Origin of the sequence: Mycobacterium parmense (assembly GCF_010730575.1) — a bacterium.
In the GTDB taxonomy this organism is placed as follows: domain Bacteria; phylum Actinomycetota; class Actinomycetes; order Mycobacteriales; family Mycobacteriaceae; genus Mycobacterium; species Mycobacterium parmense.
Window position 1 is genome coordinate 111,764 of sequence record NZ_AP022614.1, and the last position, 115,343, is coordinate 227,106.

Sequence of the window (115,343 nt, forward strand, 5' to 3'; positions counted from 1 at the left end):
CCGAATGGGGCCGGCACGGAATCAGGGTCAACGCCGTGGGCCCGGGCGTGACGCGCACGCCGATGCTGGCCAAACCGGAGGCGCTCCCGGGCTGGGTCGAGGGACTGACCGAACGCACCGCGCTCGGGCGGCTGGGGGAGGCCGACGACATCGCCGAGGCCATCGTGGGGCTGCTCGGCATGCGCTGGGTGACGGGTCAAACGCTGTTCGCGGACGGCGGGCTCGCGCTGTACAGCCCGATCAACGCCTACGGACAGATTCAGCGGCTCACCAACCCGCCGGCATAGACGGCGTCGCGCCGCGACCGTATACCGTCACTGCCCATGCCGACACAGATCGTCGTCGCGGGCGCCGTTATCTGCGGCTCCACGGTGTTGGTGGCACAGCGGCTGCGCCCGCCGGAGTTGGCCGGCCGCTGGGAACTGCCCGGCGGCAAGGTAGCGCCGGGCGAGAGCGAACGCGACGCGCTGGCCCGCGAGTTGGCCGAGGAGCTGGGCCTGCAGGCCCGCGACGTCGTGGTCGGTGATCGCCTCGGGCCGGACATCGCGGTGAACGACACGCTGACGCTGCGGGCTTATCGGGTGCGGCTCATCCGGGGCGAGCCGGACGCGCGCGACCACGGCGCCCTGCGCTGGGTGAGCGCCGGGGAGCTGCGCGACGTCGACTGGGTGCCCGCCGACCGAGGCTGGCTCGACGACCTGACACGCGCCCTCTCATAACCAGTCCACAGTCGATCGGCAGGCTTTGGACAGGCCCGCTGAAGGTCACGAACGTCAACTTGAGATATAACAACCCGACTTGTAACAAACGATGTTCGGATCAGCCGGGAGGTCCGGCGCTTGGGGGCCGACCGCGCGCCGACCGCTTCGGTCGCGGGCGTGCGGCTTGACGGACCGGGTATCCGAGACCACCGCGGCGAGGGTCGAGCGAACGGCCCGGCGAGACCGAGCGACGCGACGGATGAGGAGGGCGCCGTTGACTGCCACACCGCACATTGGTGGACCTCTCGAGGAGCTCCTCGAGCGCAGCGGACGATTCTTCACCCCGGGCGAGTTCTCGGCGGATCTGCGCACGGTCACGCGTCGCGGCGGCCGCGAAGCCGACGTGTTCTACCGCGACAGGTGGAGCCACGACAAGGTGGTCCGGTCCACTCACGGCGTCAACTGCACCGGATCGTGCTCGTGGCAGATCTACGTCAAGGACGGGATCATCACCTGGGAGACCCAGCAGACCGACTACCCGTCGGTGGGCCCGGACCGGCCCGAATACGAGCCGCGCGGGTGTCCCCGCGGCGCGTCGTTCTCCTGGTACAGCTATTCGCCCACCCGGGTGCGCTACCCCTACGCCCGCGGCGAGCTGATGCAGATGTACCGGGAGGCCAAGGCGCGCCTGGGCGATCCGGTTCTGGCGTGGGCGGACATTCAGGCCGATCCCGAACGCCGCCGCCGCTACCAACGCGCCCGCGGTAAGGGCGGGCTGGTGCGGGTCACCTGGGCCGAGGCCACCGAACTGATCGCCGCCGCCCACGTGCACACCATCAAGACCTACGGTCCGGACCGGGTCGCCGGCTTCTCCCCGATCCCGGCGATGTCGATGGTGTCCTACGCCGCCGGCTCGCGGTTCTTCGAACTCATCGGCGGCGCCATGACGTCGTTCTACGACTGGTACGCCGACCTTCCGGTGGCTTCCCCGCAGGTGTTCGGCGACCAGACCGACGTGCCCGAATCGGGGGACTGGTGGGATGCGGCCTACCTGATGATGTGGGGCTCCAATGTCCCGATCACCAGGACCCCCGATGCGCACTGGATGGCCGAGGCGCGCTACCGCGGAACCAAGGTCGTGAGCGTCAGCCCCGACTACGCCGACAACACCAAGTTCGCCGACGAGTGGATGCCCTGCGCCGCCGGCACCGACGGCGCGCTGGCCATGGCGATGGGGCACGTCATCCTCTCGGAATGCTATGTCAACAAACAGGTTCCGTTCTTCGTTGACTTCTCGCGCCGATACACCGACCTGCCGTTTCTGATCAAGCTGGAAGAGCGCGGCGGCATGCTGGTGCCGGGCAAGAACCTCACGGCGGCCGACCTGGGCGAGGCGGTCGAGAACGCGGCGCTCAAGCCGGCGGTACTGGACGAAGTCACCGGTTCGGCGGTGGTGCCGCACGGCTCGCTGGGTTTCCGCTACGGCGAGGACGGCGTGGGCAAGTGGAACCTCGATCTCGGCGACCTGGCGCCCGCGCTGAGCGTGCGCGACGCGCACGGCACGAACGGGGGCTCCAGCGCCGCGGTGGTGCACTTGCCCAGCTTCGACACCGTCAACGGCGAGGGCACGACGATCGCACGCGGCGTTCCGGTGCGCCGGATCGGAAAGCACACGGTGTGCACGGTTTTCGACCTGATGCTCGCCCACTACGGGGTCGCGCGCCCGGGCCTGCCCGGCGACTGGCCCACCGGCTACGACGACGCGACCCAGCAGAACACCCCGGCGTGGCAGGAGGCCATCACCGGAGTGTCGGCGGCGCAGGCCATCCGGGTGGCCCGCGAATTCGCCTGCAGCTCAGAGGAATCCGGCGGCCGATCGATGATCATCATGGGCAGCGGCATCAATCAGTGGTTCCACGGCGACGCCACCTACCGCGCGGTGCTGGCCCTGCTGATGCTGACCGGGTCGATGGGCCGCAACGGCGGCGGCTGGGCCCACTACGTCGGGCAGGAGAAAGTGCGGCCGCTCACCGGATTTCAGACCATGGCGATGGCGACCGACTGGGTGCGGCCGCCGCGCCAGGTGCCCGGCGCCTCGTATTGGTACGTCCACACCGACCAGTGGCGTTACGACGGCTATGCGGCCGACAAGTTGTCCAGCCCGCTGGGCCGGGGCCGGTTCGCGGGCAAGCACACCATGGACCTGCTGGCCTCGGCGTCGGCCATGGGCTGGAGCCCGTTCTATCCCCAGTTCGACCGATCGAGTCTGGACGTGGCCGACGAGGCACGCGCCGCGGGTCGCGACGTCGCCGAGTATGTCGCCGAGCAACTCGGGCGGCGGGAACTCAAGCTGGCCGTCACCGATCCCGACAATCCCGCGAACTGGCCGCGGGTGCTTACGGTGTGGCGGGCCAACCTGATCGGCTCGTCGGGCAAGGGCGGCGAGTACTTCCTGCGTCATCTCTTGGGTACCGATTCCAACGTCCAGGCCGAGCCCCCGGCCGACGGGATACGGCCGGTCGACGTGACCTGCGACGGGGACATCCCGGACGGCAAGCTCGACTTGATGATGTCGATCGACTTCCGGATGACATCGACGACTTTGGTGTCGGACGTGGTGCTTCCTGCGGCGACCTGGTACGAGAAGGCCGATATTTCCAGCACCGACATGCATCCGTACGTGCACGCGTTCAGCGCCGCGACCGACCCGCCCTGGGAAACCCGTTCGGATTTCGACGCTTTCGGCGCCATCGCACGTGCGTTCAGCGCGATGGCCAAACGTCATCTGGGCACCCGCAGCGATGTGGTGCTCACCGCGCTGCAGCACGACACTCCGGACGCGATGGTCTACCCCGACGGCACCGAAAACGACTGGTTGCATACCGGCGTGACGCCGACGCCGGGGCGGACGATGCCGAAGCTCACCGTGGTGGAGCGCGACTACGGCGCCGTCTACGACAAATGGCTGACGCTGGGGCCGCTCGTGGAGACATTCGGTCTGACCACCAAAGGCGTGACCGTACAGCCGTTCCGGGAGGTCGAGGAGCTGGCGGCCAAGTTCGGCGTGATGGATTCCGGTGTGGCCGCCGGCCGTCCGGCCATCACCACCGCCGCCCGGATGGCCGACGTGCTGCTGGCGCTGTCCGGAACGACCAACGGTCGCCTCGCGGTAGAGGGTTTCCGCGAGCTGGAGAAGCGCACCGGCCAGCGGCTCGCGCACCTGGCCGAGGGCAGCGAAGACCGCCGCGTCACCTACGCCGATACCCAGGCCCGTCCCGTCCAGGTGAACACCAGCCCGGAGTGGTCGGGCAGTGAGACGGGCGGCCGCCGCTACGCGCCGTTCACCGTCAACATCGAAAATCTCAAGCCGTTCCACACCCTGACCGGGCGGATGCACTTCTACCTGGCCCACGACTGGGTGGAGGAGCTCGGCGAGCATCTGCCCGTCTTCCGTCCGCCGCTGGACATGGCGCGGTTGTTCGGTCAGCCCGAGCTCGGCCCCACCGACGACGGAATCGGGCTCACCGTGCGGTATCTGACGCCGCACTCGAAGTGGTCGTTCCACTCCACCTATCAGGACAACCTGTACATGCTCACGTTGTCGCGTGGTGGTCCCACCATGTGGATGAGTCCCGGCGATGCGGCGAAAATCGGTGTGCGCGACAATGATTGGGTCGAGGCGGTGAACACCAACGGCATCTACGTGTGCCGCGCGATCGTCTCGCATCGCATGCCCGACGGCGTGGTGTTCGTCTACCACGTGCAGGAACGCACGGTGGACACGCCGCGCACCGAGACCAACAACAAGCGCGGCGGCAACCACAACGCGCTGACGCGGATACGGATCAAGCCCAGCCACCTCGCCGGTGGCTACGGCCAGCATGCGTTCGCGTTCAACTACATGGGCCCCACCGGCAACCAGCGCGACGAGGTGACCGTGGTGCGCCGCCGCGGCCAGGAGGTGACCTACTGACCATGAAAGTCATGGCACAACTGGCGATGGTGATGAACCTCGACAAATGCATCGGCTGCCATACCTGCTCGGTGACATGCAAACAGGCATGGACCAACCGTTCCGGCACCGAGTATGTGTGGTTCAACAATGTCGAAACTCGCCCCGGGCAAGGCTATCCGCGCACCTACGAGGACCAGGGGCGCTGGCGTGGCGGCTGGATCCGCGACAAGCGCGGCAGGCTGCGGCTGCGCGACGGCGGCCGCATCAGCAAGCTGCTGCGGATCTTCGCCAATCCGAAGTTGCCCACCATCGACGAGTACTACGAGCCGTGGACCTACGACTACGAGAACCTGACCACGGCGCCCGCGGGCGACACCTTCCCGACGGCCGCGCCGAGGAGCCTGATCAGTGGCAAGCCCATGAAGATCACCTGGGGACCCAACTGGGACGACAACCTGTCCGGCTCTCCGGAGATTCTGGCCGACGACCCGATCCTTCGAAAGATCAACGACGTCAATGACAGCGTCCGGCTCTCCCTCGAAGAGACCTTCATGTTCTATCTGCCGCGGATCTGCGAGCACTGTCTGAACCCCTCCTGCGTGGCCTCGTGCCCCTCTGGCGCGATGTACAAGCGCAGCGAGGACGGCATCGTGCTGGTCGATCAGGACCGCTGCCGGGGCTGGCGGATGTGTGTCTCCGGATGTCCCTACAAGAAGGTGTATTTCAACCACAAGACCGGCAAGGCCGAGAAGTGCACGCTGTGCTACCCGCGGATGGAGGTCGGCCTGCCGACCATCTGCTCGGAGACCTGCGTGGGCCGGCTGCGCTACCTGGGCCTGGTGCTCTACGACGCCGACCGGGTCCTGGAGGCGGCATCGGTGGAAAACGACACCGACCTCTACGAGGCGCAGCGACGAATCCTCCTGGATCCCAACGACCCGGAAGTGATCGCCGGTGCGCGCGCCGAGGGGATCTCCGACGAGTGGATCGAGGCCGCGCAGCGCTCCCCGATCTACGCGCTGATCCACACCTACAAGGTGGCGCTGCCGCTGCACCCGGAATACCGCACCATGCCCATGGTCTGGTACATCCCGCCGCTGTCGCCCGTGGTCGACGCGGTCAGCCGCGACGGTCACGACGGCGAGGACGTCGGCAACCTGTTCGGCGCTCTGGAGGCGCTGCGCATCCCCATGCAATACCTCGCCGAACTGTTCAGCGCCGGCGACACGACCGTGGTCGAAGCCGTGTTGCGCCGGCTGGCGGCCATGCGCTCGTACATGCGTGACATCAACCTCGGGCGACAGACCCAGCCGCACATACCGCATTCCGTCGGGCTCACCGAAGAGCAGATCTACGAGATGTACCGCCTGCTGGCCATCGCGAAATACGAAGAGCGCTATGTTATTCCGACTGCCTTCAGTCCCCAGGCGCGCGAGCTGGAGCAGATGGGTTGCTCGCTTTCCGGTGAGGGCGGACCGGGAATGTACGAGACCGGCGATCCGGTGCCCGTCGCCGTCGAGAGCTTCCATGCGGTCAAGCGACGGGACGGCGGGCGCGCGACCCGGGTCAACCTCCTCAACTGGGATGGCGGCCGGGTGCCCGCCGAAATGTTCCCCGAAGAGCAGCAGCGATGAGGGTGCTGGCCAGGCTGCGCGAACGCGCGGGCGCGGCGACGATGCAGGATCGCGCCGTGTGGCAGGCGGCCTCGCTGCTGCTCGCGTATCCGGACGACGCGCTGGCCCGGCGGTTGGACACCGTCGATGAACTGCTGGGCCACATCGACGGTGGGGCCGCGGCGCTGCTTGCCCGGACGGCCGCGGCGCTGCGTCGCCGCGAGGCGATGGGCGCCGCAATGGATTACGTCGCGACTTTCGACATGCGCAGGCGCGCCACGATGTACCTGACGTACTGGACGGCGGGGGACACCCGCAACCGCGGCCGCGAGATGCTCGAATTCGCGACCGCCTACCGGCACGCGGGTGTGCAGCCGCCGCGCGCCGAGGCCCCCGACCACCTTCCCGTCGTGCTCGAGTTCGCGGCCACAGTCGATCCCGAAGCCGGGCGGCGGCTGCTCACCGAGCACCGGGTCCCGATCGACGTGCTGCGGGCCGCCCTGGACGACGCCGAATCGCCCTACGCGCACACGATCGCGGCCGTCTGCACGACCCTGCCGGTGACGACCGATCAGGACGTACGTCGTGCGGAACGCCTCGCCCGGGCCGGCCCGCCTGCGGAATCCGTTGGGCTGCAACCGTTCAACTTGACCGTCCCGCCGCGTCGCCGGAAGGGGGCACCCAATGGGTAGCAGCGTGCTGTTCTGGGACATCGCGCCGTATGTCACGCTGACCACGTTGCTGGTCGGCACCTGGTGGCGCTACCGCTACGACAAGTTCGGCTGGACGTCTCGTTCCTCGCAGATCTACGAGTCGCGGCTGCTGCGGGTCGCGAGCCCCGTTTTTCATTTCGGGATCCTGGCGGTGTTCGCCGGACACGTGATGGGGTTGTTCATCCCGCCGTCGGTGACGCACGCGCTGAAGGTGAGCGATTACGCCTACCACATGCAGGCGGTGATCGCCGGATCGATCGCGGGCCTGGCCACGCTGGCGGGTATCGGGTTGCTGATCTACCGGCGATTCACCCGACCGCCGGTGTCCATGGCCACAACCCGCAGCGACAAGGTGATGTACGTGGTTCTGGTGCTGGCCGTCGTGGTCGGCCTGTACTGCGACCTGATCGGCACCGGACCACATGGCGGCGAGTTTCACTATCGGTACACGGTCGGCATGTGGTTCCGGGGCATCTGGATTCTGCAGCCGCACGGCGAGGTGATGGTGCGAGCCCCGTTCGACTACCAGCTGCACGCGCTGATCGGCATGGTGCTGTTCACGCTGTGGCCGTTCACCCGTCTGGTGCACGCCTTCAGCGCGCCCGTCTTCTACCTGTTCCGGCCGTACATCGTCTACCGCAGCCGGGAGGCGGCGGACAAGGGCGCGCTGGTCGGCACGGCGCCGCGCCGCCGGGGCTGGTAGAGCTCACCCGGGTGCTCGAGCGTGCGACCTCGGCGCGGATGACGCCCGGCGTGTCGGCGCCCCCTTGACCTGCTCAGTTCGCGTATGCGTAGCCCGCGCTGCCACAATCACCGCGTGTCATTCCGCAACGTCGCCATCGTCGCCCACGTCGACCATGGGAAGACCACCCTGGTGGACGCGATGCTGCGGCAGTCCGGCGCCTTGACCCATCGGGGCGACGACACCCAGGAACGCATCATGGACAGCGGTGACCTCGAGAAGGAAAAGGGCATCACCATCCTGGCCAAGAACACCGCCGTGCACCGCCACAACGCCGACGGATCCGTCACGGTCATCAACGTGATCGACACCCCGGGCCACGCGGACTTCGGCGGCGAGGTCGAACGCGGGCTCTCCATGGTGGACGGCGTGCTGCTGCTGGTCGACGCGTCCGAGGGCCCGCTGCCGCAGACGCGGTTCGTGCTGCGCAAGGCGCTGGCCGCCCATCTGCCGGTGATTCTCGTCGTCAACAAGACCGACCGGCCCGACGCGCGCATCGCCGAGGTCGTCGAGGCCAGCCACGACCTCTTGCTCGACGTCGCGTCGGACCTCGACGACGAAGCCGCCAAGGCCGCCGAGCACGCGCTGGGATTGCCGACGCTCTACGCGTCGGGCCGCGCGGGCATCGCCAGCACCGAGGAGCCTGCCGACGGTGAGGTCCCCGCGGGTGACAACCTGGACCCGCTGTTCGACGTCCTGATGGAACACATCCCGCCGCCGTCGGGGGATCCCGAGGCACCATTGCAGGCGCTGGTCACCAACCTCGACGCGTCGACGTTTCTCGGCCGGTTGGCCCTGATTCGCATCTATAACGGCAAGCTGCGCAAGGGCCAGCAGGTCGCGTGGATGCGCGAGGTCGACGGGCTGCCCGTCATCACCAGCGCCAAGATCACCGAGCTGCTGGCGACCGAGGGCGTGGAGCGCAGCGCCACCGACGAGGCCATCGCCGGTGACATCGTGGCCGTGGCCGGGCTGCCGGAGATCATGATCGGCGACACGCTGGCCGATCCCGACCACGCCCACGCGCTGCCGCGGATCACCGTCGACGAGCCGGCCATCTCGGTGACCATCGGCACCAACACCTCGCCGCTGGCGGGCAAGGTGCCCGGCCACAAGCTGACCGCGCGCATGGTCCGCAGCCGTCTCGACCAGGAACTGGTCGGCAATGTCTCGATCCGGGTCGTGGACATCGGCCGGCCCGACGCGTGGGAGGTCCAGGGCCGCGGCGAGCTCGCCCTGGCGGTGCTGGTCGAACAGATGCGCCGCGAGGGCTTCGAGCTCACGGTGGGCAAGCCGCAGGTGGTGACCCGCACGATCGACGGAAGGCTGCACGAGCCGTTCGAGGCGATGACGATCGACTGCCCCGACGAGTTCGTCGGTGCCATCACCCAATTGATGGCCGCCCGCAAGGGGCGCATGGAGGAGATGACCAACCACGCGGCGGGCTGGGTCCGCATGGATTTCATCGTGCCCAGCCGCGGCCTGATCGGCTTCCGCACCGACTTCCTCACGCTCACCCGCGGCACCGGCATCGCCAACGCGGTCTTCGACGGCTACCGGCCGTGGGCGGGGGAGATCCGCGCCCGGCACACCGGGTCGCTGGTGTCCGACCGGTCGGGCACCATCACACCGTTCGCGATGATCCAGCTCGCCGACCGCGGCCAGTTCTTCGTCGAGCCCGGTCAGGACACCTACGAGGGCATGGTCGTCGGGATCAATCCGCGCGCCGAGGATCTCGACGTCAACGTCACCCGGGAGAAGAAGCTCACCAACATGCGGTCCTCGACGGCCGACGTGATCGAAACGCTGGCCCGCCCACTGGAACTCGACTTGGAGCAGGCCATGGAGTTCTGTGCGCCCGACGAATGTGTCGAGGTCACCCCGGAGATCGTGCGGGTCCGCAAGGTCGAGCTGGACGCCACCAGCCGCGCGCGCAGCCGGGCGCGGGCCAAGGCCCGGGGTTAGTCAGTTGGCGCGTCCCGGCCGGTTCACGCTCGCCGAACGTGTCGTTGCCCGCGCGCTGAGCCGGGCCCGCCGGCTGCTCGTCGCGGGCGGTGTCGTGGTGTCGCTGATCGGTCTGGGGCTGGCGGCCTGCACGGTCAAGCCGCCGCCGGCGCCGCAGAGCACGGACACCCCGCACAACTCGCCCCCGCCGCCGCCGCGGGTCACCCAGATCATCATGGGCATCGACTCGATCGGCGCGGGGTTCAACCCGCACCTGTTGTCGGACCTTTCCCCGGTCAACGCGGCGATCAGCGCGCTGGTGCTGCCCAGCGCCTTTCGGCCGGTGCCCGACCCCAACACGGCCACGGGTTCGCGGTGGGAGATGGACCCGACGCTGTTGGTGTCGGCTGAGGTGACCAGCCAGGCCCCGTTCACGGTGACCTACAAGATCCGGCCCGAGGCGCAGTGGACCGACAACGCCCCCATCGGGGCCGACGATTTCTGGTACCTCTGGCGGCAGATGGTCGGGCAGCCCGGTGTCGTCGACCCCGCCGGCTACGACCTCATCACCTCGGTGCAGTCGCTGGAGGGCGGCAAGCAGGCGGTCGTCACGTTCGCGCAGCCGTACCCGGCGTGGAAAGAACTGTTCAGCAACATCCTGCCCGCGCATATCGTCAAGGACGTGCCGGGCGGCTTCGCCGCCGGCCTGGCCAGGGCCATGCCGGTGACGGGCGGGCAGTTCCGGGTGGAGAGCATCGACCCGCAGCGCGACGAGATCCTCATCGCGCGCAACGACCGCTACTGGGGCCCGCCCGCCAAGCCGGCGCTCATCCTGTTCCGCCGGGCGGGCGCGCCCGCCGCGCTCGCCGACTCCGTCCGCAACGGCGACACGCAGGTGGCCCAGGTGCACGGCGGTTCGGCTGCGTTCGCGCAGCTCTCGGCGATCCCCGACGTGCGGACCGCCCGGATCGTGACGCCGCGGGTGATGCAGCTGACATTGCGCGCCAACGAGCCCAAGCTGTCCGACACGCAGGTCCGCAAGGCGATACTCGGGTTGCTCGACGTGGACCTGCTCGCGGCCGTGGGGGCCGGCAGCGACAACACCGTCACCCTGGACCAGGCCCAGATCCGCTCACCGAGCGACCCGGGGTACGTGCCGACCGCCCCCCCGGCGATGGCCACCCCCGCGGCGCTGGCACTGCTGGCGGGGGCCGGTTACACCGTCGAGCCCAACGCTTCGGCGTCGCCCGAGCCGACACCGGCGAGCACCGCCCCACCGGAAGTCATCCGCGGCCGGATCAGCAAGGACGGGCAACAACTTTCGCTGGTGATCGGCGTGGCGGCCAACGACCCCACCTCGGTGGCGGTGGCCAACACCGCGGCCGACCAGCTGCGCAACGTCGGCATCGCCGCGACCGTGCTGGCGCTGGACCCGGTGACGCTCTACCGCGAGGCGCTGAGCGACAACCGGGTCGACGCGATCGTCGGCTGGCACCAGGCGGGAGGGAACCTGGCAACTGTGCTGGCCTCCCGCTACGGCTGCCCCGCGCTGCAGACGACGCAGGTGCCGGCGCCGGGGGCGACGACCACCAGCTCCGGTTCGGCGGGAGTGACGCCGGCTCCCGGGCCGGGCACCACGCCGACGGCGACGCCGAGCCGGCCGCCGGATTCCGGCGCGCTGGTCCAGGCGCCGTCGAACCTCACCGGAATCTGCGATCGCAGCATCCAGCCGAATATTGACGCCGCGATCAACGGCACCAAGAACATCAACGACGTCATCACCGCGGTCGAACCCCGGTTGTGGAACATGTCGACGGTGCTGCCGATCCTGCAGGACACCACGATCGTCGCCGCCGGACCCAGCGTGCAGAACGTCAGTCTCTCGGGTTCGGTACCCGTCGGGATCGTCGGTGACGCCGGACAATGGGTCAAAACCGGTCCCTGACCTGCATCGATAGGCGTTCTACCGCGCTTATGCGCTTTAAGCGCTGGTCATCAAACCTTCGTCAAACGATACCGGTAGACGGATTTATACCTTCTGGCGTACTCTCAGGTAAGCATGAACGCAGTTCTGCGACCAGCCGTCGGGCAACTGGGCCCAAGTGCTGAAGTCGAGTACTAGGGAGCGAAAGTGTCTTTCCTGATCGCAGCGCCAGAGCTGATGGCGGACGCGGCAGCAAACCTGGCGAACCTCGGTTCGGCGATCGGGTCGGCCAACTTCGCGGCGGCGGCGGCGACCACGGGACTGTTGCCCGCGGCCGCCGACGAGGTTTCGACCCAGATCGCGTCGATGTTCTCGGCTCACGCGGCGGGCTATCAGCAGCTCAGTGCCCAGGCCGCGGCATTCCACGAACAGTTCGTCCAAGCCCTGACCGCCGGTGCCGGCACGTACGCCTCGGCCGAGGCCAACATCGTCCAGACCCTGGCGGGCGCCGCTCCGGCCCTCGGTGTCGACCTCGGCGGCGGGCTGGCCGGGCTCGAGGCCGGCGCGGGGATCAACGGACTCGGCGCTGCACTCAACACCGCACTGTCCGGCGGGCTGGGCGGTGGCCTCTCGGGTCTGGGCGGAGCCTTGACCGGCGGGCTTTCCGGAGCGGGATTCGCCCTGCCCGGCGGTATGACCGGCGCGCTCGCCACACTGGGCGGCTTCCTGCAGATCAGCCCGGGCCTGGGAGCCAGCATGAGCGCCGGCCTGTCCGGGCTGGGTGCCCAATTCAACGCCGCTCTGTCGGGCGGGCTGTCGGCCGGGCTGTCCGGTGTTCCCGCCGCGTGGGCCAACGCGGTGGCGCCTTTCGGGGCGCTGCTCACCGCCGGCTCGCCGGCTGCGTTCATGACGCAGCTGGAGGCCATGCAGACCGGTTTCAACAGCGCCCTGATCAACGGCGAGTTCGGCTTCAACTCGTCCCTGGTCGCCCAGGAGCTCGCGGTCGAGACCGCGCTGTTCGGCGGTGCCGGCGCGCTCAACGGCGTGCCCGACGACATCTTCAACTTCTGGAACAGCGTGCTGGGGACGGGCGAGATCGGTTTCAACACCATGCTGGGCGCGCAGTTCACCGGTCTCGTGGGCTTCGGCCCCGGCTTCAGCTGGGGCCAGCCCTGGTATCAGTTCGTCCACGGCCTCTACGTGCCCGGGAGCTATGCCATCGGCAACAACGGCTGGATCAACGGGCTCGCAGGTGCCCTCGACCAGAAGGTCCTGTTCGACTTCGACGTCATCGGCGCCGGCACGGGCATCGTCAGCGGCAACGGGGTGGTGCAAACCACCTTGTCGACGGCCCTGGGCGCGGCGGGGTGGCAGTCGCCGTTCGGCGGGCTGCTCGCCGGGGTAAACGGCGCGCTGCAGCATCAGATCGGCAATCTGGAGGGTTGGGCGGCCCCCCAGGTCTACTTCCTGGGAGGCATCGACGGCACCGCCGGTGGCGGCTTGAACGGCATGGAGACGACCTTCAACACCGGCCTGGTGAACAGCGAAATGGGCTGGGAGGCAAGCGTCTTTGGCGCCAATGCGTTCAACGGAGCGCTCGACCGCACCTTCAACATCGGCAACCTGTTCGTGGTCACCGGCCAGCAGACCCTCAACAGTGTCCTCGGCGCGGCGCCCTTCCCGCCGTTGAGCAGCGCTCTGGCCGGGGGGTCGTCGCTGGTCTTCAACGGCGGCAACATCGGCGGCATCGAGGGTCTGTTCGACCAGACCCTGGCCGCGGGCTTCGACCTCGCCGGGATGATGTGACCATGATCACTCGTGCGCTTCGGCCAGAGGTCGTGACGGCACCCCCCGGACCGCTGCCGGCCGGCGAATCGTCCGCAGGGGCTGCCCCGCGGCCGACGGTTTGCCGCGCATCCATCGGCGATTCACCTGCGGCGGATCCCCTTTGGCGCCGACCGGGAGTCCGAAGCGCGCTTTAAATGCAAACATGCGTTTTCACCACACCTTTTCGATAGGCTTCCGCCAACGCGACACCCTGATCGGGCTAACGGGGTAGCGGTGATGTCGTGATTATTCGGGGAGGTACAGGGTGTCGTTTCTGATCGCAGCGCCGCAAGTCATCGCGGATGCCGCCACGAATCTTACGAATCTGGGGTCGGCGATCGGGTCGGCCAACTTCGCCGCGGCCGCGGCGACCAGCGGTGTGCTACCCGCGGCCGCCGATGAGGTGTCGGCGGAGATCGCCTCGCTGTTCTCCGCTCACGCAGTCGGGTATCAGCAGCTCAGCGCGCAGGCGGCCGCCTTCCACGAGCAGTTCGTGCAGGCCCTCACCGCGGGCGCCGGCACGTACGCCGCTGCCGAGGCCAACGTCGTGCAGACACTGGCGAGCGCGACTCCGGCCCTGGGCATCGACCTGAGCGGCGGACTGACCGGCCTGGAGGCCAGCCTGAACGCCGACATCGCCGGGCTGAGCGGCTCGCTCAACGCCGCGCTGTCGGGCAGCTTCGGTGGCAGCCTTTCGGGCCTGGCTCCCCTCGGGGCGGCCTTGACGGCAAACCTCGGCGGCGGGCTGTCGACCCTGGCGCAGACCGGCGGGGCGCTGGCCACCAGCGTCAGCACCGGGCTGAGCGGTCTGGGCGCCAGCCTGGGCGCGGGCCTACCGGGACTCTCGGCCGGCCTGAGCGGCGGACTCAGCGGCCTGGGCGGATCCCTCAATGCCGCGCTGTCGGGCGGTCTGGGTGCCAGCCTCGCCGGCCTCGGTCCCCTGGGCGCGTCGCTGGCGGCCGACCTCAGCGGCGGGCTTTCGGGCCTCGCGCCTCTGGGCGCGGCGATCACGGCCGGCCTCAACGGTTTCGGGGCCACCCTGGGCGCCGCCCTGCCCGGCATTTCGGCGACGCTCAACGCCGGCCTCAACGGTTTGGGCGGTACGCTCAACGCCGCGTTGTCGGGCGGCCTCGGCGCCAGCCTGGGCGCGGCGTTCCCCGGCTTGTCGGCAAGCTTGACCGGCGGCCTCAACGGCCTCAGCGCCGCGCTCAACGGCGGGCTGTCGGGCGGCCTGGGCGCGGGCCTGTCGGGGCTGGGTGCGGGCCTCGCCGGCGCGCTGCAGACCGGCGCGAACCTGGCGGCCGGCCTGGGGGCGGCGCTGCCCGCTCTCGGCTTCGCCCTGCCGGGCAGCCTGAACGCGGCGCTGGCCGCGCTGGGCTCCGCCTTCGGGATCACCCCGAGCCTCGGTGTCAACATCATGGCAGGCCTGAACGGGCTGGGGATCTCGCTGAACGCCGCGCTCAACGGCGGCCTCGCGGCAGGCCTGTCCGGCCTGCCGACGCTGCTGGCCAACCTCGTCGCGCCTTTCCAGACGCTGTTCAGCGCGACCACACCGGGCGCGTTCCTGACCCAGCTGTACGCGATGGAGACCGCGTTCAACAACGCGTTGTACGACGCCGAGATCAACCTGAACCTTGGCCTGAGCGGCTTGGAGGCGTCGCTGGAAACCGCCCTGTTCGGCGGCATCGGCGCCTTCGCCGGCGTCCCCGACAGCATCTTCGACTTCTGGAACACGCTGCTGCTGGGCGTCCCGGAGTTCGGCATCGACAGCCTGTTGGGGCTGCAGTTGTCGAACGTGTTCGGCGCCGGGTTCTCCGCGCCCTGGATCACCACCAGCCTCCTGGTCGGGCAGGCGAATCCCGTGCTCGGGGGCCTGGGAATCCTCGGTGGGGCCCTGGCGGCCGTGGACGACAAGTTCCTGTTCGACCTCTCCGTCATCGATGCGCTGGTGAGCGGGCTGACGGGCAACGGCTCGCTGTCGGCCGCTTTGACCGCGGGGATCAACGGGTTGGGCCTGACGTTGTCCGGGGCGCTGAACACGTCGCTCGGGGCCGGCGCCACCGGAGCCGCGCTGATCGCCGCGCCGCTGGCGGGCTTGCAGGGCGTGGTACAGGGCCAAGCCGCATTCTTCGGCAACCTCGGGGCCGCCGAGGCGGGCTTGAACGCGAACCTGGTGGCCAACGAGCTGGCTTTGACGGCGGGCCTTTCGCCCGCCCTGTCCGGCGCGGTGAACGCCGCCTTCGACATCCCCAACCTGGTCCTGCAGACGGGCGAGCAATTCGTCAACCTGGCCGGGGCGGGCTTGCTGGCCCCGGGCCTCTCGTTGGCCACCGCGGGCGGCCTCGGCGGCGTGGGCGGTCTCGAGGGCATCCTCAACGCGGCGGTGACCACCGGCGCCGACCTGGGGGCCACGCTGTAAGCCGGTACTACCGCGGACGCGCCGCCGGCTTCGGCGGGAGCACGGTGTCGACGATGAGCGCCAGCTCGCGCCGGTTGGGCGGCTCGCCGGTGAGCAGGAAGTGCTCGTTGATCAGCGCCGGCCCGACCCGCGCCGTCAGCGGCGTGATCGTGGCCGGGTCGATGTCGCCGTCGGCGACCGCTGTGCGCAAAATCGATTCGAACAGCTCGAGCCGCGGGCCGACGACGGCGTCGGCGAAGATGGAGCGCATCTCGGGCTCGTGCAGGAGCTGGTAGATGATCGCCATGCCCGGGAACGCGGTCTTGCCGGCCAGGACGTCTCGGTGGGCGGTGAACATCGCCAGCAGCGATTCCCTGGCCGAGCGGCCGGCGCGCGGCTCGGGTACCGGTGGCAACGCGAAAACCAGTGCGGCGTGCACCAATTCGCACTTGCTCGCCCAGCGGCGGTACAACGCCGCCTTGCCGGTGTGGGCTCGCGCCGCGATCCCCTCCATGGTCAGTCCGCCGTAGCCCACCTCGGCCAGCTCCGCCAGGGTGGCCTCGTAGAGGGCGCGTTCGAGGACCTCGCCCCGCCGGCGGCTGCGGCTGCACTTCTGGTCGGACGGGCTGAGCTGCGGCATCCGTCGATAGTAGCCATCGGCGTTCCTAGGCGCTGCGAGGCGGCGAAACACGCGCGGTAGGGTGCCGTCCATGGCCGAGACCGCCCGGGAGACGCCCCGGCTGCTGTTCGTGCACGCCCACCCCGACGACGAGAGCCTCAGCACCGGCGCCACCATCGCGCACTATGCCGCCCGGGGGGCCGACGTACGGGTCGTGACTTGCACGCTCGGCGAGGAGGGCGAGGTGATCGGCGACCAGTGGGCCCAGCTCGCCGTCGATCGCGCGGATCAGCTCGGCGGTTACCGAATCGGCGAGCTGACCGCGGCGCTGCGAGCGCTCGGGGTGGGCGGACCCAGCTATCTCGGGGGCGCCGGCCGTTGGCGCGACTCGGGGATGACCGGCACCCCGCAACGCCCACGCCGGCGATTCATCGACGCCGACGAGCGGGAGACGGTCGGCGCGCTGGTCGCGATCATCCGCGAGCAACGACCCCACGTCGTCGTCACCTACGACCCCAACGGCGGCTATGGCCACCCGGATCACGTGCACACCCACCTCGTCACGTCCGCGGCCGTCGCTGCCGCGGGCGCCGGCGGCCACCCGGGCCGGCCGTGGACCGTCCCCAAGTTCTACTGGACCGTCCTGGCCGCGAGCGCCTTCGGGGCGGGGTGGAGCGACCTCGACGAGGGGGACCTCGAGTCGCACTGGGCGATCCCGCCGGCGGAGCAGTTCGACTTCGGGTACGCCGACGCCGACATCGACGCCGTCGTCGAGGCCGACCGGCAGGCCTGGGCCGCGAAGGTCGCGGCCCTGGCCGCGCACGCCACCCAGGTGGTCGTCGGCCCGACCGGGCGGGCGTGCGCGCTGTCCAACAACATGGCGTTGCCGATCCTGGCCGACGAGCATTACGTCCTCGCGGCGGGTACCGGGGGAGAACGCGACGAACGCGGCTGGGAAACCGATCTGCTTGCGGGACTGGATCTCGCCACCGCCGCGACACGGTAGGCTTCGAGTCAGGCCGCCACGGGAGGAATGCGCATGGACCCTGACATGGACCCCAACATGCAGCACTGGCAGGACCGGCTGGACAGCTTTCAGTGGGTGATCGGCTCGATCCTCTCGCAGATCGACAGCGTTCCGACCTGACCGAAACCACGTCGCGCGCCGCTTCGGTCGACGACGCCGGCGCCGCTGCGCCCGCGGTTCGTCTCGTGGTGCTGGCGCTGCTCGCCGTCGACGGTGTCCTGTCCGCGGTAGCCGGCGCCCTGTTGTTGCCGTCGTACATCGGTTCGGTGCCATTCCCCGTCAGCGGATTGATCAGCGGACTGCTCAACGCGGCACTCGTGTGGGCCGCCGGACTATGGGCCAGGTCGTCGCGGGTTGCCGCGCTGCCACTGTGGACGTGGCTGCTGACGATCGCGGTGATCAGCATGGGCGGGCCGGGCGACGACGTGATCCTGGGCGGCCGGGGCCTGATGGCCTACGCGGCTCTGCTGCTGATCGTGCTCGGCGTCGCGCCGCCGGCGTGGGTGTTGTGGCGGGTCAACCGCGCGCGCTGACTGCCGGGGATTTACAGAGCTATCGAGCCGATCGGCGGCAGCGGCGGGAAAAAGCCTCGAATCCAATAGATTTCGGCGGTGATGAACTGATTGATCGAAGCCGTGGTCGCCGCGGAGATGTTGCTCAGCCCCTGGGCGAAACTGACCGTCCCGTCGATGAAGTCGATCGCGTTGAACAGGACGCTTTGCACGATGGGCTCGAACAGGTTGTAGAAGAACATGATCTGGGCGGCCAGCGGGCCGATCACCCAACCCGCCGCCCACGTGAGGAGTTCGAAGCCGTACTGGACCCACGGCTCGATCGCGAGGTAGGCATTCTCGATCGCCTGGCCGAGCGGGGCGAGTGCGTTGGCGGCCGGCGCCGCCGCGGCGGCGGTCGCGGCAGCAGGCCCCAGCAGCGCGCCTGCGCGGCCTGCGATCGCCCCGAAGAGCCCCGGGCCGCCGGTGCCGAGCAGGCCGGCCGCTCCACCGCCGAGCACGGCGTTCTCGACCCGGCTCAGGGCGCCGGAGACGGCGCCGCCGAGCGTGCCGCCGGCCAGCGGATGGCCGAGCAATGCCTGGGCGGGTGTGCGCACCGTGTTGACCAGCGTCTGCACGGCGTTGGATTCGGTGGCCGCGTAGGTGTTCGCCCCGGCGCTCAGGACCTGCACGAACTGCTCGTGAAACGCCGCCACCTGCGTGCTGAGCTGCTGATACGCGCGCGCATGCGTGGAGAACAGGGCGGCGATCTGCGTCGACACCTCGTCACCGGCCGCCGCCGCCAACCCGGTCGTGGATGCCGCCGCCGCAGCGTGGGCCGTCGTCAGCGCCGACCCGATGCCGGACAAGTCTGCGGCCGCGGTTACCAGGGCCTCCGGCGCCGCGAGCACGAACGACATCGCGCACCCCTTTCGCTGCACGCCGGCGTGGACACCGCCCATCCGGATGGGCAGATTTGCAGGGATCGTAACGCGATCGCAGATCGTTGGCGGGGATGTCAATGAATCGGCCCGCCGCATCCCTTTGCCGGCGGGGATGTCGGCCGCTTGCCGATCTGGGCCGGGCACTACTGTTGCGCATATGGCACCGGTTAAGGTTGCCGATATTTTGTGGGAACGCGCGGATGAAATTCGATCGTGGGGAAGTTACACCAACGTGCCAGTGACACCGGGACCTCCGGGTGAGGAGCCCATCGCTCTGCCGATCCCTGTCGTTCCGCCTGCCGTCTCGTCGACGGTCAGCGCATCGGCGTTGCGCCGCGTACTGCGCCGGGCCCGCGACGGCGTAGCGCTCAACGTCGACGAGGCGGCCGTGGCGATGACCGCCCGCGGGGACGCCCTCGCGGATCTGTGCGCCAGCGCGGCGCGGGTGCGCGATGCGGGCCTCGAGTCGGCCGGACGGCGCGGCCCGGGCGGTCGGCTGCCGATCACCTACTCGCGCAAGGTCTTCATACCGGTCACCCGGCTGTGCCGCGACAGCTGTCATTACTGCACCTTCGTCACCGTGCCGGGCAAGCTGCGCGCCCAGGGTGCCGGCATGTACCTGGAACCCGACGAGATCGTCGGTATCGCGCGCGCCGGAGCCGAACTCGGTTGCAAGGAAGCGTTGTTCACGCTAGGCGACCGGCCCGAGGACCGCTGGCCCGAGGCCCGCGACTGGTTGAGCGAACGGGGGTACGACTCCTCGCTGTCCTACGTGCGGGCGATGGCGATCCGAGTGCTCGAGGAGACCGGGCTGCTGCCGCACATGAACCCCGGCGTGATGAGCTGGTCGGAGATGTCGCGGCTCAAGCCGGTGGCGCCGTCGATGGGCATGATGCTGGAGACGACGTCGCGACGGCTCTTCGAGACGAAAGGGCTTGCGCACTACGGAAGTCCGGACAAGGATCCGGCGGTGCGGTTGCGCGCCCTGACCGACGCGGGCCGGTTGTCCATCCCGTTCACCACCGGTCTGCTGGTGGGCATCGGCGAGACGCTGACCGAGCGTGCCGACACGTTGCACGCGATCCGTCAGTCGCACAAGGAATTCGGTCACGTGCAGGAAGTGATCGTGCAGAACTTCCGGGCCAAGGAACACACCGCGATGGCCGCCTTCCCCGATGCGGGGATCGAAGACTACCTGGCCACGGTCGCGGTGGCGCGGCTGGTGCTCGGCCCGGGCATGCGGATTCAGGCGCCGCCCAATCTGGTCTCCCGTGACGAGTGCCTGGCCCTGGTGGGCGCCGGCGTCGACGATTGGGGCGGCGTGTCACCGCTGACCCCCGACCACGTCAACCCGGAACGACCGTGGCCCGCGCTCGACGAGCTGGCCGCGGTCACCGCGGAGGCGGGCTACGAGCTGATGCAGCGGTTGACCGCCCAGCCCAGGTACGTGCAGGCCGGCGCGGCGTGGATCGACCCGCGGGTGCGCGCACACGTCGAGGCCCTCGCCGATCCGGCCACCGGCCTTGCCCGCGACGTCCAACCCGTCGGCATGCCCTGGCAGGAGCCCGACGACGTGGGCTCGACCGGCCGCGTCGACCTGCACGCCGCGATCGACACCGAGGGCCGCAATACCGTCGCCCGCAGTGACCTCGACAGCGCCTTCGGCGACTGGGAGTCGGTTCGCGCGCGGGTGCACGAGCTGGCCGCCCAGGGCGCCAAAGCGCCGGAGCGACTAGACACCGATGTGCTGGCCGCGCTGCGCTCGGCCGAACGCGATCCCGCCGGCTGCAGCGACGGCGAGTACCTGGCGCTGGCGACCGCCGATGGGCCCGCACTGGAAGCGCTTACGGCGCTGGCCGATTCGCTGCGCCGCGACACGGTGGGCGACGACGTGACGTTCGTGGTGAACCGCAACATCAACTTCACCAACATCTGTTACACGGGCTGCCGGTTCTGCGCATTCGCGCAGCGCAAGGGCGACGCTGACGCGTATTCGCTGTCCGCCGACGAGGTCGCCGAGCGCGCCTGGGAGGCGCACGTCGACGGCGCCACCGAGGTGTGTATGCAGGGCGGGATCGACCCGGAACTGCCGGTCAGCGGCTACGCCGATTTGGTCCGGGCCGTCAAGGCGCGCGTCCCGTCGATGCACGTGCACGCGTTCTCGCCGATGGAGATCGCCAACGGAGTGACGAAGAGCGGCTTGAGCATCCGCGAGTGGCTGATCAGCCTGCGCGAGGCCGGGCTGGACACCATCCCCGGCACCGCCGCCGAAATCCTCGACGACGAGGTGCGCTGGGTGCTGACGAAGGGCAAGTTGCCGGCGTCGCTGTGGATCGAGATCGTGAGCACCGCACACGAGGTGGGACTGCGCTCGTCGTCGACGATGATGTACGGGCACGTGGACGCCCCGCGGCACTGGGTCGCCCACTTCAACGTGCTGCGCGACATCCAGGACCGCACCGGCGGTTTCACCGAGTTCGTCCCCCTGCCCTTCGTGCACCAGAATTCGCCCCTGTATCTGTCCGGCGCGGCGCGCCCCGGCCCCACCCTGCGCGACAATCGCGCCGTCCACGCGTTGGCGCGAATCATGTTGCACGGCAGGATCCCTCATATTCAGACGAGTTGGGTCAAGCTCGGCGTCGAGCGCACACAGGTCATGCTCAACGGCGGCGCGAACGACTTGGGCGGCACCCTGATGGAGGAGACCATCTCGCGGATGGCGGGCTCGGAGTACGGCTCGGCGAAGACGGTGGCCGAATTGACCGCGATCGCCGACGGTATCGGCCGTCCGGCGCGCCAGCGCACCACCACCTACTCATCGCAGGCCGCGTAGCACCCGAGTCCGCGTCGTCGCGCGCAGGCATCTTCGGAGGCTCGCGCGGGTATGGCTTCTCCTATGAGCCGGCGCATCGACGACGAGCGATTTCCCGAGTGGCAGCCGTTTGTGGATGCCGTCCGGCACAGACGTCCCGACGACACCACCTGGTGCGACCCGTGGACCGTGCGTGACATCGTCGTTCATCAAACGGGCACCGCCGGGGAACTCGCGCGAGTGCTGGGCGCGCACCTGCAGGGCGAGTCCGTCGAGACCCGCGGCTTCGAGGAGCGGGAGGCCCCGCTGCGCGCCCTCGACGACTCGGACCTGTGGGATGCCCTGCACGACCGGATGGCCGATCTGACCGAGGTCGCGGCGGCCGCGGCCGACGAGGCCGACGCGGACACCGACGTCGCGTGGACCGGCCGCACGATGAAGGTGCCCTGGTTCGCCGAGCACATGCGCATGGAACTCGTCCTGCACGGCTGGGACATCACCGGCTGCGACGCGGCGTCGCAGAGGCGGCTCGGTCAGCCGTGGATGACGACCCACAGCGTCTTCGCGGTGGGTCGTCCACTGCTGGCCAAGGGGGCCGGGCAACTGCGGCCAGGTGAGCGCGTCGATGCGCGGTTGCGCGTTCCCGAGACCGACGACGTGGTGGTATGTGCCGATGCCGACCACACCGCCATCGGGCTGGCCGAACCCGACGGACCGGCGACCGTGGAAACCGACGCCGCCGCCCGCGTGCTGCTGCTGTGGGGACGTCGGCCCGCGGACCCGTCGCGGATCCACAGTCACGGTGGCGCGGAGACCTTGGGCCAGCTACGCCGACTGCTCAGCGGCTACTGAGCCGCGAGCGACTCAGTAGTTGTTGCAGCTACCCGCCACGGACAGGACGTCGTTGAAGTACGGCGCGGCCTGCGGCATGGCCTGGATCTGCTGAGCCATCTGCAGACGCTTCGGCGGCGGCGATGCCAGGAAGTTGCGCAGATACGACTGCGCGATCGGCGATCCGTTCAGCTGCGCGGCAGCGCCCGGGTCGGTCGCGTTCAGCGCCGCCATGACCTGCCCGTAGTTGCACGTCGTGTTGATCACCGGGTCCAAAGGATCCGCGGCCGCGATTCCGGCACTGGCGGTCAATGCGAACGCCGCACCGCCAACCGCAGCGGCCAATTTAGACAATGACAGCCTCACCATGAGTGGACACCTTCCCCAATTAGTTCACCGTTACCGGCGACGACATCTGCCCAGCGGTTGCCGTCTCCGGTCGAGATTACCAGGCCCGTTGAGCATTGTTCTATTTCAACGGTTATCGCACGCGATGCCGCGGGCGTAACTATGCGCAGGTCAGAGGCCTGATCAGGACTGTTCGCCGTGAGTGAAACGGTCCGGGGGCCAAGCCGCCCGTTAGTCAGGCTAGCTAGTTATGCGCTTTGCGTCCCGGCGCCGGGGCCGGCCGTTGCGGCCTCCGAGCGGGTTCGCTACCGGCGCCGGGCGGCCGCGCTACGCCGGCCGGCGCGATCGCCGCGCCCCGCTCGGGGCGGGCGCATGGCGGGTGATTTGCCAGGCGTGCCAAGTGGTTGACGTGTATGTGCGACGTCTAGTATCAGTAACCGAAAGCTTTGTCTATAGCGCCCCGAAAACCGGGGCCGGCCCAACGACAGCCCGCATTGAGCAATAGATGGAGGAGACGTCTGTGACGTACACGATCGCCGAACCCTGCGTCGACATCAAGGACAAGGCGTGTATCGAGGAATGCCCGGTCGACTGCATCTACGAGGGCGCTCGGATGATGTACATCCACCCCGACGAATGCGTCGACTGCGGCGCCTGCGAGCCGGTCTGCCCCGTCGAAGCGATCTACTACGAAGACGATGTGCCCGACCAGTGGAGCCAGTACACCCAGATCAACGCCGACTTCTTCGCCGAACTGGGGTCGCCGGGCGGCGCCGCCAAGGTCGGCCTCACCGAAAACGACCCGCAGGTGGTCAAAGACCTGCCGCCGCAGGGCGAAGGCGACTGAGCGGGCCGTTGCTCCGTAGGCGTCCCGCGGGGGCGGCCCGTGTCTCGGCGTCCCTGCCGGAGTTTCCGTGGGACACCTTGGCCGAGGCCAAGACGCTGGCCGCCGCCCACCGGGACGGGATCGTCGATCTGTCCGTCGGCACCCCGGTGGACCCGGTCGCGCCGCTGATCCAACAGGCCCTGGCGTCCGCCGGGTCCGAGTCGGGCTACCCCGCCACCGCCGGCACCCCGCGCCTGCGCGAATCGGCCGTGGCCTCGCTGCAGCGCCGCTTCGGCATCACGGGGCTCGGTCAGGCGGCCGTTCTGCCGGTGATCGGCAGCAAGGAGCTCATCGCCTGGCTGCCGACGCTGCTCGGCCTGGGGAGCGCCGACGTGGTCGTGGTGCCCGAACTGGCGTATCCGACCTACGACGTCGGCGCCCGGCTGGCCGGGGCGCGGGTGTTGCGCGCGGACTCGCTGACCCAGCTGGGCCCGCAAGCCCCGGCGCTGCTGTACCTGAACTCGCCGAGCAACCCGACCGGGCGGGTACTGGGCGTCGACCACCTGCGCAAAGTGGTGCGGTGGGCGCGCGACAGGGGCTGCGTGGTGGCGTCCGACGAGTGCTACCTGGGGCTGGGCTGGGAAGCGCAGCCGCTGTCGGTCCTGCATCCCTCGGTCTGCGACGGTGACCATACCGGGCTGCTCGCGATCCACTCGCTGTCGAAGAGTTCGTCGCTGGCCGGTTACCGGGCCGGTTTCGTCGCCGGGGACGCCGAGCTGGTCGCCGAGCTGCTGGCCGTGCGCAAACACGCCGGGATGATCGTGCCGACACCGGTGCAGGCGGCCATGGTCGCCGCCCTGGACGACGACGCCCACGAGAAGCTACAGCGGCAGCGCTACGAAGCCCGGCGGGCGGCCCTGCTGCCGGCCCTGCGCTCGGCGGGATTCACCGTCGAGCATTCGGAGGCCGGCCTGTACCTGTGGGCCACCCGCGGCGAATCGTGCCAGGACACCGTCGCCTGGCTGGCCACGCGGGGAGTGCTGGTGGCGCCGGGTCATTTCTACGGCCCGCGCGGCGCGCAGCACGTCCGGGTGGCGCTCACCGCGACCGACGAGCGCGTCGCCGCGGCGGTCCAGCGACTGAGTTAGTCCGTCCTCCCGCGGCCCGGGCGAAGCGACCGGCAGAATACGTCGGAGTCGTTGTCCCTGTTTTCCTGGTTTTCCGAGTTGATGCCGGGGTAAGGAATGTGTTCGTGACGAGTACGACGGGCAAAGCGCGCATCCCACTGTCGCTCGGCGACATCGCCAAGCGCGTGTTTCTGGGCAAGCCGCTGATCACCGAGGAACTGTCGTCCGAAAAGCTGTCCAACGGGGTTGCCCTGGGCGCGCTTTCACCGGACGCGATCTCCTCGACGGCTTACGGCACCGAACAGATCCTCATCGAGCTGCTGCCGCACGCCGGGCTGGCCGCGTTCGCGTTGTTGCTGCCCATCACCGGCGTCATCCTGTTGATCCTGGTCTTGGTGGCCGCGTCCTATCGGCAGGTCGTGATGGCCTACACCCGCGCCGGCGGCTCCTACATCGTCGCGCGCGACAACTTTGGGCCGAGGGTGGCGCAGGTCGCCGCCGCGGCGCTGTTGATCGACTACGTGGTTACCGTCGCCGTGCAGTCGGCGGCCGCGACGGTCGCGGTGGTGTCCGCCCTCCCCGTACTCGGTCCGCACAGCCTGCAGATCACGGTCGCCGCGGTTCTGCTCATCTGTTACGCCAACCTGCGCGGCCTCAAGGAAGCGGGGTGGCAGTTCGCGTTCGCCACCTACTTTTTCGTCATCATGGTCGGCGCGATGATCGTCGTCGGCGTCGCGCGGATGACGATGGGTGACCTCCCCGTCTACGACCCGTCGCACCTGCCCGGCACCGTCCCCGTTCATCAAGGCAACGGCCTGGTGATGGGGGCGACGATCCTGGTGCTGTTGCGCGCCTTCGCCAACGGGGGTTCGTCGCTGACCGGGGTCGAGGCGATCTCCAATACGGTCGACTACTTCCGGAAGCCGCAGGGGCAAAACGCGCGTCGGGTGTTGACCATCATGGCTTGCATCCTCGGGTTCTTGCTGGCCGGCGTGGCGTATCTGGCGCACGTCACTCATGCCACGCCGTATGTCAGCGAATACCCGTCGGTGCTGTCGCAGATAACGCGCGCGGTATTCGGCGGCGGGACGGTCGGCAACGTCATCTACTTCCTCGTGCAGGCGTCCACCGCCGCAATTCTGTTCACCGGCGCCAACACCAGCTTCAACGGGTTCCCGGCGCTGGCCAGTTTCGTCGCCGAAGACCGCTTCCTGCCCAGGCAGCTGACAAAGCGCGGGCACCGGCTGGTGTTCTCCAACGGCATCATGACCCTGGCCGCGCTGTCGGTGGTGCTGCTGCTGGTCACGGGGGGCTCGGTGAACGCCCTGGTCCCCTTCTACGCGATCGGCGTGTTCACCGGCTTTTCGATGGCCGGCTACGGGATGACGAAATACCATCTGAGACAACGGGAGTCGGGATGGCGCCGCCGACTGGTGATCAACCTGACGGCGGGAATCCTGTCCACGGTCGTCGTCGGCATCTTCGCGGTGGCCAAGTTCACCGAGGGCGCGTGGCTGGTGGTCGTCGTCTTCCCGCTGCTGGTGTGGGGGCTCATCCGGCTCAACAACGAATACCGGGCCGAGGCCAACATCCTCGAAATGTTCCGCACCGACAGACCGGAGCTGACCAAATACGCCCGGCACAAGGTCTACGTGTTCGTCAACTCCGTCGACCTGGCCTCGCTCGAAGCGTTGCGGTATGGCAAGGGACTACGCTCCGACGAGCTGGTCGCCGTGCACATCATGATCGACGCCGCCCATGCCGCGGCGCTGCGAAAGCGCTGGGACTACTTCGATCTCGACACTCCGCTTCGGGTGGTGGATTGTCCGGACCGGCGGATCAACCGCACCGCCCAGCTGGTCGTGGCAAAAGCGCGTGACGAACACCCGCGCACCAACGTCACCGTGCTGCTGCCGCGTCGGACCTACGCGCCGTTCCTCGGGAGGTTGCTGCACGACCGCACCGCGGACAAGATCGCCCGGGCCGTCAGCCTCATCCCGGACGCCGCCGCGACGATCGTGCCCTACGACGTGGAGTCGCGGATCAAAGAGGCCTACCCGGCCACCGTCGAGCAGCGCATCGCCCATCGGCTCGACAGGATCCGGGCATGGGTCTCCCGGGGCGAAGACGACAACGTCGACGCCTACGAACATCCCGAACGGCCATCGGTGATCACCGTGGCCGCCCTGATCCCCGGGCAGCGTGGCACCGTGGAAGGCCGCGTCAGCGAGGTGCAGGACGTGACCGAACGCGGGCGCACGGTGCGGCAGGTGATCGTCGGCGACAGCAGCGGGGAACTGACCGTGGTGTTCCGCCCGGGCGCCGGGGGTGCCGACATCCAGCCGGGTCAGCTGGTGCGGATTACGGGCAAGGCCCGCCAGAGCGGCAACCGGGGCGTGTCGATGACCGACCCCACATACCAGGTGATCGAGGACCCCGCCGGCGACGACTCGGCGAGCGACGACGACTCGGCCGGGCCGGAGGGCTCCGGCAAGGGCTGATCGTCGGTATCGGCCCGCATTGCCGCGCTATGTCGACAATCGTGAGGTCTGTCCCCACGACGGGGTGCGGCGCTCACCCGCCGTAGGGTGGGCGCGGCATCTGGAAGCGACGACGCCCGTTGCGTAACACGAAGCTGCCCGTCGGCTCGGCATTGCCTTTGGGTATTCCGCCCAACGTGTTGGGCCCCGCGTGCGCGCCGGCGGCCGCCGGCGCGGCATGAACGCCGCTGTCCGCCAACGGCGTTGACGAGCCGGCAGCGGCCACGGGATTGGCGGTCACCCAGCTCTGCGGCACCGACAATCTCCCCACCGGTGCGGCGTTGCCCACGCTGACCAGCACGGGCCCGCGAACCGCCCCCGGACCCACGGCGTCGGCCTGGGCCGCCGCGGCCTTCGCAGCAGCCTTGGCCGCTTGCGCGCCCGCCAGGTTCAGACCCGTTCCCATGCTGCCCGCAGACGTGGTCGTACGGCTGAATTGGGCTGGGAGGTTGGCCACCGACGCGTTGTTGCCGAGCACGGTGTTGAAGTCTTTGAAGGCGGTGAGCACCGGCGCGGGAATCAGTGACTCGAGTTGCTGCAACGGCGTCGACGAGCTCGACGAGCCGGTGCTGAGGGCCTGCAGTTGTTGCGGGAGGGCCGACATGAGCTCCGCGACGGCGGCCTGGGTCTGTCCGGCCGGAGTGGCCGTAGCCTCGGTGACGGCGGCGGCTTGGTCGGATTGTCCTGTGGCGTTAGCGATTGTGCTTGGCCGGCTGAACTGCGTGAGCACCGTCGCCACCGACGATGACGCGGCGTAGTCATACATCGCCACCGCGTCCTGGGCCCACATCTGTGCGTATTGGGCTTCGGTGGCCGCGATCGCCGGCGTGTTCTGCCCGAAGAAGTTGGTCGCGACCAACACGGCCAACTGTATGCGGTTGGCGGCAATCACCGGCGGCGGGACCGTTGCGGCGAAGGCGGTTTCGAAGGCGGCCGCCGCCGCGCGGGCCTGGCTCGCGGTCTGCTCGGCCTGGGTGGCCGTCGTCGTCACCCAGGCCACGTACGGTGCCACCGCGCCCGCCATGGCGAACGACGCACCGCCGGACCATAGGCCCTGCAACTCGATGAGCGTTGACGAGTAGCCCGCGGAGTACGACTCGAGTTGCGCCGCAAGAGCATCCCACGCAGATGCGGCCGCCATCAACGGTCCCGAACCGGGACCCATATACATCCTGGCCGAGTTGATCTCGGGCGGCAGCGCACCGAAATCAAACATCGACAATCCTTTCTCGACCGACCGTCATCGTCGCCGCGGACAGTGAGGGCGGCGGGGCGTGGGCTGTAGTGCGTGGCCGGCGGCTATCCGCCGAGGGAGGGGCGGGGCATGGTGAACTTGCGGGGACCCACGCGCAGCGCGTTGTTGACCGACGAGCCGGTCAGCAAGCCCGATTTTCCGCCCGCCCCGGCTGCCGGGATGCCGTTCCACACGTTGCTTACCGGGACCTCTTCCCACGACGGGCCCCCGCCGATGTCGGCGTCCGACAGCCACGGCGTGTCAGCCGAAATCGGGGAGACCGCAGCGGGATTCGCCGCCGCCCAGCTCGGTGGGACGGAAACCTTTCCGATGTTCGTGGCGCTTCCCAGGCTGGCGAGCACGGGAGCGTGCCCGGCGCCCGAACTTGCGGCGCCGGCCACCTTTGCGGCACCCCCCGCGGCCTTGGCCGCTCCGCTCGCCGACTGCAGGCCGGAGCGGAAAGCTCCGGTGATGAAGCTTCCCATCGACGTGCTCGTCCGGCTGAAGTTGGAGGCCAAGCTCGCGGGGCTGCTGAAGGTGTTGAAGTCACTGAACGCAGTGAGCAACGGCGCCGGGATCAGCGCCTCGAGCTGCGACAGCGGACTCGAAGCCGCTGATGTCGACGAAGCTGCCGACGTGGCCCCGGTGGTGGCGAGCGACTGAAGCTGTTGGGGCACAGCCGACATCAACTGCGAGAGGGCTGTCTGGGTGTTGCCGGCAGCGCTCGAGGCGGTCGTCTGGGCCACCGCGGCGGCCTGAGTGGGTTGGGCGGCGCCGTTCGTGGTCTGCGGCGGCGCCGTGAACTGCCTCAATGCGCTCGCCGCCGACGACGACGCCGCATAGCCGTACATGGCGCCGGCGTCCTGAGCCCACATCTGTTCGTATTGCGCCTCGAGGGCAGCGATAGTGCCGGTGTTCTGCCCGAACACGTTGGTCGCCGCGAGCGCGGCGGACTCGGTGCGGTTGGCCGTGACCAGCGCCGGGGGCACCGTCGCGGCGAAAGCCGTCTCGTAGGCGGCCGCCGCGGCCCGCGCCTGGCCGGCGGCCTGTTCGGCCTGCGCGCCGGCGTTCGCCATCCACGCGACGTAGGGTGTGGCCGCGGCGGCCATCGCGACGGAGGCGCCGCCGGACCAGCCCTCACCCAGCAACTGCGTGATCACCGAGGAGTAGCCGCGGGAGACGGACTCCAGCCCGCTGGCAAGCACGTCCCAGGCCGCGGCCGCCGCCATCATCGGTCCCGAGCCGGGGCCCGAATACATCCTGGCCGAGTTGATCTCCGGTGGCAGGGCCCCGTAGTCCAGCATCCACATTCCCCCTTCGTCGCCCGGCTGTTGCGAAGGCCGCGCGGCGAGCCCGTCGGGGTGGATCGCTTCGCCGCACCGCCGGCGCCTTTCGTACCGTTGGCTTGCCGTGCCCTACGGCGTGTCAACCGAACATCGGGATCGAAGGCTCCAACGAGACGAAACCGCCACCGGCATCCTCCGCGTTGTAATCGGCCGCGCAATTGCCAACGCAATTGCCAAGCCGAGTACCGAGCACTTTCCCCGGGGCCGTCGGCGGTCGACGATGACGCGCATTTGCGGCGGGCCCCGCCGCCATTGTGCGTTGCCGAATACGACGCGGGCCGCCTTCAACAACGCAGTTGTCTGATCGGTATTCAAACCGAATCGTACTGACCGAACAACGTAAAACGGTTCATGTACAGGATATTTCCAGCTAACCTCACCGGTATCTTCAGTTAGGTGTGCGTTTTGCGCCGATGCACCGGCGATGGCCAGCTCCCCGGGGTGAATCACACGGCAGCCTTTCAGGAAGCGGCACGTCGAGGACGTCGTATCTCCCCACCGCAGGGGCTGTTCCGCCGGCCGGCCCGCCGGATCCACGCGCGCGACTGACGAGCGCACAGCGGTGGCCGAGGGTGGACGATGTGGCGTGCAAACGGCGCCGGGTGCGGCAGCTGACCATTCTTCGGCTCGGATTTGCTACCGCATTATGTTCTTGCTGGATATTAATGCGGCTATTGCGGTTTCGCTGGTTGCGGCTCGCACGCCCGGCCCGCGTCCCGCTGATCACAGATGCCTGGACAGATCGGTGATATCAGCTGGAAATACGCTGTATGTCGCGCATGCCGCGTTGTCGAGCGAGCGTAGTTCGGTTTGACTGGAAGGTGGTTAGCCGAGTCGCGCCGCGCGGTGGGCGCAATGGCGGCGGGTGGTTGCGCGGGTCGGTACCCGGCGCACGCACCGGGACGCGTCCGACATCGCCGATGACCGGTTGCGGTCCGGGATTGGTCGTACTGCCGGTGCCGACGAGGCCACGGGGCCGAATGGCCACCAGGACAAGGCAACCGGTCGGATCTTGTGAAACTACGGAAGGTGATTGACGGATGGCGCGTACGCGACGCATCGCGGACTGGGATCCAGAAGACGCGACGGCGTGGGACGTCGGCAACAGTCTCATCGCCCGTCGCAACCTGATCTGGTCGATCGCCACCGCTCACGTCGCCTTCTCGATCTGGTACCTCTGGTCGGTGATGGTGCTGTTCATGCCCGCGTCGGTCTACGGCTTCTCCACCGGCGACAAATTGCTGATCGGCGCGACCGCGTCATTGGTCGGCGCGGTCGCGCGCATCCCCTATGCGATGGCGGGAGCCAGATTTGGCGGCCGCAACTGGGCGGTGTTCTCGTCGGCGGTGCTGCTGATCCCGACCGCTGCGACGATAGTGCTGCTGGCCCATCCTGGCCTTCCGCTGTGGCCCTATCTGCTGTGTGCGGCACTGACCGGGCTGGGTGGGGCGAACTATTCGGCTTCCCTGGCCACCGCCGAAGCCTTTTTCCCGCAGCGGCTCAAGGGTTTCGCGCTGGGGCTCACCGGCGGTATCGCCAATCTGGGGTCCGCGACGATCCAGGGGGTCGGGCTCTTCGTGCTGGCCACCGCCGGTCACCAGGCGCCGTACTTGGTCTGTGCGATCTACCTGCTCTTGCTGGCCGCCGTGGGTTTCGGTGCCGCGCTGTTCATGGACAACATGCACTACCGCATCGACATGAGCCACCTCAAAGAGGTTCTCAAGGTCGCGGACTCCTGGGGGATCGCGCTTCTCTACCTGTGCTGTTCGGGATCGTTTCTCGGCTTCGCGTTCGCCTTCGGTCAGGTGCTGCAGCACAACTTCTTCGTGAGTGGGCAAAGCCACGCGCAGGCGTCGCTGCATGCCGCCGAGATCGCCTTCACGGGGCCGCTGCTCGGGTCGGTGGCACGGGTGGTCGGGGGCAGGTTGAGCGACCGCTTCGGCGGCGGGCGTGTCAGCGTCGCCATGCTGGGTTGCATGGTCCTGGGCGGCGGGTATCTGGTGGTCGTCAGCACGCACGACGACCTCACCCGCGACGCGGGACAGCCGGTGACGGGCTTCACGATGGCCGGCTACATCGTCGGCTTCATCGCGCTGTTCATCTTCTCCGGCGCCGGCAAGGGTTCGGTGTACAAGCTGATCCCGTCGGTCTTCGAATCGCGCAGCCGCGACGTGGGCGCCTCGGACGCCGAACGTCGCCAGTGGGCGCGCGTGCGATCGGGAACGTTGATCGGGTTCGCGGGCGCGTTCGGCGCGCTCGGCGGCGTGGGGATCAACCTGATCCTTCGCCAGTCCTACGACAGCGCGGGCACCGAGACACCCGCGTTCTGGATCTTCCTGGTGTGCTACGTCGGCGCCGGACTGCTGGCGTGGGCGCGTTACGTCCGCCCGCAGCCCACGCTCGCGGCGCCGCCGCTCGAGCCGACCGACGAGGTGCCGGTCACCGGCTGAATGCGGCGCCGTCTGCCCGGCCAGTGGCAAGCGGCGGCGCTGTCGATGGTCCTGACCGGCGCCGTTTGATCCGCGAACAACCCGTCGGGCCACCTCAGCCTGTAAATCTCCTGTAAATTGACCATCTTAACTTGTAGACTGATCAAAATCCGGTTTGACTGACAGGCAATGTGAAGGTGCGTTGCCGGGACGGACGCGATGAGTGTCGACGCACGAATGGCGATGGAGATCCCATGGTCGCGCGCACTGTCTCGGGCACGCTCGACGGCCGGCGATCAGCAACCCGGAGGAAGGCGAGTGACGGTTGAGCCTCCGACGTCACGGGCCGCCCGCGCGGTCGAGTCTCGCCCGCTGCGCGGCGCCTTTCGGGGCGCCGACGAAACGCCCTCTGCTGCAAGCTTTTCGGGCGGAGGCCTGTCGGTCCTCCCAGCGACGTCGGTGAAAGGGAGGAATCGCGTGGGGCGTTCGCACACCATCACGGTCTGGGACCCGGAGGACGAGACGGCGTGGGACGCCGGCAACCGTGCCATCGCCCGTCGCAACCTCTTCTGGCAGGTCGTGAACGTGCACGTCGCCTTTTCGGTTTGGTATCTCTGGTCGGTGATGGTGCTGTTCATGCCGCAGTCCGTCTACGGTTTCTCGACCGGTGACAAGCTGCTGGTGGGTGCGGTCGCGTCGCTCGTCGGCGGCCTCGCGCGCATCCCGTACGCGTTCGCGGCGAACTGGTTCGGGGGCCGCAACTGGACGATGTTCTCGGCGGCCATCCTGCTGATTCCGACCACCGGGGCGATATTTCTGCTCTCCCACCCCGGCCTGCCGTTGTGGCCGTATCTGCTCTGCGCCGCGCTGACCGGCCTGGGCGGTGGGAACTACTCGGCGTCGCTGGCCAAAGTCGACGGATTGTTCCCCCAGCGGCTCAAGGGCCTGACCCTCGGTCTCATCGGAGGGATGGCAAATCTGGGTTCGGCCGGCATCCAGATAGTCGGGCTCGTCGTGCTGGCCACCGCCGGCCACGAGGCGCCGTACTGGGTGTGCGCCGTCTACCTGGTGCTGCTGGCCGTCGGCGGTGTTGGCGCCGCGCTGTTCATGGACAACGTCGCCGCGCACCGCACCGGTCTCACGGTGGCCAATCTGAGGTCGATCCTGTCGGTGCCCGACACCTGGGCGATCTCGTTTTTCTACATGTGCGCGTCGGGTTCGTTCCTCGGCTTCGCGTTCGCCTTCGGTCAGGTGTTGCAGCACAACTTCGTGGCCGCCGGACAAGGCCACGGGCAGGCGTCGTTGCACGCCGCCGAAGTCGCCTTCATCGGGCCGCTGCTCGGATCGCTGGCGCGGATCATCGGCGGCAAGGTCAGCGACCGCTACGGCGGCGGACACGTCACCCTGGCCGTCTTCGCCGCCGCCATCCTGGCCGGCGGGTTCCTGGTCGCGGTCAGCACGCATGACGACCTCGTCCGGGCCGGTGGCGGGACGGTGACGTCGCTGACGATGGCCGGTTACATCGTCGGCTTCATCGCGCTGTTCGTCTTCTGCGGGGCGGCCAAGGGGGCTGTCTACAAGCTCATTCCGTCGGTGTTCGAGGAGCGCGGCCGAGCGCTCGGACTCGGCAACGGCGAACGTCACCACTGGGCCCGGGTCAGGTCGGGGGCGTTGATCGGGTTCGCCGGGGCGTGCGGCGCACTCGGTGGGGTGGGTATCGACCTGGCGCTGCGGGAGTCCTACGACAGTGTCGGCACCGAAACGCCGGCCTTCTGGGTGTTTCTGGCGTGCTATGTGGCCGCCGCATTCCTCGTCTGGGTTCGCTATGTGCGACCCGGGAACAAAGATGTAACGATGCCGGAGTCGCGGCAACCAACGACGGAGGAGACAGTCAGGACGTGACTGCAGCGGGACGCCACCGGGTCTCGCTGATCGATGAATTCTATTGCGGGTAAGTGAAGTTCATATAGGAGCAACGAATGTCCAACAACATCACCTGGCACGAGCACAACATCAGTCGTGACGATCGCGAGAAGCTCAATGGCCACCGGGGTTGTGTCATCTGGTTTACCGGGCTCAGCGGCAGTGGCAAGAGCACGGTGTCCAACCTCGTCGAACGAAAGCTGTACGAGCGGGGCATCCGGAGCTTCCTGCTCGACGGGGACAACGTCCGCTTCGGGCTCAACGCCGGCCCGGGGATCCTCGAGGAGCGGCACGGGGCCGACTTCGCCAAGCGGTTCGGTCTGGGTTTCTCCGCCGAGGACCGTGAGGAGAACATCCGGCGGATCGGCGCGGTCTCGAAGCTGTTCTGCGAGGCCGGCATCATCGCGTTGACGGCCTTCATCAGCCCGTACCGTCGTGACCGCGACGCGGTTCGCGCCACGCTCAACGACGGCGATTTTCTGGAGATATTCATCGACACTCCGATAGAGGTGTGCGAACAGCGCGACCCCAAAGGGCTTTACAAGAAAGCCCGCGCCGGTGAGATCAAGGGATTCACTGGAATCGACGATCCGTATGAAGCGCCGATGCAGCCGGAGTTGCGGCTCGAAGGCGGTCAGAAGGATGCCGACACATTGGCCGCCGAAGTGGTCGCTCACCTCGAGCGGGTGGGCGTGATCCCCGCCCTCGACCGAAGCCACGATGCGCGGGAAGGAATGGTCGAAGTCTAGAAAGCTGGTCCGGCCCTGGTGCGCCGGGCACTTCAGAACATGGAGCCGAGAAAAAGAGGACATGACATGAATTACAAAGGACACAACGGAAAACCGATCGTCGAACGCGTGTCGACCGACAATGCCGCCGCTCTGATTAAGGGCATGGCGCGGGTCCCGATCAGTAAGGCGACCGCACACGAGGTGATCAGCCTCTCCTACGGTTTCTTCACCCCGCTGACCGGGTTCATGGGGCGCCAGGAGGTCGACAGCACCCTGGACAAGATGCAACTGCCGGACGGGACGCTGTGGAGCATCCCGATCGTCTTCGACCTGTCCGCGGACGACATCGAGAAGTTCGGGATCGAAGAGGGCGGCAGCGTGGTCCTCGAATATCTCGGTGCCCCCATGGCGATCTTCGAGGTCGGCGAGGTCTACGAGTACGACCTCGAGCGGATGGCGGAAAAGACCTACGGCACAACCGATCCACGGCATCCGGGCGTCAAGAAGACGTTTGCTTACCAGAACCGGTTCATCGGCGGCGACATCACGCTCATCAACGAGCCGGTCTTCAACGAGCCGTTCAAGGACTTCTGGCTCACCCCTAAGCAGCACATGGACGCGCTGGCGGAGCGGGACTGGAAACATACCGTCGCCCACCAGACGAGGAACGTGCCGCACACCGGCCACGAGGCGTTGATGAAGCAGGCGTGGCTGGCCGCCAACGAGGACATGCCGGTCAACAACCTGAACACGGGCGTGCTGGTCAACGCCATCATCGGCCAGAAGCGGGTCGGTGACTACATCGACGAGGCAATTCTGCTGACGCAGAACGAGTTGCGCACCAGCGGGTACTTCCGCGAGAACGTCCACATGGTGTCGTTCACGCTGTGGGACATGCGGTACGCGGGACCGCGCGAGGCGATCTTCCACGCCATCCTTCGGACCAACCTCGGCTGCACCCATCACATGTTCGGGCGCGACCACGCCGGCGTGGGTGACTTCTACGACCCCTACGACGCCCAGAATCTGCTCACTGAGCACCGAAGCGAGTTGGGCATCAAGCCGGTGTTCCTGCGGGAGAACTGGTACTGCCCGAAATGCCAGGAAGTCACCAACTCGGCTCTGTGCGGTCACGACTCCCAGTCGCAAAGCTTCAGCGGCAGCCTGATCAGGAGCATCCTGACCGACGAGGTGAAGCCGACGCAGAAGGTGATGCGGCACGAGGTCTTCGAAGTCGTCATGGACTGTGCCGCAAAGCACGGCGAGGGGTCACCCTTCGTGACCGAGGAATATCTGAAAAACCGGCTGCCGGTATTCACGCTGAACCAGATGGAGGGAGCGGACTCGTGAGCGAAAACGAGAAGAAGATCAAGGTCAACGTCTGGATCAACGAGGAAAGGCTCGACGCCCTGCAGCAGGCCGGGATGGCCGAGTCGGCGAAGGAAGCCTTCGCCGGGATGCGGCTGCTCGAGATCTACACCACCGAAGAGCAGAAAGACGTTGTCTTGCAGCGGTTCCCGGGGGCCAAATACGACTCGGCGACCACCAAGTCGATCGAACTGCTGCCCAAGAAGGCCAAGGACAGGCTGTTGGAGCTGTCGATCGACATGCACTCGACGGGACCCGAGGTCATGGGCCGCTTCCTCGAGGAGGCGCAACCCTGACGGCGCATCGGTAGGGGAGCCGCACAGTAGGAGACTCCACCCGGCGCCGACCGGCGATTGGCAACCACCAGTCCCCGGTCGGCGCCTTCGTCGTGTCGGTCCGGTCGATTCGCGGACGGCGCACGCCCCGGGCGTCTGAGGAGCCCTCGGTAGCGCACTCGGGCGCTGCCGCTTCGGAATTAAGGCTGCCGGGGTCCGGGGGCGTGCCGTCGGCAGCCCGCGGGGCAGCTGAAAAGCGCTGTAGAGCGGCGGTTTCGGTGGCGACGTGCCGCGGGCCGGATTCGGCGTTGGTCGCAGACGACGCGCGGCGGCTGTTCGCGGGCCGAGACGTGTCCGGAGCGCCTGTGCGCCGTCACGCGCGATGAGCTTCGTGGCGAGGTCCGCGGGGGCATCCGGCGCGCGTTTGCTGGCAAAAGGACAGGAAGAATCCAACCGCAGTACAGGAAGTTGCCAGCTAGCCATCCCATACTTTTGATCATCACGAGTTTAAATAGGGCCGGACGGTCTGCGCGATTGCTGCGCAGCCGTGTGTGACTAAAGAACTCGAGGTCAGGGGGCCCGCCGGCCGTTGCGGTGGACCACCCGTGACCCGTTCGGCGTACTGAATAGCGACTTGGCCTGCCCGGCCCTGCCGGATGGCGGGCTGGCGTTCGGAGCCCTTCTCGGCTGCGAACCGATCCATCAGGTCTTGTTGCTGACCAGAACGTGTGAGTCACGTTCCTACGACACATCTTTATGGAAGGCATCTGCACTGTGGAAAACCAACTTCTCGCTCCGACCCGAGTCCTGCGGGATTACCTGTCGAACTCGCTGGTTTGGGAGGACTTTCTGGCCCAGGGCGGCTTCGTCGACGGCGACATCGTCGTCGCCGACCCGTTCAAGGCCGGCACCACCTGGACCCAGCGAATCGTTCAGCAGATTCTGCACAACGGCGAGGAGCCCGAGGGCGGACTCTCCGACACGTCGCCATGGCTGGACTCCAGCTGGGGCGACCACGCCGGCATGCTCAAAGTGCTCAACGAGCAGCGCGAGGCCGGCAAGCGGCGCGTTATGAAGTCCCACCTCCCCGCCGACGCCCTTCCGATCGCACCCGAGGCGCGGTACGTGTTCGTCGGCCGCAACGGCAAGGATCTGGGGAGCAGCTTCCACAACTACCTCTACAACTTCTCCGCGCCAACCATGGAGACGATCAACAAGATCCACGCCGAGTGGTCCGGCGACCCAACCCCTCTGGTGATCCCCGAGGACATGCAGGAGTTCTTCGACAAGTGGCTCGACACCGACGGATTCCAGTGCTGCGACCTGCTCGACATCATGAGGTCCTGGTGGCGGCTCAAGGATGAGCCGAACGTGCTGCTGCTGCACTACGGACAGCTCAAGCGCGACCTGCGGGGCCAGATCGAGCGGCTCGCCGAGTTCTTCTCCATCGACCCCGCGTCGTTGCAGATGGACGTGATCGTGGAGCACTGCTCCTTCGACTACATGAGCGAACGCGCGGAGAAGATGGCGCCGTTCGGCGGTGCGCACATGTCCAGTGCCAAGGCCTTCTTCCACAAGGGGCTCAAGCGTGATCACCGCACCGAGCTGAGGCCCGAACAGGTGGAGCGCTTCGACCGCGCCGCCCTGCAAAAGCTCGGTGCGGAGTGCGCCCACTGGCTGGAGACCGGCGAAAGCCCGGCGGCCGGCTGATCCCGGTAGGACGGCATTGCAATGTCGCGGGACTTCGCCCTCAAGCGGAGTCCCGCGACGCAATGCGGGAGCTCATGGACTATGGCCGAGCAGACCTTGGTGCGGCGCGACCGCCTCTTCATGGAGGCCGTCGCCCTCCTCTACATCATGGTGGCGGCCCACTGTAACGGGCTGCACTACCTATTCTTTCCCGGGCTGGCGGCGCTGTCGTACGACGCGCTGACCCGGCCGTGGGGGAAGTGGGCGAGTCAGCCCGCGCGGCTGGTGGTGACGCCGGCCCTCGGTGCAGCCATCGGGACGGCGATCACGCGGGTGTTGCCCTTCGGGGTGCCGGCGGTCCTTCTCGTCGTCACGCTGTGCCTGCTCCTTCTCGCGGCGCTGAGATCGAACATCGCGCCGGCGATCGCGGCAGGTGCGCTGCCACTGTTCCTGGGGATCACAAGCTGGCTGTATCCCGTGTCGGTCGCGCTGAGCCTCCTCGTGTTGGTCGTCGTACTGTTGCCGTGGCAACGGCATTGTCGGCACAAGTACCGGCACGCGGGCGCGCCGGTGGCCGACACGGACGACATCCTCGAAACACCGCCGAGCGGGAACGCTTGGGCGCTGCCGTTTTTCGCGTTCCTGACCGTGGCGGCGGCCTGCGCCGCCGTCTCGGGTCTGCGGCTCATCGTGTTCCCCCCGCTGATCGTGATGGCTTACGAGATGTTTGCCCACCCCACCACATGTCCGTGGGCTCGAAAGCCGCTGGCCCTGCCGGCCGCGTGCGCGCTGACCGCGACCGCGGGATGGTTGGCCGTCAGCCTCTTCGGAAGCGGCGGCCTCGCGGCCGGGTGCGCGATGGTGTTCGGCATCGTTGCGCTTCGCATCCTGCGCCTGCGCATGCCGCCCGCGCTGGCGGTCGGCCTTCTTCCCCTCGTCATCAATTCGCCCAGTTTCAGATATCCGATCTCCGTGGCGGTCGGCGCGGGAGCAATGACGCTCGCCTTCGTCTTGTACCGACGCTGGATCACCGGTCGTGGCCGCACCGGCCAGGATGCCCACAACGAAATGAGGAGTTGCTCGTGTCGAACGCCCAACTGACCGCGGTGATAGCCGTTTTGCTTGCGCTCGTCGGATTGGCGCAGTTGCTGGGCTATCTGTTCGTCAAGCTTCGCCAGCCCAAGGTGGTTGGAGAGATCCTGGCCGGCGTCGTCCTGGGACCGGCGCTGCTCGGCCGCGTTCCGTTCTTCGATCACATGATCCACACGGCGAGGCACAACACCCACATCCTGAGCTTCGTGTACTGGCTGGGCCTGTTGCTGCTGATGTTCGTCTCCGGCGCCGAGATGCAGCAACTGTTCGGCAAGGGCGAGCGGCGCACGGTGAGTTGGCTCGTCATCGTGGGCACCGGCATACCGTTCCTGCTCGGCCTGGGCTTCGGGCCCCACCTGATCCGGCCCAGCCTCGCCGGTCCGCACGGTAATCGCTTGTCGCTCATCATCATCGTCGCGGTGGGCGTGGCCGTCACATCGGTGCCCGTGGTGTCGAAGATCTTCGCCGACCTCAAGATCCTCGACACCCGGTTCGCGCGGCTCATCCTGGGCGTCGCCGTCCTCGAGGACATCGTGCTCTGGCTCGCGCTCGCCATCGCGACGTCGATCGCGGCCAGATCCCATCTGAATCCCGAACAGATGTCCCTGCATCTGCTGATCACGGTGGCCTACTTCGTGCTCGGGCTCACGATCGTCCCGCGCGCCATCCGGCTCGTCAACACCGCCCGCTGGAACGTCCTGGCGCAGCACTCGCCGACGGGCTATGCCATCGCGGTGCTGCTCGCGTATTGCGCGGTCGCCGGTGCGCTCGACGTCAACCTTGTGTTCGCTGCATTTCTGGCGGGATTCGCCTTGGTGGACAACCAGCGCCACATCTTCGACGACTCCATCGACGCGATCAGCAAGGTGTCCTTCGCCTTCTTCATTCCGGTCTACTTCGCGATCGTCGGCCTGAAGCTGGACCTCATCCGCGGTGTCTCGCTGCCGATGATCGCCATCTTCATCGTCGGCACCTGCGTGGTGAAGATGCTGTCGGTCGCGCTGGCCGGTCGGTTCGCCGGTTTCCGGGGCCTCGAGCTGATCAACCTCGGGATCACCACCAACGCCCGCGGCGGCCCGGGCATCGTGCTGGCCAGCGTCGCCTTCGACGCCGGAATCATCAGCTCGAAGTTCTACACCACGCTGGTGGTGGCGGCGGTGCTCACCTCGCAGCTGGCCGGCGCGTGGCTGGACTACGTCCTGCGAAAGGGCTGGCCCCTGCTGAATTCCGAGGCGACCCCCGAGACGGCGAGCGGCGGACCCGACGGCCCCGGCGACCCCCTGCCTGCCACCCAATCGTTTTCCGGGGACGGCGAGCTGCGTGAGTCGCGCGAGGCGGTCAGCACTGCGGCCGAGGACCGCACCGCCCCCGCCTAGCATCGTCGGCGGCCCCGCCCGGTCGAAACCTGCCGGGCGGTTACAGGTTTGCCACGCCGACCGTCAGCAGGACACCGCCCACCGCCGCCAGCAGCAGGGCCACCTCCACGCGGCGACGTGACCGGATCCACCCGTCCAACGCATCCATCGACGCTCGCGTCCGATCGGGCGCCAGCAGGTAGGCCAGCAGCGGGATCTCGACCAACGCGAAGGCCACCACGTTGAAGATCACCAACGTGGCGACCTGAGTGGCCGCTGCTGCGCCGGACGCCAGGATCACCGCCAGCGCGGCCAGGTAATCCACGGACGGAAGCGCTATCCCGAGGCCTGCGACGCCGGCGACCCACAGTGAACCGCCCTGCAGCAGCCGCTGGGCCCCCGCCGCGAGCCATCCCGGGCCGGCCTCCCGGCCGGTGCCCCGTGTCGCTGCCAGCACGGCGGCGGCCGCCAGTGCGATCACCCCGATGAGGATCTGAACCCTGGGCAGCGTGAAGTACGTCGACACCAAATGGATGTGCCGGAAGACGAACAGGACGACGAGTCCGACGGTGATGCCCATCGCGAACCCCCCGCACAGAAACGCCAGCAACTGCAGCATCGGCCTGGGTCTGTGCAGCATCACAACGGTCATGCCGATCCGGAACGGTTCCAGGCTCACGGCGACGGCCATCACCAGAATGGTGATCAACATGGTGTGATGTGCTCGCCCGTCGCTCAGATGTCCACTCGCGCCGGCGCCCGCCGGCGCCTACCCACGCGCAGCGCGAAGAGGTTTCTGCATGGGCGCCAGGTTACCTTCCCGCTCCCGACCGCCGGGGCTAGAGGCTTACGCCCCAATGGAACACGCGTGAGGTCAGCAACACGATGCCGAGCGAGACCGACGCGACGACCGTGAGCCCGATGATCGCGACGACGAGTGGGCGCCACCCGGTGCGTGCGATCTGCCGGATGTCGGTGGTCAGGCCGACTCCGGCGAACGTCAGCAGGAACGCCCACTTGGAGACGTTGGCCAGGTTCGCGGACTGGCCCCTGCTCAGCCAGCCCGCGGTGGCGATGGCCGAGACCGCGAGGAAACCGAGTACGAACTTGGGGAACTTGTTCCAGACGAAGGCGGCCCGGGCCTTGACGCCGGGCGCGATCCCGTCGGCTTCGCCGCGCGCGGCCCAGTAGACCGCGAAGCCCAGGACGACGAAACCGATGAGCGCGTTGCGCGTGGACTTGACCAGCACGGCGATCTTGCCGGCATGCTCGGAGTACAGGTAGCCCGTCGCAGTGGTTTCCGCGGTGTTGTCCACCGCGAGCCCGGCCCACAAACCGAATTCGTGATCGGTGAGGCCGATCGCGTGCCCCAGGGGCGGCAGGGTGAACAGGCCCACCGCACCCAGGGCGAGGATTGCCGCTATCGCGTACCCGACGTCGGCGTTGCGGGCACGGATCGCCCCCTTGGCGGCCACGATCGCGGACACCCCGCAGATGGACGTGCCGATCGCCAGCAGGGAGCCGAGCTTGCCGGACAGGCCGAAGGCCCTGGCCGCGAGGATGATGATCGTGCCGGCGACCACCATGTCCACCAGGATCTGCACCAGGCTGAGCGCGCCGAGCTTGGCTATGTCGCCGAGCACGAACCGCGACCCCAACGCCACGATCCCGACCTTCAGCCAGAATTGGTAGGTCAGCACCCCCGGCCGGAAGATCGGATGCAGGCCGACGGTGTTGGTGATGAGCAGCCCGATCACGATGGCCCACAGCACATATTCGATGTCCGGGACGGTCCAGTGCTGATGGCGGGCCAGCGAATTCCACCAGATTTGCGCGTACTTGCCCAGCAGGCCCACGCCCAGCAGCAGCACGATCCCCGGCACGTAGTCGATCGCCCGTCCGCCGGTGAAGGCGGCTTCGGCCGGCAGCTCGCCGGCTTCGACGCGGGTGCTCATCCGCGTCACCAGGGAATCCGGGGAAGAACGCCGAGCACGGCCAGCGCTACGAGGGCTCCGGCCACCAGCGTCGCCCACCAGTCGTCCCCGACCCGTCCCAGCCGGCCCCGCCACTGCGATGTGCCCGTATCAACCACGACGCAATGGTCGCCCGGCCCGTCTCGGCAAACCAAGTGATTGGCTCAGACTGAATTTAGCTGCCGCGCTGAGGCCGCGCGGGCGCGGCGAGACGCTAGGTCGGCAGGCCGAATTTCTCGGCGTCGGCGCGGTAGCGGCCGACCCACTCGTCGGAACGCTGGTCGGCCTGCCGCTCGAGCACCGGATGGGGCGCCAGCCGCGGGTCGAGGCCGAGCATCTCCAGGATGGTGCCGACGATCTGAGTCAGGTTGCGCCACAACACCGGATACGGGATCTCCAGCGGTTGGACATCCTCCTCGGCGAACCAGTCCCGCCAGCCCGCCTCCTGGGCGCGCAGCATCGTGACGACGTGCGCGATCGCGCCTGCGTGGTAGGTCGCACGGGCATCGCGCACCGGGTCGGGCCGGCCCCGCCACATCCGCGTCTGCACCGCCCGCCAGAACGAGACCGCCTGCGACACCACGTCGGGCCGGTGGACGTGGATGAACAGCGGCTCCTCGCCGATGACGTCGCGGATCGCGGCCAACAGCCCGTCACCGCTGCGCACCGGCAAATCCTTGGCGCGCTTGCGCAACAGCGCCGTCTGGTTCCACATCAGCTTGCCGCCCCAGACGCCGTTCGGCGTCCGCCCCACGGTGCGGATGTAGTCACGCCAGATCTCGGGCGGCGCAAGGTCGGGCGTCCCGGCGTCCAGCGGGTCGAGCAGGCGCAGGATCGACTCGTCCTCGACGTCGGCGAACCATTCCCGCGGTTGCGGGGCCTGGCTGGTGGACGGCAGGTACTGGAAGAACTCCTGCGGTTCGCCGGCCACGCCGGTGGCGCGCAGGGATTCGACCAGCAGCGTGCTGCCGCTGCGCTGGGAAGCCAGCACCAGGTACGACGACGGGTTCGCGGTCACCGAAGAAAGCCTAACCGGATGCAAAGCCGTTGCAACTCATCTCATTAGCTTCACATTGAGGTTAACCCTTGCGGCGCGACGGCCGCGGCGACTTTGTCCGGCTACGCGGGCCGTTCCAGGATCCGAAGGCCGAGCGAAAACAGCAGGCGCACTTCGGGATCCGCCAACGACGTGGACAACAGCTTCTCGATCCGGCGCACCCGGTAGCGAACCGTGTTGGGATGTACCTGCAACGCCTGCGCGGCGGCGGCGATGTCGCCGAAGCTGTCCAGGTAGACCCGCAGCGTCTCGCCCAGCACCGGATCCTGGTCGCGCAGCCCGCGCACCCGCGGGTCGACCAAGCGCTCGTCGCTGCCGACCAGGGTGACGATCTCGTCGAGCAGGACGGTGGTGCGCGCCTCGGCGAGCGACGTGACCTCGCCGATCGAAACCGGGTGTCGCCCAGCGCTGTCGAGCACGCGGTCCACCTCGGCGCGCGCGTCGGCGACCCCGGCGAGGCCGGCGACCGGAGCGGCGATGGCGGCGCGCAGCTGCACCCCGAGCTCGGCGCGCATGGCGCCGATGGTGCCGCGGGCCCAGGAGGTGACCGAGCGGATCTGTGTCTGGGGTAGCAGCACGTAGATTCGTGTCCCGCGCGTGGCAACCTGAGCGTCCCGGCTGAAGGCGCTGGCGCCCAACGCCATGACGTCCGCCAGCCGGGCGTGGCGGGTCGCCCGGTTCTCGGCACCCTCGGTGTCCCAGCCGATCAGCGCCGCAACACCGTCGGCGGCCAGACCGAGTTCGCGCGCGATGGCGGCGACGTCGGCGGGCGTGGGGTGTTCGGAGTCGGCGAGCCCGAGCAGCTGCTGCACCCGCCGCGCGTGCGTCGAGGGCCTGGCCGCCAGCCGCGACATGACCCGTGCGGCGAGCACCGCCGCACCGCGCAGCATCTCCTCCGCGTCGTCGGCCAGCGGTTGCGAGCCCTGCTGTACCCAGATGCTGCCCGCGAACACCGGCGGGCGCCGCACGCGCTCCGACCCGGGCGCCGGGGGCTCGTGGATGCCCACCGCCAGCCGCGGACGCAGACCGAGCTCCGGGCGCTCGGCGACGCGCACCACCCCGGTGCCGGACTGCAGCGCGTCGAAGATGCCCCACTGGCCGATCCACTCCAGATGTTCGGGCGGCCCGGCCCGGCCCAGGATGGAAAGGCGGCGCAACTCGTCGGCTTCGTCACCGGAGGCCGAATAGGCCAGGACCTGAGACTGGGCGTTTTCGATGCTCACCATGCCGTGAATGCGGTCGGCCAGCGACTGCGCCAGCCCGAACAGGTCGGTGCCCGAGTCGTCCAGCGGGTCGTCGCGGTCGCCGTGGTGCTCCAGAACGTGATTCACCAACTGATACAAGCGTTCCCAGCGGGCTCGAGGCTCCACCGACACCACCGCGGACCCGGCCGCGACCGCGCGTCTCACCAGCGCGTGTGACGGCTCCTTGGCGAACACCGCCGCGGGCACCCGCTCGCGCGCCTGCTTGTCGACCCACCTCAGCGCCTCGGCGTCGGTGACACCCAGCAGGAAGAAGACGTCGGCCGAGCCCGCCGCTGCCGCCAGCCCAAGCCGCACGTCGTCGGAATCGATCAGGGCGGCGGACTCCACCGGCAGGTCGAGCCCGCGCGGGGCGTCCACCAGGCTGACCATGGTGGCGTCCAGCGCGAGGAGGAGCTGACCCAATCCGACACCGGGCATGCTGTCCGATCCTACTAGGACAGGGCCATCATGTTGGCCGATCAGCCAATCCGACACCGGCCCCTGCGGAGGATCCTTGCAGCATGGACGCGATCACCGAGGTCCCTCTCCCGGCCAACGAGCCGGTCCACGACTACGCCCCCCGATCCCCGGAACGAGCCAGACTGAGCGCCGAACTGGCGGCGCTGGCCGGCAACCCGATCGACCTCCCGCACGTTATCGCCGGCCACCACCGGATGGGTGACGGCGCCCGCATCGACGTCGTCCAGCCGCATCGGCACGCCGCCAGGCTGGGCACCCTGACCAACGCCGGGCACGCCGACGCAGCCGCGGCCGTCGAGGCCGCGATGGCCGCGAAAAAGAGCTGGGCGGCAACGCCGTTCGACGAGCGCGCGGCGGTGTTCCTGCGGGCCGCCGCCCTGCTGGCCGGCCCGTGGCGCGAAAAGTTGGCGGCAGCAACGATGCTCGGCCAGTCGAAGTCCGTCTACCAGGCCGAGATCGACTCGCCCTGCGAGCAGATCGATTTTTGGCGGTTCAACGTGGCGTTCGCCCGCCAGCTCCTTGCGCAGCAGCCCCTCAGCGGGCCGGGGGAGTGGAACCGCAGCGACTACCGCCCGCTCGACGGCTTCGTCTACGCCGTCACACCGTTCAACTTCACTTCGATCGCAGGCAATCTGCCGACCGCGCCGGCGCTCATGGGCAACACCGTCGTATGGAAGCCGTCGATCACCCAGACGCTTTCGGCGTACCTGACGATGCAACTGCTCGAGGCCGCGGGCTTGCCGCCCGGCGTGATCAACCTGGTCACCGGCGACGGCTTTGCGGTTTCCGATGTGGTGCTGGCCGATCCGCGGCTGGCCGGCATCCACTTCACCGGGTCGACCGCCACCTTCCAGGGCCTGTGGCAGCGGGTGGGGGCGAATATCGGCGACTACCACAGCTATCCGCGCCTGGTCGGTGAGACCGGCGGCAAGGACTTCGTCGTCGCGCACGCCTCGGCCCGGCCGGAGGTGCTGTGCACGGCGCTGATCCGAGGGGCGTTCGACTACCAGGGGCAGAAATGCTCGGCGGCGTCGCGGGCGTTCATTCCGCGGTCGGTGTGGCACCGCATGGGCGACACCCTGCTGGGCGAGACGGCCGCGCTGCGCTACGGAGATGTCACCGATCTGACCAACTACGGCGGGGCGCTGATCGACGAACGCGCCTTCGCCAAGAACGTCAACGCCATCGAACGGGCCAAAGGCGCGGCCGGTTTGACCGTCGCGGTCGGCGGCGAATACGACGACAGCGTCGGCTACTTCGTGCGGCCGACCGTGTTGCTGTCGGACGACCCGACCGACGAGGCCTTCGCGACCGAGTACTTCGGTCCGCTGCTGTCGGTGCACGTCTACCCCGACGACTCCTACGAGCAAATCCTCGACGTCATCGACACGGGTTCGCGCTACGCGCTGACCGGCGCCGTCATCGCCGACGACCGCGCGGCCGTGCTGACCGCGCAAGAACGGCTGCGGTTCGCGGCGGGCAACTTCTACGTCAACGACAAGCCGACCGGGGCGGTCGTCGGGCGCCAGCCCTTCGGCGGTTCGCGCGGTTCGGGCACCAACGACAAGGCGGGCTCCGTGCTGAACCTGATCCGCTGGACTTCGGCGCGCACGATCAAGGAGACGTTCGTCCCGGCGACTTGGCACACCTACCCGCACATGGACTCCGACTGATGGCCGGGCTGTTCGCCGGCACCGTGCGGCCGGTCATCCTGGCCGCCGGCCGACGACCGGGACTGCGCCGGGCCGCCGAAGGGCTACCGGTCACCCGTCGCGTGGTGCAGCGTTTCGTGCCCGGCGAGACCATGGAGTCGGCGCTGGACAGCGTTGCCGCCCTTCGCCATTCGGGCCTTTACGTCAGCGTCGACTATCTGGGTGAGGATGTCACGGATGCCGACGACGCCGGCGCCGCGGTCCAGGCCTACCTCGACCTGGTCCAGGGTTTGAGCTCGGGCGGTGACCGTGCCCGCGTTAGGCCATCGGAGGTGTCGGTCAAGCTGTCGGCGCTGGGACAGTCGCTCAAGCGCGACGGCGAGAAGATCGCCCGGGAGAACGCGTGGTCGATCTGCGACGCCGCGCAGCGCGCCGGCGTGTGGGTGACGGTGGACGCCGAAGATCACACGACGACGGACTCGACGCTGTCGATCGTTCGCGACCTGCGCGTCGACTTCCCCTGGCTGGGCACGGTTTTGCAGGCATACCTGCGTCGCACACTCGGCGATTGCGAAGAGTTCGCCGCGACCGGCGCACGGATCCGGCTCTGCAAGGGTGCCTACGACGAGCCGGCTTCGGTGGCCCACAGAGAGGCAGGCGCGGTGACCGACTCGTACTTGCGTTGTATGCGGGTGCTGATGAACGGGTCGGGCTACCCGATGGTGGCCTCTCACGACCCGGCGATCATCGAGGCGGTCCCCGCGCTGGCGCGCGAGTCGGGGCGCGGCGTCGACGATTTCGAATACCAGATGCTCTACGGCATCCGCGACGGCGAGCAGCGGCGCCTCGCCTCTGCCGGCTATCACGTGCGTGTGTATGTGCCGTTCGGCACGCAGTGGTACGGGTATTTCATGCGCCGTCTCGCCGAGCGCCCGGCCAACCTGGCCTTCTTCCTGCGGGCACTGGCGCAGCGCGGGCACTAGACGACGCGGCCGCGCGTCTCGGATCGGCGCCTTCGGTCTTGGCGTCGGGGCGCGGCTTTGGCGTCGGGGCTTTGGCGTCGGGGCTTCGGCGTCGGTCGAGTGTGCATCGTGGGCGTTGGGTGTGTTCGTAGGGCGGGGATTCGGGCCGAAACCACGCCGTAGCCGCACACTCGACGCCCTGGTCGCACACTCGACGCCGCGGTTGCACACTCGGCGCCCTGGTTGCACACTCGACGCCCTGGTTGCACATTCGACGCCGCGGTTGCACACTCGGCGCCGCGGTTGCACACTCGACGCCCTGGTCGCACACTCGACGCCGCGGTTGCACACTCGACGCCCTGGTCGCACACTCGGCGCCCTGGCTCCACACTCGACGCCTCGGGCCGTGGTGTTGGGCTTTGGCGTCGGTCGAGTGTGCATCGTGGGCGTTGGGTGTGTTCGTAGGGCGGGGATTCGGGCCGAAACCACGCCGCGGTTGCACACTCGACGCCCTGGTCGCACACTCAACGCCCAGAAAGCACACTCGACGCCGCGGTTGCACATTCGAGGCCCCGGCTCCACACTCGGCGCCTCGGGCCGTGGTGTTGGGCTTTGGCGTCGGTCGAGTGTGCATCGTGGGCGTTGGGTGTGTTCGTAGGGCGGGGATTCGGGCCGAAACGACGCCCAGAAAGCACACTCAACGCCCAGAAAGCACCTTCGACGCCCACAGAGCACACTGTGGCAGCCGGCAAAGACTACACACGCCTTGGCCGCGCGCGATCGCCCGCGAACCCGCGTACCACGTGTGCCCGCACGAACTCCGCGGCCACCGCGGGATCGTCCATGTCCAGCGTCGAGGACGGAGTGCTGAAGAGAGAGAACAGAATCCGCGCGACCCACTCGGCGGCGGACTGGACATCGAGGTCCTTGCGTACCTCGCCGGTGAGCTTGGCCGCGGACAGATAGGGCGCGAAGAAGTCGACACATTCGCGCAGCAGCACGGCGGCGTCCTTGGTGAGCAACAGGCTGACCGCGTCCTCGTCGAAGTACTTCTCGGAGGCGATGACTCGCCGTGCCTGGGTGACGAAGACCGCCGCGTGACTCAGTTTGTCCTCGAGCGACCCGCCCCGGCTCATCGCCTTGGACATCTCGCGGTAGAACCGCTCTGAGGCGTGCTCGGCGCACGCTTCGATGATGGCGGCCTTGTCGCTGAAGTATTCGTAGATGGTGCTCCGGGAGACCCCGGCCGTCTTGGCGATGTCGACGATCGTCGCCTTCTGCAGTCCCTGCTTGCCGAAGCATGCGTACGCGGACTCGACGATGAGCTCGCGGGTATCGGCCGATGTCGCCTCCGCCGTCATGGGACCAGCGCTCCTTCGGGACCCGGGCCGGCAGCCGCCGACGCAGCGGCGACCGGTGTGAAGGCGGCGTTGATGTCGGCCAGGTGGAACCGCGTGGGCATCGAACCCTCCTCAACCGGCCGGTTGGAGAATCAGCCCGCTGGTGGGCACGCCGGTCCCAGACGTGACGAGCACGTGCTCGACGTTGTCGACCTGGTTGTGCGAGGTCCCGCGGACCTGCCGCACGCCTTCGGTGATGCCGTTCATGCCGTGGATGTAGGCCTCGCCGAGCAGACCGCCGTTGGTATTGATCGGGAATTCCCCGCCCAGCGAAAGCCGTTCGACGGTGGCGAAGTCCTTGGCCTCGCCGCGGCCGCAGAAGCCCAGCTCCTCGAGTTGGGTGAACACGAACGGCGTGAAATGGTCGTAGATGAAGGCGGTTTGGATGTCGGCGGGCTTGAGGCCAGAATCGCGCCACAGTTGGCGTGCCACCACGCCCATTTCGGGCAGCCCGGTGATGTCGTCGCGGTAGTAGCTGGTCATCATCTCGCCGTTGTAGGCGGCGCCCTGGGCGGCCGCGGTGATCACCGCCGGTGGCTGCCGGAGATCCCGGGCGCGCTGCGCGCTGGTCACCACCAGAGCGACGCCGCCGTCGCTCTCCTGGCAGCAATCCAGCAGTCGCAGAACGGGTTCAACGATCCAGCGCGAATTCTGATGGTCCTCCAGCGTGATCGGGCGCTGGTAGAACCAAGCGTCGGGGTTCGCCGCAGCGTGCTTTCGGTCGACGACGGCGATCCTGCCGAAGTCCTCGTTGGTGACGCCGTACGTCGACATGTAGCGCTGGGCGTGCATCGCGACCCACGCTGCGGGAGTGAGCAATCCGAACGGCGCGTAGTGCGCCATGAACACCGGGGTGCCCAGGTCGCTGCGTCCGCTGCCGCCGAACCGGAAACCGGAACGCTCGTTGAAGGCCCGCCAGCACACCACCACGTCGGCCACACCCGTCGCCACGGCCATGGCCGCGTGCACGACGGTGCCCGCCGCGGCGCCGCCGCCGTGGTGGACGCGGGAGAAGAAGCTCAGGTCGCCGATGCCGACGTTGCGCGCGATGTCGATCTCGTCGCTGGAGTCCATGGTGAACGTGACCATGCCGTCGACGTCGCCGGGCGTCAGGCCGGCGTCGTCGAGCGCGGCGCTGACCGCCTCGCACGCCAATTGCAGCTCGCTGCGCCCGGATTCCTTGGAGAACTCCGTCTGGCCGATCCCGACGATGGCCGCGGCACCCGGCAGCGTCCCGCTCATGCGCCCACGCCGGCGAGCAGGCTGAGGATCGCGGTGCCCAAGACGTGGTCGCCCAGGCTGTTGGCGCCCGCGAAGGTCACCTCGACGAAGTTCTCACCATGGGAGCCTTCGGTTTTGCCGGTGACGCGGCCGGTGAACCGCAGCGGGTCGTCCGGAAAGCACGGCACGCCAAGGCGGATCGAGAGGTTCTTGACCATCGCCTCGGGCCCGGCCCAGTCGGTGAGGAAACGCACGCAATAGCCGTTGGTGGTCAGGATGTTCATGAACACGTTGGGCGAGCCCTGCTTGTTGGCGTAATCGCGGTCGTGGTGGACCGGCATGAAGTCGCGGGTGGCGATCGCGCCGGCGACGATCATGGTCGTCGTGACCGGGACTTCGAGCGGGGTGAGCTGGTCACCCACCGAAACGTCAGCCCATCGCAGCGTTTTGAGAGAGCCGGTGCGGCCGGTGCTGATCGTCATGCGTGTCCTTCCGGATAGGTCGCGCCCAGTCGGGCCGGCTGTGCCGAAGCGAGGCCGAACGGGAACCGGTAGCGCTCGGCGAACGTCTCGGGCTCCTCGGTCAAGGTGAAAGCCATGACGTGCCTAGCCGACCGGCCGAAACTGGTGCAGCACCAGATCGTTCTCGAACGTCTCGTAGTACACCTCGACGGGCAGCCCGGGTCTCACATCGCCCGGGTCGATACCGGTGAGGTTGGACACCAGCCGCACGCCCTCCTCGAGCTCCACCAGCGCGACGACGTACGGGTAGTCGAGGAAGGGGAACTTGGGTTCGTGCGGCATCACGTAGCTGTAGACCGTGCCGCGACCGGACGACTCGATCGGCTCCCAGTCCAGCGAACGGCAATGCGGGCACATCGGGCGCGGAGGGTGGCGCAGCTGCCCGCAGCCGCCACAGCGCTGAATCAGAAGTTTGTGCTCCCGCAATCCGTTCCAGAAGAATTCGCTGTCCGGGGTGACCGCCGGGGCGAGCCGGGACGCCATCAGCGCTGCGGCCTGAATCGCAACACCCGGAACCGTTGCCGCCCCAGCACTTCGCCGTCCTGATCGGTGTAGGTGGTCAGCCAGGTCAGGAAGAAGCCGGTGCCCAGCGCCGTCTTCTTCTCATCGGAAACCGATTCGTAGACCGTCGTCGCGCTGATCACGTCACCCAGTCGCGGGTAACGCTCGATCTCGAACTCCGAGTTCGTCGCCACCGTGCTCGTGTAGCCGGCCTCGTCGAGGAACGCGGTCGGGTTCTCCTTGATCTCGATGGGCGCGCCGCCGCGTTCCCCGATGCCTTCCAGCTTGGGCGACGGCATCGTCCAGGACTGCAGCATCACCGGCGGCGAAACGATGCCGCCGAACCGTGACGACGCCGCGAACTCGGGATCGATGTAGACCGGATTCATGTCAGCCATGGCGTATGCCCAGTGCCGGATCATCGGCTGGTTCACCGGGTCCGGGGCCACCGAGGGCTTGCCGGTGCCGCCGGTCGGCTTGCCGACGAGGGCCCGCACCCTGGCACTGACGGTGTCTGTGTCGGTCACTGAAGTATGTCCTCCTGACTGATTCGTAGGCCGAAGGTCGCGAGGTGCGCGGGGCGTGACAATTCGGCCATGGCGATGATGTCACGCTGGATTCCGCGGGCTCTGCAGCACGCCGTGGTGACGGCCCGCCGGTACCCGGATTCAGGGCCCCGTCCAGCGGCGCTTCGGCGTCGCGCCGAATCCCGTTGCCGGCTGGCGCCTCGAGCGCGCCGAGGTCTCCCCGGGGCGGAAGAGCGCGGTGGAAGAGCGCACGACGCGCCTCCCTCACTGATCCGAAATAGCCCACCGATCCGACAGATTCACGCCATCTGTCCTGCGAGAAGTGTTTACTCCCTGGCGAGCGCCCATGTCAATACGTTTTCAACCGATGGAAAGTGGCGACAATTCGGAATCATCGGCGCATTGACGCCCACTTTCGTCGGGTGAACACTGTGTCTCGAGATGACCGACCTCGCTCGAGGAGTGCCGATGACCGAGCTACAGACCCATCGCACGCTCGTCGACACCTACCAGCTCTACATCGACGGACGATGGTGCGATCCCGAAGATGGCCGCTACGACGACGTCTCCCCGGCGAGCGAGCAGACCATCGCCACCGCGCCGGACGCGAGCGTCGGTCAGGTCAGCGAAGCGATCGCCGCCGCTCGGCGCGCTTTCGATGAGGGCCCGTGGACGTCGATGAGCCTCGACGACCGAGCGGGCTGCCTCAACCAGCTCGGCGAGGCGCTGCTCCAACATGCCGACGAGTTCTTCGCCCTCTCGCAGGTGGAGTGGGGCTGCACCGCCAACGAGCGGATGATGCAAATCGACGGCGCCGCATACATGTCCATGCACGCGGCCCAGCTCGTCACCCAGCTGACCGACGAATCGGTGACCGGAATGAGCGCCGGGACCACCTTGCTGCGCCACCAGCCCCTGGGTGTCGTCTCGATCCTGACGCCGTGGAACTTCCCGCACTGCCTCAACGTGATGAAGCTCAATCACGCGCTGGCCGCGGGCAATACCGTGGTGCTCAAGCCCTCGCCGCTGACGCCGCTCGCGGGACTGGCGTTGGCGCGGATCATCGACGAATTCACCGACATCCCGGCGGGAGTGGTCAACGTCGTGACGCCCTCGGGCGTCGAGGCCGCCAAAACCCTCACCACCGACCCGCGGATCGACATGGTCAGCTTCACCGGCAGTTCGCTCGTCGGCCGCCAGGTCATGTCGGCGGCGGGCGACACCCTGAAGCGTCTCCTGCTCGAGCTGGGCGGCAAGTCGGCCAGCATCGTCCTCGACGACAGCGAAATCACCGACGAAATTCTGGAGAAGATGCTCTTCGACTGCTGCTCGTTGCACGCCGGACAGGCCTGCATCCTGCACAGCCGGCTGCTGCTGCCCGATTCGCTGCACGACGACGTCGTCGAGCGGCTCGTCGGGCTGGCGCGCGAGCTGAAGGTCGGCGACCCCGCCGACCCCGAGGTGCGGATGGGCCCGTTGATCAGCGCGGCCCAGCGCGAGCGGGTCGAGGCGCACGTCGCAGCGGCGCTGCACGAGGGTGCCGCGCTGGCCACCGGTGGCGGCCGGCCGGCCGGATTGGACGCCGGCTTCTACTTCGAACCGACGATCCTCACCGGCGTGCAGCCGAATTCGACTGTCGCGCAAGAGGAAGTGTTCGGTCCGGTGTTGTCGGTGCTGCGCTACCGCGACGACGACGACGCCGTCGCGATCGCCAACAACTCACGGTACGGGCTCTCCGGTGCGGTGTGGGGCGGCGACGTGGATCGCGCGCTGGCCGTGGCCCGCCGGATCCGCAGCGGCCAGGTCGCGGTGAACGGGTGCGGTCCCGTCGGCGCGCCGTTCGGCGGCTTCGGCCTGAGCGGGCTCGGCCGTGAGGGCGGCGGGATCGGCGGGCTGCATCAGTACATGGAGCCGATGGCCATCGGGGTGCCCGGGTGACGCAACGGCGGGTGAGCTTCCCGGCGAGCGGGTGCTGAACGCTGTGAGGCTTTGGTAAACAGCCCGTCACATGCGAAGCTGCTGCTTATGGCCTTCGAGATCGCCCGCCCCAAGCTAGAGGGAAACGTCGCGGTCGGCGAGGACCGCCAGATCGGCTTCGCCGAGTTCGGCGATCCGCAGGGCCGGGCGGTGTTCTGGCTGCACGGCACGCCCGGCGCCCGCCGGCAGATTCCCACCGAGGCCCGCATCTACGCCAAGAACCACGGCATCCGCCTGATCGGCCTGGACCGCCCCGGAATCGGCTCGTCCACCCCGCATCGCTACGAGAACATCCGGGCGTTCGCCGACGACCTGCGCACGATCGCGGACACGTTGGGCATCGACAAGATGGCCGTCATCGGCCTGTCCGGCGGCGGCCCGTACGCGCTCGCGTGCGGCGCGGTGCTCCCTGACCGGGTCGTGGCGGCCGGTGTGCTCGGCGGCGTCGCGCCGTTCACGGGCGACGAGGCGATCACCAGTGGCCTGATGAACCTGGGGAAGCGGGTGGCGCCCCTGCTGCGTCTGGGCGGCGACCCGCTGCGGATCGGCGCGAGCCTGCTGGTCCGGTCGATTCGTCCGGTCGCCAACACCGTGCTGTATCTGTACGCCGCGGTGTCGCCCGAAGGCGACCGGCGCCTGCTGACCCGCCCCGAGTTCGGGGCGATGTTCCTCGACGACCTGCTCAACGGCAGTCGCAAGCAACTGGCGGCGCCCTTCAACGACATCATCCTGTTCACCCAGGACTGGGGCTTCCGGCTCGACGAGGTCACTGTCCCGGTCCGCTGGTGGCACGGCGACAGCGACCACATCGTCCCCTTCGCCCACGGCGAGCACGTGGTGTCCCTGCTGCCCGACGCCGAGCTGTTCGTCCTGCCGGGTGAGAGCCACCTCGGCGGGCTGGGGCGCGGCGAGGAGATCCTGGCCACCCTGATGAAGATCTGGGACGAGCAGGACTGACGCGTTCGGCGCCGGGTAGCCTGCTGACGTGCTGCTGACGTCGCTGGATCCCTCGGCCGTGACCGCCACCGACATCGCCGACGCGGTACGCATCGACGGGACCGTGCTGAGCCGAAGCGATCTCGTCGGCGCCGCCACGTCGGTGGCCGAGCGCGTCGCCGGCGCGGAGCGGGTCGCGGTCCTGGCCACGCCCACCGCCTCGACGGTGCTGGCGATCACCGGATGCCTGATCGCCGGCGTGCCCTTCGTCCCGGTGCCCTCCGACGTCGGTGTGGCCGAGCGCCGGCACATGATCACAGATTCGGGGGCGCAGGTGTGGCTGGGACCGGTGCCGGAGGAACCCGAGGGGTTGCCGCACATTCCGGTGCGACTGCACGCCCGGTCCTGGCACCGCTACCGCGAGCCGCCGCCGGCGGCGACCGCGATGATCATCTACACCTCCGGCACCACCGGGCTGCCCAAGGGTGTGGTGCTCAGCCGGCGGGCGATCGCCGCCGACCTCGACGCGCTGGCACAGGCCTGGCAGTGGACGGCCGACGACGTGTTGATACACGGGCTGCCGCTATTCCACGTCCACGGGCTGGTGCTCGGCCTGCTCGGATCGCTGCGCATCGGAAACCGGTTCGTGCACACCGGAAAACCCACGCCCGCCGGCTACGCCCAGGCCGGTACCGAGGCCGGGGGAACGCTGTACTTCGGGGTCCCCACGGTGTGGTCGCGGGTCGCGGCCGACGAGGCGGCCGCTGCGGCGCTGCGCCCGGCGCGGTTGCTGGTGTCCGGAAGCGCGCCGCTGCCGGTGCCGGTGTTCGAACGGCTGTCCGCGCTCACCGGGCACCGGCCCATCGAGCGGTACGGCGCCTCGGAATCGCTGATCACCGTCTCGACGCGGGTGGACGGCGAGCGACGGCCCGGCTGGGTGGGCCTGCCCATCGCCGGCGTCGAAACCCGGTTGCTCGACGACAACGGCGATCCCGTCCCTCACGACGCGGAAACCGTTGGAAAGCTTCAGGTCCGGGGTGCGACGATGTTCGACGGCTACCTGAACCGGCCGGACGCCACCGCCGAGGCGTTCGACGCCGACGGCTGGTACCGCACCGGTGACGTCGCCGTCGTCGACGCCGAAGGCATGCACCGCATCGTGGGGCGCGAGTCGGTCGACCTCATCAAGTCCGGCGGATACCGCATCGGCGCGGGGGAGATCGAGGCGGCGCTGCTGGGCCACCCGGCGGTGCAGGAGGCGGCGGTCGTCGGCATGCCCGACGAGGACCTGGGCCAGCGCATCGTCGCCTTCGTCGTCGCCTCCTCGGCTCTGCCCGGCGAAGAGTTGATCAACTTTGTCGCCCAACAACTTTCGGTGCACAAGAGGCCGCGCGAAGTACGCGTCGTGGACGCGCTGCCGCGCAACGCGATGGGCAAGGTCGTCAAGAAGCAGCTGCTGTCGGACGGCTGAGCGGCGGGCGCGCGGCCCACGCGTACGCCCGTGGCGCCGCGACACGCAGGAGATTGCCAGCGTCGTGAACGAGCGCGAACCACAACGTTCGCATAGCTTCGTGGGGGGATCCTGCAGCGACGACGACCGGACCACCGTGCGAAGGAATGAAGCGTGAGTGAGTTGAATCAGCCGGCCGGCTTCACCGCGACGGTCGTCGCCCCGGCGCGATCCACGCCCATGGCCCGGGTGGCCGCCGCCTGCCTCGTCGGCTCGGCGATCGAGTTCTACGACTTCCTCATCTACGGCACCGCGGCGGCGCTGGTGTTCCCCGCCGTGTTCTTCCCCCGCCTGAGCCCCACGGTGGCCACGATCGCCTCCCTGGCGACGTTCGCCACCGCGTTCCTGTCCCGGCCGCTGGGAGCCGCCGTGTTCGGAAACTTCGGGGATCGGCTGGGCCGCAAGAAGACCCTGGTGGCCACGCTGCTGATCATGGGCGCGTCGACCGTGAGCGTGGGAATGGTGCCCAGCACCGACTCGATCGGCATCGCGGCGCCGTTGATCCTCATCGCCCTGCGGTTGTTGCAGGGGTTCGCCGTCGGCGGCGAATGGGCCGGGTCGGTGCTGCTCAGCGCCGAGTATGCCCCCGCCGGCAAACGCGGCTGGTACGGCATGTTCACATTGCTCGGCGGCGGGACCGCGGGAATCCTGGCCAGCCTGACCTTCCTCGCCGTCAACGTCACGATCGGGGAGAAAAGCCCCGCGTTCCTGGAATGGGGTTGGCGGGTGCCCTTCCTGATCAGCACCGGGTTGATCGGCATCGCGCTCTACGTGCGGCTCAACATCGACGAGACCCCGGTGTTCACCGAGGAGAAGGCCCGCCACCTGGTGCCCAAGGCGCCGCTCGCCGAACTGCTGCGGTTCCAGCGCCGTGAGATCGTCCTCGTCGCGGGCGCCTTCCTCGGCGGGATGGGCTTCGTCTACCTCGGCAACACCTTCCTCGTCATGTACGCCCACTCCCACCTGGGCTACTCACGGAGCTTCATCTGGAGCATCGGCGCGCTGGGCGGGCTGACCAGCATGATCTGCGTGTCGTTCGCGGCCTGGATCTCCGACCGGGTGGGGCGCCGGCGGGTCATGCTCATCGGCCTGGCGGCGTGTTTGCCGTGGGCGTTCGTGGTGATCCCGCTGATGGACACCCGCAAGCCCGTCCTGTACGCGATCGCGGTCCTGGGCATGTTCGGCGCCGCGGCGGTGGCCAACGGGCCAACCGGGGCCTTCATTCCCGAGCTGTTCGCCACCCGCTACCGCTACAGCGGCGCGGCGGTGGCCATGAATCTCGCGGGCATACTGGGCGCGGCCGTGCCGCCGCTGATCGCCGGGACGTTGCTGGCGACCTACGGCAGCTGGGCGATCGGCGTGATGATGGGCGCCCTGATCGTGGCCAGCTTCGTGTCCGTCTATCTGCTGCCGGAGACCAGGGGCAGGGCGCTGCGGCCCGACCCCGAATCAGTTGGCGTGTAGCTCCTCGTTGAGGGCGATGCCCTGTCCACCGCGCGCGACCACCTCCACCGCCCCGGTGAGCGAGTTGCGGCGAAACAGCAGGTTGTTGCCGCCGGACAGCTCGCGGGCCTTGACCGACCGTCCGTCGGGGGTGCTGACCTTGGTGCCCGCCGTGACATACAGGCCCGCCTCGACGACGCAGTCGTCGCCCAAAGAGATGCCCAGGCCGGCGTTGGCGCCCAGCAGGCAGCGCTCGCCGATCGAGATGACCTCGGTGCCACCGCCGGACAGCGTGCCCATGATCGAGGCCCCGCCGCCGATGTCCGACCCGTCGCCGACCACCACCCCGGCCGAGATGCGGCCTTCCACCATCGATGCGCCCAGCGTGCCGGCGTTGTAGTTGACGAAGCCCTCGTGCATGACCGTGGTCCCGGGCGCCAGGTGGGCCCCGAGGCGCACCCGGTCGGCGTCGGCGATGCGCACTCCGGTGGGCAGGACATAGTCGACCATTCGCGGGAACTTGTCGACGCCGTAGACGGTCACCGGGCCCTGGCGGCGCAGCCGCGCCCGGACCGCCTCGAAACCCTCGACGGCGCACGGCCCGCGGTTGGTCCACACCACGTTCGTCAGCACGCCGAAGAGGCCACCGGCGTTCAGGCCGTGCGGCGCCACCATCCGGTGCGACAACAGATGCAGCCGCAGGTAGGCGTCGTGCGCGTCGACAGCGACCTCGTCCAGCGAGCCGATCACCGTGCGCACGGCGACGGTCTCGGTGCCCCGGTCCTCGCATCGGCCGATCAGCGCGGCCAGGTCCGCGGGTACGTCGGACGCGGCGAGCCGCGTCGTCCCGGTGGCGCCCGCCCCCGTCAGTTCCGGCGCCGGGAACCAGGTGTCCAGTATCGATCCGTCGGAGGCCAGCGTCGCCAGCCCGATGCCTACCGCTGCAGTCACGGCGGTCAGGTTACTTAACTGCCGGGCGGGCGCCAGCCACTACCCTTGAGTTGTGCTGGACTTACGCGGCGACCCGATCGCGCTGACCGCGGCGCTGGTCGACGTCCCCAGCGAGTCCCGGCACGAGGCGCGCCTCGCCGACGAGGTGGAGGCCGCGCTGCGACATCAGACGTCGGGCTTCGAGGTCGTGCGCAACGGCAACGCCGTGCTCGCGCGCACGTCGCTGGGCCGCCCGTCGCGGGTGTTGCTGGCCGGGCATCTGGACACCGTCCCGGCGGCGGGTAACCTGCCCAGCCACCTCGACGGCGGTGAGCTCTACGGCTGCGGCACCGCGGACATGAAATCCGGCGACGCGGTCTTCCTGCATCTGGCCGCCACCGTGGCCGAACCGCTGCACGACCTGACGCTGGTGTTCTACGACTGCGAGGAAATCGAAGCCGCGGCAAACGGTTTGGGGCGCATCGAGGCCGAGCTGCCGGACTGGCTGACCGCCGACGTGGCCATTCTGGGGGAACCCACGGGCGGCTACATCGAAGCCGGCTGTCAGGGCACGCTGCGGGTGGTGGTCAGCGCCGCCGGCACCCGCGCCCATTCGGCGCGTTCCTGGTTGGGCGACAACGCCATTCACAAGCTCAGCCCGGTACTGGACCGGCTGGCCGCGTACCGTGCGCGCACCGTGGACATCGACGGATGCGCCTACCGCGAGGGCCTGTCGGCCGTGCGCATCGACGGCGGTGTGGCCGGCAACGTCATCCCCGATGCGGCCTCGGTGACCGTCAACTTCCGGTTCGCCCCCGACCGGTCGCTGGGCGCGGCTCTCGAGCACGTCCGCGCGGTGTTCGACGGGGTCGACGTGCGGATCGAGCAGACCGACGCCGCCGCGGGTGCGCTGCCGGGGCTTTCGCAGCCCGCCGCGAAGGCGCTCGTCGAGGCCGCCGGTGGCCGGGTCCGGGCGAAGTACGGCTGGACCGACGTTGCGCGCTTCGCGGCGCTCGGCATCCCGGCGGTCAACTTCGGGCCGGGCGATCCCAACCTCGCGCACACCCGCGACGAGCGCGTGCAGGTCGCCGACATCACCGCCGCGGTGGCGGTGCTTCGCTCATATCTCGGAGGCTGACGCCCGCGGCTGAGGCGGCCGGTCCTGCGCCTGCGCTGCGGCGTCGGCCGCGGCCGCGCGCATCCCGACCGCCGCAAGCCGGTCGGCCACCGCCTGCAGTGCCGCGGGATCACCGGCCGCGAGCGCCTGCGCGTGTTCCAGTGCGAGTGTTCCTGCAGCACAATCTATCTCGTTGCAAAGTCGAGCCAGCGGTGCGGCCGCCCGGGTGTCGCCGAGGCGCACGGCCTCGTGCCAGACGCGGAGCGCCACCGCCTGCTGCCCGCCGCGTTCGGCCACGCGGGCGGCCTCACGCGCCGCGGTCACCGCCCCGTGCCGGTCGCGCATCGCGGCCAGCCGCCACGCCCGCGCCACGCCGAGCTCCGGGGCGAACAACGCCGACTTGGTGCCGTGCCGGGATTCGGCCCGGCTCAACGCCTTCGACATCGCGGCGGTGTCGCCCTGGTGCGCCAGAGCGGTGGCCAACAGGGTCAACGACAGCGGTCCCCACGAATACCCGGTGCGTTCCAACGTGGCCGCCACCGGACCCAACAACTCTGCCGCAGTGGCGAATTGGCCGTCGGCGATCAGCACGTGGGCAAGCAGGACCTCGCCGATCGCGCGGCCCGGCTGCTGCAGTTCGGCGAAGTCGGTGAACTGTTGAGCCAGCTCGCGGGCCAGATCGAGCCGGCCGGCCATCAGCAGCGCGGTGATCTGGCCCAGCCCGATCGTGAACCGCAGCAACCCTGGATGCTCGGCGCCCAGCGCGCGCCGCGCCAGCGGCTCGACGTCGTCGAAACGCCCCTGCCGCGCCGCGCACAACGCCGCCGCGCTGGCCGCCCACGCCACCGCCTGGTCGTCGGCGCACGGGGAGGCCAGCACCTCACCGGACATCTTCACGGCGTGGCCGATGTTGCCCGCGTTCATCGCGAAGGTGGCGCTCAACGCGTCCAGCGTCGTTCGCGGGCCCTCGTCGGTGACCCGGCTGCGGATCGTCCGCAGGAACGCCGTGGCTCGCTCCGGCTCGCCGAGCATCCAGAACTGATTGGCCGCCCGTAGTAGCGTCCAGTCCATGAGCGCGGCTTCGGTCAGGCCGGCGGGGTCGACGCCGGCCAGCACCGCGTCGGCCTCGCGGCCGCGACCCTGCCACGCCATGGCGTGGGCCAGCGCCAGCCGCGCACCCAAACCGCCGGAGCGCTCCATCGCCGAGCGGGCCAGCCGCTCGCCCAGCGACAGGTCTCCCAGCCGCAGGGCCTGCTGCGCGGCGGTGACCACCTCGGCGACTCGCTGCGGTGCCTCGCTGTCCATCGCCAGCGACGCCAGCCGCAGCCGGTCGCTGAGGTGGTCCGACGGATGCTGCGACAGCAGCCTGACCAGCTCGGTGCGCCGGCGGCGCGCGTCGTGGGCGTCCAGCGTGGCGCGCGCCCGGTCGGCGAACAGCGGGTGGGCGGTGTAGACGACGACGTCGCCGTCGGTGCGGCCGCCGCGGGCCCGGGTCTCCACCGCGCCCCACTCCATCGCCTCGTCCACGGCGCCGTCGCCGGCCAGGGCGTTCAGATCTGCCAGCGACAAGGGTTCCTCGACGGCGAGGTAGTCCAGCACCGACCGCGCGGCGGCGGGCAGCTCGGCGATGAACGCGTCCACCGACGCCGGGGAGGTCGCCTCGCCCGGCTGCTCGATGTCGATGCGGCGCAGCAGGTCATCGGTCCACAGCGCCGCGATGGCGTCACGCGCGGCGTCGGCGCGGGCGGTGACGATCAGCCGGGCCGTGCCGGCCAGCGCCAGCTGGTAGACCAGCGTGGCGGACAGCACGTCCAGGTCGTGGGCGTCGTCGACGACGAGCAGCAGCTCGCCTCTCCCCTCGCTGAGGGAGGCCCGGGCCGCCCGCAGCAGCGCGGCCGGCTTGCCGATGTCGGCGATCTCCACCAGGTGGCTGAAGGCCCCGAAGGGCACGGCACGCTCGCTCGGGGTGCCGGTGACCCAGTGGAGGACGGTCCCCGGGTGCCGGCGGACGTAGTCCTCGGCGGCCTGGCGGGCCAGCGTCGACTTGCCGCACCCGTCGGGTCCGAGCACCGCTGCGCCGACCCGATCCGCGCCGCCCAGGGCCGCGTCCAGCTGCTCTCTGGCCGCCTCGTGCCGGGGGACGTTCCATCGAATCGGCATCGCCGGAGTTTATTGCGCGCGGTGTGCACCCCGCACCGGCCTTGGTCTACCTTTCGTTATATGCGCCGCGAACCTGATTCGTCAGGCGACTGGGCGGTCGGTGTGTACTGCGCATCGGGTCCCACACACCCTGAATTGCTGCAGCTGGCCGGCGAACTCGGCGAGGCGATCGCCGAGCGCGGCTGGACCCTGGTGTGGGGCGGCGGCCGGGTTTCGGCGATGGGCGCCGTCGCGAGCGCCGCGCGGGCCCGAGGAGGGCGGACCGTCGGGGTCATCCCGCAGATCCTGATGCGCCGCGAGGTCGCCGACGCCGAAGCCGACGAGCTGATCGTCAGCGACACCATGCATGAGCGCAAGCAGCTCATGGAGGAGCGGTCCGATGCGTTCATCGTGCTGCCCGGCGGCGTCGGGACGCTCGACGAGCTGTTCGACGCGTGGACGACCGGCTATCTCGGTCTGCACGGCAAGCCCATCGTGCTGCTCGACCCGCTGGGGCACTACGAAGGTCTCTGGATCTGGTTGTGCGGTTTGCTGGACAACGGGTACATCTCGCAGGCCGCGATGGACCGCCTGGTGCTCGTCGACAAGGTCAGCGCGGCGATACAGGCCTGTGCACCGGCCTGAGCCCACCGGCATGCTCGTCGGCACTACTAGGCTGTCCGCCGAGCTTGACTACTGAAGACGAATCGAGGGATCACGTGTCCGATCGCGACGGGGGAGCGCGCCGCTCGGTCAGCCTGGCCGATATCGCGTTGCGGGTGCCGGGTCTGCTGGCCGACATGCCGGTGATCGTGCGGGGAGCGCTGACCGGGCTGCTGGCCCGGCCGAGCTCGAACAAGTCGATCGGCACGGTGTTCGCCGACCGGGCCGCCCGCTACGGCGACCGGGTGTTCCTGCGATTCGGTGAGCAGGAGCTGACCTACCGCGACGCGAATGCGGCCGCCAACCGGTACGCCGCGGTGCTGGCCGCGCGCGGCGTCGGCAACGGCGACGTCGTGGGCATCATGCTGCGCAACTCGCCCAACGCCGTGCTGGCGATGCTCGCCGCCGTCAAGTGCGGCGCCGTCGCCGGGATGCTCAACTACCATCAGCGCGGCGAGGTGCTGGCGCACAGCCTGGGCGTGCTGGACGCCAAGGTTTTGGTCGCCGAGACCGATCTGGTCAGCGCTGTCGCCGAGTGCGGCGGCTCGGGTGACACCGAGGTGCTGACGGTCGAGGACCTCGAGCGGTTCGCGGTGAGCGCGCCCGCGACCAACCCGGCGTCGGCGTCGGCGGTGCGAGCCAAAGACACCGCGTTCTACATCTTCACTTCGGGCACAACGGGATTCCCGAAGGCCAGCGTGATGACCCACCAGCGGTGGCTGCGGGCGCTGGCCGCGTTCGGCGGGGTGGGGTTGCGGCTGCGGAACTCCGACACGCTGTACAGCTGCCTGCCGCTGTACCACAACAACGCGCTCACCGTGGCGCTGTCGTCGGTGATCGCCTCCGGCGCGACGCTGGCGCTGGGTACGTCGTTCTCGGCATCGCGCTTCTGGGATGAGGTGATCGCCACCGAGGCAACCGCGTTCATCTACATCGGGGAGATCTGCCGCTATCTGCTCAACCAGCCGCGCAGGGCGACCGACCGGGCGCACAAGGTGCGGCTGATGGCCGGCAACGGGCTGCGCCCGGAGATCTGGGACGAGTTCACCGAGAGGTTCGGCATCGCGCGCGTGTGCGAGTTCTACGCCTCCAGCGAGGGCAACACCGCGTTCATCAACGTCTTCAACGTGCCCAGGACCACCGGTGTCTTCCCGATGCCGCTGGCTTACGTCGAGTACGACCCCGACACCGGTGCTCCCCTGCGCGACGACAACGGACGGGTGCGCAAGGTGCCCGCCGGCGAGCCCGGCCTGCTGCTGAGCCCCGTCAACCGGCTGCAGCCGTTCGACGGCTACACCGACAAAGAATCCAGCGAAAAGAAGTTGGTGCGCAACGCCTTCCGAGAGGGCGACGTCTGGTTCAACTCCGGCGACGTGATGAGCCCGCAGGGCATGGGCCACGCCGCCTTCGTCGACCGGCTCGGCGACACCTTCCGCTGGAAGGGCGAGAACGTCGCCACCACCCAGGTGGAGGCGGCGCTGGCCACCGACGAGTCCGTCGAGGAGTGCACGGTGTTCGGCGTGGAGATCCCGCGCACCGGCGGGCGGGCCGGCATGGCCGCGGTCAAACTGCGCGAGGGAGCGGAGTTCGACGGCAACTCGCTGGCCCGGGCGGTCTACGGCCAGCTCCCCGTCTACGCGCTGCCGTTGTTCGTCCGGGTGGTCAAGGAGCTGGCGCAGACCACCACCTTCAAGAGCCGCAAAGTGGAGCTGCGAGACGAGGGCTACGGCCCCGACGTCTCCGACCCGCTGTATGTGTTGGCCGGTCGCGACGACGGCTACGTGCCGTACTACGACGAGTATCCCGAAGAAGTGGCCGCGGGCAAACGACCGCAGGGTTAGTCGTCGGCGCCGCGCCGCGCCGACCCGGCGTTGCCGGGTCGGCGTGGAGGGGCCGCGTCGTCGGGGGGCCTCGGCGGCCACGTCGGCGGCCTCCTCGGCCACGTCGGCGGCCTCGTCGGCGGCCTCCTCGACGTTCTCGTCGACGGCCTCGACGACGTTCCCCTCGACGGCCTCCTCGACGGCCTCCTCGACGTTGAGTGTGCGCTGACGGCGTTGAGTGTGCGCTCACGGCGGCGACACGCCGACGATCGACGCCCCAGCTGCACAGCCGACGCCCCAACTGCACACTCGACGCCCTGACAGCACACTCGACGCCCCAGCTGCACACTCGACGCCCTGACTGCACAGTCGACGCCCCAGCTGCACACTCGACGCCCTGAGTGCACAGTCGACGCCCCAGCTGCACACTCGACGCCCTGACTGCACAGTCGACGCCCCAGCTGCACACTCGACGCCCACACTGCACAGACGACGCCCCAGCTGCACACGCGACGCCCTGACAGCACACTCGACGCCCCAGCTGCACACTCGACGCCCTGACTGCACAGTCGACGCCACACCAACAGCCGACAGCCCTGCGCCGCACGCCTGACGATGACCGGGCACCATAGACGTGTGCAGTCAACGCTGTGCGGCCGTCCGGTCGCAGCGGATCGCCCGCTGATCATGGCGATCATCAACCGCACCCCGGACTCGTTCTACGACAAGGGCGCGACGTTCAGCGACGACGCGGCCAGGGCCGCGGCGCACCGGGCCGTCGCCGAGGGCGCCGACGTCATCGACGTGGGCGGCGTCAAAGCCGGGCCCGGCGAAGCTGTCGACGCACAGGCCGAGATCGCCCGGCTCGTGCCGTTCGTCGAATGGCTGCGCGGCGCCTACCCCGACCAGCTGATCAGCGTCGACACCTGGCGCTCGGAGGTAGCCAGAACGGCCTGCGCCGCGGGCGCAGACCTGATCAACGACACCTGGGGCGGCATCGACCCGGCCCTGGCCGAGGTGGCCGCCGAGTTCGGCGCGGGCCTGGTGTGCTCGCACACCGGCGGTGCGCTGCCGCGCACCCGACCGTTCCGGGTGAGCTACGGGACCACCACGCGCGGTGTGGTCGACGACGTGATCCGCCAGGTCACGGCGGCCGCCGAGCGTGCGGTCGCGTGCGGCGTCGCCGCCGACCGCGTGCTGATCGACCCGGCCCACGACTTCGGCAAGAACACGTTCCACGGGCTTGCCCTGCTGCGTCACGTCGGCGATCTCGTGAACACCGGGTGGCCCGTGCTCATGGCTTTGAGCAATAAGGACTTCGTCGGGGAGACTCTGGGTGTGGACTTGACCGAGCGGCTCGAGGGGACCCTGGCGGCCACCGCGCTGGCGGCGGCCGCGGGGGCGCGAATGTTCCGGGTGCATGAGGTGACGGCCACCCGCCGGGTCCTGGAGATGGTGGCCGCGATCCAGGGGATCCGGCCACCGGCGCGGACCGTGCGGGGACTGGCATGACGGCGTCGGACCTGGTCGCGGGCGATCTGACCGACGACGGGGTGCCGGCCACCCGGCCGGGCGACACCTGGCTGCCCGACCGCGGCTGGAACCGTCCGACCTGGACCGTCGACGGGCTGGTGGCGGCGAAGGCCGGCCGGACCATCTCGGTGGTGCTGCCGGCCCTCAACGAGGCGGAGACCATCGGCTCGGTGATCGACAGCATCTCGCCGCTGGTGGACGGCCTGGTCGACGAGCTCGTCGTCCTGGACTCCGGCTCCACCGACGACACCGAGATCCGCGCGGTAGCGGCCGGCGCGCGCGTCGTCAGCCGGGAGCAGGCACTGCCGGAGGTGCCGACCCGGCCCGGCAAGGGCGAAGCGCTCTGGCGCTCGCTGGCGGTGACCAGTGGGGACATCGTGGTCTTCGTCGACTCCGATTTGATCGACCCGCATCCGATGTTCGTCCCGTGGCTGGTGGGGCCGCTGCTCAACGGCGACGGCATCCACCTGGTCAAGAGCTTCTACCGGCGGCCCCTGAACGCCGGCGACGCGGACGGCGGCGCGGGCGACACCGGTGGCGGTCGGGTGACCGAGCTGGTGGCCCGACCGTTGCTGGCGGCGCTGCGGCCCGAGCTGGGATGCATGCTGCAGCCGCTCGGCGGTGAATACGCCGCCACCCGTGACCTGCTGACCTCGCTGCCGTTCGCGCCCGGCTACGGCGTGGAGATCGGCCTGCTGATCGACACCTTCGACCGGCTGGGTCTGGACGCGATCGCCCAGGTGAACCTGGGCGTGCGCGCTCACCGTAACCGCCCGCTCGCCGAGCTCGGGCCGATGAGCCGCCAGGTCATCGCCACGCTGCTCTCGCGGTGTGGGATTCCCGACTCCGGCGTCGGGCTGACCCAGTTCCTGGCCGACGGCCCGGACGGCTCCGGCGCCGAGGGCTATACCCAGCACACCTGGCCGGTGTCGCTGGCCGACCGGCCGCCGATGCGGGTGCACCGGCCAGCGTGAGGCCCCGCCAGGCCACGCCGATCGCGTCGGTTCCATAGGGCAATATCGATCACGTGGCGTTGGTGTTGCTGTATCTGGTGGTGCTCGTGCTGGTGGCGATCGTGCTGTTCGGCGCCGCCAGCCTGCTCTTCGGTCGCGGTGAGAAGCTGCCGCCGCTGCCCCGGGGAACCACCGCGACGGTGCTGCCGGCCTACGGCGTGACGGGCGCCGACGTCGACGCGGTCAAGTTCACCCAGGTGCTGCGCGGATACAAGACCAGCGAGGTGGACTGGGTGCTCGACCGGCTCGCCCGCGAGCTCGAAGCCCTGCGCGGCCAGTTGGCGGCGGTGCATGCGGCGTCATCGGCCGAGAACGAATCGCAGGCTCACCCCGACCCGATGGAACCGGAAGGTGCCGAGGAGCGTCAGGACAGAATGTGACCGACGACGAACTGGTCCGCTGCGGCTGGGCGGCGATCCGGCCCGGGCCGGATTTCGAGATGTACCGCGACTACCACGACCAGGAGTGGGGCCGCCCCCTGCACGACGGCCTGGCGCTGTTCGAGCGGATGTGCCTGGAAGCGTTCCAGAGCGGCCTGTCCTGGCTGATCATCCTGCGCAAACGCGAGAACTTCCGGCGCGCCTTCTCCGGGTTCGACATCGGCAAAGTCGCCGGCTACACCGAGGACGACGTCCGGCGGCTGCTGACGGATCAGGGCATCGTGCGCAATCGGGCAAAGGTCGAGGCGACCATCGCCAACGCGCGCGCCGCCGCAGATCTGGGCGGCGCGGCCGACCTGTCGAAGCTGCTCTGGTCGTTTGCGCCACCGCCGCGGCCCCGGCCCGCCGACGCGTCTGAGATTCCCTCGTCCACCGCCGAATCGAAGGCCATGGCGCGTGAGCTCAAGCGGCTGGGCTTCCGGTTCGTCGGGCCCACCACCGCCTACGCCCTGATGCAGGCGACCGGAATGGTGGACGACCACGTCCGCGGTTGCTGGGTGCCTTCGACGGGCGCCGGCGCGGGCCGCGCGGCGGCCGGCTGAACAACCCGCCGATCGGGTTTTCCGGGTCCGCTACAAGACAGAAGCGGGTCTTTGTGCGACGGGTGACCTGGATAGGGAACAATGGGGGGGTGATGTGGCGGTTCGATGCCGGGCGTGACTGGAAGTTCGCGGGCGGGGCATGCTCGGCGCCGACCAGGTCCGCGAGGGCGGGCCAGCTCGAACCTGGAGGGAGCACTCGATGGCGGCGATGAAGCCCCGGACCGGAGACGGTCCTCTGGAAGCGACGAAGGAGGGGCGCGGCATCGTTATGCGGGTACCACTTGAGGGAGGCGGACGCCTGGTCGTGGAACTGACGCCCGACGAGGCCGCCGCCCTGGGTGACGAACTCAAAGGCGTCACCAGCTCCAGCTAACGTCCGCCGGACGGGTGTCCCGGTTACGCACCCACCTTCCGGTAGATGTTCAGGGTCTGCTCGGCGACGTGGGCCCAAGAGAATTCCTCGATGCAGCGCTGTCGTCCCGCCCGACCGTAGCGCTCGGCCCGTTGCGGGTCCGCGACGAGCTCATTGACCGCACAGGCCAGCGCGGCCTCGTAGCCCGCGGGATCGTCGGCGTCGTAGCGCACCAGCGAACCGGTGACTCCATCGGCGACGACCTCCGGGATCCCACCGACATCGGAAGCCACCACCGCCGTCCCGCACGCCATCGCCTCCAGATTCACGATGCCCAGCGGTTCGTACACCGAGGGGCACACGAAAACTGTTGCTGCAGAAAGTATTTCGCGTAGATCTCCGGTGGGTATCATGTCACGGACCCAGAACACCCCCGCGCGAGCCCCGGCGAGCCGGGTCACCGCGGCTTCCACCTCGCGGGCGATCTCGGGAGTATCCGGGGCGCCGGCGCACATCACCAGCTGTACTTCGGGGCTGAACCGGTGCGCGGCCGCGATCAGGTGTGACACGCCCTTCTGCCGCGTGATGCGCCCGACGAACGCGACCATCGGTCGGGCGGGATCGACGCCGAGTTCGGCCAGCACGGAACCGCTTTCCACCGGCCCCGCCGGATGCCAGACCTGGGTGTCGATCCCGTTGCGGACGACGTGCACGGAGCTGGGATCCAGCGCGGGATAGACGCGCAGGACGTCGTCGCGCATGGCGGAGCTGACCGCGATGACGGCGTGGGCGGCCAGCACCGCGGTGTGCTCGACCCACGTCGACACCCGGTAGCCGCCGCCGAGCTGTTCTGCCTTCCACGGCCGCAACGGCTCGAGCGAGTGCGCGGTCAGCACGTGCGGAATGTCGTAGAGCAGCGCCGTCAGATGGCCGGCCAGCCCGGTGTACCAGGTGTGGGAGTGCACGACGGTGGCCGCCGACGCCGCGTCCGCCATGGTCAGGTCGGTGGACAGGGTGGACAGGGCCGCGTTGGCGTGTTTCAGGCGCGCATCCGGTTGGTGGGCGAAGGCGCCCGGGCGCGGTTCGCCCATGCAGTGCACGTCGACAGCGCACAGTCGACGCAGTTGCGCGACCAACTCGGTGACGTGTACCCCGGCCCCGCCGTAGATGTCTGGTGGGTACTCCCGCGTCATCATCGCCACCCGCATACCCGCACCGTAGTTCGGCGAAGACGAGGCCCGCGAGTCGGGCCGAGGATGGCACCCGGGTGATCGCCCCGCGCGCGGGGCCAAAAACCTTGACTCACAGCCGCACAGAAGGCTGCGAATAGCGCAGTCCCCCTGGCAGCGGTTCGCGGCGGCCGATAGGTTTGGAGCCATGAGGGAAGCGCCACACGTGCTGGGCATCGTCCTGGCCGGCGGTGAGGGCAAGCGGCTGTATCCGCTGACGGCGGACCGGGCCAAGCCGGCGGTTCCCTTCGGCGGCGCCTATCGGCTGATCGACTTCGTGCTGTCCAACCTCGTCAACGCCCGCTTCCTGCGGATCTGCGTTCTCACGCAGTACAAGTCGCATTCACTGGACCGGCACATATCGCAGAACTGGCGGCTTTCCGGCCTGGCCGGCGAGTACATCACGCCGGTCCCCGCGCAGCAGCGACTCGGCCCTCGCTGGTACACCGGCTCCGCCGACGCGATCTACCAGTCGCTCAACCTGATCTACGACGAAGACCCCGACTACATCGTGGTTTTCGGCGCCGACCACGTCTACCGGATGGATCCGGAGCAGATGGTCAACTTCCACATCGACAGCGGCGCCGGCGCGACGGTGGCCGGCATCCGCGTTCCGCGCCGGGAGGCCTCCGCGTTCGGCTGCATCGACGCCGACGAGTCCGGGCGCATCCGTCAGTTCGTGGAGAAGCCGCTGGATCCGCCGGGGACCTCGGACGACCCCGAGTCGACGTTCGTCTCGATGGGCAACTACATCTTCACCACCAAGGTCCTCATCGACGCCATCCGCGCCGACGCCGACGACGACCATTCCGACCATGACATGGGTGGCGACATCATCCCGCTGCTGGTGGACGACGGCATGGCCGCGGTCTACGACTTCAACGACAACGAGGTGCCCGGCGCCACCGACCGCGACCGCGCCTACTGGCGCGACGTCGGGACTCTGGACGCCTTCTACGACGCGCACATGGACCTCGTGTCGGTGCATCCGATCTTCAACCTCTACAACAAGCGCTGGCCGATCCGCGGCGAGTCGGAGAACCTGGCGCCCGCCAAGTTCGTCAATGGCGGTTCGGCGCAGGAGTCGGTGGTGGGCGCCGGCAGCATCATCTCGGCCGCCTCGGTGCGCAACTCGGTGCTGTCGTCCAACGTCGTGGTCGACGACGGCGCGATCGTCGAGGGCAGCGTGATCATGCCGGGCGCCCGGGTCGGGCGGGGCGCCGTGGTGCGGCACGCGATCCTGGACAAGAACGTCGTCGTCGGGCCCGGCGAGATGGTCGGGGTCGACCTGGAACGTGACCGGGAGCGGTTCGCGATCAGCGCCGGCGGTGTGGTCGCGGTCGGCAAGGGCGTCTGGATCTAGGGGATCTCCGGCACCAGCAGGTGCGCGTCGTGGCGCGGGCCCCAGCGCAGCCGGACGCGGCCGTTCGGCGACTCGTCGTAGGCCGCCGGGAACTGACCGGTGAGCGGGTTGCGCGGGCACAACCACCGCCCGCCGACCACCAATCGCAGTTGCTCGCCGGCGCGGAACAACGTCGCCGACGGCCCGAGTGCCACGTCGACGGCCACCACCTCGCCCGCGGAGAGCGGCCGCCGTTCGACGCACGCCGCGACCGGCTGCCACGGCCGCGAGAGCTCGGGATCCAGTGCGCGCAGCGAGACCCGTTGCCACCCGGTGCTCACCCGGTCACGACCGTAGCCGTACGACCCCTCGAACTCGACGAACCTTCCGTCGCGCCACTTCTCGACGCCGACGAACAGGTTCGCGTCGTCACAGCCGTCGAGCTCTAGCCAGAGCCGCGCCACCATCGGGCCCGTCAGCTCGACGTCGGCGGGCACCGTCCAGCTGAATGCCGCTGCGTGGGTCAGAGTTCCGAACGAGATGCCGCCGTCGACCGTTGGCCTGTCGGGCGACAGCACTCCGGGTCCGGCCAGATACATTGGGCGCCAGCGCGTGCGGGCCAGCGGCCAGTCGGCCTCCTCGCGCACGGTGACGACGGTGTCGCGGTCCTCGCGCACCTCGAGCCGCACGCTGCGGGAGGCGGGCGCGCCGTCGAGCACCTCGCGAAAGAACGTCAGCTGCTCGGCCTGCGCGGCGGCCGAGTAGAACGCCGCCCACTTGCCGGCGCGATGGGTGTAGAGGCGGGCGTGGCCCGAGCCGGCGTCAGTGAATGCCCGGACCGAACCGCGGCTGTGCAGGTTGTTGTCCGAGAAGCTGCCGCAGACCAGCATGGGGACCTTGACGGCCGGCAGATCGGGGACCAGCGAGCGCCAGAACTCGTCGCGCAGCGGGTGTTCGTCCTGCATCGGCGTGAATGCGTAGGTCTGTCGCGTGCTGCGACGTACGTTCGCCGACCAGATCCGGATGAAGCCGCGCTCGCGCACGCCGCCGGGAAACGCCAAATCCCGGTAGGCGTCGGTGAAGCCCTCCCACGGACAGATCGCACGCAGCGCCGGCGGCTGTTGGGCCGCGGCGGCGTACTGGCTGATGGCCAGGTACGACACCCCGAGCATGACCACCTGCCCGTCGTTCCACGGTTGCTCGGCGATCCACCCGATCAGGTCGTAGGTGTCCTCGGCCTCCTGGCGTGACAGCAGCTTGCCGGTGCCGCCGGAACGACCGCAGCCTCGCGAGTCGGCATTGACCACGGAAAAGCCCCGCTCCGTCCACCACGCCGGGTCCGGGGCCTCCCATCCGGTGTAGGCCGAGAAGGTCAGCGGCTGCGGCTGGCGCAATATCCGGTACTGGAACGAAAAGGTCCACCTCTTGCCCAGCCGGCGTGGCAGTTTGTCCTTGCCGTAGGGATGGATGCTGAGGATCACCGGCCCGGCTTGGCCGGCGGAGCTTCGAAACAGATTGATGCGCAACACGGTTCCGTCGCGCGTGGGAACGGCCAGGTCGCGCTCGACGATGAGGTCGTCCGGTGCGGGGGTAACCGTTACGGGCGGTCTGAGGAAGCTCCGAATCCGGCCGAGCGCATACCGGGCGGCGCCGGGACGTCGCCAGGGCCGGTCCAATGCGGGTGCCGGATTTCGGGCCACGCCCATACTTTATGGACTCGAGCCGGCGCCGGCGCCACGAGACTGGCGCACGCTGTATCAAACCAGGTAGTAGTACCGTCGGGGATCGCCGTCGCCGGCCACGATCGCCGCGTCAACCAGCGCGCCGGCTTCCGGCGCGTCGAGCCGGGCATGGGCGTAGCGGACGGCCTTCAGGGTTGCCGAGAATTCCTTGTCCTCTTCGGGGAAGACCTGCCCGGCCGGGAACCAATGGTCGAAGCCGACGTTTCTGAGCACGTCCCTCATGTCGGTCTGCACCCCGGCGAGCAGGACGGTCACACCGCGCGCGGTCTCCTCACGCAGGAAACGCTCGATCCGCTCGACGACAACGACATCCGGGTGTCGCACGCGTTTGAGTCGCAACACGACGAACTTGATGTCGTCGCGTTCCAGCCGCTCACTCAGCTCCTCCAGATAACGCTCCAATTCCGGTGCGGCGCCGAAGAAGAGCTCGCCTTCGAAGTCGTAGATAACGGTCGATGGGTCGACGGGATCGCCGGCCACTCGCTCCCGGACCACGCGTTCGGGCGTCACGACCATCTCCTTGACCTTCAGCTTCGCCGCCCGGGGGACGAAGAGCAGGATCGACAAGCCGACACCGAGCAGGACCGCGGTGTCCAGGTCGATCAGCACTCCGGTCAGCGCGGTGATGATCACCAGCCCGGCGTCGTAACGCGAAGCTTTCAGGGTGTAGAGCAGCCGCTTGTAGTCGATGAGCCGCGCCGCGGTGATGAGTAGGAGACCAGCGAGCGCCGCTCGCGGCATGTAATGCAACAGCGGTGCGAACAGCAGCACCGCCGCGGCGACGGTCACTGCGGTGATGACGCCGGAGAACCGTGACATTGCGCCGGCCTGGAAATTGATCGGCGACCGCGACACAGAGCCCGATCCGGGTACGCACTGGAAAAACCCGCCGGTGAGGTTGGCCAGGCCTTCGGCGAGGATCTGACGGTTGTAGTCGAGCTTCTGCCCGGACTGGTGCGCGATGGCCTTCGCAATCGACAAGGCTTCGAGGAGTCCGATGAAGGCGATGGCCAGGGCACCCTCGGAGAGTTGCCCCAGCGAGCTGAGTTGCACCAGCGGGACGTGCGGGGTGGGCAGACTCTGCGGGATCTTCGCGGTCAGCGACACCCCGAGGTTGCCGTTCCGGTCGGCGGTCGACCAGCCCGCCAGATACGCGATCACCGCCGCGATGATCAGGACGGCGAGCAGGTCGAGCTGGGGCAGGCCGAAGCGTTTCACCACCCAGCGAAGCGCGACCGCCAGCGCGACGGTCGTGACGCTGAGCACCACCGCCCGATAGTTGACCGCATCACCCTGGAACAACGTCAGGTAGGTGCGTTCGAGCACCTTCATCCGCCCGCTGCCCTTGTCTTTGACACCGAGCGCGTTGCCCAGTTGTCCGACGGCGATCAGCAACGCCGCCGCGACCAGGAATCCGAGGATCACGGATTCGGAGATATAGCGGGTGAGATCGCCGAGTTTGAACACGGCGATGAGGATCTGGAAAGCGCCGGCGAGAACGCCGATCACGAACAACGCCTCGGACACCACGGCGTGGTTCTCCGGATCCAGAAACGCCAGCGAACTGAACACCAGCAATGAGATCGCACTCGTCGGCCCGTTGATCAGGTGCGACGACGAGCCGAAGACCGAGGCGATCAGCGTCACGACGATGCACGAGTACACGCCGTATTTCGGATCGACGCCGGCCACCAGTGCATAGGTGATGCCCTGCGGCAGCGAAACGGCCGCGACGGTGACGCCGGCGACAAGGTCGCGACGGGCTTTCGTCGCGTCGTAGTTCAAGCCCTTCAGCCGCTCCGAAATGCTCACGCTTTCTTCGCCTTCCGCCGACCGTGGGCCGCCGCGACCGTCGCCCGAGCAGGTGACGTGACGGTGTCGTAGATGCCGTTGTCGCCGAAGAACTTCTCCCGCGCGTCGTCCCAGTCCTTGGCAATCGAGGTGATCGGGAAGAGATTGATGTCGGGCAACCGGTCGGTGTGTCGGGCGAGGATCTCCGGCTTGATCGGACGGTATCCCCTTTGGGCGATGATCTCCTGCGCGCGTTCGGTGTACAGGTACTGCAGGTATGCCTTCGCGTATGCCAGCGTCTTGTCCGTGAGGTTCGCGTCGACCCAGGCGACGGCCGGCTCGGCCCGGATACTGATTGGGGGATAGACGATTTCGAGGTCGTTCTTGTTCTCGGCGACCTCGCGGAGGGCTTCGTTCTCCCACGTCAAATGAACGTCGCCGATCCGCTCGACCGCAAAGGTGATTGCCGCGCCGCGGGCGCCCGCGTCGGCTACCGCGACGTGGCCCAACAACGCCTTGACGAACTCGAAAGCTTGGGCGTCGCTGCCTCCGCGGGTGGTGACCGCGCCCCAGGCGGCGAGAACGCTCAGCTTTCCGTTGCCGGAGCTGCGCGGGTTGGGGGAAACGATGGCGACGCCGTCTTTTACCAGATCGGGCCAGTCGTGGATCTGCTTCGGATTGCCCTTGTGGACGACGAAGACGATGGTCGAGGTGTAGGGCACCGAATTGTTCGGCAAGCGACTCTGCCAATTCGGGGGGATCAATCCGCGCTTGCGCAGCGCGTCGACATCACTGACCAGCGCCAGTGACACTACGCCGGCTTTCTGCTTGCCGGCGACGACATCAGCGGTCTGCCGTCCTGAACCGCCGTGCGATTGCTTGATTTCCAGCGTGACGCCGGCCTGCTGCCGAAATTGCGTGACGAAGGCCTTGTCCAGTTCGGCGTACAGTTCCCGGGTCGGGTCGTAGGAGACATTCAGAATCTGGTTCGGCGAGGTGTCGCCGTGCAAATTCTTGATCGCGATGAGGCTCGCCGCCACGACGATCGCGACGACGCCGACGATATTGAGCCAGGGAACGCGCAATCGGTATCCGCGGCGACCCGCCGCCGGTCGTTCCACGTCCGCCATTGCCGCCTCCATGCCGATCTCGACGTGTCCGATTGCCGGTCGCCGGTGACTGACTGTCGTCCGAAATCGCTCGGAGCAACGTCGGGCGATGGAGGATGCTAACGCGGTTTCTTCCGCGAATCACCGGTGCAAATCTGCGTGATTCAATAGCCGTCCGTGCGCGCGCCCTTCACGCGCATCCGTGTCACCAGACGTGGGGCAGCAACCGGTACCGCACCCGCTGCGCGTACTCGCGGTAGCCGGGCAACTCGGCGGTGAGCAACTTCTCCTCGTCGAGAATGCGGATCACCAACGCCACGACCCCCGGAATGACGAGCAGCAGCCCCCAGTAGGAATCGAGCGCCAGCGGGATGCCGACCATCATGACGATGTCGGCGGCATACATCGGATGCCGGACAACCCCGTATAGACCGGTGCAGGCCAGCGACTGTCCCGCTTCGACGGTGACAGTGGCCGCGGCATAGCTGTTCTGGACGATCACGAGCATCGCGCCGGCGATCCCGATCCCCACGAGAGCGTCGCCGATCAGTGAGACCGGCGCAGGAACCGCCGACCAGCCGAAGCGATGGTCCAGGGCGCTGAACGCCATCGTCGACGCGAGCGAGGCGAAGGAGACAGCCATGACGGCCTTCTGCACCGGCCTGGTCTCGGCCCGCGGGCCCGCCCGCAGACGGCGTTGCAAGGCAGCCGGATTCGTGCGCATCAGGTAGATGGTCGGAACCCAGGTGGACACGGTGAACACCGCCAGAAAGATCCACCCCTGCCAGTAGGCGAAGGTACATGCCGGCGCAAACAGCAGCACGCAGAAGACACCGAGTCCGACGACGCCGGAGCCGACCGCGCGAAGGGTTGTTTTCACAGACGTCCTAGGTGCGCAGGTCTCGCAGCCGAAAGGCTCTGACGCCCAGCATGATCAGCGCGGCGTCGATGGCCAGCAGCCACAGCAGGGGCTGGACGGTGAAGCCGTCGCCGATCCGAGGAACGTGCGCGAAGGGTTCGAGGTCGAGCGCCCACTGCGGCAAGCCGGCCAACGAGCCGATCAGGTACAGGGCGATGAAGCCGACCAGCACGCCCCACGCGACCGGCGTGAACCGCGGCGCAAGACCGAACAGTCCGACGGTCACGGCCGGCCCGAGCCAGGCGGCCGGCAACTGCACGGCCGCGGTCGCGGTCACCACCGCCAGCTTGCCGCCGGCGTCGCCGGCGGCAACGCCGTACAGGAGCCCGCCCGCCGCTCCGGCGACCAGCATGGCCACCGCCGAACCGAGCAGAGCAGCCACCAAATGACTTGCCAGCCAACGAGTTCGTGAGACCGCGCCGGCGAGCGTCACGTCGGCCCGCAGGTCGGATTCCTCCTGGTACAGACGTAGGGTGAGCGAGATCGCGAATGCGGAGGCCACCATGCCCATCATGGTGAACGCCACCGCGACGAACGCGTCCTCGAGCGCGCTGGTTCCGCCCATCCGGGCGACGATGTCACGCGCCGCGCCGTCGCCGATCTGGTCGCCGATGCCGTGCGTGACGCTGCCCATCAGCAGGCCATAGAGGCACAGGCCCACCGTCCACAGCACCAGCGCACCGCGATCGAGCCGCCATGCCAGCCCGAAGACGTTGCTCAACCCCGGCGCGGCGGTGCCGGGTCCGGGCCGCTCGGCGACCAGCCCGGCGCCGACGTCACGGCTCGCGAGCAGTCGATACGCCACGGCGGTGAGCGTGGCCGCCGTGACCAGATGCGCCAGCAGCAGCCACCAGCGGTCCCCGGCATAGGGCCGCACCTGCAACGACCAGCCCAGCGGCGAGAGCCACGACAACGCGGCGACGCCCGCATCACCGATGGCGCGCAGCGTGAACGCGGCTCCCAGCACGGCGAAGGCGGCACCCCGGGCGAACCGTGCGTCCGGCGAAAGCTGTGCGGTCACCGCGGCCACCGCAGTGAACACCAGGCCGGAACCCGCAAGCGCGGCGCCGAAAGCCAGCGAACCGGCGGCTGGGACGTCGGTGAACAGCAGGCCCGCTGCGCCGATCGCGCCGGTGGCGATCGACGCCCCGAACGACAACAGCAGTGCCGCGGTGAGGCCGGCGTACCGTCCGACCCCGGTCGAGTCGAGCAGTTCGGTCCGGCCGCTCTCCTCGTCCGCACGCGTGTGGCGGATAACGGTCAGGATGACGGCCACGGCGATCAGCACGTGGAACATGCCGGCCTTCCACGTGCCGACGGCTCCGAGGCTGTCGTTGTAGATCCGGCCGTAGAGTGCGCGCTGGGCCGGGCTGGCCATGATCGACGCCGCGAATTGGGCGCGTGCGGCGGGGGAGGGATAGACCTTTTCGATGCTGCCGACGTAGACCGTCGCCAGCGGCAGCGACAGCAGCAGCACCCACAGCGGCAGCGAGACCCGGTCGCGCCGCAAATAAAGACGCAGCATCCCCAGCGTGCCCGTGAGATTCGAAAGACGTTGCTGCGCAGAATGTTCGGGGATGCCCGGTCGGTCCAGCGCGGCGGTGCTCATCGCGCCGCCGCCTGGTGGCTGCGTTCGGTGCCGTAGTGGCGTAAGAACAGCTCCTCGAGGGTCGGCGGCTGGCTGACCAGGCTGCGCACGCCGGCGTCGGCGAGCACCCGGATGAGCTCCCCGAGGCTTTCGCTGTCGACCTGCGCGCGCACCGTGTTGCCGTCAACGCTGACGTCCTCGACCCCCTTGATCCGGCTGAGATCGCCCGGATCGCCGATCATTTCGGCTCGGATCGAGGTGCGGCTGAGATGACGCATCGACGCCAGCGTCCCGCTCTCGATCGTCCTGCCGCCCCGGATGATGGTCACCCGCTCGCACAGCGCTTCGGTCTCCGCCAGGATGTGACTCGACAGCAAGACTGTAACGCCGCGATCGCGTGCCTCGGTGACGCACTGCTGAAAAACGTTCTCCATCAACGGGTCCAGTCCGCTGCTGGGCTCGTCGAGCAGCAGCAGGCCGGCCCGCGACGAGAAGGCGGAGATCAGCGAGACCTTCTGCCGGTTGCCTTTCGAATAGGTGCGTGCCTTCTTGTGTGGGTCGAGGTCGAAGCGTTCGATCAGCTCGGCGCGGCGGCGGTCGTCGATGCCCCCGCGCAGGCGGGCCAGCAGGTCGATGGTCTCGCCACCGGTCAGCGACGGCCACAACGTGACGTCGCCCGGCACATAGGCGATCCGTCGGTGCAACTCCACGGCGTCGGCCCACGGGTCACCGCCCAGTAGCCGCACGCTTCCGCCATCGGCCTTGGCCAGTCCCAGCAGGACGCGGATGGTGGTGGACTTGCCCGCGCCGTTCGGGCCGAGGAATCCGTGCACCTCCCCGGCGCCCACCGTCAGGTCGAGTCCGTCCAGGGCGCGCACCGCACCGAATGTCTTTGTCAGGCCGCGAATCTCGATCGGCGCGAAACTCGCGGACTGCTCAGCTGCCATGGGCTTCTCCTTGATCCTGTGCGGCTTGATCCTGTGCGGCTTGATCGTTAGCGGCCAGGAAGGCGTCGTACATGGTGCGGTCGACCATCAGCCCTTCGGTGTAGATCTCCAGCGCGGGCAACACCATCTCGCGGGCGTAGTCGCGCAGGACCGCACGGATATCCGTCGGGGTGTCGTGCATCTGCAGATAGAGCAGAAAGCCCCCGCCCCCGGTGATGCCGACATACCTGGCGCGCGCGCGGGGGTCCCGGCTGGGCTTGATGGTGCCGGCCCGCACGCCTTCGTCCAGGTAACCCTCGGCGTTGTCGATCATCCTGCGCCACAACATCGTCGCCAGATCGCCGCCGGACTGCAGGCTGCGCACCAGGTAGGCCATCAGCGGCGCGTAGCTCTCGATCTCAGCCAGCTGTGCGAACCAGGTGGCGGGATCATTGGACTGCAGCGCCTCGGACTTGCTGGCGCGGATCTCCTCGGCGATGTAGTCGTCGCACGCCTTGCGCAGACCCTCCTTGGAGCCGAAGTGGTGGATCACCAGCGCGGCGCTCACGCCCGCCGCCTCGGCGATAGTGCGCAGCCCGACGGCGAAGCCGTGCTGCCCGAACTGCTCGATGGCCGCGTCGCGGATTCGCGCGGCGGCGGTCAGGTCGGCTGAACGCATGTTCAGTACGCTAAACAGTCGTTCAGTCGCCGGTCAAGGTGGTGGCGCGTCAGGAATGCGTAAAGATCCCGCCCGGACGGGTCGCGGCGCGGCCGCCGCCCGGCAGCTAGTCGCGCACCGCGGCCAGCAGACCGTCGCCCAGCGGCACCAGCGCGGGGGTGAGCCGCTCGTCCTCGGCGATCAGGCGGGCGGCCTCGCGCACCGCGGCCACCTCGGCGTCGCGCGCCGAGGGGTCGGCGGCCCGTCCGCCCAGCGCCGCCCGGTGCACGACGATCACCCCGCCGGGCCGCAGCAGCCGCACACCCTCGACGACGTAGTCCGGCTGGTCGATCGGGTCGGCGTCGACGAAAACGAGGTCATAGGACTCGTCGGCGAGACGGGTGAGCACCTCCTGGGCGCGGCCGCCTATCAGCCGCGTGCGCGACGGGCCGACACCGGCCTCGCTGAAGGCCTGCTTGGCCAGACGCAGATATTCGGGCTCGACGTCGATCGTCGTCAGGACGCCGTCCTCGCTCATTCCCGACAGCAACCACAGCCCGCTCACGCCGACACCGGTGCCCACCTCGGCGACGGCCTTGCCGCCACTGAGCTTGGCCAGCAGGCTCAACAGCGCGCCGACCGCGGGCGTCACCGCCCCGGCGCCGATGTCCTCGGCGCGCTCGCGCGTCGCCGACAGCAGCGCGTCCTCAGAGATCGATCCCTCGGCGTGGGCGAAGAGGGATTCGGCCCGGGTACGGGCCGCTTGGCCGGGGGCTTCCGCGTCACTGCCGTCCATGCCCGCAGCGTATGCCAAATCGCGGCGCCGTCGGTCAGGCGCGCCTGGAACACCGAGCCCGGGCCGCCCCGTGACACGCCCGACGGGTGCAGCGCGTTTCAAGTCACATCCGGGTGGATATCTCCTGGACAGTCCAGGTAACGATCCGGTTTCTCAGGCTCAGCTCAGACTGTTCATACGTCCGGCATACCAGGGCACGCGACGGTATCGGTATGGATCGCGGAGCGCGGGGGACCGGGACTGGCTGGACCAGGAATAAGGAATGGCAGCTGCGTGTTGGCGCCAATGACGAATTGCCGTTGTTCGGCAAGTCGGATTCGGAGGAATTCATCATCACCACGCTTTTGAGCCCGTCCAGCATGTCGCACGTGCAGGACTGTCCCGCAGACGGTTGGCTGGAGCCCGCCGAGGGGCTGCAGGGGACGGCGGTGTTCGACGCCACCGGCGACAAAGCCACCATGCCATCGTGGGACGAGCTGGTGCGCCAGCACGCCGACCGCGTGTACCGGCTCGCCTACCGGCTTGCCGGCAACCAGCAGGACGCGGAGGACCTGACCCAGGAAACCTTCATCCGGGTCTTCCGGTCGGTGCAGAACTATCAGCCCGGGACGTTCGAGGGCTGGCTGCACCGCATCACCACCAACCTCTTCCTCGACATGGTGCGCAGGCGCGCACGCATCCGGATGGAAGCGCTCCCCGAGGATTACGACCGCGTGCCCGCCGACGAGCCGAACCCCGAGCAGATCTACCACGACTCTCGGCTCGGGCCTGACCTGCAGGCGGCGCTGGACTCGTTGCCCCCGGAGTTTCGCGCCGCGGTGGTGCTGTGCGACATCGAAGGCCTGTCCTACGAGGAGATCGGCGCCACCCTCGGCGTGAAGCTGGGCACCGTGCGCAGCCGCATCCACCGCGGACGTCAGGCGTTGCGCGACTATCTCGCCGCCCATCCTGAGCACGGCGCCGACGCCGGGACGTCCCGCGCCGCGTCGGCCTGAGGGTCCCGTTCGCCGGATCGTAGCCGGGTTGCGCGGCCCGATCTGATCACGAGCCAGCGTCTTTAAGCACTCCGGACGCGATTTAGGGCATCGCCTCGCGCTACATTCGAGGAGTGACCGGCAACGAAGGGAGTGGGTGATGGCCGACCGAGGACATGTGTTCCGGCGCGCGTTCTCCTGGCTCCCCGCCCAGTTCGCCTCGCAAAGCGACGCCCCGGTGGGCGCGCCGCGCCAATTCGGTTCCACCGAACACCTGTCGGTCGAAGCGATCGCGGCGTTCGTCGACGGTGAGCTTCGGATGAACGCCCACCTGCGCGCCGCGCACCACCTTTCGCTGTGCCCGCAGTGCGCGGCCGAGGTCGACGACCAGAGCCGGGCGCGGGCGGCGCTGCGCGATTCCCGCCCGATCCGCATCCCCAGCGCGCTGCTCGGGTTGCTGACCGACATCCCGCGCTGCTCGCCCGAGGACACGTCGGCGGCGTTGCCCGACCCGTGCGCCGAGCGCGAGTCGCGTGACCAGCGCAAGCGTCGCTAGCGCGACGCCGGGAAACCCACGCTGAGAATGGACTGTCGGGCCGGGGGACTACGCATCCGACGCGCGCGTGCTCGCGGGCGCCGGGCCGCCGATCCGTGGATACTAGGGTGGACACGGACAACGCCGACGCCGGATATCGGCCGGTGAATGCCTGTTTCGAGCGCTCAAGTAGAGGATCCAAAGGGACGTGACCTCCGACCAAGGCTTTGACCAAGGGAACGACAGCGACCAAGGCAACGACGGCGGCCAAGGGAAAGACCGCGGCCAGAACGGCGGCTATCGCCTGGCGCCGCGCCCGATCTCCCGCCCGCTGGTCGACCCCGCGTCCGCCCAGGCGTTCGGCCGTCCCAACGGCCTGCGCGGTTCGTTCGTCGCCGAACGTGTGCGCCCGCCCAAGTTCCAGGAGCAGTCGGAGTTCAGGCCCGACGACCGGCCGGCCGATCCGGTTCTCGAGGAGGCGTTCCGCAGGCCCGGTGGCAGCCCCGAATCCCTGCAGCGCCACCCCGTCGACGCCGGCGCGCTGGCCGCCGAGAGGAACGGCGACCAGTCAGACGAGCCAGACGACCCCTGGCGCGATCCGGGCGCTGCGGCGGGCCTGGGAACTCCGGCGCTGGCGCCGCAGGCGCCACAGGCGGTGCCGGGCTACAGCGGCAAGCTGGGCGTGCGCGACGTTTTGTTCGGCGGCAAGGTCTCCTACCTCGCGCTGCTCGTCCTGGTGGTCATCGCCCTGGCGATCGGCCTCGTCGGCGGGGTGATCGGCCGCAAGACGGCCGAGGTCGTCGAGGCGTTCACCACCTCGAAGGTCACGCTGTCGACCGTCGGCAACGGGGAGGCTCCGGCTGGAAGGTTCGCCAAAGTCGCGGCCGCGACCGCCAACGCCGTGGTGACCATCGAATCCAAGAGCGACCAGGAGGGGATGCAGGGCTCCGGTGTCGTCATCGACGGCCGCGGCTACATCGTCACCAACAACCACGTCATCTCCGAGGCGGCCAACAATCCCAGTCAGTTCAAGACGACGGTGGTGTTCAACGACGGCAAGGAAGTCCCCGCAAACATGGTGGGCCGCGATCCCAAGACGGACCTGGCCGTCCTGAAGGTCGACAACGTCGACAACCTGACCGTGGCCCGGCTCGGCGATTCGGACAAGGTGCGCGTCGGCGACGAGGTTCTGGCAGCGGGCGCGCCGCTGGGACTTCGCAGCACCGTGACGCACGGCATCATCAGCGCCTTGCACCGGCCCGTCCCGCTGTCGGGTGAGGGCTCCGACACCGACACCGTCATCGACGCGATCCAAACCGACGCCTCGATCAACCACGGGAACTCCGGCGGCCCGCTCATCGATATGAACTCCGACGTGATCGGGCTCAACACCGCCGGTAAGTCGTTGTCTGACAGCGCAAGCGGTCTCGGCTTCGCGATCCCGATCAACGAGGCAAAGACCGTCGCGCAGACGCTGATCAAGGACGGGAAGATCGTGCACCCGACGCTGGGCATCAGCACCCGCTCGGTGAGCAACGCGATCGCCTCCGGTGCGCAGGTCGCCAACGTCAAGGCGGGAAGCCCGGCCCAGAAGGGCGGAATCCTGGAGAACGACGTGATCGTCAAGATCGGTAACCGCACGGTGGCCGACGCCGACGAGTTCGTCGTGGCCGTGCGGCAGCTGACCATCGGTCAGGACGCCCCGGTCGAAGTCGTCCGCGACGGCCGGCACGTCACGCTCACCGTGAAACCCGACCCGGACAACAGCTAAGTGTTCTCCAGCCTGAGTTGGGAACATCTCCTGGTCCTCGTCGTGGTCGGGCTGGTGATCCTCGGCCCCGAGCGGCTTCCGGGCGCGATCCGGTGGACGTCGAATGCGCTGCGGCAGACGCGCGACTACCTCAGCGGCGTCACCACTCAACTGCGCGAGGACCTCGGGCCGGAGTTCGACGAGCTGCGCGTCCCGCTGAGCGAGTTACAGAAATTCCGGGGGATGACGCCCCGGGCCGCGCTGACCAAGCATCTGCTCGACGGCGACGATTCGTTCTTCACGGGGAACTTCGACAGGCCCGAACGACCCGTTGACGGAACTCCTGCCAAGCCGGTCGAGCCGCCCCGGCCGGCGCACCCCCCGGGCGGCCCCGCACCGTTCGACGCCGACGCGACCTGACGGTCCGCGATCTGTGCTCAGCGCCGCGACGGGTCCAGTCCGAGCGAGACGCCCGCAAGTCCGCGCCGCCGCGACGACAGGGCCTCGGCGACGCCGCGCAGCGCTTTACCCGCCGGGGAGTCGGGGGCGCTGAGCACCATCGGCACACCCGAGTCGCCGGCCGCCACCAACGCCGGGTCCAGTGGAATCTGACCGAGCAGCGGCACGTCCGCCCCGACCGCCCGCGACAACCGCTCGGCGACCTGGCGCCCGCCGCCCTCGCCGAAGACCTGCATGGTGGTGCCGTCGGGCAGCGTGAGACCCGCCATGTTCTCCACGACGCCGACGACGCGCTGCCGGGTCTGCAGCGCGATGCTGCCCGCCCGCTCGGCGACCTCCGCGGCGGCCGACTGCGGCGTCGTCACCACCATGATCTCGGCGTTCGGAATGAGCTGCGCCACCGAGATCGCGACGTCGCCGGTGCCCGGCGGCAGGTCGAGCAGCAGGACGTCGAGGTCGCCCCAGTACACGTCGGCCAGGAACTGCTGCAACGCCCGGTGCAGCATCGGCCCGCGCCACACCACCGGGGTGTTGCCCTCGGTGAACTGGGCGATCGAGATGACCCGCACCTCGTGGGCGATGGGCGGCAAGATCATCGACTCGACCTGGGTGGGCCGGTCGGTGGTGCCCATCATCCGGGGAATCGAGTGGCCGTGAATGTCGGCGTCCAGCACCCCGACCGACAGTCCGCGGGCCGCCATCGCCGCCGCGAGGTTCACCGTCACGGTGGACTTCCCGACACCGCCCTTGCCGGACGCGATGGCATACACCCGGGTCAGCGAGCTGGGCTGGGCGAACGGGATGACCGGCTCGCGCGCATCACCGCGGAGCTGCTTGCGCAGCTCGGTGCGCTGCTCGTCGTTCATCACATCCAGGGTGACCTTCACCGCTCCCGTGCCCGGCACGTCGGAGACCGCGCCGGCGACGCGCTCGCTGATCTCGGTCTTCTTCGGGCAGCTGGCGGTGGTCAGGTAGATGCCCACGTGCACACCGCCCTCGGCGTCGACGTCGACGCTCTTGACCATCCCGAGATCGGTGATGGGACGCCGAAGTTCGGGGTCGATCACCTTGCCCAGCGCGGCGCGGATGGCGTCGGTCAGACCGGCTTGCGAATCGGGGGAGTCAGCAGACATCACCGCCGAGTGTAGGCGTGCCCGCTCGTCAGCCGGTTGGCGGACCGAACGGCGGTGCGGGCGGCGGCGGGCCGAAGGGTGGCGGCGGTGCGGGCGGCGGCGGGCCGAACGGCGGTGGCGGCCCGAACGGCGGCGGCGGCCCGAACGGCGGCGGGTTCTGCGCGCTCTGCGAGCCGATGCAGATCAGCGTGCAGCCGGGTTGCTGCGTCTGCACCTGCGGCGGGGACGCCGGCGCCATCCACGGGAACATCGGCGAAGCGGGCTGTTGGGGCTGGTTGAGGTCGATCAACGGGGTGCGCGCCATCGGGTCGTCCATCGGCAGGCCGAGCATGTTCATCGGCAGGTTGGGTCCGAGACCCTCCGGGTGCTCGTCGTGAGCGTCGCCGAGCGGGGGCGGCGGACCAGTCAGCGGCGGCAGGTCGACCGGGACGACGCCGGTGGCGTACGCGGACGCCCAGCCAAGCACGTTCTGCGCGTAGGACATCGAGTTGTTGTAGCGCAGGATCGCGGCCATCACCTGGGAGGGGTCGCGCAGGTTGAGCCCGCCGCTGCACAGGTAGCGGGCGGCCGCCAGTGTGGCGTCGAACAGGTTCTGCGGGTCGGGTGCGCCGTCGCCCTTGCCGTCGACGGCGTAGCGGGCCCAGGTGCCGGGCAGGAACTGCATGGGCCCCATCGCGCGGGCGTAGGTCACCCGGTTGCCGGCGCTGTTCTGGACGATGACCTCGTTACCGGGCAGGGTGCCGTCCAGCGCCGGACCGTAGATCGGCCGCACAGCCGTGCCCCGCGCGTCGACGGCGCCCCCGCCCGCGTGGCCCGACTCGATGCGTCCGATCCCGGCCAGCAGATTCCAGCTGACACCGCAATTGGGGGAGGCGACGGCCATCTTCTGCTCGGCACTGCGATACGCAGCCAGCGCAATGCTGGGGATGCCGAGCGCACCGGGGGCGTTCACGACCATCGGCGGCGGCGGCGCGGCCAGCGCCGGCTCGGCGACGTGAAAGGCCGTCGGCCCGCGGTCGGCGGCAACCACGGCGGGACCGGAGAGATCGGGGACGGTCGGGGAGACGGCGGCCACCGGGTGAATGTCAGCGCTTACCGGCGGCGTATGTCCAGGGGACTGCGGGGACGATCCGGCGACGGCTCCGGCGAGCACCAGCGGAGTGATGATGGCTACGCCGAATGCCGGCGCCCGCGTCGCGCGAAGTGTTCGCTGCCGCACCTTTGCGGCGGCCGGGCGCAGGCCCCGGCGTCCCCCTTTTGCCACTCGACCGTCCTAAATATGTGAGCTGGTCGACCTCTTTCCAGGCGTGAACCAGATCACCATACATAACAATTGTGACTCGAGTGGCGCAATGGGCAGTTCTGCTTTCAGCCCGATTTCTTAGCCGTGCGCTCCCGTCCGTCGGCAGCTTTGCGCGACTCTCCGCCGGGGGTTTGTGGCAGCGCCCCGGTCAGCAGATCGCGCAGGTCTTCCAGCTCGTGCCGCAGGTATTCGCGGGTCACGACCTCGCCGACGGCCAGCCGCAACGCGGCGAGCTCGCGCGCCAGGTACTCGGTGTCCGCCTTGGTCTGCGAAGCCCGGCGGCGGTCCTCGTCGAGCGCCACGCGGTCGCGATTCTCCTGGCGGTTCTGGGCGAGCAGGATCAGCGGCGCCGCGTAGGCGGCCTGCGTCGAGAAGGCGAGATTGAGCAGGATGAACGGGTAGGGGTCCCAGCGCAGGGCGACCGCCCAGACGTTCACCGCAATCCACGCGATCACGATCACCGTCTGGATCAACAGGTAGCGGCCGGTGCCGAAGAAACGGGCGATCGACTCGGTGACCTGGCCGACGGCCTCGGGGTCCAGGCGCGGCGACCACCCGCGGGAGGTCCTGGGGGTGTACAGCCGTCGGGGTGCGGAGTTGTTCACGCGGACCCCTTCTGTGCGCGGAGGCGGCCGGTCACGTCCAGCGTCTGCACGTCGACGCGCCAGTCGTGCGGCAGCAGGTGATCGAGCAGGTCGTCCACCGTGACCGCCCCCAGCAGGTGGTTCTGGTCGTCGACCACCGGCGCGCACACCAGGTTGTAGGCGGCGAGGTAGCGGGTCACCGCTCCCAGCGCGGTCTCCGGTGCCAACGTGAGCAGGTCGCTGTCGACGATCCCGCCGACGAGTTCGGCGGGTGCCTGGCGAAGCAGTCGCTGCAGCGGGATGCAGCCCAGGTAGCGGCCGGTCGGCGTAGCCGTGGGCGGGCGTGCCACGAACACCATGGACGACAGGGCGGGGGTGAGGTCGGGATCGCGCACCCGGGCCAGCGCCTCGGCGACGGTTGTGTCGGGGGTCAGCACCACCGGGTCTGACGTCATCAAACCGCCCGCGGTGTCCGGGGAATGGGTGAGCAGCCGGCGCACCGGGGCGGAGTCGTCGGGATCCATCCGGGTCAGCAGCATCTCGGCGTCCGTGGGGTTGAGCACCCCGAGCAGGTCGGCGGCGTCGTCGGGGTCCATCTCCTCGAGCACGTCGGCCGACCGTTCGGTGCCCAGCTGCGACAACACCTCGGCCTGCTCGACCTCGGGCAGCTCCTGCAGGATGTCGGCCAGCCGCTCGTCGTCCAGCGCCTTGAACACCTCGGAGCGCCGCTTGGCCGGCAGGCCGCGAATGGCGTCGGCGACGTCAGCGGCTCGCTGCCCCTCAAACTGGTTGAGCAACTGCGCCACGCCCTGGCCCGGCAACGCCAGCGCGGACGGGGTGAGGCCGTGCACGTTGTGCCAGTCCACGACGTGCACGGGGCCGCGCCGGCCGAGTCGCCGCGGCACCCGGACCGCCACCCGCGACACCATCCAGTCCCGGGTTCGCGTCTGCTCGATGCCCAGGTCCGTGATCACCACGTCCAGCCCCGCCAGCTCAGGCAGGTCGGGGTCGTTGACCTTCACCTGCGTGTCGAGCACCTGGCCCATTGCCAGCACCTCGCCCGGCCGCTGTTCGAAGTGGCGCAGGGAGACGCTGCCCGTGTTCAGGGTCACCGCGTCGGGCTCGATCGCCGCGACGCGCAGCATCGGGATGAAGATGCTGCGGCGGGTCGCCAGGTTGACGACCAGCCCCAATACGCGCGGTTGCTGGCGCACGATGCTGATGCCGAGCACGACATCGCGGACCCTGCCGAAGGATTCGCCGAGGGGGCCCAACACCATCATCCGCGAGAGCCGCGCGACGTACACCCTGTTGACCGATGCCATGGGGCAAAGCCTAGGCAGCCCTTCGCCGGAAGGCAGAAGCCCCGCCGTCCTTACCGCGAGTGCAGCGCGAAGATCGCGACGATCAGGCTCACCACCAGGGTCGCCACGCCGACGACGATGCCGGCGACCGCCAAGCCGTATCCGCCCTGCCGTCTTTCCTTGATCTGATTGAGCGCGACCGTGCCCAGCACGATGGCCACGATTGACCCGATGCCGCAGAACAATCCGGTGAACGCCAAGACGAGGGAGGCTATCGCCAGGCCGTTGGTTTCCGGGTTGGGCGTTCCGTAGCCACCCTGCAGATCCGGCGCGGGATACCCCGGGTAGAAGCCTCCCGGTAAAGGCGGCGGACCGTAACCGGTCGACGGCGCACCGAAGGGCGGGCCCGGCGGGTACGGCGGCTGGCCGCCGAAGACCGGCGGCCCGCCGCATCCGGGTCCAGGGGGAACGGGCGGTGGATAGCCGGGCGGCGGGTATGCGCCGTGGGGCGGGGCCGGCGGCTCCCAGGGCGCAGTCCAGCCCGGCTCCTCGTGGGCCGGGGGTCGCGGCGTTGGCGGGGTGTCGTCCTCGTCGTGGGAGCCCTCCGCGAAGCCGCCGCCGGGACCAGTCATGGGGTTCAACCTAGCCCATCCGCAGGTGGTGACCGGCGCGGCAAGCCCCCGCGGGTCAGCAGGCGTGCACGGGACCCTCGATAGGGTGGGAAGGCTGGTTGGGGGTGGGTGGCAAGACTGGGGATGAAACGACGGCCGAGGCGGAGGAGAATGAGCCGATGACTAGTCCTTTCCAGCCCGGGCAGGTTCCCGGCGCCACCCCTGCGGGTGCTACCGGTGGCCGGCGCGGCGCGCCCGGTCTGCCGACACCGCCCAAGGGCTGGCCGGTGGGGTCCTACCCCACCTACGCCGAGGCGCAACGGGCCGTCGACTATCTGTCCGAGCAGCAGTTCCCGGTGCAGCAGGTGACCATCGTCGGCGTCGACCTCATGCAGGTGGAACGAGTCACCGGCCGGCTGACATGGCCCAAAGTCCTCGGCGGCGGCGTGCTCAGCGGCGCCTGGCTCGGCTTGTTCATCGGGTTGGTGCTCGGGTTCTTCAGCCCCAATCCCTGGTCCGCGCTGATCACCGGCCTGGTGGCCGGGGTGTTCTTCGGGCTGATCACCTCGGCGGTGCCCTACGCGATGGCCCGCGGGACAAGGGATTTCAGCTCGACCATGCAGCTGGTGGCCGGTCGCTACGACGTGCTGTGCGACCCGCAGAACGCGGAGAAGGCGCGGGATCTGCTGGCCCGCCTGGCGATCTGACGCCGGAACAGGAAGCGCGAGGGGCATATGGGGAGGGGCCACCAGCGCGCACGCCGACTGGGCGCGCTGGCGCTGGCGACCGCGATCGTCGCGGCGACGGTATCGGCCTGCGGGGCGGACGGCGACGGCCTGGTCATCAGCCTGTACACGCCGGCCGCCGACGGCGCGACCTTCACCGCGGTGGCCCACGAGTGCACCTCGCGGCTGGGCGGCAGATTCGTCATCCGCCAGATCAGCCTCCCCCGGGCGCCCGGTGAGCAGCGGCTGCAGTTGGCCCGGCGCCTGACCGGGCACGACCGCACGCTGGACGTGATGGCGCTGGACGTGGTGTGGACCGCGGAGTTCGCCGAGGCGGGTTGGGCGCTGCCGCTTTCCGACGATCCGGCCGGGCTGGCAGAATCCGACGCCACCGCCGACACGTTGCCGGGGCCGCTCGCGACCGCGCGCTGGAAGGGCAAGCTCTACGCAGCGCCCATCACCACCAATACCGAATTACTCTGGTACCGGCCAGATTTGGTGCAGCAGCCGCCGGGCGACTGGAGCGCCATGGTGGCCGAGGCCACCGCCCTGCACGCCGCGGGCCGGCCCAGCTGGATCGCCGTGCAGGCCAACGAGAACGAGGGCCTGGTGGTGTGGTTCAACACGCTACTGGTCAGCGGAGGCGGTCAGGTGCTCTCCGAGGACGGCCGTCACGTCACCCTGACCGACACGCCCCAGCACCGTGCCGCCACGGTCGACGCGCTGCGCATCCTCAAATCGGTGGCCAACGCGCCGGGGTCCGACCCGTCGATCAGCCGCTCCGACGAGGGCACGGCCCGGCTGGCCGTCGAGCAGGGCAAGGCCGCGCTGGAGGTCAACTGGCCGTACGTCCTGGCGTCGATGCTGGAGAACGCGGTGAAGGGTGGTGTGAGCTTCCTACCGCTCAACCAGGACCCCGCACTGGCCGGCAGCATCAACCAATACGGCGCGTTCGTGCCCGACGACCAGCAGTTCCGCATCGCCTACGAGGCCAGTACCAAGGTCTTCGGTTTCGCGCCGTATCCCGGTGTGGCGCCGGGACGTCCAGCCAGGGTGACAATCGGCGGGGCGAACCTGGCGGTCGCCGGCACCACCCGGCACCGTGCGGAGGCCTTCGAGGCCGTGCGCTGCCTGCGCAGCATGCAAAGCCAGAAGTACATCGCGTTGCAGGGCGGCTTGCCGCCCGTGCGCACCACGCTCTACTCGGATCCGCAGTTCCAGACCAAATACCCGATGCACTCCATCATCCGGCGGCAACTCACCGACGCCGCGGTGCGGCCGGCGACGCCGGTCTACCAGGCGGTGGCGATCCGGCTCGCCGCGACGCTGAGCCCGATCGGCGACATCGACCCGGAGCGGACGGCCGACCGACTGACCACCGAGGTGCGCAAAGCCATCAGAGGTGAGGGCCTGCTGCCGTGACCTCTCGGGTGCCCGAACAGCGGCTGGCCTTCGTCCTGGTCGCGCCGGCCGCGATCCTGATGCTGGCGGTCACCGGCTACCCTATCGGTTACGCCGTGTGGCTTAGCTTGCAGCGCAACAGCTTTGCGAATCCGAGCGACACGGCCTTCATCGGTTTGGGCAATTACGAGACCATCCTGACCGACCGCTACTGGTGGACGGCCCTGGCGGTGACGCTGGCCATCACGGTGGTGTCGGTGTCGATCGAGTTCGTGCTCGGCTTGTCGCTCGCGCTGGTGATGCACCACACCCTCGTCGGCAGGGGGCTGGTGCGCACCGCCGTGCTGGTCCCGTACGGCATCGTCACGGTGGTGGCGTCATACAGCTGGTACTACGCCTGGACGCCGGGAACCGGCTACCTGGCCAACCTGCTGCCGCATGGTGGTGCGCCGCTGACCCAGCAGATCCCCTCGCTGGGCATCGTGGTCCTCGCAGAGGTCTGGAAGACCACGCCGTTCATGTCGCTGCTGCTGTTGGCCGGATTGGCGCTGGTGCCCGAGGATCTGGTGAGAGCCGCCCAGGTCGACGGTGCCGGCGCGTGGCGACGGCTGACCCGGGTGATCCTGCCGATCATCAAACCGGCGGTCGTGGTTGCGCTGTTGTTCCGGACGCTGGACGCCTTCCGGATCTTCGACAACATCTACGTGCTGACCGACGGGGCCAACGACACCGACTCCGTGTCGATCCTGGGCTACGACAACCTCTTCAAGGGCTTCAACGTCGGGCTCGGCTCCGCGATCAGCGTGCTGATCTTCGTCTGCGTGGGCATCATCGCGCTGATCTTCGTCAAGGTGTTCGGCGCGGCGGCGCCGGGTGGTGACGCCGATGGCCGCTGAACGGGAAAGGGCACGGACGGCCGCATCCGCAGGCGCGCGCCGCGCCATCGGCTGGGTCGTCGTCGACACCGTGGTGGTCGTCTATGCGCTGCTGCCGGTGCTCTGGATCCTGTCCCTGTCGCTCAAACCGACGTCGGACATCAAGGACGGCAAGCTGATTCCGGCGTCGGTCACGCTGGACAATTACCGCGGCGCCTTCCGCGGCGGCTTCTTCAGCTCAGCGCTGGTCAACTCGATCGGGATCGGGTTGATCACCACCGCGGTCGCGGTGCTGCTCGGTGCGATGGCCGCCTACGCCGTCGCCCGGCTGAACTTCCCGGGCAAACGCCTGCTGGTGGGGGTGGCCCTGCTGATCACCATGTTCCCGGCGATCTCGCTGGTGACGCCGCTGTTCAACATCGAGCGCCGGGTCGGGCTGTTCGACACGTGGCCGGGCTTGATCCTGCCCTACATCACGTTCGCGCTGCCGCTGGCCATCTACACGCTGTCGGCGTTCTTCCGGGAGATCCCGTGGGATCTGGAGAAGGCGGCCAAGATGGACGGCGCGACCCCGGCGCAGGCGTTCCGCAAGGTGATCGTCCCGCTGGCGGCGCCCGGCGTGGTGACCGCGGCGATCCTGGTTTTCATCTTCGCCTGGAACGACCTGCTGCTGGCGCTGTCGCTGACCGCCACCGAGGCGGCGATCACCGCGCCGGTGGCGATCGTGAACTTCAGCGGCAGTTCGCAGTTCGAGGAGCCCACCGGGTCGATCGCGGCCGGTGCCATGGTGATCACGGTCCCGATCATCGTCTTTGTTCTAATCTTCCAACGACGAATCGTCGCCGGGTTGACTTCCGGTGCTGTGAAGGGATAGCCGGATGGCCGAGATTGTGCTGGAACACGTGAACAAGAGCTATCCCGACGGCGCCGCGGCGGTCAAGGACCTCAACCTCACCGTTGCCGACGGCGAATTCCTGATCCTGGTCGGCCCATCCGGCTGCGGCAAGACCACGACGTTGAACATGATCGCCGGGCTCGAAGACATCTCGTCGGGAGAGCTGCGCATCGGCGGCCAACGGATGAACGAGAAGGCGCCGAAGGACCGCGACATCGCGATGGTGTTCCAGTCCTACGCCCTCTACCCGCACATGACGGTGCGCCAGAACATCGCCTTCCCGTTGACGCTGGCGAAGATGAAGAAGGCCGAGATCGCCCAGAAGGTGGAGGAGACCGCGAAAACCCTTGATCTGACCGAGCTTCTCGACCGCAAACCCTCCCAGCTCTCCGGTGGCCAGCGGCAGCGCGTCGCGATGGGCCGGGCAATCGTGCGTCACCCCAAGGCGTTCCTGATGGACGAGCCGCTGTCCAACCTGGACGCCAAGCTGCGGGTGCAGATGCGCGGCGAGATTGCGCGGTTGCAGAAGAGGCTGGGCACCACCACCGTGTACGTCACCCACGACCAAACCGAGGCGATGACGCTGGGGGACCGGGTGGTGGTGATGCATGGCGGCGTCGCGCAGCAGATCGGCACGCCCGACGAGCTCTACGAGCACCCCGCCAACCTCTTCGTCGCTGGGTTCATCGGCTCACCGGCCATGAATTTCTTCTCCGCGACGCTGACCCCGACCGGGTTGACACTGCCCTTCGGCGAGGCGATGCTGACGCCAGAGGTCCAGCGGGTGATCGAGGCGCACCCGAAACCGCGGAGCGTCATCGTGGGGGTGCGGCCCGAGCACCTGGCCGACGCCGCGCTGATCGACGGTTACCAGCGCATCAGGGCGCTGACCTTCGAGGTGAAGGTCGAGTTGGTCGAGTCGCTGGGCGCCGACAAGTACGTGTACTTCACCACCTCCGGTCCCGCCGTGCACGCCGCGCTGCTGGACGAACTCGAGGCCGACGGCGACCTGCGTGAGAACCAGTTTGTGGCAAGGGTTTCCGCCGAGTCGAAGGCGATGGTGGGCCGGTCGATCGAGTTGGCCTGCGACACCACGAAACTCGCCGTCTTCGACGCCGATTCGGGGGCCAACCTGACTATCGCCTCGCCCGAAGCGAAGTGACGACCACGATCGACCGGGTGCGCGCGCATCTGCGCGACCACTTCGCCGGCATCGAGCCCGATTCGGCGAGCGTGACTTTCCTGGGCACCGAGTCCATGGAGGTGTTGCGGTTCCGGGAGGCCGACGGTGTGGCGCACTACGTGACGTTGGGATGCTCGCGGCATCCGATGACCGACCCGGCGCAGGCGGTCACCGACCCGCTGCGCGGTCCGCGCGCCGAAGTCGTTCTGCGCCTTCGTGATCGGGGGACCTTGCCGGGGCTGGCCCGCAGCATGGCGATCCTGGCGGCGACCCCCGCGGTCGACGGTGTGGTGCTGCTGGCCGACGCGCTGATCGACCTGGGCTCGCCGCTGTGGGCTTGGGGATCGGGCGAGCCCAGGAGGGTGCCGTTCACCGCGGTGCTGCTGGGCCACACCGAGATTGCGGACCTGCCGCTGGAACCGCCGCTGGATCCGGTGCGGTTCCTGTCGGCGACGCCGATCACCGCGACCGAGGCGGCCTGGGTGCGGCTGAAGGGCGCCGAGGCCATGCGGCAGGCGTGGCGAAACGATCGCGTCGACGTGCTGGACCCCAATCGGCCTGCGGCGCAACCGGACTGAGTCCGAGACCGGTCACAGCCAGTTGTTGCGGCGAAACTGGAAGTAGAGGACCAGGCAGAAGACGGCCATCAGGCCCATGATCCCGGGGTAACCCCACGTCCAGTTCAGCTCGGGCATGAAATGGAAGTTCATGCCGTAGATGGCGGCGACCATCGTGGGTACCGCGAGGATACCGGCCCAGGCGGCCATCTTGCGCATGTCGTTGTTCTGCTGCATCCCGACGCGGGCCAGAGCCGCCTGCACCAGTGAGTTGAGCATGTCGTCGTAGCTGGCGATCTGGTCGGCGGCGTTGGACTGGTGGTCGGCGACGTCGCGCAGATACCGCCGAACCTCCTTGCCGATCAGGTCTTTGTTCTCCACCTGCATCCGGTGGAACGCCGCCGACAGCGGGTTGACGCAGCGGCGCAGTTCGACGACTTCGCGTTTGAGCAGATAGATCGGTTCGACGTCCAGCTTGCGGCCCGGCCCGAACGCCACCTCCTGGATGCTGTCGATGTCCGACTCGATCAGGCTGCTCACTTCGAGGTAGTGATCCACCACGTGGTCGGCGATGGCGTGCATCACCGCGTACGGCCCAAGGCGCGTCTGCTCGGGGTCGGAGTCCATGCGCTTGCGGACAGCCGACAGCGCGCCGTGCTCGCCGTGACGGACGGTGACCACGAAATCACTGCCGACGAACACCATGATCTCGCCGGTCTCCACGATCTGGCGGGCCATCACCACCGATTCGTGCGGGACGTAGTTGACGGTCTTGAGGACCAGGAACAGCGTCTCGTCGTAGCGCTCCACCTTCGGACGCTGATGCGCGCACACCGCGTCCTCCACGGCCAGCGGGTGGAGTCCGAAAATGTCGGCGACGGACTGCATCTCGTCGTGGTCCGGCTCGCGCAGGCCCACCCAGACGAAGGCCTCGTGACCGAGCAACTCCACCTCGCGGACTTTGCCGAGCGCGGTGGCATAGGTGAAGGTGCCGGGCAGTCGGTGGCCTTCGGCGTAGACGGCGCAGTCGACCAACACGTCCCTGTGCTGATCCGGCGGTGGCTCGACGACCGGCTCGCGCATGAGCGGCCGGAGCGCTTCGGGCAATGCGTCGAAACCTTGGAACACATCCACCTCCGATCGGAGCGCGTATCTGACCGGGCGGTGGTCCATGCTACGCGCCCCGATTTGCCGGAGCGCGGCGAAGCGAACTGCAGGTCAGCGCCGGGGGCCGGGCCCGAGGTCGGCGGTCGAGTCGAGTGCGCTAGTTTCGAGCCAAGATCTGAACCTGCTCGACCGTCTCCGCACAAAGGAGTAAACCGACGTGAGCGCAAGTCCTTTGAAGGTCGCCGTCACCGGTGCCGCCGGCCAGATCGGCTATAGCCTGCTCTTCCGCCTGGCCAGCGGCTCCCTGTTGGGGCCCGACCGCCCGATCGAGCTGCGACTGCTCGAGATCGAGCCCGCGCTCAAGGCGCTCGAGGGTGTCGTGATGGAGCTCGACGACTGCGCGTTCCCCTTGCTGGCCGGGGTCGAGATCGGTGCCGACGCGAACAAGATCTTCGACGGCGTGAACCTGGCGCTGCTGGTCGGCGCGAGGCCGCGCGGTCCGGGCATGGAGCGCAGCGACCTGCTGGAGGCCAACGGCGCGATCTTCACCGCGCAGGGCAAGGCGCTCAACGCCGTCGCCGCCGACGACGTGCGCATCGGCGTGACCGGCAACCCGGCCAACACCAACGCGCTGATCGCGCTGAGCAACGCCCCCGACATCCCCAAGGAGCGGTTCTCCGCGCTGACCCGGCTGGACCACAACCGGGCGATCTCGCAGCTGGCCAAGAAGACCGGCGCCGCGGTCACCGACATCAAGAAGATGACCATCTGGGGCAACCACTCGGCCACCCAGTACCCCGACATCTTCCACGCCGAGGTCGGCGGCAAGAACGCGGCCGAGGTGGTCAACGACCAGAACTGGATCGAGAACGACTTCATCCCGACCGTCGCCAAGCGCGGCGCGGCGATCATCGACGCTCGCGGCGCCTCCTCGGCCGCCTCCGCCGCGTCGGCCACCGTCGATGCCGCCCGCTCCTGGCTGCTGGGCAGTCCGGAGGGTGACTGGGTGTCGATGGCGGTGTTCTCCGACGGCTCCTACGGTGTGCCGGAGGGGATCGTCTCGTCCTTCCCGGTGACCACCAAGGACGGCAACTGGTCGATCGTGCAGGGGCTCGACATCGACGAATTCTCGCGCGGCCGCATCGACAAGACCACCGCCGAGTTGGTCGACGAGCGCACGGCGGTGACGGAGCTCAAGCTGATCTGACACCGCCGTCGGCGGAGCGGACCGCCCTCGGTGATCGCCATTAGGTCTACTAACGGGTAGTCAGTACCCTGGGGCGCGTGTCGGATGAGCAGAGCCCCCAGGTCATCATCACAGACGAAGAGATCTTCGCAGCACACGTAGGCGGCAAGCTCTCGGTGGGGTTGACGGCCCCGCTGGACACCCAGCGTGCCCTCTCGATCGCCTACACCCCGGGTGTGGCGCAGGTCAGTCGCGCTATCGCCGCCGATGAGACCCTGGCTGCCCGCTACACCTGGTCGAACCGGCTGGTGGCCGTCGTCAGCGACGGCAGCGCGGTGCTGGGCCTGGGCGACATCGGGCCCGCGGCTGCGCTTCCGGTGATGGAGGGCAAATGCGCCCTGTTCCAGGCTTACGGCGGGCTCAACGCAATCCCGGTCGTGCTGGACACCAAGGACCCCGACGAGATCGTCGAGACCCTGATCCGCCTGCGCCCGACGTTCGGGGCCGTCAACCTCGAGGACATCTCCGCCCCGCGCTGCTTCGAGATCGAACGACGCGTGATCGAGGCGCTGAACTGCCCGGTGATGCACGACGACCAGCACGGCACGGCGATCGTCGTGCTGGCCGCGCTGATGGGGGCCACCAAGCTGCTGGGCCGTGACATGCCGTCGCTGCGGGTGGTGGTGTCCGGCGCCGGAGCCGCGGGCGTCGCGTGCACCAAGCTGCTGCTGACGATGGGGGTTTCCGACATCACCGTGCTGGACTCCCGCGGGATCCTGCACAGCGGGCGCGACGACCTGAACACCGTCAAGGCGGACCTGGCGCGGCGCACCAACCCGGGCAATCTCACCGGCGGCATGGTGGAGGCCCTGGACGGGGCCGACGTGTTCCTCGGGGTGTCGGCGGGCCTGGTCCCCGAAGAGCTGATCGCCACGATGGCGCCGGGCGGCATCGTCTTCGCCCTGTCCAATCCCGACCCAGAGGTTCATCCGCAGGTGGCGGCCAAGTATGCGGCGGTGGTGGCGACCGGCCGCAGCGACTTCCCCAACCAGATCAACAACGTGCTGGCATTCCCGGGGGTGTTCCGCGGAGCGCTGGACGCCGGGGCGCGCCGCATCACCGAGCGGATGATGATCGCCGCGGCCGAGGCCATCTTCTCGGTCGTCAGCGACGACCTCGCCGTCGACCGGATCGTTCCGAGTCCTCTCGATCTGCGCGTCGGGGAAGCAGTGGCCCAGGCGGTGGCGTTGGTCGCCGAGGATCCGGAAACCGCCGAAGCCGCAGACATCGCGGGGTGAGAGCCGGCAAGCTGGCCGGACCGCTGCTCGCCGCCGTCCTGATCCTCGCGGGCTGCGCGACCGGGCTCCGCGCGCCGGCGGAGCTGGTGGTGGGATCGCGGCCCGATCCCGAGTCGACGGTGCTCGCCGGCATATACGTCGCGGCGCTGCGCTCCTACGGGTTCGGCGCACGGGCCGTGACCGCCGACGACCCGATGGCGAAGCTGGACTCGGGCGCGGTCACCGTCGTTCCCGCGTTCACCGGACGGGTGCTCGAGCGCCTGCAGCCGACGGCGACCGCGCTGTCCGATGCGCAGGTGTACCGGGCGATGATCGCGGCGCTGCCCGAAGGCGTCCTGGCGGGCGACTACGCCACCGCCGCCGAGGACAAGCCGGTGCTGCTGGTCACGCAGACCACCGCCAAGGCGTGGGGCGGCCAGGGCCTCAGCGCGGATCTGAGCGTCCTGCCCAAGCACTGCGCCGGCCTGGTGCTCGGGGCCCTTGCCGGCACCCAGACCCCAGGGCTGGTGGGCTCGTGCCGGTTACCGCCCCCACGCGAATTCAGCTCTGAAGCCACGCTTTTCGCAGCTGTTCGGGATGGCCGGGTCACGGCGGCGTGGACCACCACCGCCGATCCCGGGATGCCCGCCGACCTGACTGCGCTGGCCGACGGCAAACCCGCGCTGATCCGGGCGGAGAACGTGGTGCCGCTGTACCGGCGCAACGCGCTGAGCGAACGTCAGCTGTTGGCAATCAACGAGGTGGCCGGCGTGCTGGATACCGCGGCCCTGGCCGACCTCCGCCGGCAGGTGGCCGCCGGCGCCCAGCCCGAGGCGGTGGCGGCTGGCTGGCTGGCCGAGCACCCGCTGGGCCGGTAACGGCTGGCCGGCGTCAGTACTTGGGCGAGAGGACCCGGCGCAGGAACGGGCCGAACAGCTGCTGGTATCCCGAGCCCGTCAGCCGCACCAGGACGTCGAGAACCTTGGCATCCGGACCGACCAGCACCCGGGCCTTCTTCTTGTGCACCGCGTCGAGGATGATCTGGGCGGCCCGCTCCGGGCTGGTCTTGGCCAGACGCTTGTCGAACAGCTTGGCCAGTTCGTCGCGGTCGAGGCCCTCGGCGGCGCCGGCGTTGCGCGCGATCGCGGTCTTGATACCGCCCGGGTGCACCGTGGTCACCGCCACCGGGTGTCCGGCCAGCACCATCTCCTGGCGCAGCGCCTCGGTGAAGCCGCGGACCGCGAACTTCGCCGAGTTGTAGGCCGCCTGGCCCGGCACCGAGAACAGCCCGAAAATGCTCGAGACGTTGACGATGTGACCGTCGCCGCTGGCGATCAGGTGCGGGAGGAACGCCTTCGTGCCGTTGACGACGCCCCAGAAGTCGACGTCCATCACCCGTTCGATGTCCTTGAACTGGCTGACTTCGACGTCGCCGCTGAACGCGATTCCGGCGTTGTTGTAAATCTGGTTGACCTTGCCGAAGTGCTCGGCGACCGCATCGGCGTAGGCCAGGAACGCCTCGCGCTCGGTGACGTCGAGGCGGTCGACTTTGGGCTGCGCACCGATCGCCTTCAGCCGCTCTTCGGTCTGGGCCAGGCCTTCGGTGTCGACGTCGCTGATGGCCACTTTGGCACCCGACCGGGCCAGTTCGACGGCCAGCGCCTGCCCGATACCCGAACCCGCGCCCGTCACCACTGCGACTTTGCCGGCGAACCCTTGCATCAACACCCTCCCGACTCCGTTGCCCTCCGTTGAGGGTAAACGGTACCCGGGGTACCGGTTGCAGGGTGCCCGTCCATCGGGGCCGGAAGGGGAGGAGATCAGAGATTCCTGCCGCGGCTCGAGGGGATCTGGGATAGTCAGCCGTGCACCACCCGCCCGGAAGAAGTGATCTCTCACATGAACGACGACCCGCGCTCCGACGTCGTTTCCCGCCAGTACGAGCGGTGGACGTACCCGCGCCCCATCCAGGACCTCGAGGGATGGATAGCCGACAACTGGGAATGGTTCGATCCTCTGCACGCGCACCGGATCCTCTGGCCGGACCGCGAATACAAACCCGACCTCGACATCCTCGTCGCGGGCTGCGGCACCAACCAGGCCGCGGTGTTCGCCTTCAACAATCCCGCCGCGAGGGTCGTGGCGATCGACATCAGCCAGCCGTCGCTGGATCATCAGGCCTACCTGAAAGACAGATACGGCCTGTGGAACCTCGAGCTGCGGCTGCTGCCGATCGAAGAGGCGCCGACGTTGGGCTCCCAATTCGACCTGGTGGTCTCGACCGGTGTGCTGCACCATCTGGCCGACCCGTCCGCGGGCATGCGGGCGCTCGCCGGCCTGTTGGCTCCCGACGGCGTGCTGGCCGTCATGCTCTACGCAAAGTACGGCCGCATCGGCGTCGAGCTGCTGGAATCGGTGTTCCGCGACATGGGCATGCGCCAAGACGCCGCGTCGGTGCACATGGTCAAGGAGGCCATCTCCCTGCTGTCGGTCGATCACCCCGTGCAGAGTTACCTCAAGATCGCGCGGGACCTGCAGTTCTCCGACGCCGCGGTGGTGGACACCTTCCTGCACGGGCGACAGCGCAGCTACACCGTCGAGGACTGCCTGGACCTGGTCAGCTCGTCGGGACTGGAATTTCAGGGCTGGCTGCTGAAGGCGCCGTACTACGCCCACGACGTGTTCGCATCCTCGAGCGAGTTCTACCGGGCCGTCAACCAGTTGCCGGACCACAAGCTCTGGTCGGTGATGGAACGCATCCAGACCTCGAACGGATGCCACTTCTTCATGGCGTCGCGCCCCGAGCGGCCCAGGGAGTCCTACCAGATCGACTTCGCCACACCGCGCGCCCTCGACTATGTTCCGGTGTTCCGGCTGCGCTGCGGGCTCTCGGGCACCGAGATCGTCCGCCCGGACTGGAGCATGACCCTGGGCTCGACCCAGATGCCCTTCGTCGAGCAGGTCGACGGCCGCCGCACGATCGGCGAGATCGCCCAGCTGATCGCGCGGCAGGGGTCGCGGCGGGCCGGTGTCGCCGACGTGGAGACGTTCGCGTGCAAGCTGTTTCAGTCGCTGTGGCGCCTGGACTTCGTGGCGATGGGCCTCAACTCCGCCTAGGTCAGCCGAACGCCGTGTCCAGGATCTCCTGCTGCTCGACGGCGTGCACCTTCGACGAGCCCGACGACGGCGCCGACATCGCCCGTCGCGAGATGCGCTTGATGCCGGACAGCTTGTCCGGCAACAACTCCGGCAGCTCCAAGCCGAAGCGCGGCCACGCGCCCTGGTTGGCCGGCTCCTCCTGCACCCAGAAGAACTGCGTGGCGTTGGGGTAGCGGTCCAGCGTCTCGTTCAGCCGGCGCTTCGGCAACGGGGCGAGCTGCTCGATGCGCACGATCGCGACGTCGTCGCGGTTGTCCTTGGCCTTGCGGGCCACCAGCTCGTAGTAGATCTTCCCGCTCGTCAGCAGGATCCGGCTGACCTTGCCGCGGTCCCCGACGCCGTCCTCATAGGTCGGCTCCTCGAGCACCGAGCGGAACTTGAGCTCGGTGAAGTCCCTGACATCGCTGACCGCGGCCTTGTTGCGCAACATCGACTTCGGCGTGAACACGATCAGCGGGCGCTGCACCCCGTCGAGTGCGTGCCGGCGCAGCAAATGGAAGTAGTTCGACGGCGTCGACGGCATCGCAATCGTCATCGAGCCCTCCGCCCACAGCTGCAGGAAGCGTTCGATGCGCGCGGAGGTGTGGTCGGGACCCTGCCCTTCGTGGCCATGCGGAAGCAGCAGCACGACCGACGACAGCTGGCCCCACTTGGCCTCGCCGGAGCTGATGAACTCGTCGATGATCGACTGCGCGCCATTGACGAAGTCGCCGAACTGCGCCTCCCACAACACGAGCGCGTCCGGGTTGCCGACCGTGTAGCCGTACTCGAAGCCAACGGCCGCGTACTCCGACAGCGGCGAGTCGTACACCAGGAACCTGCCGCCGGTGGGGGTGCCGTCGGGATTGGTCGCCAGCAGTTGCAGCGGTGTGAACTCCGCGCCGGTGCGGCGGTCGATGATCACCGAGTGACGCTGCGAGAAGGTGCCGCGGCGGGTGTCCTGACCCGACAGCCGCACCAGCTTGCCCTCGGCCACCAGCGAACCCAGCGCCAGCAGCTCGCCGAAGGCCCAGTCGATCTTGCCCTCGTAGGCCATCTCGCGGCGCTTCTCCAGCACCGGTTGCACCCGCGGGTGCACGGTGAAACCCTCCGGCAGCGCCAGGAACGCGTCGCCGATGCGCGACAGCAGCGCCTTGTCCACCCCGGTGGCCAGGCCCGCCGGGATCATCTGGTCCGCCTCGACCGACTCACTGGGCAGCGCGTTCTGCTTCTCCAGCTCGCGGACCTCGTTGAAGACCCGCTCCAGCTGGCCCTGGTAGTCGCGCAGCGCGTCCTCGGCCTCTTTGATCGAGATGTCGCCGCGGCCGATCAGGGCCTCGGTGTAGCTCTTGCGAACGCCGCGCTTGACGTCGACGACGTCGTACATGGCGGGGTTGGTCATCGACGGGTCGTCACCCTCGTTGTGTCCGCGGCGGCGGTAGCACAACATGTCGATGACGACGTCCTTGTGGAACGCCTGCCGGAAGTCCACGGCCAGTTTCGCCACCCACACGCAGGCTTCCGGGTCGTCGCCGTTGACGTGGAAGATCGGGGCCCCCACCATCTTGGCCACGTCGGTGCAGTACTCGCTGGAGCGCGAGTACTCGGGCGCGGTGGTGAAACCGATCTGGTTGTTGACGATGATGTGGAGGGTCCCACCGACGCGGTAGCCCGGCAGGTTCGCCAGGTTCAGCACCTCGGCGACCACGCCCTGTCCGGCGAAGGCCGCGTCGCCGTGCAGCATCATCGGCACCACCGGGAACCGGTCGGCGGCCTCGTCGGTGATCAGGTCCTGCTTGGCGCGCACCAGGCCCTCCAGCACCGGATCCACGGCCTCCAGGTGCGACGGGTTGGCGGTCAGCGACACGGCAATGTCGTTGTCCCCGAACATCTGCAGGTACACGCCGGTGGCGCCGAGGTGGTACTTGACGTCGCCGGAACCGTGCGCCTGGGTGGGGTTGAGGTTGCCCTCGAACTCGCTGAAGATCTGCGAGTAGGGCTTGCCGACGATGTTGGCCAGCACGTTGAGCCGGCCGCGGTGCGGCATCCCGATCACCACCTCGTCGAGGCCGTGCTCGGCACACTGGTCGATCGCCGCATCCATCATCGGGATGACGCTTTCAGCGCCTTCAAGCGAGAAGCGTTTCTGCCCAACGTATTTGGTTTGCAGGAACGTCTCGAAGGCCTCTGCGGCGTTGAGCCGGCTCAGGATGTACTTCTGTTCGGCCACAGTGGGTTTGACGTGCTTGGTCTCCACTCGCTGCTGCAGCCACTGCTGCTGCTCGGGTTCGAGGATGTGGGTGTACTCGACGCCGATGTGTCGGCAGTAGGCGTCGCGCAGCAGGCCCAGGACGTCGCGCAGCTTCTTGTACTCGCAACCGGCGAAGCCGTTGACCTTGAACACCCGGTCGAGGTCCCACAGGGTCAGGCCGTGGTTGAGGATCTCGAGATCTGGGTGGCTGCGGAACCGGCTGCCGTCCAGCCGCAGCGGGTCGATGTCGGCCATCAGATGACCGCGGTTGCGGTAGGCCGCGATCAGCTCCATCACCCGGGCGGTCTTGTCGACGATCGAGTCCGGGTTGTCGGTGCTCCACCGCACCGGCACGTACGGATTGCCCAGCTCGCGGAAGATCTCGTCCCAGAAGTCGTCCGAGAGCAGCATCTCGTGGATGGTCCGCAGGAAGTCGCCGGACTCGGCGCCCTGGATGATGCGGTGGTCGTAGGTCGAGGTCAGCGTGATGAGCTTGCCGATGCCGAGCTCGGCGATGCGCTCCTCGCTGGCCCCCTGGAACTCGGCGGGGTACTCCATGGCGCCGACGCCGATGATGGCCCCCTGCCCCGACATCAGGCGGGGCACGGAGTGCACGGTGCCGATGGTCCCCGGATTGGTCAGCGAGATGGTCACCCCGGCGAAGTCCTCGGCGGTGAGCTTGCCGTCGCGGGCCCGCCGCACGATGTCCTCATAGGCGGTGACGAACTGGGCGAACCGCAGTTCCTCGCAGCGTTTTATGCCCGCCACCACCAGCGAACGTTTGCCGTCCTTGCCCTGCAGGTCGATGGCCAGGCCCAGGTTGGTATGCGCCGGCGTGACGGCGGTGGGTTTGCCGTCGACCTCGGCGTAGTGGCGGTTCAGGTTCGGGAACTGCTTGATCGCCTGCACCAGCGCGTAGCCCAGCAGGTGGGTGAAGGAGATCTTGCCGCCGCGGGTGCGCTTGAGCTGGTTGTTGATGACTATGCGGTTGTCGATCAACAGCTTGGCCGGGATGGCCCGCACGCTCGTCGCGGTGGGCACGTCCAGCGACGCGGACATGTTCTTGACGACGGCCGCGGCGGCACCCCGCAGCGTCTGCAGCTGGTCGCCGTCGGCGGGCGGGGGACCGGGGGCCTTGGGCGCCCCAGCTCCGTTGCCGGCCGCGGCGGGGGCCTTGACGGCCTCGGGGGGACGCGCGGGGGCGGGCGGTGCGGTGGGCTTCGGTGCGGCGGCGGCGCGCCCGTCGGCGGGGGAGGCGGTGGCGCCGGCGGCCGGTGCAGTGGCTTCAGTCGCTTTGGCGGCGTCAGTGGGCTTGGCGGCTTGAGTGGCCGGCTCGGGGTTGTAGTCGACCAGGAATTCGTGCCAGCTCGGATCAACCGAGGAGGGGTCCTCGCGGAACTTGCGGTACATCTCCTCGACCAACCACTCGTTCTGCCCGAATGGTGAACTTATGTTGCTCACGACCGCCGTTCGCCTCAATTCCTAGGTCCCGCAGGCCCCGTCAGCGCTGCTGCGTGACGGCTGCACCTTCCTGGGCCCCGGGTGGCGGAGTACCTCACACCCGAGGCGACCTCCATTGTCTCGCCCCATAAAGGCTAACCTTTCGCGGGCGAATCGCCAGAGCGACCAGGGGCGGGTTAGCTGGCCTCGTGCACGGGCGGCACCAGGTGCAGCGCGCGGGGCCACCGCACCGGTGCGGGCCCGAACGCCTGCCGTGCGTTGCGGACGATCTTCTTGCCCGCGAGGTAGTTGCCGATGGCGCCGACGACGACCCCGATGCCGACGGGCAGCAGCTTGCCGAACATCAGCGCGCTGCGCCGCACCGTGTACCGCTTGACCCACGACTTGAGCAGCCTCGAGTTGAGCCCCGAGACCGACGACAGCGGCAGCGCGGCCACGCCTTCGGAGATCCACCCGCCGTGGGTCCGCCCCGGACCGATCAACTGTGCGACGGCCTGCTTGCTGTTGTTGCCCACCAGCACCGACAACACGAGCGCGCGGCGCCGTTCCCGGTGATCAGCCGGGATACCGTAGACCGCCGCCACCGCCAGCACGTAGAAGGCGGTGGCCTCCAGGAACGCCACGGTTTCGGCCGCGGCCGCGGACAGTGCGCTCAGCGTGCCAACCCCCGGGATGGTCGCGGCTGCCCCCACGGCCATCCCGCCGGCGGTGATCATCGCCACGTAGCGCCTCTCCAGCTTGGCCAGGATGTCGGCGGGGCCACTGCGCGGGTTGGCGTCCCGGAGCCGCGACACGTACGCCTCGGCCGCCGGGCCCTGAATCCGCGAACTGCGCTCGATGACCTGCGCCAAGGCGCGCGCGGACGCCTTCGGACGACTGTCGGTGGGCTCCGGCGCCGGGCCGGCGCCGGACGTGTTCGAAGGCTTCGAAGACCGCTTTCGTCGGGGCCACATCATGTCTCTCCTGCAAATGGCGTCTCTTCAGGCTAACGCGCCTCCCGGCGGGTCGTCGGCCGCGCGCCTATTTGCCTCACCCGTAATAATGCAGTCGGGACGTCGCTGCCGGCCCGAACCGCGAACGGTCCAGGCGGGGGCATTGCGGGCAGGCCGGCGTCGTCGGGAGTGGAAACGAGGTGGGAAATTGACCACGGCGATGCCCCGGTCAGCCGGGGACACCCGGCCCGCGGGGTCCGCTTCACCCCTGGTCGGCAGGCTGCGGGGTTTTCTCGCCGGGAATTCGCCGCACTCGCAGAACCCGTGGAACGCGCTGTGGGCGATGATGATCGGCTTCTTCATGATCATGGTCGACTCGACCATCGTGGCGATCGCCAACCCCACCATCATGGCCGACCTGCGGATCGGCTACGACACCGTGGTGTGGGTCACCAGCGCTTACCTGCTGGGGTACGCCGTGGTGCTGCTGGTGGCCGGGCGACTCGGTGACCGGTTCGGCACCAAGAACCTCTACCTGATCGGCCTGGTGGTGTTCACCTTCTCCTCGGTGTGGTGTGGCCTGTCGGGCAGCGCCGCGATGCTGATCACCGCCAGGGTGGTGCAGGGGGTCGGCGCCGGGGTGCTCACCCCGCAGACCCTCTCGACGATCACCCGGATCTTCCCGCCGGAGCGCCGAGGGGTCGCGGTCAGCGTGTGGGGTGCCACCGCGGGCGTCGCCAGCCTGGTGGGGCCGCTGGCCGGCGGCGCGCTGGTCGACGGCCTGGGCTGGCAGTGGATCTTCTTCGTCAACGTTCCGGTCGGCATCCTGGGCCTGGGCCTGGCGGTGTGGCTGGTTCCGGTGCTGCCGACGCACGCGCGCCGGTTCGACGTGGTCGGCGTCGCGCTGTCCGGCGCGGGCATCTTCCTGATCGTCTTCGGCCTGCAGCAGGGCCAGGCCGCGCACTGGGAGCCCTGGATCTGGGCCCTGATCGTCGCCGGCGCCGGATGTATGACGGCCTTCGTGTACTGGCAGTCGGTCAACACCGACGAGCCGCTGATTCCGCTGGTCATCTTCGGCGACCGTGATTTCAGCCTGTGCAACCTGGGCGTGGCCATCACCTCGTTCGCCGCGACGGCGATGATGTTGCCGCTGACCTTTTATGCCCAGGCCGTCTGCGGGCTGTCCCCGACGCGCTCGGCGCTGCTGATCGCGCCGATGGCGGTGGCCAACGGTGTGCTCGCGCCGTTCGTCGGCCGGCTCGTCGACCGGTACCACCCGCGGCCCGTGCTCGGGTTCGGCTTCTCGGTGCTCGCGGTCGCGCTGACGTCGCTGTCCTTCGAGATGTCGCCGGCCACGCCGGTCTGGCGGCTCCTGCTGCTGTTCTTTGCGGTGGGCGTCGGCATGGCGTTCGTGTGGTCCCCGCTGACCGCGACGGCGACCCGTAACCTGCCGCCGGAGCTGGCCGGCGCCGGCTCCGCGGTGTACAACTCGGTGCGCCAGCTGGGTGCGGTGCTCGGCAGCGCCGGAATGGCCGCGTTCATGACCTTCCGGATCACCGCCGAGATGCCGCCGCGGCCGCCCGGGGGCGAAGGCATCGGAGGCATCGAAGGCGTCTCCCTGCAGATGCCGGCGTTCCTTCGTGACCCGTTCTCGGCCGCGATGGCGCAGTCGGTGCAGCTGCCCGCGTTCGTCGCGCTGTTCGGGGTCGTCGCGGCGCTGTTCCTGGTCGGCTCCACGCCGTGGTCGGGCAGCGGCGACCGGCGCGACAGACGAGTCGAGCCCGCCGAGGATGACTACGACGACGACGATTACGTCGAGTTCATCCTGCTTCGCGAACCCGACGTCGACGGCCCGTCGGACGTCCCGGGTGGCGCGCGCACGGAGCGGGTCCGGCGAGCGCCGCCGGCCGACGATTCGGCAGCCCGCGCCGGGCCGATCGGCTTTGCGCGCAACGGCTCTCATGTCGACGCCAACCGGCGCTTCCGGACGGTCGCTGACCTTTCTGCGGGCCCGCAGCGGTCCCGCAACGGCTCGCCGCGCGGCCGGAGCCGCCACCCCGAGCCCGGCGACGGCTCCGCTGATTACGGCCGGCACGCCTCCGGCAACTAGGTCAGTCGGCGGCCAGGGCGGGCTCGGTCAGGGCCAGGAACGCGCCGAGGTCGATCATGCCCGCGGGCGTGGCGGGCAGGTATTCGGTCAGCAGCGACGAGCGCACGATCACGGCGGCGTACTGCGCCCGGCTGATGGCGACGTTGAGCCGATTCCTGTTCAACAGGAACGAGATTCCACGCGGCACCACCTCCGCCGACGAGGCCGTCATCGAGACGAACACGACCGGCGCCTGCCCGCCCTGGAACTTGTCGACCGTTCCCACCCGGACCCCGCCGAGTCCCGCGGCGGCCAACCGCCGGCGCAGCAGTGCCACCTGCGCGTTGTAGGGCGCCAGCACCAGCACGTCGGCGGCGGTCAACTCGCGCGCGCCGTCTTCGTCGGTCCACGTCCCGCCCAGCAGTCGTTCGATCTCCGCGGCGATCGCGTCGGCCTCCTGCGGGCTGTCGGTCGAGTTGCCTTGGTGCTCAACTGAAAGCACCCGCACGCCCGGCCGACACCGGTCGAGACGACGCGCGGCGGCGCATTCGTGGGCATGCAGCCGGCCCTCGTAGGACAGCCGGGACACCGCGGCGCAGACCGCCGGGTGCATCCTGTAGGACACGTCGAGGAAGTAGCCTCGCTCGTCGGGCAGGGTGCGCCGGCCGTCCACGAGCCATTCCAGCGCCGAGGTGTCGACCGGTTCCGGATGGGTTCCCTGGCTGACCTGCGGCAGCTGCCGAGGGTCCCCGAGCAGCAGCAGGTTGGCCGCCGCGGGTGCCACGGCGATGGTGTTCGCCAGGCAGAATTGCCCCGCCTCGTCGACCACCAGCAGGTCCAGGCTTCCCCGCGGGACCCGGTTGGCGTTGGCGAAATCCCACGCCGTGCCGCCGATCACGCATCCCGCCGTGTCGGCGATGAAGGCGGCATAGTCGCCGCCGTCGATCTCCTGCCAGCGTGGCGCGGCGCGGTCGTTGCGCTTCTTGGCGACGCGCGCCGCGTCGAGTCCGGCGTCGATCACGCAATCCAGCAGGTTCTCCACGGTGGCGTGTGACTGCGCGACGACTCCGACGCGCCAGCCATGGCCGGTGACCAGTCGTTGGATCACCCGGGCGGCCGTGTGTGTCTTGCCGGTACCCGGCGGCCCGTGCACCGCCAGATACGACGAGTCCAGATCCAGCGCCGCGGCGGTCAGGTCGGCGACGGTGTCGGTGCCCCGCGGCAACGGGGCGCCGCTGCGGGTGCGGGGAGCACCCCGCAGCAGCACGTCGACCATCGCATTGCAGGGCAGCCGCGGCAGCCCGTCGGCCACGGCGGCCGCGGTCGACTCGATCGACTCCCGCAGCGCGGTCGTGGCGATGGGCGGTCCGGGGGCCAGCGCGAACGGCAGCTGCCCGAAGATGGTGCCGTCGTTGCCGACTCGCTCGACGATGACCACTTCGGTGGGTACCTTCGCGTCGTCGGCGCCCGCCACCTCGGCGCGACCGGCGGCCCGCCGATCGGGGTCGTCGGACATGCCCGGCGGTGCGGGCGGGTCGTAGAGCGCGAACACGTTGGTCGTCAGCTCGCCGCGGGCCAGCTCCCCGTGCAACCGCACCCTGCGTTGCGGCTTGCGGGCCCGCGGCGGCGTATGCCAGTCGACGACCACGGATGCATGGTCGGCGACGAACACGTCGGTGTCGTCCGACCACTCGTCGACCGGGAAGTTCAGCCGGTCGAAGTGCGACCACCAGAACGGCTTGTCCTCGCGGCGGTGGTAGCCGCGGGCGGCGGCCAGCAACGCCACCGCAGTCTGCTCGGGCGGGCGATCGCCGGCGGCGGCATCTCCGGTGAAGGCGGCCAGCGTGCGCGCCAGGCGGTCACGGTCGTCGACCGTGTTGCCTTCGGGGACGGGCTGGGCGCCGACGGGCACCACTCCGGATTCGTAGGCGCGCAGCATCAGCCAGTTGCGCAGCTGCTGGGTGGACCGGCAGTCGTAGAGGTTGTAATCCTCGATTTCCTTGAGCACGGATTCGGCCTCGTCCGCACTGCCCGCGGCGCGCAGTTCGCAATAGCGGGCGTAGGAGCTGATCGAGGCGGTGGCCGTGGTGACATCGCCCACGCGCAGCTGCGAGCCCATGTAGAGCGGCTCGAGTGCCTTGAGGCTGAACGACTCGGCGCCCACCCGAACGCTCTTGCGCACCAACGGGTACAGATCGACCAGCGTGCCGCTGCGCAAGAGTTCGTCGACCTCGTCCTCGCCCACGCCGTAGCGTCCGGCGAGACGCAGCAGCGCCGTCTTCTCATAGGGCGCGTAATGGTAGATGTGCATGTGGGGGCGGCGCTTGCGTCGCTTGGCCACCAGGGTCAGGAAGTCGGTGAACGCTCGGCGTTCGTCGAGGCGGTCGTGGGCCCACAGCGGGCGGAACTTGCCGGTGGGCCCGGCTTCCAGGACTCCGAACAGATACTCCAGGCCCCACTCGTGCCCGTCGGCGGTCCACAGCGGGTCGCCCTCGAAGTCGAAGAACAGGTCGCCGGGGTCCGGCTCGGGCAGCAGGGTCAGGGGCTGCGGGTCCACGATCTCGTACCGCGGGACACCGGTTTCGCGTTGCAGGACCTGGAGCCTGGCCTGGGCGATCAGCTTGCCCAGCGCGCCGGACGACAGATCCGGCACCGGCCCGGCGTGGCTCGCCAGTTCGACGACCGTGCCGATGCCGGCGTCGAGAAGCTTGGCGCGCTGAGGAACGCGCATCCCGGCGACCAACAGCAGGTCGTCGGTCGCGCGCAGTTGCTCCTCGCACAGCGGGCACCTCAAGCAGGCGCTGACTGTCTGGTCGTCCCAACGGACCGCGGCCCCGCCTGCGGTGTGCTCGTCGAGCAGCGCCTGCAGCCGCGCACGTTGCGAACGGTAGACGGGAAGCAGGTCGCAGACGCGATACGGCACGACGGTTCCGTCTCCGAGTTGCAGCTCGGCCGCCGGCGCCACGGGAACTCCCGAGCCGCTCAGCGCGTCGGCGTAGGCGGCGAGCTGCAGCAGCGCCGTGACCTTGGGCGAGCGGGCGAGCTTCGTGTCGACGACGCGGTAGCGCTCGCCGTCCAGGATCAAAAAGTCGGCGAAGCCGACGAACCGGCCGTCGAACATCGCGGCCTGATACACGACGGGGGCGCGCTTGGCGACGGCCTCGCGGGTGGCCTCCGCGGCAGCAGCCAGCCCGGCGACGGTGTAGGCGGGGCTGTCGACGATCGCGACCGCGGTCCCGAACTGCTCGCGCAGCCGTTGCAGCTCGCGCCGCTCGTGCTCGTTGCCGAGCGCGACGGTGCGCGCGAACAGTTCGTCCTCGACACTGACCGCGGGACCCCAGCCGAGTTTGGCGTCGAGTTCTCGCAGCAGGGCGTACTCGCAGCGCGCGGCGGCGGCCAAATCCGAGGCGCTGTAGACGATGTCTGCGCCGTTGACGAACACAGCAGTCACTGTAGGTGAGGGGTCTGACAGCGGGGCCGTTGTCGGCGGGCCCCCGGGTCAGTGGCCCGGCACGTTACCGATCAGCTCGACCGCGTTGCCGTTCCAGTGGAAGCGCACGTCGGTGTTCAGGCCGTTCAAGCCGCCCGGATAGGTCAGCGCCACGGTGTCCCCGGTGGTCTGCGCCGGGTCAATGCCGTTGAAGCCGTACGTGTCCGGGACCCCCTGCGGGATGAACTGCCCGAGATGGAACAGCACGGCCCGCGTCGTGGGGTTGACGGCGTTGGTGTTGGCCTTCACGATCACCGCCGACAGCTGAGCGCACTGGTTGTAGTTGCCGGCCAGCGGCTCGGGGTTCCACGGCTGCTGACTGCGCGGGTCACGGGGCAGTTCGGACACCACCTTCGCGATGGCCGGCGCGGCGAGGTTGACCGCGCAGGGATCCGCGGGCGTGCTGACGCCCGGCGCCGCCGCGGCCGACGTCGGGATCGGCGTCGCGGGAGCGGTGATCGACGGCGTGATGCTCGTCGGCTGCGGCGTCTTCGCGACGGTTGAGTCGCCGGACCCGCAGCCCGGCGTCGCGGCGATCAGGAGGGCGGCGGCCAGCCCGGTCAGGGGCTTGGCACGGCAGGCTAACGACCACACATCGACGCACCGTACCGTCCTCGGGCCGACCGGTGTGACAGGCGTGCCCGCGTGCCGCCGCGCTCGGCTACAGCGACCCGCCGCGCTCGGCTACGCCGAGCTTGCGGCCCCCAACTAGACTCCGTGGGCGATGAACCTCCCGGACAGCTCACCCGACGCTGCCTCACCCACCTTCGCCGACCTGCGCATTCACCCATCCGTCTTGCGTGCGCTGGCCGACGTCGGCTACGAGTCACCCACCGGCATCCAGGCCGCCACCATCCCGGCCCTGATGGCGGGCTCTGACGTCGTCGGACTGGCACAGACCGGCACCGGCAAGACGGCGGCATTCGCGATCCCGATCCTTTCCAAGATCGACGTCACCAGCAAGGCGACCCAGGCGCTGGTGCTGGCGCCCACCCGCGAGCTGGCCCTGCAGGTCGCCGAGGCGTTCAGCCGCTACGGGGCCCACCTGCCGCAGATCAACGTGCTGCCCATCTACGGCGGATCGTCCTACACCGTGCAACTGGCCGGTCTGAGGCGCGGCGCGCAGGTGGTCGTCGGCACGCCCGGCCGGGTCATCGACCATCTCGAGCGGGGAACACTGGACCTCTCGCGCGTCGACTACCTCGTGCTCGACGAGGCCGACGAGATGCTGACCATGGGGTTTGCCGAGGACGTCGAGCGCATCCTGGCCGACACCCCGGAGTACAAGCAGGTCGCCCTCTTCTCGGCGACCATGCCCCCGGCGATCCGCAAGCTCACCACCAAGTACCTGCACGACCCTTTCGAGGTCACCTCCAAGGCGAAAACCGCCACCGCCGAAAACATCTCGCAGCGTTACATCCAGGTCGCCGGTCCCCGCAAGATGGACGCCCTGACCCGTGTCCTCGAGGTCGAGCCCTTCGAGGCGATGATCGTGTTCGTCCGCACCAAGCAGGCCACCGAGGAGGTGGCCGAAAAGCTGCGGGCCCGCGGCTTCTCCGCGGCCGCCATCAACGGTGACATCGCGCAGGCGCAACGGGAGCGGACCATCGCCGCGCTGCGCGACGGCAGCCTCGACATCCTGGTCGCCACCGACGTGGCCGCGCGCGGGCTGGACGTCGAGCGGATATCGCACGTGCTCAACTACGACATCCCGCACGACACCGAGTCCTACGTCCACCGCATCGGGCGGACCGGTCGGGCGGGGCGTTCGGGGAGTGCACTGCTGTTCGTCTCGCCGCGGGAGCGCCACCTGCTCAGGGCGATCGAGAAGGCCACGCGCCAGTCGCTCACCGAGGCCGAACTGCCCACGGTCGAAGACGTCAACGCTCAGCGGGTGGCGAAGTTCGCCGACTCCATCACCGGCGCGCTGGGCGCCCCCGGCATCGAGTTGTTCCGCAAATTGGTGCAGGACTACGAACGCGAGCACGACGTTCCGATGGCGGACATCGCCGCGGCGCTGGCGGTCCAGTCCCGCGACGGCGAGGCGTTCCTCATGGCACCCGAGCCACCGGCCGAGCGCACCAGACGGCACGGCGACGACGGCCGGGACCGCGCCGAAAAGCCGCGGAACACACGCCCGTTCGCCACGTATCGCATCGCCGTGGGCAAACGGCACAAGATCGGGCCGGGCGCAATCGTGGGCGCCATCGCCAACGAGGGCGGCCTGCATCGCAGCGACTTCGGCCACATCGCCATCGGGCCCGACTTCTCGCTGGTGGAGCTGCCCGCGAAGCTGACGCGTGAGACGCTGAAAAAGCTGGACAAGACCCGCATCTCGGGGGTGTTGATCGACCTGAAGCCCGAGAGGTCGCCGGGAAAGCCGCCCGGCAAATACCGCGGCCGTGACGGCGGCAACCCGCGCGGAAAACACGCGGGATGACCCTGTCCGAGGAGATGGACGCCCAGGGCGGCCTCGAGCAGACCTCTCGCGTCGACCGGGTCGCCTCGCTGACGGGAATACGCGCGGTGGCCGCCCTCCTGGTCGTCGGCACCCACGCCGCCTACACCACCGGGAAGTACACCCACGGCTACTGGGGGCTGGTGGGCGCCCGATTGGAGGTCGGCGTGCCGATCTTCTTCGTACTGTCGGGCTACCTGCTGTTCGGCCCGTGGGTCAAGTCTGCCGCCACCGGTGTCGCCCCGCCGTCGCTGAGTCGTTATGCGCGGCACCGGGTTCGGCGCATCATGCCGGCGTATGTGATCACCGTGCTGTTCGCCTACGTGCTGTACCACTTCCGCGAGGCGGGCCCGAACCCCGGACACTCCTGGCTGGGGCTCGCGCGCAATCTCACCCTGACGCAGATCTACTGCGACGGTTACCTCGGCAAGTATCTGCACCAGGGTCTGACCCAGATGTGGAGCCTGGCGGTGGAGGCGTCGTTCTACGTGATCCTGCCGCTTCTGGCGTATGGGTTGCTGGTGCTGATCTGTCGGCGACGTTGGCAACCCCGGTTGATGCTCGGCGCCCTGGCCGCGCTGGCGCTGATCAGCCCGGCATGGCTGGTGCTGGTGCACGCCGATCACTGGTTCCCCGACGGCGCCCGGCTGTGGTTGCCCACTTACCTGGCCTGGTTTCTCGGCGGCATGGCACTGGCCGTGCTGCAGGCGATGGGGGTGCGCGGGTACGCCTTCGTGGCCATACCGCTGGCGACGATATGTTATTTCATCGTCGCGACCCCCATCGCC

General features: G+C 68.9%; 94 protein-coding genes (2 of these 94 running past the window's edge). 57 read left to right on the forward strand and 37 right to left on the reverse strand.

Annotation, left to right across the window (positions count from 1 at the left end; translation table 11 throughout):
- From G6N48_RS00570 to G6N48_RS28565, 10 genes are all read left to right on the forward strand, one after another.
- Positions 1–287, forward strand: partial view of an SDR family NAD(P)-dependent oxidoreductase gene (locus G6N48_RS00570; RefSeq protein WP_085269323.1) — the end only. The gene continues 445 nt to the left of window position 1, outside the view; 287 of the gene's 732 nt are visible here — the last part of the coding sequence; its start codon lies beyond the left edge, outside the window; its stop codon occupies positions 285–287.
- Between the two features lie 36 nt (positions 288–323).
- Positions 324–719 carry a (deoxy)nucleoside triphosphate pyrophosphohydrolase gene (locus G6N48_RS00575; RefSeq protein ID WP_085269322.1) on the forward strand — a complete coding sequence of 132 codons (396 nt, stop codon included), beginning with the start codon at positions 324–326 and terminating at the stop codon, positions 717–719.
- A 256-nt stretch (positions 720–975) separates the two neighbouring features.
- Entirely contained in the window at positions 976–4,674 is a 3,699-nt protein-coding gene (locus tag G6N48_RS00580) for a nitrate reductase subunit alpha (protein ID WP_085269459.1), read from the forward strand.
- A 2-nt stretch (positions 4,675–4,676) separates the two neighbouring features.
- Positions 4,677–6,290, forward strand: a complete 1,614-nt coding sequence (gene narH / locus G6N48_RS00585; protein WP_085269321.1) for a nitrate reductase subunit beta — start codon at positions 4,677–4,679, stop codon at positions 6,288–6,290.
- Positions 6,287–6,961, forward strand: a complete 675-nt coding sequence (narJ, locus tag G6N48_RS00590) for a nitrate reductase molybdenum cofactor assembly chaperone (RefSeq protein ID WP_085269320.1) — start codon at positions 6,287–6,289, stop codon at positions 6,959–6,961. The genes narH and narJ overlap by 4 nt, the downstream gene beginning before the upstream one ends.
- On the forward strand, positions 6,954–7,685 hold the full coding sequence (narI, locus tag G6N48_RS00595; protein WP_085269319.1) for a respiratory nitrate reductase subunit gamma: 732 nt from the start codon (positions 6,954–6,956) through the stop codon (positions 7,683–7,685). The genes narJ and narI overlap by 8 nt, the downstream gene beginning before the upstream one ends.
- Positions 7,686–7,799: 114 nt before the next feature.
- Positions 7,800–9,689: a translational GTPase TypA gene (gene typA, locus G6N48_RS00600; RefSeq protein ID WP_085269318.1), complete on the forward strand. Its 1,890-nt coding sequence runs from the start codon at positions 7,800–7,802 to the stop codon at positions 9,687–9,689.
- Positions 9,690–9,744: 55 nt separating this feature from the next.
- Positions 9,745–11,613 (forward strand): ABC transporter family substrate-binding protein, encoded by a 1,869-nt coding sequence (locus tag G6N48_RS00605; protein ID WP_085269458.1) that lies wholly within the window; start codon positions 9,745–9,747, stop codon positions 11,611–11,613.
- A gap of 186 nt (positions 11,614–11,799) precedes the next feature.
- Positions 11,800–13,398: a PE family protein gene (locus tag G6N48_RS28560; protein ID WP_085269317.1), complete on the forward strand. Its 1,599-nt coding sequence runs from the start codon at positions 11,800–11,802 to the stop codon at positions 13,396–13,398.
- 286 nt (positions 13,399–13,684) lie between these two features.
- The gene (locus tag G6N48_RS28565) at positions 13,685–15,838 is read left to right on the forward strand and encodes a PE family protein (RefSeq protein ID WP_085269316.1); all 2,154 of its coding nucleotides are present in this window, start codon (positions 13,685–13,687) and stop codon (positions 15,836–15,838) included.
- Positions 15,839–15,845: 7 nt separating this feature from the next.
- Here G6N48_RS28565 and G6N48_RS00620 read toward each other — a convergent pair whose 3' ends face one another.
- Positions 15,846–16,457 carry a TetR/AcrR family transcriptional regulator gene (locus G6N48_RS00620; protein ID WP_179969834.1) on the reverse strand — a complete coding sequence of 204 codons (612 nt, stop codon included), beginning with the start codon at positions 16,455–16,457 and terminating at the stop codon, positions 15,846–15,848.
- Positions 16,458–16,527: 70 nt separating this feature from the next.
- On the opposite strand from G6N48_RS00620, the gene mshB reads away from it, so the two are divergent.
- Together mshB and G6N48_RS00630 are read left to right on the forward strand one after the other, a co-directional pair.
- Positions 16,528–17,442, forward strand: coding sequence for an N-acetyl-1-D-myo-inositol-2-amino-2-deoxy-alpha-D-glucopyranoside deacetylase (gene mshB / locus G6N48_RS00625; protein WP_085269314.1), 915 nt, complete (start codon positions 16,528–16,530; stop codon positions 17,440–17,442).
- Between the two features lie 92 nt (positions 17,443–17,534).
- Positions 17,535–17,996 carry a hypothetical protein gene (locus tag G6N48_RS00630; RefSeq protein ID WP_085269313.1) on the forward strand — a complete coding sequence of 154 codons (462 nt, stop codon included), beginning with the start codon at positions 17,535–17,537 and terminating at the stop codon, positions 17,994–17,996.
- 11 nt (positions 17,997–18,007) lie between these two features.
- Here G6N48_RS00630 and G6N48_RS28570 read toward each other — a convergent pair whose 3' ends face one another.
- A complete protein-coding gene (locus G6N48_RS28570) occupies positions 18,008–18,874 on the reverse strand; it encodes a PE family protein (protein WP_085269457.1) in 867 nt (288 codons plus the stop codon).
- Positions 18,875–19,055: 181 nt separating this feature from the next.
- Between G6N48_RS28570 and G6N48_RS00640 the strand changes: the two genes are divergently transcribed.
- Together G6N48_RS00640 and G6N48_RS00645 are read left to right on the forward strand one after the other, a co-directional pair.
- A complete protein-coding gene (locus G6N48_RS00640; protein WP_232066505.1) occupies positions 19,056–21,731 on the forward strand; it encodes a bifunctional FO biosynthesis protein CofGH in 2,676 nt (891 codons plus the stop codon).
- A 63-nt stretch (positions 21,732–21,794) separates the two neighbouring features.
- Complete coding sequence (locus G6N48_RS00645; RefSeq protein WP_085269311.1) at positions 21,795–22,562, forward strand: maleylpyruvate isomerase N-terminal domain-containing protein; 768 nt, start codon at positions 21,795–21,797, stop codon at positions 22,560–22,562.
- Between the two features lie 12 nt (positions 22,563–22,574).
- On the opposite strand, the gene G6N48_RS00650 is transcribed toward G6N48_RS00645, so the two are convergent.
- A complete protein-coding gene (locus G6N48_RS00650) occupies positions 22,575–22,907 on the reverse strand; it encodes a hemophore-related protein (protein WP_085269456.1) in 333 nt (110 codons plus the stop codon).
- A 502-nt stretch (positions 22,908–23,409) separates the two neighbouring features.
- Here G6N48_RS00650 and fdxA point away from each other — a divergent pair.
- The 3 genes from fdxA to G6N48_RS00665 all read left to right on the forward strand — a co-directional run bounded on the left by fdxA (position 23,410) and on the right by G6N48_RS00665 (position 27,343).
- The gene (gene fdxA, locus G6N48_RS00655) at positions 23,410–23,736 is read left to right on the forward strand and encodes a ferredoxin (protein ID WP_085269455.1); all 327 of its coding nucleotides are present in this window, start codon (positions 23,410–23,412) and stop codon (positions 23,734–23,736) included.
- Between the two features lie 8 nt (positions 23,737–23,744).
- The gene (dapC, locus tag G6N48_RS00660; protein ID WP_232066506.1) at positions 23,745–24,863 is read left to right on the forward strand and encodes a succinyldiaminopimelate transaminase; all 1,119 of its coding nucleotides are present in this window, start codon (positions 23,745–23,747) and stop codon (positions 24,861–24,863) included.
- 104 nt (positions 24,864–24,967) lie between these two features.
- Positions 24,968–27,343: an APC family permease gene (locus tag G6N48_RS00665; RefSeq protein ID WP_085269453.1), complete on the forward strand. Its 2,376-nt coding sequence runs from the start codon at positions 24,968–24,970 to the stop codon at positions 27,341–27,343.
- A gap of 73 nt (positions 27,344–27,416) precedes the next feature.
- On the opposite strand, the gene G6N48_RS00670 is transcribed toward G6N48_RS00665, so the two are convergent.
- On the reverse strand, positions 27,417–28,598 hold the full coding sequence (locus tag G6N48_RS00670; RefSeq protein ID WP_085269310.1) for a PPE family protein: 1,182 nt from the start codon (positions 28,596–28,598) through the stop codon (positions 27,417–27,419).
- A gap of 83 nt (positions 28,599–28,681) precedes the next feature.
- Positions 28,682–29,920: a PPE family protein gene (locus G6N48_RS00675; protein ID WP_085269452.1), complete on the reverse strand. Its 1,239-nt coding sequence runs from the start codon at positions 29,918–29,920 to the stop codon at positions 28,682–28,684.
- Between the two features lie 1,082 nt (positions 29,921–31,002).
- On the opposite strand from G6N48_RS00675, the gene G6N48_RS00680 reads away from it, so the two are divergent.
- The 8 genes from G6N48_RS00680 (at position 31,003) to G6N48_RS00715 (ending at position 40,845) form a co-directional block, all read left to right on the forward strand.
- Entirely contained in the window at positions 31,003–32,412 is a 1,410-nt protein-coding gene (locus G6N48_RS00680) for an MFS transporter (protein WP_139825779.1), read from the forward strand.
- 456 nt (positions 32,413–32,868) lie between these two features.
- Positions 32,869–34,293 (forward strand): nitrate/nitrite transporter, encoded by a 1,425-nt coding sequence (locus G6N48_RS00685; protein WP_085269309.1) that lies wholly within the window; start codon positions 32,869–32,871, stop codon positions 34,291–34,293.
- Positions 34,294–34,370: 77 nt separating this feature from the next.
- Positions 34,371–35,063 carry an adenylyl-sulfate kinase gene (cysC, locus tag G6N48_RS00690; RefSeq protein WP_085269308.1) on the forward strand — a complete coding sequence of 231 codons (693 nt, stop codon included), beginning with the start codon at positions 34,371–34,373 and terminating at the stop codon, positions 35,061–35,063.
- Between the two features lie 66 nt (positions 35,064–35,129).
- Positions 35,130–36,395: a sulfate adenylyltransferase gene (gene sat / locus G6N48_RS00695; RefSeq protein WP_085269307.1), complete on the forward strand. Its 1,266-nt coding sequence runs from the start codon at positions 35,130–35,132 to the stop codon at positions 36,393–36,395.
- Entirely contained in the window at positions 36,392–36,709 is a 318-nt protein-coding gene (locus G6N48_RS00700; protein WP_085269306.1) for a DUF6955 family protein, read from the forward strand. The genes sat and G6N48_RS00700 overlap by 4 nt, the downstream gene beginning before the upstream one ends.
- Before the next feature lie 753 nt (positions 36,710–37,462).
- On the forward strand, positions 37,463–38,398 hold the full coding sequence (locus G6N48_RS00705) for a sulfotransferase domain-containing protein (protein WP_232066507.1): 936 nt from the start codon (positions 37,463–37,465) through the stop codon (positions 38,396–38,398).
- Between the two features lie 81 nt (positions 38,399–38,479).
- Positions 38,480–39,478: an HPP family protein gene (locus G6N48_RS00710; RefSeq protein WP_085269304.1), complete on the forward strand. Its 999-nt coding sequence runs from the start codon at positions 38,480–38,482 to the stop codon at positions 39,476–39,478.
- A complete protein-coding gene (locus G6N48_RS00715; RefSeq protein ID WP_232066508.1) occupies positions 39,460–40,845 on the forward strand; it encodes a cation:proton antiporter in 1,386 nt (461 codons plus the stop codon). The genes G6N48_RS00710 and G6N48_RS00715 overlap by 19 nt, the downstream gene beginning before the upstream one ends.
- Before the next feature lie 40 nt (positions 40,846–40,885).
- Here G6N48_RS00715 and G6N48_RS00720 read toward each other — a convergent pair whose 3' ends face one another.
- From G6N48_RS00720 to G6N48_RS00735, 5 genes are all read right to left on the reverse strand, one after another.
- Positions 40,886–41,536 (reverse strand): GAP family protein, encoded by a 651-nt coding sequence (locus tag G6N48_RS00720; RefSeq protein ID WP_085269303.1) that lies wholly within the window; start codon positions 41,534–41,536, stop codon positions 40,886–40,888.
- Between the two features lie 127 nt (positions 41,537–41,663).
- Positions 41,664–42,779, reverse strand: coding sequence for a YeiH family protein (locus G6N48_RS00725; protein ID WP_085269302.1), 1,116 nt, complete (start codon positions 42,777–42,779; stop codon positions 41,664–41,666).
- Positions 42,780–42,784: 5 nt separating this feature from the next.
- On the reverse strand, positions 42,785–42,916 hold the full coding sequence (locus G6N48_RS28575; protein WP_264049010.1) for a hypothetical protein: 132 nt from the start codon (positions 42,914–42,916) through the stop codon (positions 42,785–42,787).
- A gap of 95 nt (positions 42,917–43,011) precedes the next feature.
- Entirely contained in the window at positions 43,012–43,815 is an 804-nt protein-coding gene (stf0, locus tag G6N48_RS00730) for a trehalose 2-sulfotransferase (protein WP_085269301.1), read from the reverse strand.
- A 101-nt stretch (positions 43,816–43,916) separates the two neighbouring features.
- A complete protein-coding gene (locus tag G6N48_RS00735) occupies positions 43,917–45,536 on the reverse strand; it encodes a PucR family transcriptional regulator (protein WP_085269300.1) in 1,620 nt (539 codons plus the stop codon).
- 83 nt (positions 45,537–45,619) lie between these two features.
- Here G6N48_RS00735 and pruA point away from each other — a divergent pair, with 83 nt between their 5' ends.
- The gene (pruA, locus tag G6N48_RS00740) at positions 45,620–47,251 is read left to right on the forward strand and encodes an L-glutamate gamma-semialdehyde dehydrogenase (RefSeq protein ID WP_085269299.1); all 1,632 of its coding nucleotides are present in this window, start codon (positions 45,620–45,622) and stop codon (positions 47,249–47,251) included.
- A complete protein-coding gene (locus G6N48_RS00745) occupies positions 47,251–48,213 on the forward strand; it encodes a proline dehydrogenase family protein (RefSeq protein WP_085269298.1) in 963 nt (320 codons plus the stop codon). Before pruA ends, G6N48_RS00745 begins: the two co-directional genes overlap by 1 nt.
- Before the next feature lie 734 nt (positions 48,214–48,947).
- Here G6N48_RS00745 and G6N48_RS00750 read toward each other — a convergent pair.
- From G6N48_RS00750 to G6N48_RS00770, 5 genes are all read right to left on the reverse strand, one after another.
- Positions 48,948–49,553, reverse strand: coding sequence for a TetR/AcrR family transcriptional regulator (locus G6N48_RS00750; RefSeq protein WP_085269297.1), 606 nt, complete (start codon positions 49,551–49,553; stop codon positions 48,948–48,950).
- A 111-nt stretch (positions 49,554–49,664) separates the two neighbouring features.
- Entirely contained in the window at positions 49,665–50,834 is a 1,170-nt protein-coding gene (locus tag G6N48_RS00755) for a lipid-transfer protein (RefSeq protein WP_085269296.1), read from the reverse strand.
- Positions 50,831–51,295: a MaoC family dehydratase gene (locus G6N48_RS00760; RefSeq protein WP_085269295.1), complete on the reverse strand. Its 465-nt coding sequence runs from the start codon at positions 51,293–51,295 to the stop codon at positions 50,831–50,833. Before G6N48_RS00760 ends, G6N48_RS00755 begins: the two co-directional genes overlap by 4 nt.
- A gap of 123 nt (positions 51,296–51,418) precedes the next feature.
- The gene (locus G6N48_RS00765) at positions 51,419–51,817 is read right to left on the reverse strand and encodes a Zn-ribbon domain-containing OB-fold protein (RefSeq protein ID WP_085269294.1); all 399 of its coding nucleotides are present in this window, start codon (positions 51,815–51,817) and stop codon (positions 51,419–51,421) included.
- Entirely contained in the window at positions 51,817–52,362 is a 546-nt protein-coding gene (locus G6N48_RS00770; protein WP_085269293.1) for an FAS1-like dehydratase domain-containing protein, read from the reverse strand. Before G6N48_RS00770 ends, G6N48_RS00765 begins: the two co-directional genes overlap by 1 nt.
- 468 nt (positions 52,363–52,830) lie before the next feature.
- Between G6N48_RS00770 and G6N48_RS00775 the strand changes: the two genes are divergently transcribed.
- The 4 genes from G6N48_RS00775 (at position 52,831) to G6N48_RS00790 (ending at position 58,249) form a co-directional block, all read left to right on the forward strand.
- Positions 52,831–54,300: an aldehyde dehydrogenase family protein gene (locus G6N48_RS00775; RefSeq protein WP_085269451.1), complete on the forward strand. Its 1,470-nt coding sequence runs from the start codon at positions 52,831–52,833 to the stop codon at positions 54,298–54,300.
- A gap of 87 nt (positions 54,301–54,387) precedes the next feature.
- The gene (locus G6N48_RS00780) at positions 54,388–55,296 is read left to right on the forward strand and encodes an alpha/beta fold hydrolase (RefSeq protein ID WP_085269292.1); all 909 of its coding nucleotides are present in this window, start codon (positions 54,388–54,390) and stop codon (positions 55,294–55,296) included.
- A 28-nt stretch (positions 55,297–55,324) separates the two neighbouring features.
- Positions 55,325–56,746, forward strand: a complete 1,422-nt coding sequence (locus G6N48_RS00785) for an acyl-CoA synthetase (protein WP_085269291.1) — start codon at positions 55,325–55,327, stop codon at positions 56,744–56,746.
- A gap of 219 nt (positions 56,747–56,965) precedes the next feature.
- Positions 56,966–58,249, forward strand: a complete 1,284-nt coding sequence (locus G6N48_RS00790; protein WP_085269450.1) for an MFS transporter — start codon at positions 56,966–56,968, stop codon at positions 58,247–58,249.
- Here G6N48_RS00790 and dapD read toward each other — a convergent pair.
- Positions 58,235–59,188 (reverse strand): 2,3,4,5-tetrahydropyridine-2,6-dicarboxylate N-succinyltransferase, encoded by a 954-nt coding sequence (dapD, locus tag G6N48_RS00795; RefSeq protein ID WP_139825778.1) that lies wholly within the window; start codon positions 59,186–59,188, stop codon positions 58,235–58,237. The two genes, G6N48_RS00790 and dapD, sit on opposite strands and share 15 nt — an antisense overlap.
- A 43-nt stretch (positions 59,189–59,231) precedes the next feature.
- Here dapD and dapE point away from each other — a divergent pair, with 43 nt between their 5' ends.
- Positions 59,232–60,296, forward strand: a complete 1,065-nt coding sequence (gene dapE / locus G6N48_RS00800) for a succinyl-diaminopimelate desuccinylase (RefSeq protein WP_085269289.1) — start codon at positions 59,232–59,234, stop codon at positions 60,294–60,296.
- Here the strand turns inward: dapE and G6N48_RS00805 are convergent.
- Positions 60,279–62,435 carry an AAA family ATPase gene (locus tag G6N48_RS00805; RefSeq protein WP_169718433.1) on the reverse strand — a complete coding sequence of 719 codons (2,157 nt, stop codon included), beginning with the start codon at positions 62,433–62,435 and terminating at the stop codon, positions 60,279–60,281. The two genes, dapE and G6N48_RS00805, sit on opposite strands and share 18 nt — an antisense overlap.
- Positions 62,436–62,495: 60 nt before the next feature.
- On the opposite strand from G6N48_RS00805, the gene G6N48_RS00810 reads away from it, so the two are divergent.
- From G6N48_RS00810 to G6N48_RS00840, 7 genes are all read left to right on the forward strand, one after another.
- The gene (locus tag G6N48_RS00810) at positions 62,496–63,059 is read left to right on the forward strand and encodes an LOG family protein (RefSeq protein WP_085269288.1); all 564 of its coding nucleotides are present in this window, start codon (positions 62,496–62,498) and stop codon (positions 63,057–63,059) included.
- A gap of 74 nt (positions 63,060–63,133) precedes the next feature.
- The gene (fadD6, locus tag G6N48_RS00815) at positions 63,134–64,918 is read left to right on the forward strand and encodes a long-chain-acyl-CoA synthetase FadD6 (protein ID WP_085269287.1); all 1,785 of its coding nucleotides are present in this window, start codon (positions 63,134–63,136) and stop codon (positions 64,916–64,918) included.
- A gap of 594 nt (positions 64,919–65,512) precedes the next feature.
- Entirely contained in the window at positions 65,513–66,409 is an 897-nt protein-coding gene (gene folP, locus G6N48_RS00820; protein ID WP_139825777.1) for a dihydropteroate synthase, read from the forward strand.
- Positions 66,406–67,404: a glucosyl-3-phosphoglycerate synthase gene (locus tag G6N48_RS00825; protein WP_085269284.1), complete on the forward strand. Its 999-nt coding sequence runs from the start codon at positions 66,406–66,408 to the stop codon at positions 67,402–67,404. Before folP ends, G6N48_RS00825 begins: the two co-directional genes overlap by 4 nt.
- A gap of 53 nt (positions 67,405–67,457) precedes the next feature.
- Positions 67,458–67,823, forward strand: coding sequence for a DivIVA domain-containing protein (locus G6N48_RS00830; RefSeq protein ID WP_085269283.1), 366 nt, complete (start codon positions 67,458–67,460; stop codon positions 67,821–67,823).
- Positions 67,820–68,425, forward strand: coding sequence for a DNA-3-methyladenine glycosylase I (locus G6N48_RS00835; protein WP_085269282.1), 606 nt, complete (start codon positions 67,820–67,822; stop codon positions 68,423–68,425). Before G6N48_RS00830 ends, G6N48_RS00835 begins: the two co-directional genes overlap by 4 nt.
- Positions 68,426–68,624: 199 nt before the next feature.
- Positions 68,625–68,798 (forward strand): DUF3117 domain-containing protein, encoded by a 174-nt coding sequence (locus G6N48_RS00840; RefSeq protein ID WP_003878471.1) that lies wholly within the window; start codon positions 68,625–68,627, stop codon positions 68,796–68,798.
- A gap of 23 nt (positions 68,799–68,821) precedes the next feature.
- Here G6N48_RS00840 and glgA read toward each other — a convergent pair whose 3' ends face one another.
- Positions 68,822–69,985 carry a glycogen synthase gene (gene glgA / locus G6N48_RS00845; protein WP_085269280.1) on the reverse strand — a complete coding sequence of 388 codons (1,164 nt, stop codon included), beginning with the start codon at positions 69,983–69,985 and terminating at the stop codon, positions 68,822–68,824.
- A 169-nt stretch (positions 69,986–70,154) separates the two neighbouring features.
- On the opposite strand from glgA, the gene glgC reads away from it, so the two are divergent.
- Positions 70,155–71,369 (forward strand): glucose-1-phosphate adenylyltransferase, encoded by a 1,215-nt coding sequence (glgC, locus tag G6N48_RS00850; protein ID WP_085269279.1) that lies wholly within the window; start codon positions 70,155–70,157, stop codon positions 71,367–71,369.
- Here glgC and G6N48_RS00855 read toward each other — a convergent pair.
- The 8 genes from G6N48_RS00855 to G6N48_RS00890 form a co-directional block, all read right to left on the reverse strand.
- Positions 71,366–73,048, reverse strand: a complete 1,683-nt coding sequence (locus G6N48_RS00855) for a CocE/NonD family hydrolase (RefSeq protein ID WP_139825776.1) — start codon at positions 73,046–73,048, stop codon at positions 71,366–71,368. The genes glgC and G6N48_RS00855 overlap by 4 nt on opposite strands.
- Positions 73,049–73,105: 57 nt before the next feature.
- Positions 73,106–74,896 carry a SulP family inorganic anion transporter gene (locus G6N48_RS00860; RefSeq protein ID WP_139825789.1) on the reverse strand — a complete coding sequence of 597 codons (1,791 nt, stop codon included), beginning with the start codon at positions 74,894–74,896 and terminating at the stop codon, positions 73,106–73,108.
- 2 nt (positions 74,897–74,898) lie between these two features.
- Positions 74,899–76,011: a sulfate ABC transporter substrate-binding protein gene (locus G6N48_RS00865; protein ID WP_085269448.1), complete on the reverse strand. Its 1,113-nt coding sequence runs from the start codon at positions 76,009–76,011 to the stop codon at positions 74,899–74,901.
- A gap of 184 nt (positions 76,012–76,195) precedes the next feature.
- Positions 76,196–76,870 (reverse strand): methyltransferase family protein, encoded by a 675-nt coding sequence (locus G6N48_RS00870; protein ID WP_085269276.1) that lies wholly within the window; start codon positions 76,868–76,870, stop codon positions 76,196–76,198.
- Between the two features lie 7 nt (positions 76,871–76,877).
- Complete coding sequence (locus G6N48_RS00875) at positions 76,878–78,518, reverse strand: ABC transporter permease (protein ID WP_139825775.1); 1,641 nt, start codon at positions 78,516–78,518, stop codon at positions 76,878–76,880.
- Entirely contained in the window at positions 78,515–79,444 is a 930-nt protein-coding gene (locus G6N48_RS00880) for an ABC transporter ATP-binding protein (RefSeq protein WP_085269275.1), read from the reverse strand. Before G6N48_RS00880 ends, G6N48_RS00875 begins: the two co-directional genes overlap by 4 nt.
- Positions 79,434–80,102, reverse strand: a complete 669-nt coding sequence (locus G6N48_RS00885) for a TetR/AcrR family transcriptional regulator (protein ID WP_085269274.1) — start codon at positions 80,100–80,102, stop codon at positions 79,434–79,436. The genes G6N48_RS00880 and G6N48_RS00885 overlap by 11 nt, the downstream gene beginning before the upstream one ends.
- A 106-nt stretch (positions 80,103–80,208) precedes the next feature.
- Complete coding sequence (locus tag G6N48_RS00890) at positions 80,209–80,877, reverse strand: O-methyltransferase (RefSeq protein ID WP_085269273.1); 669 nt, start codon at positions 80,875–80,877, stop codon at positions 80,209–80,211.
- A 212-nt stretch (positions 80,878–81,089) separates the two neighbouring features.
- Here G6N48_RS00890 and sigE point away from each other — a divergent pair, with 212 nt between their 5' ends.
- The 4 genes from sigE (at position 81,090) to tatB (ending at position 84,556) form a co-directional block, all read left to right on the forward strand.
- Positions 81,090–81,872 carry an RNA polymerase sigma factor SigE gene (gene sigE, locus G6N48_RS00895; RefSeq protein ID WP_085269272.1) on the forward strand — a complete coding sequence of 261 codons (783 nt, stop codon included), beginning with the start codon at positions 81,090–81,092 and terminating at the stop codon, positions 81,870–81,872.
- Between the two features lie 139 nt (positions 81,873–82,011).
- Positions 82,012–82,407 carry an anti-sigma E factor RseA gene (gene rseA / locus G6N48_RS00900; protein ID WP_085269271.1) on the forward strand — a complete coding sequence of 132 codons (396 nt, stop codon included), beginning with the start codon at positions 82,012–82,014 and terminating at the stop codon, positions 82,405–82,407.
- Between the two features lie 187 nt (positions 82,408–82,594).
- Positions 82,595–84,157, forward strand: coding sequence for a serine protease HtrA (gene htrA, locus G6N48_RS00905; RefSeq protein WP_085269270.1), 1,563 nt, complete (start codon positions 82,595–82,597; stop codon positions 84,155–84,157).
- On the forward strand, positions 84,158–84,556 hold the full coding sequence (gene tatB, locus G6N48_RS00910; RefSeq protein ID WP_085269269.1) for a Sec-independent protein translocase protein TatB: 399 nt from the start codon (positions 84,158–84,160) through the stop codon (positions 84,554–84,556).
- Between the two features lie 17 nt (positions 84,557–84,573).
- Here tatB and G6N48_RS00915 read toward each other — a convergent pair whose 3' ends face one another.
- The 5 genes from G6N48_RS00915 to G6N48_RS00935 form a co-directional block, all read right to left on the reverse strand.
- The gene (locus G6N48_RS00915) at positions 84,574–85,728 is read right to left on the reverse strand and encodes an Mrp/NBP35 family ATP-binding protein (RefSeq protein WP_085269268.1); all 1,155 of its coding nucleotides are present in this window, start codon (positions 85,726–85,728) and stop codon (positions 84,574–84,576) included.
- Between the two features lie 28 nt (positions 85,729–85,756).
- Positions 85,757–86,992, reverse strand: coding sequence for a lytic transglycosylase domain-containing protein (locus G6N48_RS00920; protein ID WP_085269267.1), 1,236 nt, complete (start codon positions 86,990–86,992; stop codon positions 85,757–85,759).
- A 104-nt stretch (positions 86,993–87,096) separates the two neighbouring features.
- Complete coding sequence (locus G6N48_RS00925) at positions 87,097–87,636, reverse strand: DUF1003 domain-containing protein (RefSeq protein WP_085269266.1); 540 nt, start codon at positions 87,634–87,636, stop codon at positions 87,097–87,099.
- A complete protein-coding gene (locus tag G6N48_RS00930; RefSeq protein WP_085269265.1) occupies positions 87,633–88,940 on the reverse strand; it encodes a magnesium transporter MgtE N-terminal domain-containing protein in 1,308 nt (435 codons plus the stop codon). Before G6N48_RS00930 ends, G6N48_RS00925 begins: the two co-directional genes overlap by 4 nt.
- Before the next feature lie 50 nt (positions 88,941–88,990).
- Complete coding sequence (locus tag G6N48_RS00935) at positions 88,991–89,551, reverse strand: DUF4190 domain-containing protein (protein ID WP_085269264.1); 561 nt, start codon at positions 89,549–89,551, stop codon at positions 88,991–88,993.
- Positions 89,552–89,709: 158 nt separating this feature from the next.
- Here G6N48_RS00935 and G6N48_RS00940 point away from each other — a divergent pair, with 158 nt between their 5' ends.
- The 6 genes from G6N48_RS00940 to G6N48_RS00965 are packed head-to-tail and all read left to right on the forward strand — an operon-like array spanning position 89,710 to position 95,187.
- Positions 89,710–90,237 (forward strand): general stress protein, encoded by a 528-nt coding sequence (locus G6N48_RS00940; protein WP_085269263.1) that lies wholly within the window; start codon positions 89,710–89,712, stop codon positions 90,235–90,237.
- Between the two features lie 27 nt (positions 90,238–90,264).
- Positions 90,265–91,677, forward strand: coding sequence for an extracellular solute-binding protein (locus G6N48_RS00945; protein WP_085269262.1), 1,413 nt, complete (start codon positions 90,265–90,267; stop codon positions 91,675–91,677).
- The gene (locus tag G6N48_RS00950; RefSeq protein WP_232066509.1) at positions 91,674–92,552 is read left to right on the forward strand and encodes a carbohydrate ABC transporter permease; all 879 of its coding nucleotides are present in this window, start codon (positions 91,674–91,676) and stop codon (positions 92,550–92,552) included. Before G6N48_RS00945 ends, G6N48_RS00950 begins: the two co-directional genes overlap by 4 nt.
- On the forward strand, positions 92,542–93,405 hold the full coding sequence (locus G6N48_RS00955) for a carbohydrate ABC transporter permease (RefSeq protein WP_085269445.1): 864 nt from the start codon (positions 92,542–92,544) through the stop codon (positions 93,403–93,405). Before G6N48_RS00950 ends, G6N48_RS00955 begins: the two co-directional genes overlap by 11 nt.
- Positions 93,406–93,409: 4 nt before the next feature.
- Entirely contained in the window at positions 93,410–94,588 is a 1,179-nt protein-coding gene (locus G6N48_RS00960) for an ABC transporter ATP-binding protein (RefSeq protein ID WP_085269261.1), read from the forward strand.
- Entirely contained in the window at positions 94,585–95,187 is a 603-nt protein-coding gene (locus G6N48_RS00965) for a suppressor of fused domain protein (protein WP_085269260.1), read from the forward strand. The genes G6N48_RS00960 and G6N48_RS00965 overlap by 4 nt, the downstream gene beginning before the upstream one ends.
- Positions 95,188–95,199: 12 nt before the next feature.
- Here G6N48_RS00965 and corA read toward each other — a convergent pair whose 3' ends face one another.
- Complete coding sequence (gene corA, locus G6N48_RS00970) at positions 95,200–96,294, reverse strand: magnesium/cobalt transporter CorA (RefSeq protein ID WP_085269444.1); 1,095 nt, start codon at positions 96,292–96,294, stop codon at positions 95,200–95,202.
- Positions 96,295–96,490: 196 nt separating this feature from the next.
- Between corA and G6N48_RS00975 the strand changes: the two genes are divergently transcribed.
- From G6N48_RS00975 to G6N48_RS00985, 3 genes are all read left to right on the forward strand, one after another.
- A complete protein-coding gene (locus G6N48_RS00975; RefSeq protein WP_085269259.1) occupies positions 96,491–97,480 on the forward strand; it encodes a malate dehydrogenase in 990 nt (329 codons plus the stop codon).
- Between the two features lie 77 nt (positions 97,481–97,557).
- Positions 97,558–98,757: an NAD(P)-dependent malic enzyme gene (locus G6N48_RS00980; RefSeq protein WP_085269258.1), complete on the forward strand. Its 1,200-nt coding sequence runs from the start codon at positions 97,558–97,560 to the stop codon at positions 98,755–98,757.
- Positions 98,754–99,614: a glycine betaine ABC transporter substrate-binding protein gene (locus G6N48_RS00985; protein WP_085269257.1), complete on the forward strand. Its 861-nt coding sequence runs from the start codon at positions 98,754–98,756 to the stop codon at positions 99,612–99,614. Before G6N48_RS00980 ends, G6N48_RS00985 begins: the two co-directional genes overlap by 4 nt.
- Positions 99,615–99,627: 13 nt before the next feature.
- On the opposite strand, the gene G6N48_RS00990 is transcribed toward G6N48_RS00985, so the two are convergent.
- A complete protein-coding gene (locus G6N48_RS00990) occupies positions 99,628–100,458 on the reverse strand; it encodes an SDR family NAD(P)-dependent oxidoreductase (protein ID WP_085269443.1) in 831 nt (276 codons plus the stop codon).
- Positions 100,459–100,635: 177 nt separating this feature from the next.
- On the opposite strand from G6N48_RS00990, the gene G6N48_RS00995 reads away from it, so the two are divergent.
- The gene (locus G6N48_RS00995) at positions 100,636–101,853 is read left to right on the forward strand and encodes a class I SAM-dependent methyltransferase (RefSeq protein ID WP_085269256.1); all 1,218 of its coding nucleotides are present in this window, start codon (positions 100,636–100,638) and stop codon (positions 101,851–101,853) included.
- Between the two features lies 1 nt (position 101,854).
- Here the strand turns inward: G6N48_RS00995 and G6N48_RS01000 are convergent, their stop codons facing one another.
- Together G6N48_RS01000 and G6N48_RS01005 are read right to left on the reverse strand one after the other, a co-directional pair.
- On the reverse strand, positions 101,855–105,586 hold the full coding sequence (locus G6N48_RS01000; RefSeq protein ID WP_163670762.1) for a multifunctional oxoglutarate decarboxylase/oxoglutarate dehydrogenase thiamine pyrophosphate-binding subunit/dihydrolipoyllysine-residue succinyltransferase subunit: 3,732 nt from the start codon (positions 105,584–105,586) through the stop codon (positions 101,855–101,857).
- A 176-nt stretch (positions 105,587–105,762) separates the two neighbouring features.
- A complete protein-coding gene (locus G6N48_RS01005) occupies positions 105,763–106,539 on the reverse strand; it encodes a hypothetical protein (RefSeq protein ID WP_139825745.1) in 777 nt (258 codons plus the stop codon).
- Positions 106,540–106,726: 187 nt separating this feature from the next.
- Here G6N48_RS01005 and G6N48_RS01010 point away from each other — a divergent pair, with 187 nt between their 5' ends.
- Positions 106,727–108,628, forward strand: a complete 1,902-nt coding sequence (locus tag G6N48_RS01010) for an MFS transporter (protein ID WP_372511160.1) — start codon at positions 106,727–106,729, stop codon at positions 108,626–108,628.
- A gap of 1 nt (position 108,629) precedes the next feature.
- On the opposite strand, the gene G6N48_RS01015 is transcribed toward G6N48_RS01010, so the two are convergent.
- Both G6N48_RS01015 and G6N48_RS01020 read right to left on the reverse strand, forming a co-directional pair.
- Positions 108,630–112,049 (reverse strand): TM0106 family RecB-like putative nuclease, encoded by a 3,420-nt coding sequence (locus tag G6N48_RS01015; RefSeq protein ID WP_085269017.1) that lies wholly within the window; start codon positions 112,047–112,049, stop codon positions 108,630–108,632.
- A gap of 57 nt (positions 112,050–112,106) precedes the next feature.
- On the reverse strand, positions 112,107–112,691 hold the full coding sequence (locus G6N48_RS01020) for an LppP/LprE family lipoprotein (protein ID WP_085269016.1): 585 nt from the start codon (positions 112,689–112,691) through the stop codon (positions 112,107–112,109).
- 130 nt (positions 112,692–112,821) lie between these two features.
- On the opposite strand from G6N48_RS01020, the gene G6N48_RS01025 reads away from it, so the two are divergent.
- Together G6N48_RS01025 and G6N48_RS01030 are read left to right on the forward strand one after the other, a co-directional pair.
- Positions 112,822–114,537: a DEAD/DEAH box helicase gene (locus G6N48_RS01025; RefSeq protein WP_085269015.1), complete on the forward strand. Its 1,716-nt coding sequence runs from the start codon at positions 112,822–112,824 to the stop codon at positions 114,535–114,537.
- Positions 114,534–115,343: the 5' portion of an acyltransferase family protein gene (locus G6N48_RS01030; protein WP_085269014.1), read on the forward strand. It continues 333 nt past the right edge of the window; only the first 810 of its 1,143 coding nucleotides appear in the window; its start codon is at positions 114,534–114,536; its stop codon lies off the right edge, out of view. Before G6N48_RS01025 ends, G6N48_RS01030 begins: the two co-directional genes overlap by 4 nt.

Coding starts and splice junctions, on each gene's coding strand:
- G6N48_RS00890 (WP_085269273.1), bottom strand. CDS start 80,877: ATGGACGGCAGTGACGCGGAAGCCCCCGGCCAAGCGGCCCGTACCCGG.
- G6N48_RS00790 (WP_085269450.1), top strand. CDS start 56,966: ATGGCCCGGGTGGCCGCCGCCTGCCTCGTCGGCTCGGCGATCGAGTTC.
- G6N48_RS00720 (WP_085269303.1), bottom strand. CDS start 41,536: ATGTTGATCACCATTCTGGTGATGGCCGTCGCCGTGAGCCTGGAACCG.
- G6N48_RS00780 (WP_085269292.1), top strand. CDS start 54,388: ATGGCCTTCGAGATCGCCCGCCCCAAGCTAGAGGGAAACGTCGCGGTC.
- G6N48_RS00575 (WP_085269322.1), top strand. CDS start 324: ATGCCGACACAGATCGTCGTCGCGGGCGCCGTTATCTGCGGCTCCACG.
- G6N48_RS00915 (WP_085269268.1), bottom strand. CDS start 85,728: ATGTCTGCTGACTCCCCCGATTCGCAAGCCGGTCTGACCGACGCCATC.
- pruA (WP_085269299.1), top strand. CDS start 45,620: ATGGACGCGATCACCGAGGTCCCTCTCCCGGCCAACGAGCCGGTCCAC.
- G6N48_RS01005 (WP_139825745.1), bottom strand. CDS start 106,539: ATGTGGCCCCGACGAAAGCGGTCTTCGAAGCCTTCGAACACGTCCGGC.
- G6N48_RS28570 (WP_085269457.1), bottom strand. CDS start 18,874: ATGTCGTTCGTGCTCGCGGCGCCGGAGGCCCTGGTAACCGCGGCCGCA.
- sat (WP_085269307.1), top strand. CDS start 35,130: ATGAATTACAAAGGACACAACGGAAAACCGATCGTCGAACGCGTGTCG.
- G6N48_RS00755 (WP_085269296.1), bottom strand. CDS start 50,834: ATGAGCGGGACGCTGCCGGGTGCCGCGGCCATCGTCGGGATCGGCCAG.
- G6N48_RS00640 (WP_232066505.1), top strand. CDS start 19,056: ATGGCACCGGTTAAGGTTGCCGATATTTTGTGGGAACGCGCGGATGAA.
- G6N48_RS00885 (WP_085269274.1), bottom strand. CDS start 80,102: ATGCGTTCAGCCGACCTGACCGCCGCCGCGCGAATCCGCGACGCGGCC.
- narI (WP_085269319.1), top strand. CDS start 6,954: ATGGGTAGCAGCGTGCTGTTCTGGGACATCGCGCCGTATGTCACGCTG.
- G6N48_RS00765 (WP_085269294.1), bottom strand. CDS start 51,817: ATGGCGTCCCGGCTCGCCCCGGCGGTCACCCCGGACAGCGAATTCTTC.
- glgA (WP_085269280.1), bottom strand. CDS start 69,985: ATGCGGGTGGCGATGATGACGCGGGAGTACCCACCAGACATCTACGGC.
- G6N48_RS00990 (WP_085269443.1), bottom strand. CDS start 100,458: ATGCAAGGGTTCGCCGGCAAAGTCGCAGTGGTGACGGGCGCGGGTTCG.
- rseA (WP_085269271.1), top strand. CDS start 82,012: ATGGCCGACCGAGGACATGTGTTCCGGCGCGCGTTCTCCTGGCTCCCC.
- G6N48_RS00930 (WP_085269265.1), bottom strand. CDS start 88,940: ATGGCATCGGTCAACAGGGTGTACGTCGCGCGGCTCTCGCGGATGATG.
- G6N48_RS00995 (WP_085269256.1), top strand. CDS start 100,636: ATGAACGACGACCCGCGCTCCGACGTCGTTTCCCGCCAGTACGAGCGG.
- G6N48_RS01025 (WP_085269015.1), top strand. CDS start 112,822: ATGAACCTCCCGGACAGCTCACCCGACGCTGCCTCACCCACCTTCGCC.
- G6N48_RS00620 (WP_179969834.1), bottom strand. CDS start 16,457: ATGCCGCAGCTCAGCCCGTCCGACCAGAAGTGCAGCCGCAGCCGCCGG.
- G6N48_RS00880 (WP_085269275.1), bottom strand. CDS start 79,444: ATGGCAGCTGAGCAGTCCGCGAGTTTCGCGCCGATCGAGATTCGCGGC.
- G6N48_RS00865 (WP_085269448.1), bottom strand. CDS start 76,011: ATGGCGGACGTGGAACGACCGGCGGCGGGTCGCCGCGGATACCGATTG.
- G6N48_RS00675 (WP_085269452.1), bottom strand. CDS start 29,920: ATGCTGGACTACGGGGCCCTGCCACCGGAGATCAACTCGGCCAGGATG.
- G6N48_RS00750 (WP_085269297.1), bottom strand. CDS start 49,553: ATGACGGCGGAGGCGACATCGGCCGATACCCGCGAGCTCATCGTCGAG.
- G6N48_RS00645 (WP_085269311.1), top strand. CDS start 21,795: ATGAGCCGGCGCATCGACGACGAGCGATTTCCCGAGTGGCAGCCGTTT.
- G6N48_RS00955 (WP_085269445.1), top strand. CDS start 92,542: ATGGCCGCTGAACGGGAAAGGGCACGGACGGCCGCATCCGCAGGCGCG.
- mshB (WP_085269314.1), top strand. CDS start 16,528: ATGGCCGAGACCGCCCGGGAGACGCCCCGGCTGCTGTTCGTGCACGCC.
- G6N48_RS00680 (WP_139825779.1), top strand. CDS start 31,003: ATGGCGCGTACGCGACGCATCGCGGACTGGGATCCAGAAGACGCGACG.
- G6N48_RS00745 (WP_085269298.1), top strand. CDS start 47,251: ATGGCCGGGCTGTTCGCCGGCACCGTGCGGCCGGTCATCCTGGCCGCC.
- narH (WP_085269321.1), top strand. CDS start 4,677: ATGAAAGTCATGGCACAACTGGCGATGGTGATGAACCTCGACAAATGC.
- G6N48_RS00935 (WP_085269264.1), bottom strand. CDS start 89,551: ATGACTGGTCCCGGCGGCGGCTTCGCGGAGGGCTCCCACGACGAGGAC.
- G6N48_RS00940 (WP_085269263.1), top strand. CDS start 89,710: ATGACTAGTCCTTTCCAGCCCGGGCAGGTTCCCGGCGCCACCCCTGCG.
- G6N48_RS00670 (WP_085269310.1), bottom strand. CDS start 28,598: ATGTTTGATTTCGGTGCGCTGCCGCCCGAGATCAACTCGGCCAGGATG.
- folP (WP_139825777.1), top strand. CDS start 65,513: ATGACCGGGCACCATAGACGTGTGCAGTCAACGCTGTGCGGCCGTCCG.
- glgC (WP_085269279.1), top strand. CDS start 70,155: ATGAGGGAAGCGCCACACGTGCTGGGCATCGTCCTGGCCGGCGGTGAG.
- G6N48_RS00710 (WP_085269304.1), top strand. CDS start 38,480: ATGGCCGAGCAGACCTTGGTGCGGCGCGACCGCCTCTTCATGGAGGCC.
- G6N48_RS00825 (WP_085269284.1), top strand. CDS start 66,406: ATGACGGCGTCGGACCTGGTCGCGGGCGATCTGACCGACGACGGGGTG.
- G6N48_RS00735 (WP_085269300.1), bottom strand. CDS start 45,536: ATGCCCGGTGTCGGATTGGGTCAGCTCCTCCTCGCGCTGGACGCCACC.
- G6N48_RS00945 (WP_085269262.1), top strand. CDS start 90,265: ATGGGGAGGGGCCACCAGCGCGCACGCCGACTGGGCGCGCTGGCGCTG.
- narJ (WP_085269320.1), top strand. CDS start 6,287: ATGAGGGTGCTGGCCAGGCTGCGCGAACGCGCGGGCGCGGCGACGATG.
- G6N48_RS00960 (WP_085269261.1), top strand. CDS start 93,410: ATGGCCGAGATTGTGCTGGAACACGTGAACAAGAGCTATCCCGACGGC.
- G6N48_RS00775 (WP_085269451.1), top strand. CDS start 52,831: ATGACCGAGCTACAGACCCATCGCACGCTCGTCGACACCTACCAGCTC.
- G6N48_RS00810 (WP_085269288.1), top strand. CDS start 62,496: ATGCGCCGCGAACCTGATTCGTCAGGCGACTGGGCGGTCGGTGTGTAC.
- G6N48_RS00840 (WP_003878471.1), top strand. CDS start 68,625: ATGGCGGCGATGAAGCCCCGGACCGGAGACGGTCCTCTGGAAGCGACG.
- G6N48_RS00760 (WP_085269295.1), bottom strand. CDS start 51,295: ATGACGATCAGCACCGGCCGCACCGGCTCTCTCAAAACGCTGCGATGG.
- G6N48_RS00805 (WP_169718433.1), bottom strand. CDS start 62,435: ATGCCGATTCGATGGAACGTCCCCCGGCACGAGGCGGCCAGAGAGCAG.
- sigE (WP_085269272.1), top strand. CDS start 81,090: ATGGATCGCGGAGCGCGGGGGACCGGGACTGGCTGGACCAGGAATAAG.
- G6N48_RS00875 (WP_139825775.1), bottom strand. CDS start 78,518: ATGAGCACCGCCGCGCTGGACCGACCGGGCATCCCCGAACATTCTGCG.
- cysC (WP_085269308.1), top strand. CDS start 34,371: ATGTCCAACAACATCACCTGGCACGAGCACAACATCAGTCGTGACGAT.
- G6N48_RS00725 (WP_085269302.1), bottom strand. CDS start 42,779: ATGAGCACCCGCGTCGAAGCCGGCGAGCTGCCGGCCGAAGCCGCCTTC.